The organism is Mycobacterium sp. UM_WGJ (assembly GCF_000455125.1).
GTDB lineage: Bacteria > Actinomycetota > Actinomycetes > Mycobacteriales > Mycobacteriaceae > Mycobacterium.
On the sequence record NZ_AUWR01000008.1, the window covers coordinates 287,190 to 402,532 of the forward strand.

Consider the following 115,343-nt stretch of genomic DNA (forward strand, 5'->3'; position numbering starts at 1 on the left):
GGGTGACGTCGGCCGCTTCGCGGACGTGGACCACCACCTGGAACAGCGGGTTGCGCGACAGCGTGCGGACCGGGTTGAGCGCCTCTACCAGCCGGTCGAACGGCAGGTCGGCATGCGCGTAGGCACCCAGTGCGGTTTCCCGCGCCCGGGCCACCACCTGGCGCAGTGTCGGGTTTCCGGACAACCGGTTTCGCAGAACCACGATGTTGACGAAGAACCCGACCAGGTTGTCCAGTGCGTTGTCGGTGCGTCCGGCGATCGGCACCCCGAGCGGGATGTCGTCGCCGCTGCCGGCCAAATGCAGCAGTATCGCGACCGCGGACTGCACCACCATGAACTCGGTGGCGCCGGTCTCGCGGGCCAGCGCCGCAAGCCCTGCTCGCACCTGCGGGGGGACGGTGAAGGCGACCGAGTCACCGGAGCCGTTCGCGGTGGCGGGCCGCGGAAAGTCCGGCCGCGGTCCGGTGTCGTCGGCCAGCCCGGCCAGTTGCTCGATCCAGTAGCGACGTTGCGCCTCGATCAGACCGGACTCGTCGCGCAGCAACTCGCCCTGCCAGTGCGCGAAGTCCGCGTACTGCAACGCCGGCGGCTCCCATGCCGGGGCGGAGCCGGCGGCGCGGGACCGGTAGGCGATCAGCAGGTCGGTGAAGAGCACCTCGACCGACCAGTGGTCGGCGGCGATGTGGTGCACCACCAGGGACAGCACCCGTTCGTCGCCGGGCAGGTGCAGCAGCGCCGCCCGGATCGGCCAATCCCGTTCCAGGTCGAACGCGATGCTGCGCTGCTCGTCGAGTCGGGCCCGCGTCCATGTTGTGACCGCACCCGGATCGGTTTCGGGGCAGTGCAGTTCGGTCACCGGCACCGCTGCGCCGGCGTTGATCACCTGATGTGGCAACCCGTCGATCTCGCGGAACGTGGTGCGCAGGCTGTCGTGGCGGCCCACCATGTCACCGATGGCGGCGGTCAGGGCGGCTGTGTCGCAGGGGCCGGTGAGCCGGGCCGTCAGCGGAATGTTGTCGCCGGTGGCACCCGGGTCCAGTCGGTAGGCGAACCAGGTTCGCAGCTGCGACGCCGAGACCGGAAGGTTGCCGGAGCGCGGTACGGCAACCAGCGGCGGTCGACCGGCCCCGTTCTCGCCGGGTTGCGCGGCCGGCGCCCGGTCGATCGCGGCGGCCAGCCGGGCCACCGTGCTGGCCTCGAAGATCTCCCGGATGCCGATCTCCACCTCGCAGCGGGCGCGGATCGCCGCGACCAGTTTGGTGGCCAGCAGCGAGTGACCGCCGAGGTCGAAGAACGAGTCGTCGGCACCCACCTGGTCGCGGGAGAGCAGTTGCGCGAACAGTTGCGCCACCACGTGTTCGGTGTCGGTCTGCGGCTCCCGGTACGGGGTGCTCTCGATCGGGTGCGGGTCGGGCAGCGCGGCCCGGTCGATCTTGCCGTGCGCTGTGATCGGGATGTCGTCGACCACCACGTAGGCCGCCGGCGCCATGTATTCCGGCAATGCCGCGGCCACGCGGGCCCGGATCCGCGGGATCTCGACGGTGTCTTCTCCGGCGCCCGGGCCGGCGGGGGTCAGGTAGGCGACCAGGCTGCGGCCCAACCCGGGAAGGTCCGAAACCACGACCACGCACTGGCCGACGCTGGGATCCACCGAGATGGCCGAGGCCACCTCGCCGAGCTCGATCCGGAAGCCGCGGACCTTGACCTGGTCGTCGGCGCGGCCGATGAATTCCAGCTCGCCGGCGGTATTGCGGCGGGCAAGATCACCGGTGCGATACAGCCGCTGGCCGGGCGTCCACGGATCGGCGACGAAACGCTCGGCGGTCAGACCGGAGCGGTCGAAGTAGCCGCGGGCCATATGTGTTCCGCCGATGTAGATCTCGCCGATCACCCCAACCGGGACCGGTTGCAGCGCGTCGTCGAGCAGCCACATGGTGGTATTGATGTTCGGGCTGCCGATCGGCACGATCCGGTTGCCCTGCGGGCCTTCCACCTTGTGTCGGGACGAGTTCACCACGGTCTCGGTGGGGCCGTAGAAGTTGTGCAGCAGGGCGTCGAAGGTGGCGTGGAACTTGTCCGCGAGTTCGCCCGGCAACGGTTCGCCACCGATCGGGATGCGCCTCAGGGTGCGCCATTGGTTCACGCCGGGCAGCGACAGGAACAGGCCGAGCAGCGACGGCACGAAGTGCATGGCGGTGACGCCTTCGCGCTGCAGCAGGTCGGTCAGGTAGCCGATGTCGCGCAGACCATCCGGGCGCGGAATCACCAGCCGGGCACCGCTTCCCAGGGTTCCGAACAGTTCACCGATCGACACGTCGAAGCTCGGTGATGCGACCTGCAGCAGGACGTCGGTGTCGTCGATTCCGTACTCGCCGCCGAACCAGACCAGGTACTCGGTGATCGGGGCGTGGGAGACCTCGACCCCCTTGGGCAATCCTGTCGAACCCGACGTGTAGATGAGGTAGGCCAGATTCTCCGGACGCAGCGGGCGTACCCGGTCGGCGTCGGTCGGGTCGGTGTCGGGCCGGCCGGCCAGCTCGTCTTCGGTCAGCGGTTCCCGCAGCACGATCGACGGTCGAGCGTCACCGAGGATGAATTCGATGCGATCCAGCGGATACTCGGGGTCGACGGGAACGTAGGCCGCGCCGGCTTTGGCGATACCCAGGGCGGTGACCACCAGATCGGTCGAACGGCCGAACAGCACCGCGACCTTGTCTTCGGTGCCGATGCCCGCGGCGATCAGGTGGTGTGCGATCCGGTTGGCGCGCGCGTTGATCTCGGCGTAGGTGTACCGGCCGTGATCGTCGACAACGGCGATCGCGTTCGGGGTGGCCGCGGCCCGGTCGGCCACCAGCGCGCCCAGGGTGGCCGGCGCCCCCGGTGGCGGGACGAAGTCGGGTCCGCGAGAGATCGCGTCCAACCAGGCCCGGTCGTCATCGCCGAGCATGTCCAGCTCGCCGACGGTTGTCTGGGGCTGTGCCACGGCGGCGGACAACAGCTGCACCAAGTGGCGCAGCAACTGCTCCACCAACGCCTCGTCGAGCACGTCGTGCAGGTACTCGGCCTCGATCAGCGCGCCGTCCGGCCCGGCCTCCACCATGATTCCCAGCGGCAGCTGGGCGACCTTGCCGCGGTAATCGGCTCGGCTGCAGGTGATCCCGTCCGGCTGGAAGCCGCCCCCTTGGGCCGAGCGGAAACCGAAGCTGAGCCGAGTGAGTCGTTCCACACCCCCGTGCCGACGATCCGGGTTGAGTTCGCGCACCACCCGGTCGAGGTTGATGCCCTGGTTTCCGAACGCCCCCAGGGCAGCGTCGCGGGTGTGCGTCAGCAGTTCGCTGAATCGGGTGGCGGCGTCCACTTTCGCGCGCAGCACCACGGTGTTGCCGAAGTAACCGATGGCTCCTTCGGTGCCGGCGGTGCGGTTGAGCACCGGTGAGGCGATGAGGAAGTCATCGGTGGCCGTGTAGCGGTGGATCAGGGCGGACAGGGCCGCGGCGATCACCATGTAGGGCGTCGCGCCGTTGCTGCGGGCCAGCTCGGTTATGTCGGACATCAACTCCGCCGGCAGGGTGCGGGTACACAGTCCGGCGCGCAACGTGCTGGGTATCGCCGAGCCGTGCGGGCCGGGCAGTTCCAGCGGGTCCGGCGGGTCGGCCAGCAGGGTGCGCCAGTAGGTCAGCTCGGCGTCATGGCCCGAGCCGGCCGCAACGGTGGGGTGCGGTACGGGGGCGCGGGTGGCGAACTGATCGGGGTCGGCATAGGCGGCCGTGAGGTCGGCGAAGAAGACCGCCCAGGAGTCGTCGTCCCAGGCTATGTGGTGGGCCACCAGCAGCAGGATGTGTCCGTCCGGTGCGACCCGGACCAGGGTGAGTCGCAGCGGGGCATCGGAATCCAGCCGGAACGGGGTGGCGAATTCGCGCTGAGCCAGGACTTCCAGGCGCAGCGCGCGGGCCTGTTCGGCGAGGTCGGACAGGTCGTGTGTGGCAAAGCCGGGCGTGACCTCGGAGATCACCGGGTGCGGTTCGCCCGCGTCATCGACGGAATAGACGGTGCGCAACACGGGGTGGCGCGCCGCCACCGCGGCCAGCGCGGCCCGCAATCGGGTGCCGTCCAGCGGGCCGGTGAGACGGTAGGAGACCGAAATATTGGCCAGGGCGCCGTCCGGGTCGAGCGCCTGCACGAACCACATACGGCGCTGTCCGTCGCTCATGGCCGGCGGCGCAGACCCGTTGCCCGGCCCGGACTGCGGCTCCGAAGATGCAGTGGCCAGCCCCCGTTCGGCGAGTCTGCGGCGCAGCAGTTCCAGCCGCAGCTCGTTGGCGTCGGTCGCCTGTTCGACGGTGCCCTGCGGCGATTCCAGCTTCGCCTCTCCTTCGTCGAGCCTCGCTAAACCGCCGGTGTCAGTCATGGGTGAACACAGTCCTTTCCGTAGCCGCGGCCGGTGCTGCGTCATCGGTCAGCGTCGCCGTCAGCTGAGCTCCGGTCATTCCGGCCAGCAGCGGACCGAGCGCCACTCGTAAACCGGTGGCCCGCCCCAAGCGCTTGCGCAGGTCCAGCGCAAGCAGTGAATCCAGGCCGAGGTCGACCAGCGCCCGGTGCATGTCGATGTCGTCGGGGCCTTCCAAGCCGAGCACCGTCACCAGTTCGTCGGCCACCACCTCGCCGATCGGGCGGTCGGCCTGGCCGTCCACCGTTGCGCCGGTCAGTGCTGCGTCGAAGGGCGAGGGCACGCCCTGGCTGTCGAAGAACACCGCCAGTCGATCGAAATCGGCGGCCAGGATCGCCGGGTCGTGCGGCGCGGCAAGAAGTCCGGCGGCGATAGCGGCTTCCGGGGCCATCGGCGTGAGGCCGGTTCGGGCGATCCGGTCCTTCTCCTCGCCGCTGACCACGGCCACGCTGCGCCACAGCCCCCAGCGGATGGAGGTGGCGCCCAAGCCCTGCCCCCGAAGCTGTCCCACCAGCGTGTCAGCCATCCGGTTGGCCGCCGCGTAGAGTCCGTGTCCCAACCCGCCCCACAGCGCCAGCACCGAGGAACAGACCAACACGCGTGCGCCGGCGTCCAGCGGCCAATGCCGTGCCAGGTTGCCCAGTCCGATCACCTTGGCGCCGAACGCGTCCCGGACTGCCGCAGCGGTCACCTTCGACCTGGCCACGGCCTCGGCCGACGCCGTATGCACCAGCAGTCCCGCCGGTGCCGGTCGATATTGCGCAATGACCGCCGCGACCGCGGTGTCATCGGTGATGTCGCAGCGGATCACGGTGATACGCGCCCCGGTACGCGCACGCAGCGCATCCAACTGCGGCGTACTCGCATCGCTGGCCCCACTGCGGCTGAGCAGGACGATGTCGCGGGCGCCGTGTTCGGCGCAGAACGCCGTGTAGGCCAATCCGATCGCACCGGTTCCGCCGCTGATCACCACGGTCTCCGGGACCGTCGGCACGGTTGCGGCGGCCCTGGACTCGACGAATCGGCGGGTCGCCAGGCTCCCCGCACGCACCGCGACCTCGGTGTCGGTCAGCCACAGTGCGGCACCGGCGGCTCGCAGGTCTGCAGCGGTGGGCTGCACCGGCAGGTCCAGATGGGCGAACGTGTGATCGGGGTAGTCGAATCCGATGCTGCGGTGCAGCGCGGCCAGGGCGGCTGCACCTGGCCGCGGCGACGGATCACCGGCAAGTTGCTCAGCGCCGCGGGTCACCAGCCATACCCGGCGGCAGTTCGGTCCCGGCTGAACCACGGTCTGGCTGGCGGCGTACCCGGCGAACTCGGTTGTTGCGGTGGCGATGTCGACCGCATCGGCGAGCGGAGCCACCAGAACCAGGAATTCGGCGTCGGCGGGGTCGACCACTTCGGCGTCCAGGGCATCCAGTTCCGCCGCCAGTTGCGCGGTCAGTTCACCCGATTGCCCGGCATAGTCGACGACGGCTATCCGCGCGGGCCGCTGTTGCGGCTCGGTGACCGGCAGCCAGCTTTCGGTCATGACCACCGGCATCCGATGGCGCGGCACCGACGTCTCCGCGCCGGCCCACAGCCGGTTGGTGTGCATCGGTGCGTGCGGGAAGTGCCGCAGCGGCGCGGAAGTTTGCGCCGGGGCGAAATCGCGCCAGCGGTAGCCGGGGTCGGCGATCGCCGCCGCGGCGACGTTGGCTGCCAGCGCCTCATTGGCCGGCTGGTCACGGTCGGCGCTGCCCAGCACCTGGGCGGCACCCACGGAGTCGCCGAGCGCCACCAGCAGGGTCGGGTGTGCCGACATCTCGATGAACGTCGTGACACCGCGCGCCACCGCGGCAGCGGCGGCCAAGTCGAACCGGACCTGCCGGCGCAGATTGTCGAACCAGTACTGCCGGAACGTGGTGCCGGGCGGGATCGGTCCGCCGTACACCGATCCGATGAATTCCACCGGAGCGCTGTGGAATTGCGCATCGGGAAGCTGCTCGGTCAGCTGGTCTCGCAGCGGCTCCAGGGCGCTGGTGTGCGCCGGGTAGCGCACCGGCAGTTCGCGGGCGAACACGCCACGCCGGCCGGCGGCTTCCAGAATCTGCTGTATGGCCGACCATTCGCCGGACACGACCACGGACTCGGGGCCGTTGACCACCGAGAGCTCCAGCCAGCCGGAGGTGGCGGCGATGAGGTCAGCGGCGGCGTCGGCGTTCAGGGCGAGCATCGCCATGCCGAATCGGACCGGTGCGTTGGCGGCCAGCAGGTCGGTCAGCTGCGCCCGCGCGGCCACCACCGCCACGGCGGCGTCCAAGTCCACCAGGCCGGCGATGTAGGCGGCGGCCACCTCGCCCAGGCTGTGGCCGACGGTGATGTCGGGCAGCACACCGAAATGCCGCCAGGTGGCGGCCAGCGCCGCGGCGTGGGTGAATTGGGCGGCTTGGACCACCACGGGATCGCTGTCCTCCATGCCGCGCAGATAGCTCAGCGGCGAGGCGTGACCGGCGCGCAGGAAGGCCTCATGGCAGCGGTCCGCCTCAGCGCGGTATGCCGCGACGCCGAGCAGTTCGGCTCCCATGCCCGGCCATTGATTCCCCTGGCCGGGAAACACGAAAGCGGTGCGCGCGGCCTCGGGTTGATGCGACTGGGCCACCAGCGGGTGTTCGACGCCGCGGTAGAGAGCCTCGAGGCCCGCGAGGAGCTCGGCGGCGTCACGGGCGCGGATCACCGCGCGGTAGCGGCGCACCGGGCGGGTTGCCCGCAGGGTCTGGGATACCGCTGGGACCCCCGCCGGGTGGGTGTGCAGGTAGCGCGCCAGGGCGCCGGCCTCGGCAGCCACCAGGTCGCGGGCGTGTGCCGAGATCAGCACGGGGATCCGGGCGTCGGGCAGCGTGGTCGGGTGGTTGTTCAGCACGAGGCGACCCCGGAAACGTCGTCCACCCCGACGATCAGATGCGCGTTGGTGCCGCTCATTCCGAACGCCGACACCGAGCCGATCCGGCGGCCGTTACTCGCCGGCCAGGGGGTGATGGTCTCGGCCAGCGCGATTCCGTGACCGTCCCAGTCGATGCCGTCGTGCCAGCCGTCGCGCACATGCAGGGTGGGCGGGATCGCCTGGTGCTCGGCGGCCAGCAGCACCTTGGTCAACCCGAGCGCCCCGGCCGCGGCCTGGGTATGCCCGATGTTGGATTTGACCGAGCCCAGCCGGGGTCCGATGCCGGCCGTCGTGTCGGTGCCGTAAACACTGATCAGCGAGCGCAGCTCTACCGGGTCACCGACCCGGGTTCCGGTTCCGTGGCCCTCGATCATCCCGACTTGGCTGGGATGTACGCCGGCGTCGGCCAAAGCGCGCCGGAACAGGCGCTGCTGGGCCGCTTCGCTGGGGGTGAGCAGACCGGGGGTGTGACCGTCCTGGTTGAGCCAGCTGGCCATGATCTCGCCGTAGATATGGCGACGGTCGCGTAACGCAGCCGACTTTCGTTGCAGCACAAAGATTCCCGCACCTTCAGCCCACACCGTTCCGGTGGCGGCGGCACTGTAGGGCCGACAATGACCGTCGTCGGAGAGGGCGTGCTGCTTGGAGAACTCCACGAAGAAGCCGGGCGAGCCCATCACGCACACCCCACCGGCGAGTGCCATATCGGTGTCACCGGTCTGGATCGCCTGCACCGCCAGGTGCAACGCGGACAGCGCCGACGAACAAGAGGTGTCGACGGTGATCGCCGGGCCGGCCAGGCCCAGGGTGTAGGCGATCCGGCCGGAGATCACCGACAGTGCGGTGCCGGGCAGCAGGTGACCGCTGTGCGCGCTGAACTGCGCCATGTCCGGGCCGTAGCCGGTGACCGAGGCACCCAGATACACGCCGGCGTCGTGGCCGGTGAGTTCGTCAGGGTTGATGCCGGCGTCTTCCAGGGCGCGCCAGGCCACCCGCAGTGCCACCCGCTGCTGCGGGTCCATCGCGACGGCCTCGCGCGGTGCGATACCGAAGAATCCGGGATCGAATTCGGCAGCGCCGGAGAGGAATCCGCCGGCGTTGCAGATCGGTTTGAAGCCGTCGCGGTGCGATCCCTCGATGAGTTCGCGCACCGCCCAGTCCCGGTCCTCGGGAAGGGGACTCAGGGCCTCGCGGCCGTCGGCCAGCAGTGACCAGTACTGCTCGGCGGTGTCGATGCCACCGGGCGCCTCGACGCCGAGGCCGGTGATGACGACCGGATCCTGGCGCCGATCATTCATCGGCGATGATCCGCTTCGCCAGGGTCTCGATGTGGTCGTAGTGATAGAAGTGCCCGCCGTCGTACAGCGACATCGACCAGGCGCCGGTGGTGTGCTCGGCCCAGCGCTCCAGCAGGTCGGCGCCGACCCGGTCGTCGGAGCGGCCACCCAGCACGGTGATGTCGGCGCCGATGGCGGTGTCAGGAGCGCACTGGTAACGGTTGAACGCCAGGTAATCCGAGCGCACCGGGGTCAGCAGCAGGGTGAGGAACTCCTCATCGGCCAGGATTCGCGGGTCGGTTCCGCCCAGCTGGGCGAGTTCGGCGCGCAGGTCGGCATCCCCGGTGGGCACCTTGCGCAGCCCGGCCACCACGCCGGGAGCGGGGGCGGCTGAGGCCCACAGCCGCTGGATCTCGATGCCGCGGCTTTCGGCCAGCCGGGCGAATTCGAATGCGACCAGCGCGCCCATGCTGTGGCCGAACAGGCGCAGCGGCCCGAGCTGATGCCAGGGTGCGGCGTCGAACAGGCTGCGGGCCAACTCCGGCAGGGTTTCGGCGGCCGGCTCACGGAAACGGTCGGCACGCTGCGGATACTGCATGACGTAGGTGTCGGCACCGGCGGCCAGGGCCAGCGCCAGCGGGCGGTAGTTGACCGCGGTTCCGCCGGCGTGCGGGAAGACCAGCGTGGGGGCGCCGGGGCCGGGAAAGCGGCCCATCCAGGAGGGGAACTGCGCGACGGCCGAGGTGTCGTCGACGGCCATCCGATCCCCTCGCAAGTATTAGTAAAGGCTGCCCTAATTTCCCTGCGTCAGGTTACCCCTACCGGCGGCGGGCCGGAAATCCGGGCGTCGGTGGGCCTGTCCCAGCCCTTGCGCCGCACCAGGCTGCACGGAGGCCGGTTTTCTGCGCGGTTCCTGGCACGGAATGCACGTTCGGCGAAGGCGGGGCCGCGCCCTGGGCCAGACTGCCCTGATGGACGTCCGCACCACGATCGATACCTACCTGCGAGCCTGGAGGCAACAGGACCCCGAGCTCATCGTCACGATCTTCACCGACGACGCCACCTACCACGAGCGGGTGCTGGGCGAACCGATCCGCACCCGCGCCGGAATCCGCGACTATTGGCAGCACAAGGTCGTCGAGGGCCAGGCCAACATCGATGCCCGGTTACTCAACCTCTACACCGCCACCGACGGCACCACGGTGATCGCCGAGTGGGAGGCGACGTTCGACGACCGTATCCAGCACGTGCGTAAGCGGATGCGGGAAGTCGCCATCCTGGAATTCGCCGGTGCGCGGATCGCCAGCCTGCGTGAGTACTGGGCCTCCGAGGTGGTCGAATAACCGCGGCGTCAGAGATGGCTCGCCACGAACGTCGCGGCCTGAGCCGGCATCGGCGACTGCGCGTAAGACAGGTGCGGCGCGGAGAACATCTCGTCGTGTGAAGGCAGCGCCAGGGCTCCCGGCGTGCAGATCGGATCGCCGTCTGCACACAGATCGATGGCCTTCGCGCCGTACCAGGGGCTGATCTCGCTGACCGGTCCACCCAGGTACCGGTCGGTGGGATTGCCGAAAACCGCGACGGCAGCCACGTGTTCGGCCTCCTCCGCCGACAAGGTCGCGGCGTTGAAGCCCGCCACCGATGCCCGCGCAATGGTGATCAGATCGATGACCATCGCTCCTTGCGAATAGCCGCCGAGTACCAGTTTGGTGTCGGGACAGGTCGCCACCATGGATTGCACGTGCGCGTTCGCGTCACCGGCGCCGTCGGACGCCGATGGCGGCCAGTCCTCGCCTGCGGGGTAATTGACCGCATACACCCCGACGGACCGCCCGCCGACCTGCGAGCGCAACGCGTCGATGAATTTCTGGCCGACTTCGCCGACACCTGGCGCCTCCGCGGTGCCACGAGCGAAGGTCACCTCGATGTCGGGACAGCCGGCAGCGGAGGCGGCGGGAACGACGACCGGTGCGCTGGGCAGCGTGGCCAAGGCCATCGCCACCGGAACACCGAGCAACAGGAGCGATCGGCGCGCTTTCATATCACCGATGCTGGCACACCGTGACCGCGCTCCACCAGCCCTTATCGCAGGGCGTCGGCCACCTCGGCGGCATCGAGCTGCGCCACTTCCAGATACACCTCGGCCACCGCGTCCAGTCGGCCCGGATCGGCCTCGGCCGCTGCCAGCCGAGAAGCCAGCCCGGCGACGGTTCGGGTGGCGAAGATGTCGGCGACCACCGCGCCCGGGACGTCCAGCCAGGTGCGGATGCGTGACACGGCGGCGGTGGCCAGCACCGAATCGCCGCCCAGGGCGAAGAAGTCGTCGTCTGCTCCGACCCGGGCGGCGCCGAGCACCTCGGCGATGATCGCGGCCAGGGCGCGCTGCAGCGGACCGGCCGGCTCCCGGTAGCCGTCGCCGGCCGCCACGGCCGCGGCCAGCTCGGCTGTCACCGCCCGCCGGTCGATCTTGCCCGAGACGGTGTAGGGAATCGCCGAAACCACGTGCAGCTGGCGCGGAATCATGTGCTCGGGCAGCGACTCGGCCAGCCCGGCCCGCAATCGGGCAACGCTCACCGCGGGATCGCCGGCGCGCACGGCGGCCGCCAGCACCTCACGCCCACCGGGCTCGGTCAGCGCCACCACCACCGCCTCGGCCACCCCGGGCAGCCGGCGCAGTGCGGATTCGACCTCGCCGAGTTCGATGCGATAGCCGCTGATCTTGACCCGGTGATCGGCGCGGCCGACGAATTCCAGGGTGCCGTCGGGAAGGTAGCGGGCCAGATCCCCGGTGCGATACCAGGTTCGGCCGTCGTGCTCGACGAACTTCTCGGCGGTCAGATCGGGCCGGCCGCGATAACCCGCGGCGATGCCGCGCCCGGTGACCCACAGTTCGCCGGCCACCCAGTCCGGGCGGTCGGCTCCGTCGGCGCCGACGACCCGGCAGGCGATGTTGGGCAGCGGGATGCCGTAGGGCACCGCGGCCCAGTGCGCCGGCGGGTCACCCTCGACCTCGCACAGCGTGGCGTGGATGGCGGTCTCGGTGGCGCCACCCAGCCCGGCGAAGCGCACCCCGGGTGCCAGCGCCGCAAACCGTCGCGCCAGCTCGGGGCGCACCCAGTCGCCGCCGGTCAACACCGCACGCACCGACGACAGTTCCCCGCCGGTGGCGGCCAGCATCTCCAGCGCCCCCGGCATCAGGTTGAGCACGCTGACCCGGTGCCGCGCCACCAGCTGCGCCCACACCTCGGGGCTGCGCCGGTCGGCTTCATCGACCATCACGATCGCCGCACCGGCGCGCAGCATGGCGAAGACATCGAGCACCGACATGTCGGCATCCAAGGTGAGCAGCGCCAGGCTGCGGTCACCCGGAGCGAATCCGAAACGCGCGCTCAGGGTTTCGATGGTGTTCATGGCGGCGTCGTGGCTGACCTCGACGCCCTTGGGCTCGCCGGTGGAGCCGGAGGTGAACACCACGTAGGCCAGCTCGAACGGAGCGGTGCGAACCGGGTCTGCCAGGCGGGAGTGCTGCACGGCATCGGAGACCGCCAGCACCGGAATCTCCAACGCCGGCAACGCCTCCCCGGTCACCAGGGCCAGCACGGCACCGCCCAGCGCCAGGATCGGCTCTCGGCGGCCGGGCGGCTGATCGGCAGCGATCGGCAGGTAGACCGCACCGGCGGCCAGGATGCCCAGCAACGCCGGAATCTGCTCGGCCCCCTTGGGCCCCAGCAGCGCCACGGTGTCACCGGGTCGCACACCACGCTCCTGCAACGCAGCGGCCACCGCCAACGCCTGATCGCGTAGCCGGCCGTAGCTCAGCTCCCCCGAACCGTGCAGCAGCGCGACCGCCCCGGGATCGCGGTCGGCCTGACGAAAGAACCCGTCCTGCAGGGCTTCCCCGCTGGGTTCGGCGGTGCCCGCGTTCACCGACTCGCGCACCTGCGCCTGGTCGGCGGGCAATGCTGCCGACGCCGGTTCCGCCCAGCCGTCACGGCCGGCCAGCCGAGTCAGGTCGGCGATATGGTGGGCGAACATGGCGTCGATCACGCCCGGCGCGAACATGTCCTCGCGCACATCCCAGTTCACCAGGATGCCGCCGCCGAACTCGGTGACCTGCGCGTCCAGCAGCACCTGGGGGCCCTGGGAGATGATCCAGACCGGGGTGCCGAACGCGGCGGTGACCTCATCGGCGAACAACTCCCCGAGTCCCAGCGCGCTGGTGAACACCACCGGTGCCAGCACCTGCGTGCCGCGGTGGCGGCTCAGGTCACGCAGCACCGCCAAGCCGGGGTAGTCCGCGTGTGCGGCCGCGGTGCGCATGGCGTCCTGCACCGCGTGCGCGCGCTGCACGCCGGTGCTGGCCTGGCTCAGATCCACATCCAGCAGCAGCGACGAGGTGAAGTCACCGACCAGCCGGTCCACGTCGTCGTGCAACGGTTCGCGGCCGAACAGCGGCACATTGAGCAGGAAGCGCGGTACGTCCGACCAACTGGCCAGGGTGTGGGAGAACGAAGCGGCCAGGGTCATGGCCGGGGTGACGCCGTGGGCGCGGGCCTGACCGAACAGCGCGTCGCGGGTGTCCGGGTCCAGCCAGTGCCACCGCCGGGTGCTGCGGCGCGGGTCGGTGGGGGCGCCGGCGGGCGGCGGCAGCTTGGGCGGGTCGGGCAGGTCGGGGATGTGCTGCGCCCACCACTGGCGGTGGTTCTCATTCGGTTGGCGGTCGGCGGTGGCCTGGCGGTACTGCCGGTAGGTGTAGCCCAACTCCGGCAGCGTCTCCCCCCGGTAGGCCGCGGCCAGATCCGCCATCAGGGTGCGGTAGCTCATGGCGTCGGCGGCCTGCATGTCCAGGTCGACGTGCAAGCGTGCGGTGCCGTCCGGCAGCAACGACACGGTGAGCTCGAAGACCGCATCGTCGAGTTGCTGATGCGATTTCGCCACCCGGGTGGCGTCCAGCCGCTGGGCCACCTGCGTGGCGTCCAGGCCACGCAGGTCCTGCACCGCGACGGGCAGTTCGGCATCGGGCCGGATGTGCTGGGTGCCGTCGGGTGAGAATTGCACCCGCAGCATCGGGTGGCGGGCGGCCAGTGCGGCCGCGGCGGTGGCCAACCGGTCCGGGTCGACAACACGCCCATCGAACTCCACATACAGGTGCCCGGCCACCCCGCCGAGCGCGACGTCGTCGTCGCGTCCCACCCACATGGCGTGCTGCATGGGAGCCAGCGGAAAGGGCGCGCAGGCATCGGCTGGGTCGACCGCGGGTGCGGTGTCCGGTGCCGGTACGCCCCGGTCGCCCAACAGCTCCTGCCAGGCGGCGATACGGGGGTCAGCGGCCAGCGCCGCGAAGTCGACGTCGATGCCCTGCTTGCGCCAGCGACCGGCCAGGCTCATCATCCGGATCGAATCCAGACCCTGCCCGACCAAGTCCGCGTCGGGATCGACGTCGTTGGTGTCGGCGCCGAGCAGGTCAGCGACCTGCGCGCGTATCTCGTCCGGCCCCACGGCGTGACCCCACCCTTCGTTAGGCTGCCCTAATTTCTCGAAGCTACTCTATCCAGGTTCGGTCGTCGGCAAGCCAGGGAGTACACATGCACGGGTTCGTACCGTTTCCTGACGAGCGGGCCGCCGCCTATCGTGCGGCCGGCTACTGGAGCGGGCGGCCGCTGGCATCGCTGCTCGACGACGCCGCGGCCCGCTGGCCCGAGCGTCCGGCGGTGATCGATACAGACGCGACGCTGTCCTATGCGCAGTTGGATGCGGCCGCCGATCGCGCAGCGGCGGGCCTGCACCGGCTGGGTGTCGGTGCCGGTGACCGGGTGTTGCTGCAGTTGCCCAACAGTTGCGCGTTCGCTGTCACGCTGTTCGGGCTGCTGCGGGTGGGTGCCCTCCCGGTGCTGTGCCTGCCCGGGCACCGTGCTGCCGAGATCGGGCATCTGGCTGCGGTCAGCGAAGCCGTCGGGATCGTGATCCCTGATGCCACTGCGGGATTCGACTATCCGGCGATGGCCGCCGAACTGGGGCTGCGGCGGCTCGTTATCGACGAGGCGCCCGAGGACTCCCCCGCGCCGCGAGTCACCCCCGATCCGACCGCACCGGCACTGCTGCTGGTCTCCGGTGGGACCACCGGTATGCCCAAGCTGATCCCCCGCACCCATGACGACTACGTCTACAACGCCACCGCCAGCGCGCAGCTGTGCGAGCTGACCTGCGACGACGTCTACCTCGCGGCGTTACCGGCCGCCCACAATTTTCCGCTGGCCTGCCCCGGCTTGCTGGGCGCCATGTCGGTGGGCGCAGCCACCGTCTTCGGTGCCGACCCCAGCCCGGAGGCGGCCTTCGCCACCATCGCCCGGCACCGGGTGACGGTCACCGCGCTGGTGCCGGCGTTGGCGACGCTGTGGGCCCACGCCTGCGACTGGGAGCCGCAGAAGCCGACGACGCTGCGGTTGCTGCAGGTCGGTGGCGCCAAGCTCGCCGCGGGAGACGCCCGCCGGGTTCGGGAGGCGTTGACCCCTGGGCTGCAGCAGGTGTTCGGCATGGCCGAGGGGTTGCTCTGCTACACCCGGCCCGGCGATTCGGCGGAGTTGCTCGACACCACCCAGGGCCGGCCGTTGTGCGCCGACGACGAGTTGCGGGTGGTCGACGAGGACGGCGCCGAGACATCCGAGGGTGAGCTAATGGTGCGCGGGCCTTACACGATCAACGGCTACTACAACGCGGCCGAGGCCAATGAGCGGTCCTTCAGCCCGGATGGGTTCTACCGCAGCGGGGACCGGGTCCGCCGCCTGGCAGGCGGCTACCTGGAGGTGACCGGGCGGATCAAGGACGTGATCGTGCGCGCCGGCGAGAACATCGCTGCCGACGAACTGGAGGCGCACCTGCTGGTCCATCCGGCGGTTCGATCGGCTGCCGCGGTCGGCCAACCGGATCAATATTTGGGCGAAAAGGTGTGCGCTGCAGTGGTGTTCAACGGAGCACCGTTGACGCTGGCAGAGCTGAACCGCCACCTCGACGAGTGTGGGGTCGCCACCCACGTCCGGATCGATCAGCTGACGGCGCTGCCGGCGCTGCCGTTCACGGCGGTCGGCAAGATCGACAAGAAAGCGCTGGTCCGCCAGCTCGGCTGACCCGAATTCGCCGGCCTAGCCACGCTCGACGACGTTGTCGAACCCCGAGGTGCTCACGTCCGGGTTCCCGGAGCGGTAGGTGACCCGGTTGTTGAGACCGGATGCGGTGACCTTGGGCGTCGAGTCGACGGTGATGACGTTGCCGATGCCCGACACCGTCAGACCGGCGCACTGGCCGGTGAGTTCCACGGTGTTGCTGACACCGCTCACCGACACGTAGCGACCGTCGCAGGCCAGTATCTTGTTCTCCCCGGCCCCGGCGATGGTGAGGGTGACACTGCTGTCCGGCACCGGATTAGCAGGCGACGCTGCGACCGGCGGCTCCGGAATGGGCGCTGGTTCGGGCGCTGGAACCTCGACCGGCTCCGTGGACGGTTCCGGCGCGGCACCGCGAGTAGCGGTCGGATGCCCCTGCGTCGTAGTCGTCTGGCCTCCGACGATCAGGAACATGGCCAGGGCCACCCCGATCAGGAGGGCCGCCGCAATCGCGACGACGGCGATCCCCCGGCCTCGCGGCGGTAACGTGCGCCCCTCGGTACCGATCGACGGGGAGGTCAGTTCCACGGGCGCGGCGAAGTCCGACAGCGGGCGTTCCAATTCCCGGATCCGGGCCTCGGGGTCATCGTCGGCGTTCACGCCTTCGATGATCGCACTAAAGTGGCCCGTTGCGTGCTAGCCGGCGTGGATCTGCCATCCGGCGGCATCATTTTGCTGCCGCCAGAACTCGTCGAAACGCCCACCGGCCGCGCGCAATTCGTCGATCGTCCCGTCTTCGATGACGCGGCCGTCGTCGATGAACAGCACTCGGTCGGCCTGGGAGATGCTGGCCAGCCGGTGCGCGACGATCACCCGGGTACGCTGGCGCGGCTCGGAGCTCAGCGCGGCAACGATCGCGGCCTCGTTCTCGGTGTCCAGTGCGCTGGTCGCCTCGTCGACCAGCAGCACCGGTGCGGGTTTGAGCAGCGCCCGGGCGATGCTGACCCGTTGGCGCTCCCCGCCAGACAGTGCCGCGCCGGCTTCACCCACCCGGGTTTCGGCGCCGTCGGGCAGTCGGGCAACCAGCTCGTCGACGCGGGCCAGTGCGGCGGCCCGCTGGAAAGCTTCCTGATCGGCGTCGGGGTCTCCGACCAGGATGTTGTCGCGGATCGTGCCGTCGAGTAGGTACGGATGCTGGAACACCACACTGGTGGCGGCGCGCCGTGACGCGGCGTCCAACTCGGTGGCGTCCACCCCGTCGAGCAACACCCGCCCACCGGTGGGCTCATGCAGCCCGGCGATCAGGGACAAGATGGTGCTCTTGCCCGAGCCGGACGGTCCGACGATGGCCGTGGTGGTGCCGGCCTGCAGGGTGAAGCTCACCCGGTCGAGCACCGGGGCGCCCGCGGAGTCGTAGCCGAAGGTGACATCGTCGAACTCGATTCGGGTGGCGCCGGGGGCCTCGGGGGCATGACCGGGGCCGACCGTCACCTCCGGCGCGGTGAGCACAGCACGGATCCGCTCGAGGGAGGCCCGCGTCGACTCCAGCGCGGGCGCCAGTTCGCTGATGGAGGTGAACGGTTCCAGGTAGCGCACCGCCACCACGATCAAGGCGATGGCCTCGGGAACGCTGAGCGTGCCGGTCACGGTCAACGCGGTGGTGCTGCCGGCGAGCAGGATCAGGGCGCCCTGGCTGGCCAGACTGAACAGCAATTGCCCCGGAATCTGCATGAGTAACAGCCGCATCGCCGCGCCATGTTGGGCGCTCAGCGCCTGCCCGACGGTGCTGCGCTCGGGTTCGACGCGTCGCGCCGCGCGCAGCGCCTGCTGGGTGCGGGCGAACTCGATGATTCGTTCGGTCAAAGCGGTGTTGGCGTCGCCGGCCGCGGCGTCCGCGCGGGCGCTGAGCCGGTTGGACGCCCACAGCGCCCCCAGCAGCAGCGGTACCCCGCCCAGGGCGGCCAGACCCAGCTGCCAGGACACCCCGAGCAGGGCCAGTGCGATCGCCGGCGGCAGCAAGATCGCACTGATTAGGGGGGTCAGCAGGTTGACCACCAGGCTCACCAGTTCGGGGCCGGTGGCAGCGATCGCCTGTCGCGCGTCGGCGGTGTTGGCGGGCGTGAACCAGCCCAGCCGGATGCCCGGCAGTCGGTCGGCCACGTCGTGCTGGGTGTGATCGAGGACGGCGAATCCCAAGCCGAATCCGATTCGTGCGCAGGCGAAGTCGATCAGCCAACCGGCGACGGTCGCCACGGTCAACCAACCCAGCCAGGCCACCGCCTGACTCGGCGTGCTGGCGAAGAGCGCGCTCACCAGCGGGACCAGCAGCACGGTCCCCGCTGCCCGCACCGCCACCGACAGCACCGTCAGCGCGGCGTAGCCATACATCCGGCCACGGCGGTCGTGCGGAATCAGCTGGATCAGGGTGCGGATCACCGGCCGGCCTCCGCCCCGACGGTGACCGCGGCGCGGCCGGTCTGCCACAACTGCTGGTAGCGACCGCCGGTTGCCAGCAATTGGTCGTGGCTGCCCTGTTCGGCGATCCCCCCGTGGTCGAGCACGACGATCTGGTCGGCGCCGGTGATGGTGTGCAGCCGGTGGGCGATTACCAGCACGGTGCGATCCCGGGTCAGCCGGTTCAGCGCTTGCTGCACCAGGTATTCCGATTCTGGATCGGCGAACGCGGTGGCCTCGTCCAGGATGAGCACGGGCGTGTCAGCGAGGATGGCGCGGGCGATGGTCAGCCGCTGGCGTTCCCCGCCCGAAAGCGCGGCGGCGGCGCCGAGCACGGTGTCGTAGCCGTCGGGCAGCCGCAAGATGCGGTCATGGATTTGGGCTTCGCGGGCGGCGGCCTGCACCTGCGCATCGGTCGCATCCGGAACCGCCAGCGCGATGTTGTCGCGCACGCTGCCGTGCACCAGTTGGGTTTCCTGCAGGACGAATCCCACCCGGCGGTAGAGCTCGTCGGCGGTCAGCGACCGGATGTCGTGACCGTCAACCGATATCGATCCGGACTCGACGTCGTGGAACCGGGCCAGCAGTGCCGCCAGGGTCGACTTGCCCGAACCCGACGGGCCCACCAGCGCGGTCACCGTACCCGGCCGCAGCGTCAACGACACGTCGCGGATCACCGGGACACCGGGGCGATAGCCGAAGGTGACTGCCTCGAAGCGCACCGTCCCAGGCGCGTCTACCGGTGTGGGATCGTGCTGCTCGACGGCGAGCTCGGGCTCGTCCAGGGCGATCTGTAGCCGCCGTGCCGCCAGCATGCCGCCGCGAATACCGCCGACCCCCAGGCCGATACCCAGCAGTCGGGCGCCGAAAGTGGTGCCCAGCAACAGGAACGGCAGCAGGTTCACCGGGTTCATTCGGCCGGAGATGATCAGGGGGGTGCCGGTCAGCATGATCAGCCACAGGAAGGTCGACGGGCGGGTGACCAGATCCATCAGCGTCTTCTTGCCGATGAACGGTCGCTGCCAGTCCACGAGAAAGTTGATGTAGTCGTCGAGGCGGCGGCGGAAGACGGAGGCGGTGGCCCCGCCGAACACCCGGATCACCGGCTGACCTTCGAGGTACGTGCCGGCTTCGCCGTTCATCCGCTCAGCCCAGCGTTGCGCCTGGCTGATCTTGGGGCCGGATTGGGTCATCATCACCGACATCAGCACCAGGTAGACCAGCACGGGCACGAACAGCACCAGTGCCACCCGCCAGTCCACCACGAACAGGTAGACCAACACCGCGACCGGTGCCACCACGGCGGCGACGGCGTCCGGGATGGCATGGGTGACCAGGTAATGCAGCGACAGGGTGTCGTCGGCGACCAGTTGCTTGATCGAGCCGGATCCGCGGGCGGTGAACCAGCCCAGTGGCAGCCGGGACAGCTTGCTCAGCAATCGGGTCCGCAGCGCGCTCGCGAAGCGGGCGTCGACGACGTGCAGCCACAGCGTCAGCCCCGCGCCCAGCAAGGTGCCCAAACCCAGCAACGAGAGTGCGGTGATTCCCACCGTCCACAGCCGTGACTCGTCGGCGCCGGCAACCAACAGTCGGGCCAGCTCCACCAGCAGCACGAACGGGGCTAACTGCAGCAACGTGATCAGGGCCTGGAGGACACCGGAGAGAATCAGCGGCCCCCGCAGCGGACCGAGCAGCCGACCCGCGGCCTGCGCACGCCACGCTCCCTTTGCGTTGGCTGTGCGCTCACCCGGCGGTTCAGCGAGTCTCGACGCAGGAGAGGCGAAGCTGGGACCGCCGCATGAACCAGCCGTCTCACTCGCAGTGTTGTCTGGTGACGGCAGCGTCAACGGCGCAGGCTCCGGCCCGCGCTGAGTGCCCATGGCACGTCCGGCGGTCCAGTAGGCCTGCGCGTGGATTTCGGATTTGGGGAAGCCGAACTCGTCGCGCAGCCGGGTACGCAGCGCCTTGAGCGTCGCGGCTTCCGGCGTGGCCCAGGCGTACCAGTCCGACCAGTCCCGGGCCTCGATCGCCGCGGCCAGCGAGCCCGCGTCACGGCGGGGCACCCAGTGCACCCGCAACCGGGGGTGCGCTTGCAACGGGATCAACAGATCGTCGTCGTGGTGCTGTTCGAGGTAGAGCTCGATCGGTACATCGGGTGCGACGGTGCGGATGATTCCGTTGATTCCCGGAATCGACGCCGAGTCGCCCATCAGTAGGTAGCCGGCGGGCTGGGCGTCGGCATCGGGCACCTCGAAGCGCGACGAGCCCATCAGCGACATCGCCGCGATGGTGGCTCCGGGTTCCACGGTGCGGGCCCAGCGGGTGGCCGGCCCGGCTGGTTCGTGCAGCACCATGTCGACCGCAAAGCGTCCGCTCTCCGCGTCGCCCTCGACGATCGTGTACGCGCGCTGGAACTCGGTGTGCGATCCATCCGGGTCCGGGAACCAAAATCGCAGCCAGGCACTGGGTTCGACGGCCGCGTCGGTGAACAGGGTGGACGAATGCATCCAGACCCGGATGCAATGTGGAGCGATCCAGGCGGTCTCGAGCACCGTTACGGTGTGGTCGCGAGCACCGAAGCCCCGCAGAATCGCCCCCTGCAAGCCGCGCGCCATCCCGGTCCTTTCGCCGACGGTGGCCCACCCCGCGGAGTGGAGCTCGGCGCCCCGCCGCCAAAGTGGAACCTAGGTTACCCTACCCTCACTTATTGGCAGGGGGGCTCGGGGTAGGCTGACCGTTCGTTATGACAGACGCCGCCAACATTGTGCACCGTGAACTGACGGACGTCCCCGAGGACGTTCGCCGCGTTCCCGCACCGCCGATCCCGGTTCTCGCCGCTCCCTACTCGATCCGGGTCGCCGACCCGGACGGCGACGCGGAGATGATCTCCGAGTGGATGAACCGGCCACATCTGGCCGAGACATGGGAGTCCGCCTGGCCGCCGGAGCGCTGGCACGCCTACCTGAGCGCCTTGGTCGAAGGCAGCTTCACGCGCCCCTTGATCGTCAGCCGGCACGGGCAGGACAGCGGCTACATCGAATTGTACCGAGCGTCAAAGGATTCCATCGCCAAGTACTACGCCGCCCACCCTTACGACCTGGGTATGCACGGGGCGGTCGCCGACCTCGCAGCGGTCAATCGGGGGTTCGCGGCGATCCTGCTCCCGCGCGTCATGAAAAGCGTGTTCGAGCTCGAACCGCATTGCCGGCGAATGATGTTCGAGCCCGAGTACCGCAACACGGCCATGCGCAGGCTGGCCGAGTATGTGGGCGGGACCTTTCTCGGTGAGCACGACATGGGTTACCGCCGCATGGCGCTCTACGGGGTGCTGCGCTACCCCGAGGACGATCCACTCTCGAACAGCTCGGCATAGCCGTCGTAGTCGGGTCGCATGCCGGCCGCGACCAACTCCCACAGCACTTCGTCGGTGCCGCCGCCGACGCGAGCCAGCTTCATGTCCCGCCACCAGCGTCCGATCGGGGTCTCATCGACGAGGTAGCCGGAGCCGCCGAAGATGTGCATGCACTCGGAGAACACCTCTTCACCGAGCCGGGCCGCGGTGACCTTCATGGCCGCGGCCGCACGCAGATCGAGCCGGCCGTCGGCAGCAATGCCGTTGAGCGCGTGGCGAAGCATGTCGACCCGGGCCTGCAGGTCGGCCACCCGCATCCGCAACGCCTGATGTTCGAACAGAGTGGCGCCGAACTGCCGGCGTCGCATCATCCGGGCGTGGGTGAGCCCCAGCACCAGCTGGGATGATGCCGCGACCTGCCCAGCTATCGACATGCGCTCATGCGCCAGCCCCCAGGAGATGGCGGCCAGCCCGGTGCCCGGGCGGGCGATCAGCGCATCAGCGGGCACCCAGGTGTCGATGTCGACCGCGGCGGTGTCCAGCGGCCCGGCACCGACCTTGCGATAGGGCTCGTTGACGTGCACCTGGGAAATCGGGACCGCGATCACCAGGACGTTGCCGTGCCGGCTGTTCGCGTCATGGTCCACACCGCGCGCCACCACGATGATGTGGTCGGCGATCGGCGACAGGGACACAAACTTCTTACGGCCACGCACTTCGAAACCATCTCGCGCCGAACGAACTTCGGTCTCGACGATCTGCAGGTCCGAACCGCCGGACTCCTCCGAGGCGCCGATGCAGAGCACCGCCTGGCCCGCGATGGCCTGCGCGCAGATGCTCTGCAGATACTCCGATCGGCCGAATCGGCGCAATACCGCGATGGCGGAATCGTGCAGACTCACCCCGACCCCGATGCCGGCCGACCGCAGGTGGCCCAGTTTGAATGCCAGGGCCACCAGCTTGGCGACGTCGGGATGCTGACCGTTACTCCACTTCTGCGCGAACACCCCACTGCGCCCCAGGTGTTCGATCAGCGCGCGCGGGAAACGCTCGGTCGCTTCGGCTTCCGCGGTCCAGTCCACTACCTGCTGGTCGAAGACCTGATCCAGCAAGACCCGGTAGCTGTCGATATCGGATCCGGCGGTCACGTCGGTCACTTCAGGCCTCCAGGTTGCGTTTGACATCCAGCCGCCGGAGCTTTCCCGACGACGTCCGGGGCAGTGCGCCCGGTGCCAGGAACACCACCTCTGCGGGCACCACCCCGCACTGCGATGCCACCCGGGAGATCAGGGCGGCACGCGCTGCGGCTTCGTCGCGGCCACGGAACTCCGCGGCGATCACCAGTCCCGGACGGATCCCGTCGGTGCCGACTGCCACCACCGCGCCCTCCCGGACCCCACGCACCTGCGCCGCGACCCGTTCGATCTCGGTCGGGAAAACGTTGCGACCTGCGATCGAGATGATCTCTTTGGCCCGGCCGCAGACCACCAGGCCGGCGTCGGTGAGGTAGCCGAGGTCGCCGGTGGCAAACCAGGCGTCCGGGTCCAGCGTCGGCTGGCCGAGGTAGCCCGACATCATTGAGGTTCCGCGGATCTCGATCTCACCGACCTCGCGCTGCGGCAGCTCCTCGTGGTCGTCGGCCACCGGGCGGATCCGGACCTGCATCCCGGGGATCGGCTCGCCGAGCACCGCGTGTCGGCGGGTGGTCGCAGCGTCCTCGCCGGCCGGGTTGGTCACCTCGTCGTACACCAAGCCGGCGCCAGGTCGCGGCGCCGTCACCGCGCAGGTGGCCTCGGCCAAGCCGTAGGACGGCATCAGCGCACCGGGGTCCAGACGGAACTTGGCCAGCTCGGTGACGAATCGCTCCAGTCCCTCGCAGTCGACCGGTTCGCCGCCGTTGATGGCGACCCGCAGCCGACTCAGGTCCACGTCGGGGACACGCCGGGCGTATTTGCCGATCACGCTGTAGGCGAAGTTGGGTGCGGCGGTCATGGTGGCCCGGCTGTCGTGCAACCAGCTCAGCCAACGAAACGGCGAAGCGGCAAAGGCCGCCGTCGGCGCCAGCCACTGTTCCGAGCCGGTCAGTGCCGCGCTGAGCAGGAAGGTCAGTCCCATGTCGTGATAGAGCGGCAGCCAGCTGCAGCCGACATCGGCGGCCGGATCGACACCGACATGCTTGCTCAAGCCGGAGACGTTCGCCAGCACCGCGGTCGGTGACAGCTGGGCGGTGCGCGGGGTGCCGGTGGACCCGGCGGTGCCCTGCAACACCGCGGGTATATCGGCGTCCGCGGTCACCGGTGTGACCGAGCGTCCGGCGCCGGCCGCCGCTGCGACATCAGCCACCGCCAGTGCGCGGCCGGCCTCCTCCGCCCCCAGCAGGTCCAACACAGGACCGTGACTGAGCACCGTGCTGACCCCAACGCCGTGGAAGCGATCCAGCGTGGCCTGCGCCCATTGCCCAGGGTCCGCGCCGCGGACCGGTCCCGGCAGGATCGACAGGCTACGGCCGGCCAGCCAGGCGCCCTGGATGGCGGCGACCAGGTCTGCGGTCGGCTCGCCTACCAGCCCCACGGCCCCGTCGTCGTCGCCGTCGAGGATGCGGGCCGCGATACTCTCGGCGCGGGCGTGCACCTGTCGCCACGGATGGCGCTGCCATACGCCCGTGTCGGTGTCGAAGACCACCAGGTCATGCGCCGACCCGGTCATCGCCCGGGTCAGGGCGTCGGCCAGCACGCTCACGCGTCGGCAGGGGCTTTCGCCCGGATGGCGGCCTCGAGATCCCCGACTGTGTCGCACGTCAACAGGTCTTCCTCGGACAGCGCCACCCCGAGACGGTCCTCGATGGCCACCATGCCGATCGCGAACGCCACCGAATCAAGGCCCACGTCGTCGACCAGGCGCGACTCCGGCGTCACCCGGTTGAGATCGACGTTCAGGTCGTCGCGCAGGATCTCTCGCAGAGCGACGTTGATGGCATCGGGGACGGAAACGCTCATGGTGAGCGACGCTACACCAAAGCCGGAAGTAAGGTTAGGCTTGCCCTACCTGTGACGTCCAACACAACGTTAGGTTAGGCTTGCCTTTCATCTTAATTCGTGATTAATGTCAACCCGCGTTCGACATGACAAAAACCTCATAAACGTTGAGGTCACGATAAGGAGATGCAATGCAGCTCGCCCTGGCCGCAGGATCGACCGATCCCGGCACTGTATCCACCACCCGGGCCACCGGACTCCTGGCCGCCGGGATCGCCCTAGCCGGCGCCGGCCTGATCGCCGTGCCGACCACTCCGATGGCCGTCTCGGCCAGCCACCACGCCGCAGTCGAGCTCACGGCGACGACCACGGAGAATCTCGACGCGCTCATGGAGCTGCTCTCCGGCCCGAACCCGATCTTCTCCGCCATCGGCGAGCTGTCCGGCTACTACGGCCAGCTCGCGAACGACAGCCTGCAGGGGTCATGGGATGGCATCGAGGGCATGTGGTCGGGCATCGGCCCGATCCGTGGCCTGGAGAACACCCTCCCGGAGATCATCGACTTCCTCAAGGAGGGTGACGTCACCCACGCCTGGAACCTGATCAACTGGGACATGGTGTTCGGCGCGCAGTACATCTTCCAGCCGCTGTTCAACCGCGTGGTCGATGGCGAAGAGATCACCGGCATCATGGGAATCGGCACCGACATGAGCCAGGTCTGGACCAACGTGCAGGACCTGTTCGACGACTTCAGCTTCTGGAAGAGCGCCGCCAAGTCGGTGTGGGAGCCCTTCCTCGGCTTCCAGTTCGCGCTGGCGGAGAACTTCACCAACAACCCTGACCACGTGGCTCAGGACCCGTTCGACGCACTGCTCAACGGCTACATCGTGTGGGATGAGGACGGCGGCGTTCCCCGCGCACCGTGGACCGGTCTGCTCACCGAGAACGGCACCTTCGCCTACCTGTTCGACATCCTGCCGGGCAAGATCGCCGAGGCGTTGACCTCGACCATCCCGGTGCCCGACGTGGACGTCGACCCCGGCGACGCAGCCGCGGCCGCCAGCCTGCTCGACTTCGGTTGGCTCGACAGCATGTTCAACTAGCAGGACCGCACAACCGTTTCGTGCGGGCTGCGGGCAACCACAGCCCGCACGAGACAGGGCCGGGTTCGCGCCGCCACCGGCCCGGGCCCGGCTCAAATACATTGCCATTGACTAATGGCACCATTAGCTGTTGACTCAGTCACATGATCCTTGGCCGATCGCCGAAACGCAGCCATGGGGCCTCCGCCGTCGTCACCGGCGCCGGAAGCGGCATCGGAGCCGCCTTCGCCATCGAACTCGCCCGCCGCGGCAGCGCCGTGGTCTGCAGCGATATCGACGATGACGCCGCCCGCAGCACCGTCGAGGCCATCGAGAACGCGGGCGGTCGCGCCACCGCCGTGCACTGCGACGTCTCAACGATCGACGAGGTCAGCGCGCTGGCCGAGGCCGCGCAGTCCTGGTTCGGCCACGCCCCCACCCTGGTGATCAACAACGCCGGTGTCGGCGCCGGCGGGCAGCCGATCGGTGAAATGGCCCTGGACGACTGGAACTGGACGCTGGGCATCAACCTGTGGGGTCCGATTCACGGCTGCCACGTCTTCACTCCGATCCTGCGGGACGGTAGCCCCGAGCAATCCCGTCAGCCCCGCGGCATCATCAACGTCGCCTCCGCCGCGTCGTTCGGCGCCGCCCCCGACATGGCCGCCTACAACGTCAGCAAAGCCGGCGTGTTGTCGCTGTCGGAGACCTTGGCCGCCGAGCTGTCCGGTACCGGTATCGGGGTCACGGTGCTGTGCCCGACTTTCGTCAAGACCAACATCGTCGAATCCGGCCGGATCACCTCTCAATCCAGTGAGGCCGCGAACCTACTCATGCGCTGGACCGGGCTCTCTGCGCAACGGGTCGCCCGTGACTGCCTGGACACCCACGATCGCGGCGGCCTCTACTGCATGCCCCAGCTGGACGCCAAGATCGGCTGGAACATCAAACGTTTGGCACCGGAGACGTTCACCCGAACCATCGGACTGGCATTCCGTGCCAGTGCGGCGTTGCCAGGTAGGTCCGACTAAGGAGATCACGATGGCTCTCGACATGGACGTCATGCTCACCAAGATCAAGAATCGGCAATGGGCGCTGGCCGATATCGACTGGGACGCACCGGGAGCCGAGCTGATCCGCCCCGAGATGAAACCCAAGCTCAAGAAGTTCATGGCCGACCTGTGCTGGATCGAAAACATCGGCGCCCGCGGCTTCGCGGCCATGGCACGCAAGGCGCCCACCGCGACACTGGCCGAGATATACCGCTACTTCCATGCCGAGGAGCAACGTCACGCCAACGCCGAGCTGGCGCTGATGAAGCGCTGGGGCATGCTCGAAGACGGCGAAATGCCCGAACCCAATGTCAACATCCGGCTGGCCATGCAATGGCTCGACGACTACTCCGACGACCTGCCGCTGTCGGTGCTGGGCACGGTGATCCCGATGCTCGAAGTCGCACTCGACGGAGCGTTGCTCAAGTTCTTGCTCGACGAGGTCGAAGACCCGGTCTGTCACCAGGTGTTCGAGAAGATCAACAATGACGAATCCCGCCACATTGCCGTTGATTTCGAGGTGCTCGAGATGATCGGCCATGCCGATGCCCGTCGGCTGGCCATCGAGTTCGTCGGTACCGTCGCCTCCCCGTCGCTGATCGTGGGAGCCCTGATCTCGATCCCGCTGCTCAACCGGATTCGCAACGAGGTGATCGGTATGGGATTGGATCCGCAACGTCTCTACGCCGCTCTCATGCGATTCACCCAGTTCGGTGAACGCGGCGAACACACCCGGCGGGTGCCGGCCTACCAAGTCGTCAAACGCTACTCAGGCTGGATGGCCAACCCCGACAGCCCGTATCACCTGCTGGCCAACCCTGCGGTATGGCTGTCCGGGTTCTATCCCAAGCGTTTGCTCAAACCCATCCCCAGCTGGTTCAAGGAGCTCACCCACGAGCCGGCGGCCTGACGTGGCCGGCGGGCACACCTGCCAGACACTGATCGTCGGCGCCGGCTTCAGCGGAATCGGCGCGGCGATCAAACTGGCCGAAGCCGGCCTGGGCGGCGAGGGCGAGATCATCATTCTGGAGCGCAGCGACCGGGTGGGCGGGACGTGGCGCGACACCCGCTATCCCGGTGCGGCGTGCGACATTCCGTCGCTGTTGTACTCGTTTTCCTTCGTTGCCAACCCCGGCTGGTCACGGGCCTACCCTTCGGCGCGCGAGATCTGTGCGCACATCGAGGACATGGTCGACCGGTTCGACCTGCGCCGCCGTATTCGGTTCGGCACCGAGGTCACCGGACTGGCTTTCGATGAGAGCACCGGCGCGTGGACGGTAGCGGCCGGTCGCAAGAAATTTCGGGCCCGCACAGTGGTGCTGGCGGCCGGGCCGCTGCCGGACTCCAGCTTCCCGGCGCTGCGCGGCCTGGAGAGCTACACCGGTCACAAGATCCACAGCGCTCGCTGGGATGACGACTACGACGTCACCGGTAAGAAGGTCGCGGTCATCGGAACCGGTGCCAGCGCGGTACAGATCATCCCGGAGCTGGTCGAGCGCGCAGGATTCGTCAAGGTCTTTCAGCGCACGCCGGGGTGGGTGATTCCCCGACTGGACATGGCCATGCCGGCCGCGGTGCAAGAGTTGTTCGCCAAAGTCCCAGCGGCCCAACAGCTTGCCCGCCAGACCCTGTTCTGGGGTCATGAGGCCAGCGCCACGGCACTGGTGTGGAACACCCCGCTCAGCGGACTGGTCGCCCAACTGGGCAAAGCGCACCTGCGCGCGACGGTCAAAGATCCGTGGCTGCGCCGCCAGCTCACCCCGGACTTCACCCCCGGCTGCAAGCGCATGCTGATCTCCAGCGACTACTACCCGGCGCTACAGCGCGACAATTGCAAGCTCATCTCCTGGCCGATCGCCACGCTCAGCCCGTCGGGCATTCGCACCAGCGACGGCGTGGAACACCACCTGGACGCCATCGTGTTCGCGACCGGCTACGACGTGCACCTGACCGGCCCGCCGTTTCCGGTCACCGGACTCGGCGGCCGGTCGCTGGCCAGCGACTGGAGCGGCGGCGGTCAGGCCTTCAAGAGCATTCAGGCCCACGGCTACCCCAATCTGTTCTTCATGACCGGCCCGAACTCAGGGCCGGGCCACAACTCGCTGCTGGTCTACGTCGAAGGCCAGATCGACTACGTGGTGCGTGCTGTCGGCGCGATCCGCCGCGGAAGCCTGCGCTACCTCGACGTGCGTGACGCTGTGCAACGCCGCCACAACGAGCAGATTCAGCGACGGCTGGGCAAGACGACCTGGATGTCGGGATGTCGCAGCTGGTACCTGACCGAGGACGGCTTCAACGCGTCGATGTACCCGGGGTTCGCAACGCAGTATCTTCGGCAGATGCGCAGTTTCCGCCTGTCCGACTACCACGCGGTGGCATGAGCACACCGGATCGTCCCGCCAAGCCCGAGTCCATCGCCGCGGTGCTGGCGAACCTGCGGCGGCTCCCGCGCCGGGTGCGACGCGAGTCCCGCGAAGTGGTCGAGGCCGCGGTCACGCAGCTCTTCGAGATCGTGGTACGCCACCCGGGCGGCAACACGGCATCCCGGGAGTACCGGATCGACGACCTGGCCCGATTGGGCGGCACCACCACCCGCAACGTGCGGGTGTACCGGGACCGGGATCTGCTCCCACCGCCGCGACGTGTCGGGCGGATCGCGTTGTACAACGACACCCACCTGACCCGGCTGCGGCTGATCACCTCGATGCTCGACCGCGGCTACACCATCGCGCACGTCAAAGAGATGATCGGCGCCTGGGAGCAGGGCAAGGACCTCGGCGACATCCTGGGATTGGAAAGCGCGATCGCCGGTAACTGGACCACCGAACGGCCTGAGACCATGCCACGTGCGGAAGCGGAGCGGCGGATCGGCGACCCGCCGGCGATGCGGCGACTGGTGGCGCTCGGTGTCATCCGCCTCAACGAGACCGACTCGCTGGCCACCATTACCCGACCCAAGCTGATCGACGCCTTCAATGAGGTCCGCGGCTACGGCATCGCCATCGACAAGCTCATCGACCTCTACGAACAGACGTTGCCGCACATCGATGCGATCAGCCAGATGCTGGTGCGGGCCGGGGCCGAACATGTGCTGACCCGACTGCAGCCTGGGGCGCCGCTGCCGGCCGACACCGAGATCGCCGAGCTGATCGGCATGTTGGTGCGATTCCGCACCCAGGCCGTCGCCTCGGTCACGGCCACCTTGGCCGGATCCATCGAGTCGACCATCGAGTCCATGGTCAGTGGCCTGCTCGCCGAGTCACTGATGCAGTGACGCGAGCCGAGAGCTCGGGTTAGGCCAGGGCGAGGAACAGCTTCTCCAGCTCGTCCTCGGAGAGCGGCGCCTTGCCTCCGGCGGCTTCGCCGGCCAGACACTCCCGCAGGCCACTGGCGACGATCTTGAAACCCGCGCGGTCCAGCGCCCTCGAGACCGCGGCCAACTGGGTGACCACGTCTTTACAGTCGCGGCCGGCCTCGATCATCGCGATCACTCCGGCGAGCTGGCCGTGCGCACGGCGCAGCCGGTTCAACACCGACTTGACGCTGTCTTCGTCATCGAGCACGTGAGGTCCTCTCCCCGAGCTGCCTGTTATACCCTATAGGGTATCTCACCGCCCGGGGGGAACCGCGGATTCAGCGCTGGGCGATCAGATATGGCGCCAGCGTCGCCAGCTTCTCGCAGGTCTCCTCGAATTCCCGCTCGGGCCGCGACTCGGCGATGACGCCCGCTCCGGCCCGCAACCAGCAGCGCCCGTCCCGCTCGTAGGCCGCCCGCAGCGTCAACGCGGCATCGAGACCACCGTCGGCCGAGAACATCACCACCGCACCGGAGTACAGGCCCCGTGGGCAATCGTCGAGCCGCAGGATGGCGTCGATTCCGGCCGATTTCGGGATCCCTGACGCGGTGACAGCAGGGAAAAGCGCTTCCAGGGCATCCATCCGGTCTCGGGCGGGATGCAGCCGACCGCGCACCGTCGAGCCCAGGTGCTGCACGCTCCCGCGCTCGCGCACGGTCATGAAGTCGCCGACGACGGCACTGCCCGGCTCGGCGACCTCGGTGATCTCCTCTACCGAAGTGCGGACCGAGATCGCATGCTCCACGATTTCCTTGGCATCGGATTCGAGCTCGGCTCGAGCCACCGCGTCGATCGCAGGGTCGCCCGTGCGGGCACGGGTCCCGGCCAGCGGCTCGGTGACCACCACGCCGTCGCCGCGCACCTCGGCTACCAGCTCCGGGCTGTATCCGAGCGCCCGGATCCCGCCCAGCCGCAACAAGAACGACCGAGCCGGCGTGTTGTGCCGCCGTCCCAGTCGGTAGGTCGAAGGAAAGTCCAGCGCAAACGGCACGTCTACGCACCGCGACAGGATCACCTTGCGGTAGGCACCTGCGCGGATCTCCTCGACCGCGGTCGCCACCCGATCGCGATAGCCGGCAGCCTCGACGTCGACCACCACCGGCGAGGGCGCGGCCAACGTGGGAACCCCGTCGGCCAACAGCCGCGCCAGCACCGCGAATGCGCGGTCGCTGTCTCCGAACAGCTCGACCTTCTCGGCGGTGACAACGATGCGGGTCTGCGGCCAGAACACCCGCGCCAGCGCGGTACCCGGCGCCAACCGCTCCTGCAGCCCGAACCGGTAGGTGCCGAATTCAAAAGCCACCCAGCCGAATACCTCAGCGGCCTCCAGCAGCAACCGGTCCACTGCTTCGCCGAGCACTGCGGCCGGCCGGCCCCGCCAGTGTTCGCGGCGAACCACCCCGTCGCGGACCGTGCGCAGCTCGTCACTGTCCAGCTCGACGGCGGCCCGCACGCCGGCGGCCAGAGTCCAACGTCCGCCACGCTCGTAGAGCAGGTATTCGTGGCCGTCATGCTCCGGCAACTCAGCGGCCAGCGCGGCAGCCAGCTCAGCCGGCTCGACACCCGGCGGCAACAGCACCGACGACGCAGCTTCGGAGACTGTTTCGACACCCACCTCGGACACGATTAGTAAATGTAGCCTAACCTACGCAGCGAGGTGCGCCTCGCCCCCAGGAGCGCCACGCAAGCCGCATTGCGGTTTCGTTACGCGCCCGGAGTCCGGCCGGAACAGTGACGCCGGGCGGCGCGATTCGATTGCAGTGATGCATTACGAGCGTTCACAATTCGGCATCAGTCCTCACACAAGGGTTGGCAAGGCCTAAATCCGTGCGGACTCTGGAGTGATGCTAGGTATTCGCAAACTCGTGGGATCGGTGTTCGTAGCGACAGCCTCCGCGGCAATCGCCGTCGCGCCGACAGGCGTGATGCTGATGACCGGCTCGATGGGCACGCCCGACAAGACCGCGGTCGCTCAACCGCACGGCGCCGGCGGCCCGGACGGCAACGGCGGCGGAGGCGGCTGTGGCCACGACGCCGGCTGGCAGGGCTGTGGCGGCTTTGTTCCCGGCCAGGGCGGTTTCGGCCACGGCTGCTTCAACGGCATCTGCGGCAGCTGGGACGGCAACCGCGGTTGGTTCAGCGGCTGAGCGGCCGCTGGACCTACCTGCCGGCGACCCGCTATCCCAGCAGGGAACGCACCACCGCGTCGGCCAGTAGCCGCCCGCGATCGGTCAGCACCAGCCGCGTGCCGTCGGTGTGCAGCAGCCCATCGCCGATCGCGGTCGCGGCGCGCTCGCGCTCCTGGGCATCCAGATCCGCCAGCGCCAGCCCATCGCGCAGCCGCAGCCGCAGCATCACGTCCTCGGTGTGCCGGTCGGCATCGGAGAGCTCTTCGAAGCCGGCCACCGGTAGTGCACCCTGCTCCAGCAGCTGCGCGTAGGTGTTGGGGTGCTTGACGTTCCACCAGCGCAGCGCGCCGTCGTAGCTGTGCGCGCCCGGCCCCGCACCCCACCATCGGCCGCCGTTCCAGTAGCCCATGTTGTGCCTGCAGGCCGCGCCGGGCCGGCACCAGTTGGACACCTCGTACCAGTCCATCCCCGCCGCCCGCAGCCGGCTGTCGACCAGCTCATAGCGATGCGCCGCCACATCGCCCTCGGGGGCGGGTAGCTCGCCCTGCCGCACCCGACGGGCCAGCGCGGTGCCGTCCTCCACGATCAGGCTGTAGGCCGAGACGTGATCCACACCCGCCTCGAGCGCGGCGTCCACCGAACGCAGCAGATCGTCATCGGTCTCGCCGGGGGTGCCGTAGATCAGGTCGATGTTGAGGTGCTCGAAGCCGGCGGCCCGCGCCTCGCGCGCCGCCGCGACCGGCCGCCCCGGCGAATGGATGCGGTCCAGGGTGGCCAGGACGCGCGGCGACACCGACTGCATGCCCAGCGACACTCGGGTGTAGCCGGCGGCAAGGATCGTCTCGAAAAACGCCGGCGACGTCGACTCGGGGTTCGCCTCGGTGGTGACCTCGGCCTCGTCAGCCAGACCGAAATGCTTCCGCACCTGGTCGAGCACGCGCGCCAGCCGCGGCCCGCCCAGCAGCGACGGCGTGCCGCCCCCGACGAAGACCGTGTCGGCCGGCCGGGGACCCAACCGGGCTGCGGCCAGTTCCAGTTCCCTGTCCAGCGCCGCTACCCAGGCGTCGGGGTTTGCGCCGCCGAGCTCCGCCGGGGTGTAGGTGTTGAAGTCGCAGTAGCCGCACCGGGTGAAACAGAACGGCACGTGCACGTACACCCCGAACTGGCCGTCGTGGCCGCGCCGGGCCGGCGCCACGTCGGGCAACGCTACGGCAGGCGGGGTCGGGGTCATGGGGCTCGATCATCCCACGACATCGCGGCGGCGCTGTTCGTCGGCGCCTCAGTCGGCCCGCGCGCCGGGCCCCGGGGTGTCCTGGTAGAGCGTCGTCACATAGTGGGCCAGCGAGCCGACCGGCGAGGCCGCACCGGCACCGCCGCGCGACACGCATCCCGACCACGCCCCCGGACCACGGTTGGCCATGATGCGCTTGGCGACGGCGATCTGCTGTTGCTTGGTGGCCTGCGAGGGCAGTCCCACCCCGCCGTTGGCGTCCCAGTCCGCGGCGCTGATCCGCAGCCCGCCGTAGCCGCCGTCGCCGGTATCGGCCGACCAGTTCCCGCCGGACTCGCAAAGGGCGATGGCTTCCCAGTCGATCGGGTCGGCGCCGGCCGCGCCGGACCATTCAGCGGCTCCGACCAGCAGCACGCCGACGGTCAGCGCTGTGAATTTCCTCATACCAACTCCACCTTGCTGGCCAGCCAGCGGCCGTCGACCTTGTCCATGGTCATCCGGATCCGGCTGTGGTCGAGCACCGGTTCGGGGTTGTCGGCGTTGCGCACCGCCTGGTCGACCAGCAGCACCACCACGGCGTGGCTGCGGTCGGCGCTTTTCAGCACAGCCTCGGCAACGTACCCGCGCGCCGTCGCCCTGTTGTCGATCAGTTGCTGACGCAGCTGCACGCTGGAGCGGGTGTGCATGGTCCGCAACTGGCCAGTCGATCCGTCGGTGATGTCGGCGAAATCGCGATCAACGTTGTCGGCGTCGATATTGCTCAGCCGCAACACATATGCCTCGGCGGCCTCCAGCGCCTGCCCACCGGCGAGATGGGTTTGGTAATGCTGGACCGCCAACCATCCGCCGCAACCGACGGTAGCCGCCAGCGTCGTCACGGCCAGCCAGCGGCGCAGCTGAGCACGGCCGCTCGTGCGCGGTGGCGGGCCGGCCACCGGCGGTGGTTCCCACGCCGGTTCCCATCCGAAGTCGACACTCACGTATCCCACCCGCCTTCCGATCGGCTACCTGTCCGCGGTGGCCCGACGCCGAGTGCCACCGCCCCCGAGCCGTTCCGATCCGCTCCCCCGGCTCGACCGCCGTAGCAGCGAGCACCAGATGAGTTTTGCTCACGCTGATCACAACTTTGCGCCGGTAAGGAAGATTTTCGGCATCCATGGCATAATCGGCGCTGTGACCGCCGCCTACTGCACCTCGTCCGGGGTTGCCTTGGTGGCTCGGCGGCATATCGATTTCAAGCGTGTCTGCAGCTGTCGCTGTCTGCCTTGATGTCGTAGAACCGCCCACCTGTATTTTCCAGCTGGCCGCCGGATCTGCGTCGCCGGTGACAGTCGCCGGTGAACCGCGCTCAATCCCGCCGGCTCCTCTTTGAAGGAGAATCCATGACCGCCACTCCGACTGCTCCCCCGAGCAGGGCAAAGCGCAGCGAAGCCCAATGGGCGCTCGGCGAGACCGAACCGGTCAACCACAACGAGCAGTTCAAGCAGGAAGACCCGGCGCTGAACGTGCAGGCCCGGATCGTCGATGTGTACTCCAAGCAGGGGTTCGACTCGATCGCCAAGGACGACCTGCGCGGCCGCTTCCGCTGGATGGGCCTCTACACCCAGCGCGAGCAGGGCTACGACGGCACCTTCACCGGCGACGAGAACGCCGACCTGCTGGAGGCCAAGTACTTCATGATGCGGGTGCGCTGCGACGGCAAGGCGCTATCGGCCGCCGCGATGCGGACACTGGGACAGATCTCGGTCGACTACGCCCGCAACACCGCCGACATCTCCGACCGCAACAACCTGCAATATCACTGGATCGAGATCGAGAAGGTCCCAGAGATCTGGGACCAGCTCGACGCGGTCGGGCTGCAGACCATCGAGGCCTGCGGCGACTGCCCGCGTGGCCTGCTCGGGTCTCCGCTGGCCGGTGAATCGCTCGACGAGGTGCTCGACCCGTCCCCCGCACTCGACGAGATCGTCCGCCGATACATCGGCAACCCGGAATTCGCCAACCTGCCACGCAAGTTCAAGACCGCCGTCTCCGGTCTGCCGGACGTCGCCCATGAGATCAACGACATCTCCTTCATCGGCGTCAACCACCCCGAGCACGGCCCCGGCCTGGACCTGTGGGTCGGCGGTGGCCTGTCCACGAACCCGATGCTGGCTCAGCGCCTGGGCGCCTGGGTGCCGCTGGATGAGGTGCCCGATGTCTGGGAGGCCGTCACGAGCCTGTTCCGCGACTACGGCTACCGCCGGCTGCGGTCCAAGGCCCGGCTGAAGTTCCTGGTCAAGGACTGGGGAGTCGAGAAGTTCCGCGAAGTTCTCGAGACCGAGTACCTCAAGCGCCCGCTGATCGACGGGCCGGCACCCGAGCAGCACACCGCGACCGTCGACCACGTCGGGGTGCAGAAGACCCGCAACGGCCACAACGCGGTCGGGGTGGCCCCGATCTCGGGCCGGGTGAACGGTGCCACGCTGCTCAAGGTGGCGGAATTGATGGAGCAGGTCGGTTCCGACCGGGCCCGGTTCACGCCGTACCAGAAGCTGGTCATCCTCGACGTTCCCGACGACAAGGTCGACGGCCTGGTGGCGGAGCTGGACGCGCTGGGCCTGCCGGCCAATCCGTCGCCGTGGCGACGCAACCTGATGGCCTGCACAGGACTGGAGTTCTGCAAGCTGTCGTTCGTCGAGACCCGGGTGCGGGCCCAGAGCCTGGTCCCCGAACTCGAGCAACGCCTCGACGACCTCAACGCCGTCCTGGACGTGCCGGTCACGGTCAACATCAACGGCTGCCCGAACTCGTGCGCCCGCATCCAGGTCGCCGACATCGGGTTCAAGGGCCAGATGATCGACGACGGCAACGGCAATTCGGTCCCCGGCTTCCAGGTGCACCTCGGCGGCAGCCTGGGCGCCGACAGCGGGTTCGGCCGCAAGCTGCGTCAGCACAAGGTCTACAGCGACGAACTCGGCGACTACATCGAACGGGTGGTGCGCAACTTCATCAAACAACGCAGCGCCGGTGAGCGTTTCGCGCAGTGGGCGGTGCGCGCCGAAGAAGACGATCTGCGATGAGGCCGCACAGCGAAGCGGAGTTGCGCGAGCTGGCCGCCAAGGGCGCGGCCGAACTCGACGGCGCCAGCGCCACCGAGCTGCTGGAGTGGACGGATGCGAATTTTGGCGGGGTGAACGGGCTCGACGCTTCGGGCCGACCCGCCTCCGCCAGCAACTACGTGGTGGCCTCCAACATGGCCGACGCGGTGCTGGTGGATCTGGCGGCTAAGGTCCGCGCGGGGGTTCCGGTGCTGTTCCTCGACACCGGCTACCACTTCGCCGAGACCATCGGCACCCGCGACGCGGTGGAGTCGATGTACGACATCCAGTTGGTCAACGTCACCCCGGAGCAGACCGTCGCGGAGCAGGACGCGGCCCACGGTAAAGACCTGTTCGGGTCCAATCCGGCGCTGTGCTGCCGGTTGCGCAAGGTCGAGCCGCTGTCGCGTACCCTGCGCAACTACTCGGCGTGGGTCACCGGGCTGCGTCGGGTGGAAGCGCCAACGCGTGCCAACGCACCGCTGATCAGCTTCGACGAGCAGTTCGGGCTGGTGAAGGTCAACCCGATCGCGGCGTGGTCCGACGAGGAGTTCGACGCGTACATCGCCGCAAACAATGTGCTGGTCAACCCACTGATCGATGACGGTTACCCATCGATCGGCTGCGCGCCGTGCACGGTCAAGCCGGCGGCCGGAGCCGATCCGCGCAGCGGACGCTGGGCCGGCCTGGCCAAGACCGAATGCGGGCTCCACGCCTCGTGACCACCACGCTGGTGCTGACCGCACACGGCAGCCGGGATCCGCGCGCGGCGGCCAACACTCGCGCGATCGCGGGGCACCTGCGCCGGGTGGCGCCCGAACTCGCCGTGCGCGTGGCGTTCTGCGAACACAGCTCCCCCAACCTGAGCGATGTGCTGCGCGAGACCAGCCACGCCGGCGGTGACACCATCGTCGCCCCCCTGCTGTTGGCCAGCGCCTACCACGCCCGCGTCGATATTCCGGCGATGATCGCGGAGTCCGGCGTCGCCGTGCGGGTCGCTTCGACGCTGGGCGAGGACAGCCGCCTGGTGCAGGTTCTCGGCGAACGCCTGTCGAGCGCCGGGGCTTCGCGATTCGACCCGGAGCTGGGTGTGGTGGTGGTCGCGGTGGGCTCGTCGCGTCCGGTGGCCAACGCGCAGACCGCCACGATCGCAGCCCCGTTGTCTCGCGGAACGCGTTGGGCCGGAGTGGAAGTCGCCTTCGCCACTGAGGGCCCCCAGCCGTCGGTGCCGGAAGCCGTCGAACGGTTGCGGGCACGCGGTGCCACCAAGCTGATGATCGCTCCGTGGTTCTTGGCCAACGGCAGGATCACCGACCGGGTCGCCGCCTACGCCGCACAGGTGGGAATCCCGATAGCCGAGCCGCTCGGCGCGCACCGCCTGGTGGCCGCGACCGTGCTGGACCGAGTGGAGGCCGCGCTGGCCACCGAGCTGGCTGCCTGATCGGGTCTATGACCACGTGCCGGTCACAGCCCGGACACATCTGGCGCCGCTACGCCGGCACCGCCGGCGCTCCCACTGCCGCCACGTCACTCAACGGAGGCACCCGGGTGGCGCGCACGTAGACGGTGTCCCCCTCGGCCAGCGCGAGCGCTTCGGCATCGCCGCGGGTGATCTGGGCGGTGAACGGCACTCCGGTGGCGGCGTTGGTGAGCTCGACCCGCACCTCGAAGCCCAGCGCCACCACCCGGTCGACGATGGCGCGCAGCACCCCGACCCCGTCGGCACCGTCTACCGTCGCGGCGGACACCGCCATGTCCGGGGTGCGGCCGACCCGGATGTCGTGCGGGCGGACCAAAGCACCGTTGAGTGAAGACACCGCGCCCAAGAACGACATCACGAACGCGTTCGCCGGAGCGTCGTAGACCTCGGTCGGGGTGCCGAGCTGCTCGATACGGCCCTGGTTCAGCACGGCGATCCGGTCCGCGACGTCCAGCGCCTCGGCCTGATCGTGGGTGACCAGCACCGTGGTGACATGCACCTCGTCGTGCAGCCGGCGCAGCCAGGCCCGCAGGTCTTCGCGCACCTTGGCGTCCAGCGCCCCGAACGGCTCGTCGAGCAGCAACACCTGCGGGTCCACCGCGAGGGCACGCGCCAGGGCCATCCGCTGACGCTGACCGCCGGACAACTGGTTGGGATAGCGGGTCTGAAAACCGCTGAGTCCCACCACTTCCAGCAGGTTGTCGACCTTTTCCTTGATCTCTGCCTTGGGCCGCTTGCGAATCTTGAGCCCGAACGCCACGTTGTCGCGCACCGTCATGTGCTTGAAAGCCGCGTAGTGCTGAAAGACGAATCCGATCCCGCGCCGCTGCGGCGGCACACCGGTGACGTCGACCCCGTTGATGGTGACCGTTCCGCTGTCCGGGTGATCCAGGCCGGCGATGGCCCGCAGCAGCGTCGACTTACCCGAGCCGCTGGGGCCCAGCAGCGCCGTCAGCGAACCCGACGGGACCGCGAAGTCGACGTTATCCAACGCGACGAAGTCGCCGTAGCGCTTGTTCGCCCCACGCACCGTGATTGCGTTGCTCATTTGTCTCCCTTTCCGGCCCGAACGTCGAGCACCACCTGAACGATCAAGACCAACACCGACACTGTCATCAGCAGCGTGGACAAGGCGTAGGCGCCGTATTCGGCGCCGCGGTTGTAGCGGTCAGACACCAGCAGCGTCAGCGTCTGGGATTTTCCGGGCAGGTTCGACGACACGATCAACACCGCGCCGTACTCGCCGAGGGTGCGCGCCACCGTCAGCACGATCCCGTACGTCAACCCCCAACGGATCGACGGCAGCGTGATCCGCCAGAACGTCTGCCACCAGCTCGAGCCCAGCGTGGCCGACGCCTCTTCCATGTCGGTGCCCAGTTCGTGCAGCACCGGTTCGACTTCCCGGATCACGAACGGCAGCGTGACGAAGATGCTGGCCAGCACGATGCCGGGCAGACCGAAGATGATCTTGAAGCCCCAGTCGTTCTCGACGAAGCCCAACAGCCCCGCCGATCCCCACAGCACGACCAGCGCCACACCGACGATCACCGGAGAGACCGCGAAGGGCAGGTCGATAATCGCCTGCAGTGCGCCCTTGCCGCGGAATTTATTGCGCGCCAACACCAATGCGGTCGGAATGCCGAAGATGACGTTCAGCGGCACCACGATGGCCACCACCAGCAGCGACAGCTGCAGCGCTGAGATGGCAGCCGGGGTGGAGATGTAGTCGAAGAACTGCCCGAACCCGGGCGCGAAGCTGCGCCACAGGATCAGCGACACCGGGACGACCAACAGCAGCCCCACGTAGGCCACCGCCAGGAACCGGAACAGATAGCGGAATTTTCGTGTCGACGTCATATCAGGACCTCTCCTGCCGCTTGCTCACGCGCGATCCCAGCACCCGCAACGCGAGCAGCACCAGGAAGGAAACCGCGAGCAGCACCAACGAGATCGCCGCCGCCCCGGTCCGGTCGTCGTTCTCGATCAGGGTGCGGATCCACTGCGAGGAAACCTCGGTCTTACCGGGCACCGCGCCACCGATCAACACCACCGAGCCGAACTCGCCGATCGCCCGGGAGAACGCCAGTCCCGCCCCCGTCAACAATGCCGGAGTCAGCGCCGGCAGCACCACGGCGCGGAAGATGGTCAGCCCGGAGGCACCCAGCGACGCGGCCGCTTCCTCGACCTCCCGGTCGATCTCCAGCAGCACCGGTTGCACCGACCGCACCACAAAGGGCAGCGTGACGAACGCCAACGCCAGGCCGACGCCCCAGGCGGTGTGCTGCAGGTGCACGTGCACCGGGCTGGCGGGGCCGTAGAGCGCCAGCATCACCAGGCTCGCGACGATGGTGGGCAACGCGAACGGCAGATCGATGATCACATCGATGAAGCGCTTGCCAAAGAAGTCGTCGCGCACCAGAACCCACGCGATCAACAGGCCGAACACCAGGTTGAGCACGGTGACGCCGGCCGCGATCGTCAGCGTCACCCGGAACGACTGCAGTGCCGCGTGCGAGGTGACCGCCAACTCGAAGGCGCGCCATCCGCCGCCGCCGGCCTGCCAGGCGATCGCTGACAGCGGCGCCAACACGATCAGCGACAGCCACACCGTGGCGGCACCGACGCGCAGCGACACCCCTTCACGCCGGAACCTGGAGTGCGACCCGCCGTCGCCGAGCCGAGTCTCCTCGGTGACCGGTACGGCGCTCATCCGGTGACCCGGGTGTAGATCTTGGTGATGGCGCCGTTCGACTTGTCGAAGAGCGAGTTGTCGACAACGTCCCACCCGCCGAGATCGGCGATGGTCCACAGCTTGTCGGGATCCGGGAACGCGTTTCGGAATTCCTCGGCGATGCTCGGGTCGGCCGGACGGAACCCGGCTTCGGCCCACAGCCGCTGCGCCGCCGACGTGTACTGGAAATTCTTGAACGCGGTGACGGTGTCAAGGTGGCGACTGGAGGTCACCACAGCCAACGGGTTTTCGATCTTGAAGGTCTGCGACGGGTTGACGTGCTCCACCGGCTTGCCCTTGCGCTCGACCGCGATAGCCTCGTTCTCATAGCTGATCAGCACGTCGCCACTGCCCTGCAGGAACACGTCGGTGGCTTCGCGACCGGAGCCCGGGCGCAGCTTGAAATGGTCACCGACCAGCTTCTCGATGAAGTCCAGGCCGGCCTGCGGGTTCTTGCCTCCCTCGCTCTTGACGGCGTAAGGAGCCAGCAGATTCCATTTGGCAGATCCAGAACTCAGCGGGCTGGGGCTGATCACCTCGACCCCGGGCCGCAATAGGTCGTCCCAGTCGTTGATGTGCTTGGGGTTGCCCTGCCGCACTACCAAAGTCACCACCGAACCGAACGGGATACCCCTGGTGACATCGGCGTTCCAGTCCTCGGCGACCTTGCCGGCCTTCACCAATCGGGTGACGTCGGGTTCCACCGAGAAGTTCACGATGTCAGCGGGTTTGCCGCTGGCGACCCCGCGGGACTGATCGCCCGATGCGCCATATGAGGTGACGACCTGAACGTCGGCGCCCTCCTCGGTGTTGTAGAAGGCTGGGATCACCTTGCTCCAGCCGGGTTCCGGAACCGCGTATGCCACCAGCGTCAGGGTGGTGTGCGCTTCGGAGCGCTCGCCACCTCCGACGACATCGCTGGGTCCGCCGCCACACCCGGCGAGTGTGGTGACTGCCATGGCGGTGGCCAGGGCCAGCGCGATGCTCCGCGCGATGGTGTTGGGCATTGATGACCTTTCGGGCGATCCGTATCGACGTCGGCAAGAATGCTTGTCCGTCGGATCGCGAAAGGCGTTCGATTCTCCAGAACGTGCGTCAACAAAGACGACACCGGTACGCCGACGGGTGCGGTATCAGCGACAACAGTGCAGGTCGGCCACAGCGGAAGTGATCACGGCGAGCTTCGGGAACGCCAAAAACTGGCGCTGCCGGTCACCGGTCGCTGCGAACATGCGGGGAAGCATAACAGAGGCCGGGGCGGGCAGCGTCCAGCCCGGTGCAGCGGGCCTAGCGGGTCAGCAACCAGCTGACGATCACCAGCACAATCAGCCCGACCAGCACCAACGTCACCTGCGAACGAGGCATCAGCGGACCCCACCGTCGCGACCGTGCCGGACTCGTTCCCGCACCCGAATTCCCTCTCCCAGCACCGCGTCCAGCGCCGAGGCAAGACCGTAGGCCAGCAACAGCACCACCGGCATCACCACCGCGGTCTGTACCACGAAACCGAGGCCCGACAGCCACAGCTCAACACCGTCCCACCAGCCCAGGAAGCCCACCACCCCCATAACCTTAGCGGCGATCGCAAGTGCGGCGAAGCGGGTCGCCGCCGTGGCCGTGGCGAGCCTGCGGCCGGAGCCACGATCGGCCGATCCGGGTAGACGTGCGGCATGCCGCCAGAGATGATGACGGCATGGACCTGCACACCCCGCCGGGCGATGCACCCGCCAAGACCGCCTCGGAGACCCCCGCGTCCACCGGAGGCACCAGCACCGCGGCTCCGACGCCACCCCCGTTGTCGGCGACCGCCCCAGTGCCGTATGCGGCGACACCGAGTTCGGTCCGCAATCCGTTTCCCCCGATCGCCGACTACGCGTTTCTGTCGGACTGCGAGAACACCTGCCTGATCTCGGCAGCGGGATCGGTGGAGTGGATGTGCCTGCCGCGCCCGGACTCCCCCAGCGTCTTCGGTGCGCTGTTGGACCGCAGCGCCGGACATTTCCGGCTCGGGCCCTACGGGGTGTCGGTGCCCGCGGCCCGCCGCTACCTGCCCGGAAGTCCGATCATGGAAACCACGTGGCAGACCCACACCGGCTGGCTGATCGTGCGGGACGCGCTGGTGATGGGCAAATGGCACGACATCGACGCACGATCGCAGACTCACCGGCGCACCCCCACCGACTGGGACGCCGAGCACATCCTGCTGCGCACGGTGCGTTGCGTCAGTGGCACCGTCGAGCTGACCATGAGCTGCGAGCCGGCGTTCGACTATCACCGCACCAGCGCCACCTGGGAATACTCGGCCAACGCCTACGGCGAGGCGATCGCGCGGGCCCGGCAGAATCCGGATGCCCATCCGACCCTGCGATTGACAACGAATCTGCGGCTGGGACTGGAGGGCCGTGAAGCCCGGGCCCGCACCCGGCTGACCGAGGGCGATGACGTCTTCGTGGCCTTGAGCTGGTCGAAACACCCCGCGCCGCAAAGCTATGCCGAAGCCGCAGACAAGATGTGGAACACCACCGAATGCTGGCGGCAATGGATCAACATCGGCAACTTCCCCGACCATCCGTGGCGCTCGTACCTGCAGCGCAGCGCGCTGACGCTGAAGGGTCTGACGTACTCGCCGACCGGGGCACTGCTGGCTGCGCCCACCACATCGCTGCCGGAAACGCCTCAGGGCGAACGGAATTGGGACTACCGATACAGCTGGGTGCGCGACTCGGCATTCACGCTGTGGGGCCTGTACACACTGGGCCTAGACCGCGAGGCCGACGACTTCTTCTCGTTCATCGCCGACGTGTCCGGCGTGAACAACGGACAACAACACCCGTTGCAGGTGATGTACGGCGTCGGCGGGGAGCATGAACTGGTCGAGCAGGAGTTGGACCACCTGTCCGGCTACGACAACGCCCGTCCGGTGCGAATCGGCAATGGCGCCTACAACCAGCAACAGCACGACATCTGGGGCACCATGCTGGACTCGGTCTACCTGCACGCCAAGTCTCGCGAGCAGATCCCAGAAACCCTGTGGCCGGTGCTGAAACGTCAGGTGGAAGAGGCCATCAAGCACTGGCGCGAACCCGACCGAGGCATCTGGGAGGTGCGCGGCGAACCGCAGCACTTCACCTCGTCGAAGGTGATGTGCTGGGTGGCGCTGGACCGCGGGTCGAAACTGGCCGAACTGCAGGGCGCGGTCTCCTACGCCAAGCAGTGGCGGGCGATCGCCGAGGAGATCAAGGCCGACGTGCTGGCCAACGGAGTGGATTCCCGCGGCGTGCTGACCCAGACTTACGGCAGCACCGCACTGGACGCATCGTTGCTGCTGGTGGTGCTGACCCGCTTCCTGCCGGCCGACGATCCGCGGGTGCGCGCCACCGTCATGGCGATCGCCGAAGAACTCACCGAAGACGGCCTGGTGCTGCGCTATCGCACCGAGGAGACCGACGACGGGCTGTCCGGCGCCGAGGGCACCTTCACCATCTGCTCGTTCTGGCTGGTATCGGCACTGGTGGAGATCGGCGAGGTGAGCCGGGCCAAGCACCTGTGTGAGCGGCTGCTGTCGTTCGCCAGCCCGTTGCATCTCTACGCCGAGGAGATCGAGCCCCGCACCGGCCGGCACTTGGGCAACTTCCCGCAGGCCTTCACCCACCTGGCGCTGATCAACGCGGTCGTCCACGTGATTCGGGCCGAGGAGGAGGCCGACTCCACCGGCGGTTTCCAGCCCGCGAACGCGCCGATGTAGTGCGCTTGTCACGCCGGTCCCGCCTCTACCCGCTGATGTTGCGCACCTTGTCCAACATCGCGCGGGCCAGGTCAGCGGCGGTGCTGTCCCCCGCAGGTGGCGCCCCCGAGTGTTCCTCCTCGTCGACGAACCAGAACACGTCGACATCGACGACACAGTTCACCCGCGCCGCGAGCGCCCGCGAAACCCGTAGTCCCGCCTCGCCATCCACGCTGGTTCGCACCGTGGCCACCAATACCGCGTCCTGGTCGGAGACGTCGGTGATCTCACCGCTGGCCTCGTCGTCAGTCCCGCTGTCCCGCGTCACCACTACCCCGTCACAGCTGCCCCACTGCTGAGCGAACTTCTCGAAGAGCGCGTCGGCGTCTGCGGAACTGTCCAGCGCGATCACCGCCTCGGCCACCCCGGTCAGCGGCGAATCCTCGTCGCTTGAGCTGTCCCAGAACTCGTGGGCCACGTCGCGCACCGTCGCGACGCTGTAAACGCTGCGCTGGCCGCCCACCGCTGCACCGACGCAGTCTCCCGGCTCCGCCGATGCCCAGGCGTCGGGCAGATCGTCGAGGCCGCCGAACCGCGGCGGCAGGGTGAGATCACTGCGGAAAGGCCGGCCGGTCAGCTTCGACAGCTCTGAGTCGTCGAGCAGGACCTGACGGACCGCCATCCCGGTCACGGGCGTCGGCGCCAATCCGGGGGCGGGCCGGACGGTTCCGGCAACCACCGTGGTGCACCCACCGGCCAACAGCGCGACTGCCGCAGCGCCCGCCGCGACTGCGCCTGCCCGGACGGCCACTACTTCTTGGCCTTATCCCCGGCAGAGCCCCCACTGTCGGTCGACAGCGCCGCGACGAACGCCTCCTGCGGCACGTCGACCCGGCCGATGGTCTTCATCCGCTTCTTGCCCTCTTTCTGCTTCTCCAGCAGTTTGCGCTTACGGGTGATGTCACCGCCGTAGCACTTGGACAGCACGTCCTTACGGATGGCCCGGATGTTTTCGCGGGCAATGATTCTCGAGCCGATCGCGGCCTGCACCGGAACTTCGAACTGCTGACGCGGAATCAGTTCCTTGAGCTTGGTGGTCATCTTGTTGCCGTAGGCCGAAGCCGAGTCTTTGTGGACGATCGCACTGAACGCGTCCACCGCCTCGCCCTGCAGCAGGATGTCGACTTTGACCAAGTCGGCCTCCTGCTCGCCGGCCTCTTCGTAGTCCAGGCTGGCGTAGCCCCGCGTGCGCGACTTCAGCGAATCGAAAAAGTCGAAGATTATCTCGCCCAACGGCATCGTGTAGCGCAGTTCGACACGTTCCGGAGAGAGGTAGTCCATGCCGCCGAGTTCCCCACGGCGAGACTGGCACAGTTCCATGATGGTGCCGACGAACTCGCTCGGGGCGATCACGGTGGTCTTGACGACCGGCTCAAAGACGGTGCGGATCTTGCCTTCCGGCCAGTCCGACGGGTTGGTGACGACGATCTCGCTGTTGTCTTCAGCGATCACCCGGTAGACAACGTTGGGCGAGGTTGAGATCAGGTCGAGGTTGAACTCGCGTTCCAGCCGCTCTCGGGTGATCTCCATGTGCAGCAGGCCCAGGAAGCCGCACCGGAAGCCGAAGCCCAATGCCACCGAGGTTTCCGGCTCGTAGGTCAGGGCAGCATCGTTGAGCTGCAGTTTGTCCAGCGCCTCGCGCAGGTTCGGGTAGTCAGACCCGTCGACCGGGTAGAGCCCGGAATAAACCATCGGCTTGGGCTCGCGGTATCCGGTGAGCGCCTCGGTGGCCCCGCCCCGGGCAGTGGTGACGGTGTCGCCGACCTTCGATTGACGCACGTCCTTCACACCGGTGATCAAGTAACCCACCTCGCCCACGCCAAGGCCCTTGGTGGCCTTGGGTTCCGGGGAGACGATGCCGACCTCGAGCAGCTCGTGGGTGGCACCGGTGGACATCATCGCGATCTTCTCGCGAGGGGTGATCTTGCCATCGACGACCCGGACATACGTGACCACTCCGCGGTAGATGTCATAGACGGAGTCGAAGATCATCGCCCGTGCCGGCGCGTCGGCGTCGCCGGTGGGCGCCGGCACCTGCTTCACCACTTCGTCGAGCAACTCGGCCACGCCTTCGCCGGTCTTACCGGAGACTTTCAGCACGTCTTCGGGCTCGCACCCGATGATGTGGGCCAGTTCCGCGGCGTAACGCTCCGGGTCGGCCGCGGGCAGGTCGATCTTGTTGAGCACCGGGATGATCGTGAGCTCACGGTCCAGCGCCAGGTACAGGTTCGCCAGGGTCTGGGCTTCGATGCCCTGGGCGGCGTCGACCAGCAGAATGGCGCCCTCGCAGGCCTCCAGCGCGCGCGACACCTCGTAGGTGAAGTCGACGTGACCGGGGGTGTCGATCAGGTGCAGCACGTAGTCGCCGGCTTCAGCTCCGTTACGCGGGCCCGTCTCCGGGTCGTCCTTGACCGTCCAGGGCAGCCGAACGTTCTGCGCCTTGATGGTGATGCCGCGTTCCCGCTCGATGTCCATTCGGTCCAGGTACTGGGCACGCATCGATCGGTCGTCGACGACGCCGGTGAGCTGCAGCATCCGGTCGGCCAGGGTGGATTTGCCATGGTCGATGTGGGCGATGATGCAGAAGTTCCGTATCTGCGCCGGCGCGGTGAAGGTCTGGTCGGCGAAACTGCTGATGGGGATCTCCTGGTGAGGCGAGTTGTGGCGTTACCAGGGTATCGAGTCGAGCCGGTGCGGACCCAATCGCACCGGCCCGGGGCCACCCCGCCGGCGCCGTCGCATGTGAACCGCACACCCTGGAGCCGAGCAGGTGGCCCACCCGGCTCCAGGTGGACTTCGGAAGAGGCCAGGCCCGGCAAGGCGAAACCCCCGGAGACCCAGTCCCGGGGGTTTGCGCTTAGCACCGGTTTACATGTCGAGCCCGAACCCGAAGTACCCGCCCAGATCTGCCAGGCCGGCCTCGAAGAAATTGGTGAAGTCGGCGAAGACGCCGTCACCGGCCAGCCCGTCGATGATCCCGCTTTCCGAACCGAACAGGTAGTTGCCGGCGTCTTCGAGCTGAATCTCGTCACCACCGGTCATCAGTGCGAACAACAAGACGTTGCTGGCGTCGTAGAACTGCGTCAGCGCACCGTTGAACAAGCTGTAGGAGCCCGGGTCCGAAGACATTTCGCTTTCCCAATTCGGGCCGAACAGCATGGCCGCGAAGGTCGCGTTATCCGCCAAGTCGTCTGCGGAAATGGTGCTGAACGACAGCGGGTCAGCGAGCGTGGGCGCGCCGGGGGTGATCAGGTCGCTGTCGACACCCGACGCCGAGGCCTGGGCTCCGAAGAGCCAGTTCATCGACTGAACCTGACCCAACAGGATGTTGCTGAAGTCCGGAAGGTTGTCGGTCTCCTCGTCGGCGGCGGCCGCCAACGGCGCCAACGCGAGTGCCGCACCAGCGACAAAACTGCCGATCACGCCGAATTTACGCATGTTGATCCCCCAAAATCCCCTACATACTGGCCGGCGGCTAATTTTCCCGTCCCCACCGGCGGCTCCCCCCAGCAACGTTGCTGTAAGCCGGGTTAAATCTAACAAGCACCTGTGACTAACGCAAGTGAATGTTCACTTTCACTTTGGTTTCCTCGAGTCCTTGCCCCATGCTGGGCCCGCAGTGAGCGGGATTTACGCACGTCGGCGCGTTTCATGGACCACAAAATGGGCGGCGCATTACACAGCGTTGGATGATGAGGAAATTTTCAAGTGAACGACCGGCCCGACGCTGCCGCAGCCGACGGAACCCCCGGAGACGATCCTCCGGGGGTTCGGCTTCGGGCGGCGGCTAGGAGTCGAAGACGCCGAAGTAGCCCAGCAGGTCGCCCCAGGCGAACTGGAAATAGCTCATGGCTTCCGCCCAGCCGGTGTCGGCGCCGTTGGCGATGGCCTCCATGCTGCTCCCGCCGAACAGGTCGCCGGTGCCGCCGTCCCAGTCGAGCACGGCGCCGTTGTTCATCATCGCGTACAGCAGCGAGTTGATGCCGTCGTCGAACGGGACCATCGCACCGTTGAAGACGCTGTAGGCACCGGGGTCGGTGGCCAGTCCGGCTTCGAACGGATTGAACCCGTAGACCAGGTGAGCGAACGGGGTTGTGCCATTGTCCTGAACCGTCGAGACCGCCGCCGGTTTGATGATGTCGAAGCCCTGCGGACCCACGGTGACGTCCGTGGAAGGGACGCCCGCCAGGAAGGTGTCGGTCCCGAACAGAAAGTTCATCGTCCCGATCTCACTGGTGACGACCGGCGCCAACGGGTCGGTGTCGGCCGAGGCCAAGGGCGCCAAGACAAACGCCGCGCCGGCGGCGAAGCCACCGACGACGACGATTTTGCGCATGTTCATGTTCAATGCCTTTCGCGATGTCTCTTTGGGCGGTAGTCCGCCCCAGGAGCCCCCCGGCCCCCTCACTGAAAGCCACAGGGGCTCTGTCAGTTTCACTACTCCGGTTGCGATGTAGACGCTGCGTGATAGTTGCGCAAATCCATATACCTCCTGATAGCCCCTCGGTGCATAAGAAGACCCGGGCGATCACCCCCCGACTCAGCCAAAGGCATCAGCTGCCGGCGAACGCGTTGCCGTACATGCCGTTCCGGGCGGTGACTTACCCCAGCTCAAGCACCCCCGGAGGAAAGCCAAGACCCTCCCCAGACTGCAGTTTTCGGCGACTTCCACTCCCCGATTGAGATCTTCCGTCCGGCTGACGCCCCGGATGTAGCTGCGCCGGCCCGGTGAAAAGAAGCCCCCGGTTAATCAATATTCCCGTACCGTACGCCGATGGGTCTCTGCGGACAACACAAGTGGCGCTTCAGTTTTCGTACAGATTCCTGTGCCTTTTGGTTACGTTGGCGTCAAGGAAACGCCGCCGCTGAGACGGCGTCGCGGCGGCCGGAAACCAGTGCCAGAAACGGGTTTCGCCTATGCTGCGAGCATGGCTTCCCCGCGGAAGACCCCATGGCAGTCGGTGCAGCGATTCGCAGAGAACCTGGTGTTCAACGAAGCCCCACGGTTCATCCGCCAACTCGAGCAGGCACCGCAGGTACAGCAGCGCATCCAGCGCGGTATCGAGCAGGGCATCAAGATCGGTCTGGACATCCTCAGCGGCGCGACCTCGGAGCCGGCTACGGAGATCGCCGCCGGCCGTCCAGTGACCGACAGCAGTGTTCCCACCGCGCACCGGGCACGCCGGCTCGTCTACGCCCCCGACCTCAACGGTCGCGCCGACCCCGGCGAGATCGTCTGGACCTGGGTGGCCTACGAGGACATTGCGGGCCAGGGGCCCTTACAAGGAGAAGACCGGCCGGTGTTGGTCGTCGGCCGCGACCGCAACATGCTGCTGGGCCTGATGCTGTCCAGCAGGCAACGGCATGCCGAGGACCCGAACTGGGTCGGCATCGGCGCGGGCAGCTGGGATGACGCTCACCGGGTCAGCTGGGTGCGGCTTGACCGGGTGCTAGACGTGCCCGAGGAGTCGATCCGGCGCGAAGGCGCCATTCTGGAGCGTTCGGCGTTCGATGTGGTGGCAGCCCGACTGCGCAGCGACTACGCGTGGAGCTGACGCTGCAACCGGCTAGCCCTGGGCGATGTAGTCGCGCAGTTGCTCGTGCTCGGCTTGCAACTCTTCCATTCGAGACTTGACGACGTCGCCGATGCTGACGATCCCGGCCAACCGGCCGTTTTCGAGCACCGGTATGTGACGCGCACGGTGCTCGGTCATCAACATGCTGACCTCGTCGGCGGTGTCGGTCTTGGCGCAGGTCGCCACCAGGCGGGTCATGATGGCCGACACCGGCCGAGCCAACAGACTGGCGCCGTGGACGTGCAGCTGGCGTACCACGTCACGCTCGGAGGCCACCCCCTCCAGGCCCTCATGTCCGATCACCACCATCGCCCCGATGTTGTGCTCAGCCAAGCCTGCCAGCAACTCCATGACCGTGGCATCGGGGTGGATGGTCACTACCGCCGCACCCTTGTTCCGTAATACGTCCGCGATCCGCATCGAAGCCTCCCGCCGCAGTGATCTGCTTCACACCAGGCTAGGCCATTTGGCCGAACAGGGGGCGCCGAAAGCAAAACTCGGCCGATCCCGTGGCGCGCGGGCGGCATCTGTGGCATATGTGACGTCATGACGATCGAGATCACCCTGCTGGGCACCGGAAGTCCGATCCCCGACCCGAACCGCGCCGGCCCGTCGACCCTGATCCGAGCCGGGGGCCAGCAACTGCTGGTCGACTGCGGACGCGGTGTTCTGCAGCGTCTGGCCGCGGCTGGGGCCTCGGCCAGCAGTCTGTCGGCGCTGCTGCTCACCCACCTGCACAGTGACCACATCGCCGACCTGGGCGACCTACTGATCACCCGCTGGGTCACCACCTTCACGCCCGACGCTCCGCCGCTGCCAGTCATCGGACCACCGGGCACCGCAGAGGTCGTTGAGGCGACTCTGCGCGCCTTCGGTCACGACATCGGCTACCGCATTGCTCACCACGACGATCTGACCGCCCCTCCCCCGGTCGACGTGCAGGAATACACCACCGGACTGGTCTGGGACCGCGACCAGGTGCGGATCACCGTGGCGCCCACCGACCACCGGCCGGTGACACCTACCATCGGCTTCCGAATCGAGCACTCCGACGACACCGGGACCGCCTCGGTGGTGATGGCCGGCGACACCGTGCCCTGCGACAGCCTCGACGAGCTGGCGGCCGGAGCCGGTGCGTTGGTGCACACCGTCATCCGCAGCGACCTCATCGCGTTGCTGCCCCAGCAGCGCATCCGCGATATCTGCGACTACCACTCCTCGGTGGCCCAGGCTGCCGCGACCGCCAAACGGGCCGGGGCGGGCATTCTGGTGCTGACCCACTATGTGCCCGCCATCGCGCCCGGGCAGGAAGAGCAGTGGCGGGCGCTGGCCGCCGCGGAGTTCGACGGGCCGATCGAACTCGGCGACGACCTGCACCGAGTCGAGGTGACCGCCCGCAGCTGAGGCGAGTTGGGGAGTTACCGAACCAGCTGGTACCCTGAACAGCTGTTGCTCCCGCCTCGGGAGGCAAACCCAACTCAAGCTTTTGCGAAGGAATTACTCCGTGGCCAACATCAAGTCGCAGGTGAAGCGCAACCGGACCAACGAGCAAGCCCGGCTGCGCAACCAGTCGGTGAAGTCGGCGGTGCGCACCGCGATCCGTGCCTTCCGCGAGGCCGCCGCCGCCGGCGACAAGGACAAGGCCGGCGTGCTGCTGGTCTCGACCAGCCGCAAGCTGGACAAGGCCGCCAGCAAGGGCGTCATCCACAAGAACCAGGCCGCCAACAAGAAGTCGGCGCTGGCGAAGGCGCTCAACCAGCTCTGACCTAGCGGATAGCCCGCAAGCGCAGGCCCCTGATTCCACCCGGAACAGGGGCCTTCGTGTTGCCTGGATCAGCGGTCGGCCAACTCGGCGACGCCGCGTACCGCGGCCTCCAAGGCGTAGTCGGCGTCGGCAGCGGCGCCCTTGACGTCGGCGTTGAGGGCGGCCACCAGCCGCACCGCTGCCGCTATCGTTCCCGGCGACCAAAACCGGGCCTGCTTCTGCGCCTTCTGCACCCGCCAGGGCGGCATGCCCAAGTCACCGGCCAGCCGGTAGGGGTCACCGGACTTGGCCCGCACCCGCGCGATGGTGTGAATCGCTTCGGCCAGCGCGTCGGCCAGCACCACATGCGGTTCGCCACGGATCATCGCCCAGCGCAGAGCCTCGGTGGCACCGGCGAGGTCGCCCACGACCGCCCGATCGGCGACGTCGAACCCTTTCACCTCGGCTTTGCCGCTGTGATAGCGGCGCACGGCGATGGCGTCGACGTGCCCGCCGGTGTCCGCGACCAGCTGCGAGCAGGCCGAGGCCAGTTCGCGGATGTCCGAACCCACCGCATCGAGCAGCGCCGTCACGCATGCGTCGTCGACCCGGACCTTGAGCCCGCGGAACTCGGCACGCACAAAGTCAGCACGCTCAGCGGCCTTAGTGATGCGCGCACAGGTGTGCACTTCGGCGCCGAGTTCCCGCAACTGCCCGGCCAGCGCCTTGGCCCGACCCGCACCCGAATGCACCACCACCAGCACGGTGCCCGGCGGGACATCCTCGGCCGTGGCAGCGATCAGCGCCACCGCCTCCTTGCCTGCTTCGGCCGCGGCCTCGAGCACCACCACCCGTTCGTCCGCGAACAGCGAGGGGCTCAGCAGCTCGGCGAGTTCGCCCGCCTCGACCTCACCGGCACGCAACCGGTCAACCGGGATATCGGTGCTGCCGGCCTGCGCCCGCACCCCGGCAAGCACCTGGCCAACGGCCCGTTCGACCAGCAGTTCCTCGTCCCCGAGGATCAGATGCAGTGGCGAAACCGATTGGCTCACCCGCCAATCGTGTCACGCTGCACCGACTCCCGCCCAGCCGGTCAACACCTGCGCGGCCGACCACGCCAGCAGGCACAGCCCCAATGCGGCCAGCACCCGGCGGCACCACCGCCATCGCCAACAGATCACCACCAGGACTGCTGCTGCGCCGACCCCGACGACGCCCGCTGCGCCCTGCGGCACCGGCACGGTGGCGGCGGGGAGTCCGCCCGCCCAGCGTGCGACACGGCACACCCACCACAACTCCGGTCCGGTGAAACGGATCAACAGGTAGGCGCCTGCCGGCCACCACCCGCACAGCACCGCGGCCGCGCTGCCGAGCACGGTGATCGGCGCGACCAGCGCCGCAACCGCAAGGTTGGCCACTGTACTGACCAGGCTGAGCCGGCCGGAGATACCGGCGATCAACGGCGCGGTGACCAGGTTGGCCGCCCACGCCACGCAGACCGCGGCGGCCAGCGGTCGAGGCCAGCCATGCGCCTCCAGCCGGGCCGTCCAGACCGGCGCGAGGAGCACCAGCGCCGCGGTGGCCACCACCGACAGCGCGAAACCGACGTCGACGGCCAGGTGCGGGGCCAACGCCAGCAGCACCAGCACACTGGCCGCCAGACTCGGCACCGCCTGGCGGTTGCGCGCTGACAGCACGCCCAACAGCGCAATGGCGCCCATCACCGCCGCCCGCAACACGCTGGCGGTGGGCTGCACGACGATCACGAATGCGACCAAGGCGCCCCCGGCCAGTACCGCGGCGGCCCGCGGCCCGACCAGCCGCGCTGAAAACAGCACCGCACCGCACACGATCGTCACGTTGGCCCCGGAGACCGCCATCAGATGCGTCAACCCCGCGGCCCGAAAGTCCCGGCCGGTGGCGGCCGTGATCGCGGTGGTGTCGCCGAGCACCAACGCGGGCAGCATCCGGGCCTGCTCGGCGGGCAGCACTCGCGTGGCGGCGGCCGCGAACCGGGCCCGAACCCGATGCGCTGCCCGCGCCACGGGCCCGGGCTGCCCGCGCACCGGAGCGCCGCTGGCGGTGAGCATCGCCACCGACAGATCCCGCCGAGCTGGGCGGGCGACCTTGGCGCGGAACGTCATCGACTGGCCGACCATCACCTCGCCGAATTCGACGCCGGAGGCGAATACCAGCACCCGGCCCGAAGCGACGGCGTCGTCGAGGCGCTGCAAGGTGGCCCGGAACATCACTCGCCGGGCGCCGGCGGGCAGTGGACTCTCATTCGGGGTGACCGTCACCGCCGCGGTGGTGCCGAACAACGCCGCGATCGGGTGGTGCTCGACGGCGGCGGTACGCAAGGCAACAGCCCATCCGAAGCCCGCACCCGCCATCGATGCCGCGGCAATCGCCGCACCCACCAACCGCCGGCCCGGGTGCCCCCGCCGTCCGGCGGACCGACCCAGCACGCCCGCGGCCACAGCCAGCAGGGCACACAGCACGGCCAGCACGCCGCCGATCTGCCACTGGATGCCGGCCGCGGTGATCAGCCAGCCCACCACCGCCGCCGGCACCAGCCGAACGTCGAGGCGAGCCGTCGGCGCCGGTTCGGTCGCTGGCGACGTCACACTCAGACACGAACCAGGGCACGCAGCTTCTCCAGGCGCGCCGGGCCGATTCCGTCAACGTCGCCGAGCTGATCGACGCGGGTGAACTTCCCGTGACTGTCGCGCCAGGCCACGATCGCCGCCGCGGTCACCGGCCCCACCCCGGGCAGGGCGTCGAGTTGCTCGACCGTCGCGGTATTGAGGTTCACCGGCTCGCCCGGTTCCTGGTGGGGCTCTGGACCGGTGGGGACCGTGCTGGTGCGGGGTGCTGCCGGTCCCGGTGAGCCGGCACGCACCGAACTGCCCAGCACCGGCAGTCCCGCCGGCGGCGCCAGACCGACCACGATCTGTTCGCCATCGACTAAGGGCCGGGCCAGATTCAGTCCGACCGTATCCGCACCGTCGAGGGCCCCGCCGGCCGCGGTCAGGGCATCGGCGATGCGCGATCCGGGCGACAACGTCGCCAGGCCCGGCTTCTGCACCAGACCGACCACGCTGACCACGACCTGCTCGGCGGTCGGTGCCGCGGCGCCGGCGGCCGCTTCGTCGGTGCGCGGGCCGGCTGTCGAAACCATCTCCACCGGAGGCAGTTTCGCGCTCAGCACGGGCGCCGGCTGATCACGCAGCACGGTAAACACCGTGATGAGCACCGCCACCGCGGCGATCACCGCCAAGGCGATCGCCGCAGCTTTGCCTGGGTCGGCCCGCACTTTGCCAAGCCAGCCCGCGTCGGCCGCGCCGTCCGGAAGCCAATGCGGCAGCAACGAATTCTGGTCATGGTCGTCGTCGGTGTCGGCGGTGCGCTCACCACAGTCGGGTTCCGGAAGCAGTCCGAGCCGACGCTGCAGCCGCTCTGCGGGTGGTTCTGGTGCCATGCGCCGACGGTAGGCGCCGGCACGGTCCCTCCGGCTCGCTCAGTGCTCGATCCACACTGATCTGTGGATCAACCGCAGACTGTGCGCAACCAGCGGTGGCGCTAGGAATTCAGCCACTCCCCGACGTCTTGGGAGATACCCGACGACGGCGCATAGCGGACCTTTGCCGCGGTAACCCCGGTGGGCAGCGCGAAGACCACGCAACCGGTGTTCGACGAGCCGGCGGGGATCAGGAACCAGCCGTAGGCGAAGTCCTTGCACTCGGTCACGGTGGCGAAATCGGCGTGGTAGTTCTGGTCGTCAGAACCCACCACCGTGACGTCGCTGTTGCTGTTGCCGACGATGGTCGTCGTCCCGGCGTTCTCGATCCGCAGCTTGGTCGCGAGATAGGTCTTGCCCGCCGTGCCCCAGCCGTTCGGGACGGTCGCCGGTGCGATGACCTCCGTCAACGTCACGGCGATCTTCTGCCCGCCGATGCGCATCAAGTCCAGCGTTTGGCCGATGTGCGCGGGCGGTCGCGGGGCCGGTGTCTGCCGGGCCCCCGGCGATGAGTCCGACTGGGGCTTCTCCGCGGTCCCCGCCGAGCACGACACGAGAGACAAGACCAGGACACAGAGCGCGACGAGCCACCGTCTCATGCGGTCCAGCCTACAAAAGCGCACGCTACGCCCTCCCCCGAACCGCCGCGGAAGTGGCGATTAGGGTGCATACCAACCGTGAGTTCACCCAACCAACCGGGAGGTCGACGTGAGACTGGCACTGAGCGCGGAGGAGGCAGCGTTCCGCGACGAAATGCGGACCTTCTTCACCACCGAGATCCCGGCTGACATTCGCGAACGCAGCCGGTTGGGTCATTCGAACTTTCCCGACGACATCGTCACCACCCAGCGCATCCTCAACGCCAACGGCCTGGCGGTACCGAACTGGCCGGTCGAGTGGGGCGGCAAGGACTGGACGCTGACCCAGCACCAGATCTGGCACGACGAGATGCAGCTGGCGTCGGTGCCCGAACCGCTGACCTTCAACGCCAAGATGGTCGGCCCGGTCATCGCGGAATTCGGCTCCCAGGAGATCAAGGAACGCTTCCTGCCCGCCACCGCCAACCTGGACATCTGGTGGTGCCAAGGCTTCTCCGAGCCAGAAGCCGGCTCCGACCTGGCAAGCCTGCGCACCACAGCGGTGCGTGACGGCGACAGCTACATCGTCAACGGGCAGAAGACCTGGACCACGCTCGGCCAGTACGCGGACTGGATCTTCTGCCTGGTGCGAACCGACCCGCAGGCACCCAAGAAACAGGCTGGCATCTCCTTTTTGCTATTCCGGGTCGACACACCGGGCGTGACCATGCGGCCGATCAAGCTGATCGACGGCGGCTACGAGGTCAACGAGGTGTTCTTCTCCGACGTGCGGGTGCCCGCCGATCAGCTGGTCGGTGAGGAGAACCACGGCTGGACCTACGCGAAGTTCCTGCTGGGCAACGAGCGGACCGGCATCGCCGGAGTGACCCGCACCAAGGTCCGTGTCGCCGAACTCAAGCAGCGCGCCGAGGCGTTGGGGGCCCTCGACGACCCGTTGTTCGCCGCCCGGGTCGCCGAACTCGAGAACGATCTGCTGGCGCTCGAGCTCACCCAGATGCGAGTGTCGAGCGACTCCGCCGACGGCAAGCCGAACCCGGCGTCATCGGTGCTCAAGCTGCGGGGCAGCCAGCTGCAGCAGGCCGCCACCGAGCTGTTCGTGGAGCTGGCCGGTCCCGATGTTCTGCCCTTCGAGGCAGGCGACGGCATTGCCACGCCCGCCTGGGCACAGGATGCGGCACCGACGTACCTGAACTACCGCAAGACTTCGATCTACGGCGGCAGCAACGAGGTACAGCGCACCATCATCGCGTCGACCATTCTCGGCCTTTAGGAGGTATGACAGCTATGGACTTCCAACTCAGCGACGAGCAGGTTCTGCTGCGCGACACCACCCGTTCGATGTTGTCGGGCTATGACACTGAGACCCGTAACAAGGTCATCGAGGCCGATCCCGGATTCAACCCGGAGGTGTGGAAGCAACTGGCGGACACCGGGATTCTCGGTCTGGGTTTCGACCCGCAGGAATCCGGCCCGCTGGAGATCATGGTGGTGCTCACCGAGATCGGCCGGCGGGTGGCGCCGGAGCCCGTCGTACACGGGGCACTCGGGCCGGGCGCGCTGATCGCCGAGCGCGGCACCGCCGAGCAGCGCGCGCTGCTCGACACCGTCGCCGAAGGCGAGCGGATTCTGGCGTTCGCCCACACCGAACCGGGTATGCGGGGAACCGCAGGCAAGGTGACCACCACAGCGGTGCCGCAAGGTGATTCGTGGCAGCTGAGCGGACGTAAGAACCCGGTGCTGACCGGGGATCGCGCCGACACATTCGTCGTCAGCGCTGCATTGCCCGATGGCGGGACCGGACTGTTCCTGGTCGAGGCAAGCGCCGACGGCGTGGCCCGTCAGCCCTACCGGACCTTCGACGGCCAGCGCGGCGCCCAGCTCGACTTCGCCGATGCCCCGGCCACTGCGCTGGGTGAGGCCACCGATGCCTCGGCCGCCATCGAGCGCGCCGTCATCCGCATCTCCTCGGCACTGTGCGCCGAGGCGGTCGGCGCGATGGAAGAGGCCTTGCGGCTGACCACCGACTACCTCAAGACACGCAAGCAGTTCGGGGTCACCCTCAACACCTTCCAGACGCTGACCCAGCGTGCCGCCGACATGTACGTGTCGCTGGAGTTGGCCCGCAGCATGAGCATGTACGCGGCGATGTCGCTCGCCGACGGCAACTACGACCCGGTGATCGCGGCGCGCGCCAAGCTGCAGGTCGGCCGGTCCGGGCGCCACATCGCTCAGGAGGCCATCCAGTTGCACGGCGGGATCGGGGTGACCTGGGAATACCCGGTCGGGCACTACGCGGCCCGGCTCACCGCGATCGACCACACCCTGGGTTCGTCGCAGGATCAGCTGCACGTGCTCATCGACAACCTGAGCAGCTACGACCTGGCGAAGCTGTAGCAGCCTAAAAGCCGAAACCGATTTGGGCGGCGACGTCGTGGGCGAACGCCGCATCCAGACGACGCACCAGGGCATCGTCGCGACACCGTAGCCTGCCGGCTCTGGCAAGCGACGATGCCCGGTGCGCGCCGAAATACAGGCTGCCCAGCACATCCAGGTCCAGCTCCACCTCGGTGTCCGCCTCGGTCGGGGCGCACTCGGCGACCCCCTTGCGTATTGTGAGCGCGAATCGCCCACCATCGCTGCGGAAACCGTCACGCACCGCCACGACGAAGGACAGCTCGGGCAGGTCCACGGTGTAGCGGCGGGCCATGAGCACAGCGGGGATGTCCATCATCCGCAGCCATAGACCGTCCGAACGCCCAGTGGTGGTGGCCAGCCGGGTATCGGTCAGCAGGTAAGGCATGGAGTCGTCGGGGTAGGTCTCGACGACGATCTTCCCCATCAGGTCCAACCCGAGCAGCGCCCGCCACAGTGCGGCGTGTGCCTCCGGGGTCACCGCCCGGAACTCCTCGACTCGCACCGTCTTTGGCTCACCGGCGTGCACGCGGTAGAGCACATAGCCGTCGGGATGCAGCATCGCGAGCCATTCGGTGCCGCCCTCGCGGGTGTTCTCCCGGTCGGCGAGCAGGTCATCCCAGAGCACCAGTGGGCGCGCCAAACCGCCCGGGACTCGCTGGCGCCAGCGCTGGTAGATCACCGCGAACTCGTCGCGGCTGTCGGCCGCTTTGACCAGCCGTACCCCGCCGGGGTCGGGCGCGTCGGGATGCAGCTGGGCGAAGCGCCGGTCGATGGTCAGCTCGTGGTCCACCGTCGCCGGACCGTAGCCGAACCGCCCGTAGATGCCGCCTTCGCTGGCCGTCAACGCCGCAATCGGATAACCCGAATCGGCTATGCGCCTGTGCAATTCGGTATACATCATTCGCAGCACGCCGCGGCGGCGGTGAGTCGGAGCCACCACGACGTAGCTGACCCCCGCCGCCGGCAGCACCGCCCCGCCGGGCACGGTCAGCTCCAGATCCAAATAGCCCGACATGCCGACCACCGCATCGCCGTCGCAAACTACCAGGGAACTGTCGGGCGAGGTCAGGGTCCGCCAGGCGGCCATCGACTCGGCGTCCCAGTCCTCACCGAAGCCGACAGCGCCCAGCACTGCCATCGCTGCCCAATCGTCATCGGTGGCGGTCCGCAGGGTCAATGGTGGCGATACCTTGCCGGTCACGTCGATCGAGGCTGCCACAAACGCTCGGGGACCGCACCCGAATAATGTGGGATACACCCGTCACCGAGGAGCATGATGCCCGCTGCCACCCGCCCGCTTCGCGTCATTCAATGGACCACCGGAAACATCGGGCAACGCTCGTTGCACGCCATCATCGGTAGGCCCGACATGGAGCTGGTCGGCGTCTACGCCCACGGCAAGGACAAGATCGGGGTGGATGCCGCCGAGCTGGCCGGCTGGCCGGAACCCACCGGCATCACCGCCACCAACGACATCGACGCCCTGATCGCACTGAAGCCCGATGCGTGCTGTTACAACCCGCTGTGGCCGAGCATCGACGAACTGGTCCGGCTGCTGGAAGCCGGGGTGAACGTGTGCTCGACGGCGGCCTGGATCACCGGGGGCAAACAGAGCGCGCAAGACCGCAGACGCATCGAGGACGCCTGCCGGGCCGGCAACTCGACGATGTTCGGCAGCGGCGCGCACCCGGGGCTGACCAACATGGTCGGAATGGTGCTGTCCGGGGCGTGCGAGCGGGTCGATGAAATCCGGATCACCGAATCGGTGGACTGCTCGACCTACGAGTCGGCGGCCACCATGGCGGCGATGGGCTTCGCGCAGGATCCCGCCACCCCCGGGTTGGCCGAAAGCGTCCGTCGCGAAAGCGAAGTCTTCGCCGAGTCGGCGGCGATGATGGCCCATGCGATCGGCGCGCGGTTGGACCGCATCACCTTCGATGTGCAGTTCACTGCCGCGACCGGCGACAGCGATCTGGGCTTTATGAAGATCCCGGCGGGCACCGTCGGCAGCGTCTTCGGTTATCACCGCGGCTGGGTCGGCGATCACAACGTGGTCAGCGTCGGCTTCAACTGGATCATGGGCGACCAGGTCATCCCGCCCAAGCCGGTGGCGCACGGCCACGTCATCCAGGTGTTTGGGCTGCCCAATATGCGCACCGTCATCAACTGCCTGCCGCCGAAGGAGTGGAACGAGCCGAATTTCAACGGTTTGGGCTCGATCTACACGGCGATGCCGGTGACCAACGCGGTGCCGGCGGTGGTCGCGGCGGAACCGGGCATCGTCACGCTGGCCGATCTGCCCCCGATCACGGGCCGCGCCGGCGTGCTCTAAGCGGCCGGAGCGCCGAATCTACACCTGCCGGTTGGCGGTGACCGCCCCCGTCGCTGCGTCGACGTTGACGTCTCGCTCGGCCAGGTTGTCGTCCCACACGTCGGCTTCCCAGATGACCGTGCCGTTCATGTCGAGCAGGCTCAGCTCGGTGATCGAACTGTTGGGCACTGCCCGCAGTACGCGCTCCACGGCGCTGCGGTAGTCCAGATGGGTGCCGGCCACATTGGCGCGCCGCTTGGCCTTGTCGGCGTTGCTGTCGTCAGTCGCGTCGGGGCCGACCAGCACGGACACCCCATCAGAGTCGACCTTGACCTGGTGTTCGGTGCCGTCTGGAGTGACCACCCCGGCCTTCCAGGTACCGGCGTCGCTGGTCTGACTCTCGATGAAGATCAACACGCTGTTGGGTACTTGCGCGATCGCGAGGTCACCGGCGCGAAGCAGGGTCTGCGGATCGGGCGGCGCGTCGGGGCGAGTCCACGACGCCTCAGGGGCCGATGCCTCCTGCGAGGACGCGCCGGACGCGCCCCTGCCGCTGCACCCGGACAGCATCAGCACTGCCACGATGACCACGGCACCGAATCGGACGACTTTCCCCAGAGCGTGCATCAGCGGCCATGCTACTGAAGTCTGAGCGTTGGCGCTGAACTCGAGGCGGACGTCGGTGCCCGCGCGCCAGCCCGGGCCGAGTCAGCGGATCTTGCGTTCCTTAGCCAAGCGAAGGTTATGCTGCCGAAGGGCGCGATTCGCGGAACCATCGATGCTTCCGCCGAAGCCGGGGGGAACAGACCGTCCAGCGCCGACGTTCAACCGCATTATCGACAGGCGGAAGGCGGTGAGATGGCGAAAATCTCGGCCGCCGGCATGCTTAAACGGTATTGGATTCCACTGGTCTTCATCGTGGTCATCGCGATCTCGAGTGTGATCGTCAGCCGACTGCACAAGGTGTTCGCCTCAGAAGACCTCAATCCCCACGCCGGTGCCGGCATCGAAATCGTCCAGTTCAACCCGAAATACGTGGCCTACGAGGCCTTCGGGCCGCCGGGTACCACCGCCGACATCAACTACTGGGACGCCGAGGCCAACGTCCATCAACTCACCGGCGTGCCCCTGCCGTGGACCTACACGGTGGTCACCGTACTGCCCGCCGTGATGGCCAACATGATCGTGCAGGGCAACACCGGTGAGATCGGCTGCCGTATCAAGATCGACGAACGGCTGCTTGACGAACGTCGTGCCACCGGCCTCAATGCCCAGACCTTCTGCCTGGTGAAGTCCGGATGATCAAAAAGATCAAAGATCAGCTGGACAGCCGGCAGGATCCGCACGTCAAGCGGCCGTTCTTCGCGCACATGCTGCGAATATTCGCGGTGCCGATCATCATCATCTGGATCGTCCTCACGGTGCTGGTGAATGTCCTTGTGCCCCAGCTGGAAGTCATCTCCGAGGAACACTCCGCGCCGCTCGCGCCCGTCGATGCGCCGTCGATGATCGCCAGCAAGCTGGTCGGTGAGAACTTTCAGGAATACAAATCCAACAGCACCGTGATGATGGTGGTGGTGGGCGAGGAAGAACTCGGCGATGCCGCTCACCATTACTACGACGAGATCGTCGCGAAGCTGGTTGCCGACACAGCCCATGTCGAACACGCCCAGGACTTCTGGCGGGACCGACTGACCGCGGCAGGCGTGCAGAGCTCCGACGCCAAGGCCGCCTACATCATGCTCAACCTGGTCGGCAACCAGGGCATGACCGAGGCCAATGATTCGGTCGTCGCGGTCCGGCAGGCCATCGACGACACCCCAGCTCCGCCCGGGGTTCAGGCCTACGTCGCCGGGCCGGCCGCGCTGACTGCTGATCTGCGGCAGATCGGCGACTCCAGTCTGGTCAAGATCACCCTGTTCACCATCGGCGCGATCGCGATCATGCTGCTGATCGTCTTCCGATCGGTGTCGGCGATGCTGACCCAGCTGTTTCTGACCCTGCTCGAGCTGATCTGTGCTCGCGGCGTCGTCGCGGTCCTCGGCTACAACGACGTCATGGGCCTGACCACGTTCGCGGTCAACATCATGGTGATGCTCGCGATCGCAGCAGGCACGGACTACGGCATCTTTCTCATCGGCCGGTACCGGGAAGCCCGGCTGGCCGGCGAGGACCGGATCGATGCGTACTACACCACCGTGCGCAGTGTCACGCCGGTGGTGTTGGGTTCGGGTCTGACCATCGCCGGGGCGTCGGCGATGCTGTATTTCACCCGGCTGCCCTACTTCCACACCATGGGCATTCCGGTCTCGGTAGGCATGCTCGTGGTGGTCGCGGCCGCCCTCACCCTGGGGCCTGCCATGCTGGTGGTGGTCACCAGCTTTGGCCTGCTTGACCCCAAAAGAGCCAGGCCGGGCGGGTTCTGGCGCCGGGCCGGCGTGTCGGTGGTGCGCTGGCCGGGGCCGATCGCGGTGGCCAGCCTGGCCATCATCCTGATCGGTCTGGTCGCCCTGCCGGGGTTCAAACCCGGTTACGACGACCGCAAGTATCTGCCCCAGGACACCCCGGTCAACGTGGCCTATGCCGCTGCGGAGAAACACTTCTCGGCGGCCCGGATGGCGCCGGACATCACCATGGTCGAATCCGACCACGACATGCGCAATCCGGCCGACATGCTGGTGCTGGACCGGGTCGCCAAGAACATCATGCGGGTGGTCGGGATCGGGATGATCCAGGACATCACCCGACCGCTGGGGATTCCGCTGCAGCACAGCTCGATACCGTTCCAACTCAGCGTCTCCAACCAGCTGATGATCCAGAACATGAAGACGCTCAAGGACCGGATCAAGGACATCGACACCATCTCCCAGCAACTCGACAAGGACATCGAGTTGCTGATCCAGATGTACGGGTACCTCCAGGAGGTCGACCGCACGTTCGACGACACGGCCGAGGTCACCCGAAACACGGTGGACGTCTCCGACCGGATCCGCGACCACATCGCGGAGTTCGACGATCAGTTTCGCCCGCTGCGCTCCTACTTCTACTGGGAGCCGCACTGTTTCGACATCCCGATGTGCAACGCGCTGCGCAACACCTTCGACGCCACCGACGGCATCGACCAACTCGCCGAGCAGTTGCACTACCTGTCCGACGACATCACCAAGACGGCACGCCTGCTGCCGCAGGCGGTCGAACTGCTGCCGGCCGTGGTCGACACCATGCGGATCATGCGCGGACTGGTGCTGACGGTGCACTCGACGTTCTCGGCGTTCATCGATCAGATGGAGGACCTGAGCAACACCCAGATCATGATGGGTCAGAGCTTCGACGACTCCAAGAACGACGACTTCTTCTACCTGCCCGCAGAGGCGTTCGACAACAAGGACTTCCAGACCGGTCTCCGGCTGTTCATGTCACCGGACGGCAAGTCGGCACGGTTTTTCGTCACGCACCAGACCTATCCGGCGACCGCGGAGGGCATCAAACGGGTCGAGCCGGAGCGGATCGCTGCCCAAGAAGCCCTGAAGCAGTCGTCGTTGGCGGACGCCAAGGTCTACATCGGCGGGATGGCCGCTCTCTATGAAGACATGCAGAACGGCGCCAAGTACGACCTGATGATCGCGGTCGTGGCGTCGCTCACGCTGATCTTCTTGATCATGATGATGATCACCCGAAGCCTGGTGGCCGCAGCGGTCATTCTCGGCACCGCATCCAGTTCTATCGCCGCGTCTTTCGGCATCTCGGTGTTGATCTGGCAGCACATTTTCGGCCAGCACATCTATTGGGTGACACTGGTGCTGGCGGTGATCGTGTTGCTGGCCGTCGGCTCGGATTACAACCTGCTGCTGGTCTCCCGCTTCGAGGAGGAGATACACGCGGGGCTCAAGACCGGCTACATACGGGCGATGGCGGGCAGCGGCGGCGTGGTGACCTCGGCGGGCATGGTGTTCGCCGCCACCATGGGCATCATGTTCTTCAGTGATCTCAAGGCCATCGGCATGTATGGCACCACCGTGGCAATCGGTTTGCTGCTGGATACCTTCGTGGTCCGGGCGTTCTTCATGCCGTCGATCGCCACGTTGTTGGGCAAGTGGTTCTGGTGGCCGCAGGTGGTCCGGCCGTGGGGTCCCAACAAGAACGTTCGCGGGATCGCGGCACACACCCCGCGTGAAGAGTCCACCGACACAGACAGATTCGCGGCGCCCGCGCAGTAGGCAGGCCGGGGTCGACGCGCTCAGGCCCCGCCCGGATCGACATCGACACACACCGCGACGGCACCGGCGCCCACGTGCAGGGCCAACGTCGGGCACAGGCTGGTGATCACCGCGGGCGCACAGACCGGCAACCGCTCCGCCAGCGCACCGGCGACCTCCTGGGCCCCCTGCGGATTGGCGACGTGATGCACCGCCAGTGCCGCTGAGCGATCCCCGACCACATCACAGACCCGGTCGATCATCGACGCGACGGCCTTGCTGACGGTGCGGATGCGTTGCGCCAGAACGAGCTTGCCATCCTCGACCGCCAGCAGCGGTTTGAGCGACAGGGCGGTTCCCAGCCACGCCGCCGCGCTGCCGATCCGGCCGCTGCGCCGCAGGTTGTCCAGCCGCTGCACCACCATGTAGGCGTGAGCACGCTGCACGGCGGCGTCCGCCGCTTCCGCGACGCCTTGCAGGTCGGCGCCGCCGGCGGCCGCTCGAGCCGCGGCCAACACCGCGAATCCGGTGCCCATCGCGGCCGATTTCGAGTCGATCACCCGCACGGCGGGACCGATCTGGCCGGCTACCTGCTCGGCGGTGCCGAACGTCCCGGACAGCGCCGAGGAAATGTGCACCGCCACCACCCCGGAGCCCGCGCTGTAGTCCAGCGCAGTGCGGTAGACCTCCGCCAGCTCCTGCGGGCCCGCCCCGGATGTGGTGACGCGCTCGCGCGCATAGATGTCCGCGGGCACGTCGTCGACGCCGTCGCGCAGATCGGCTCCGTCGAGCAGGATGTGCAGCGGTACCGTGCGAATCCCCCAGCGGTCACGCACCTCGAGAGGCAGGCAGGCCGACGAGTCGGTGATGACGACGACGCTCATCGGGGGTCACCCCAACGGGCCGGGCACGCCGGCCTCACCCAGGGCCTTGAGCATCAGGTCGGCGACAGCCCGGTGCGCCTCGAAATTCCAATGGATGCCGTCCGGATTGGCGCGGCCGCTCATGACCTCGTCGCCCACCGCGGCCTTCAGGTCCACCAGGGGTACATCATGTTCCCGCGACCAGGCCGTGATTGCCCGCACCGTGGGTTCCCGTCCCTGGTGGGCGCGGCCGTAGGTGTCCGCGATGTGCACCGACGGCAGCGAAGCCACAATGGGAATGCCTGGCCTGTTGAAATCTATTGCACCCCTGGTCATCTCGAGATATTCCACGGTGAGATGCGGAGGTAGGGCCGCCCGCGCCACCGGCGAGAGCCGGGGCTGCAGCCAGCCGTAGCCGTCGCGGACCCAACGCCGCAGCCAGGCCGGCCGCACATAGCGGATCAATTCACGCATGGCCGTCGGCCACACCGAGGGCAGTGAGTCCATCCCGCTGGTGGCGAAGATGACCGCCCCGGCCCGCGGCAGTGCCGCCCACGCCCGCGGGTCCTGGGTGGACGCCCACCAGACGTCTCGGCTGGTCCAGCCGATGCGACCGATCAGTTCGACATCCCAGTCCAACTGGCTGGCAACGATGTTCGGCCAGATCCGCGGATCATCGGCGGGCAGCCCGCCGGTGGGCCCGTAATAGGACAGCGAGTCGGCGAAGACCAGCAGGGTGGGACGGGCTTGCGCGGGCTTCCGCGGTTCAGAGGACATCGCTGGCCACCTGTGCGGAGGCGTTCCAGACGTCAAGACGCCATCGCACATCGGCGAAGTCGTCCTGGTCTGAATCGGTTCCCTCGGAGTATCCGCTGAGCTGGGTCCAGCTGGCGTTGGCCATCCCGCCCAGTGCCGGCCAGTTCTCTACCGGCAGCCGCAGCAACGCCGCTGTCAGAGCGGCGATCAGCCCGCCGTGGGCGACCAGCACCACCGGCTGATCGGCGTGCTCTGCTCTGCCCCAGTCCGGCTCCCCTGCCACCAACTCGCGCACCAACGGAACGCTGCGCTCGGCCACATCGATGCGGCTCTCCCCGCCGTGGGGTGCCCATCGGGCGTCGTCACGCCAAGCCAGCCGGGCGCCCGGTGCGGCGGCGTCGACCTCTTCATGGGTCAGCCCCTGCCAGTCACCCAGATGCGTTTCCCGCAACCTGGTGTCCACTCGGACCTGCAGCCCGTTGTGCTCGGCCAGCACGGTGGCGGTGTCGTAGGCCCGCCACAGATCCGAGGACACGATCAGCAGCGGGTGTCGTTTGCGCAGCACCTCTGCCGCCGCCTCCGCCTGCGCCCGACCCAGGTCGCTGAGAACGGTGTCCAGCTGACCCTGCATCCGGCTGCCGGCGTTGAACTCGGTCTGGCCGTGCCGCAGCAGGATCAGCCTGCGGACCCTCACGACGCGTCCTCGGGGGTCGGCTCAGCGGCCGAGTCCGCTAAGTCCACCGGCACCAGCGGGCAGTCCTTCCACAGCCGGTCCAGCGCGTAGAAGTCCCGCTCGTCCTGGTGCTGGATGTGCACCACGATGTCGACGTAGTCCAGCAGAGTCCAGCGCCCCTCCCGAGTGCCCTCGCGGCGCGCCGGCTTATAGCCGGCCAGGCGCATCTTGTCCTCGACCTCGTCGACGATCGCGTTGACCTGGCGCTCGTTGGAGGCCGAGGCGATGACGAAGCAGTCGGTGATGACCAGTTGCGCTGAGACATCGATCACGACGACGTCATCGGCCAGCTTGTTGGACGCGGCGCCGGCCGCCACGGTGGCCATCCGCACGGCCTCGGGTGTCGCGGTCATTGTTGGTCTCCGGGGGTCGGTTGGTAGAGGCGGCGCTTGGACACGTACTGGACCACCCCGTCTGGTACCAGGTACCAGATCGGGCGGGATTCTGCCGCGCGCCGGCGGCAATCGGTAGACGAGATCGCCAGCGCCGGCACCTCGACCAGCGTCAAAGCGTGCGGCGGCAGGGAGCCGAGCGCATCAGCGAGATGATCGCCGTTGAGCTCGTAACCGGGCCGGCTCACCCCCACAAACCGCGCCATCTCGAACATCTCCGGCCAATCCTGCCAGGACAGAATGGTGGCCAGCGCGTCCGCACCGGTGATGAAATAGAGCTCGGCGTCCGGGTTCTGTTCCTGCAGGTCACGCAAGGTGTCTTTGGTGTAGGTCGGACCGCCGCGATCGATGTCGGCGCGGCTCACCGAGAACCGCGGGTTGGACGCGGTGGCGATCACCGTCATCAGGTAACGGTCCTCCGCGGCGGTGACCCGACGGTCCTTGAGCCACGGCTGGCCCGTCGGCACGAAGACCACCTCGTCGAGCTCGAACAGGTCGGCGACCTCACTGGCGGCGACCAGGTGGCCATGATGGATGGGATCGAACGTCCCACCCATGACTCCCAGCCGCCGTTTTCGCACGATAGGCCAGCTTACTTGGGGTCCTCGTCGACCTGAGCGCACTGGTCGCACCGCTCGGCCCCGGCCTAGGCGGCCGATGCGCCAAACGGCTTTCCGCTTCGGCGTACGCTCACCGAAGGACGCAACCCCCCGTTGCTACCCCGAAGCCAATGCCAATCGTGTAGAAGATGTCTGTGGAAGATTTTCCGGTGAGCTCAATAGATCGCGCCCAGGCGGCCAAGAACGCCATGGTCAGGCGTTTTTACACGCGTGCCCAGACCAGCGGCGAGATCCGGCTGCCGGCGGTGCCGAGCATGCTCGAGGAATACGTCACAATGTGCTCTGCCGTGTTCGCCGGCCTGGGCAAACCCTTCAGCGACGACGAACTCGCCCGCCTCCGAGAAGTCCTGGCGGGCCAACTGGCTGAGGCCTACTCGCACTCACTGCGCTCGCACATCGTCATCTCCTACAACGCCCCGATCGGCCCCACTCTGGACTACACGGTCCGTGCCCAGTGGAACAGCGTCGCGGACGCGTACGCCGCCTGGCTGGACACGCGGAAGCCACCGCTGTTCGGCACCGAACCCGACGCACGGGTCTGGCACCTCGCCTGCGAGGCCGACGATCCGGCCTCCCATCGGGTGCTCGAGATCGGCGGGGGCACCGGGCGTAACGCCCTGGCGCTGGCGCGTCGCGGTCATCCGGTCGACGTCGTCGAAATGACCCCGAAGTTCGCCGAGATGCTCACGACCGACGCGGCGGCGGAATCCTTGGACGTGCGCGTCATCGTGCGCGACGTCTTCGAAGACGCCGATGACCTGCGCGACGACTACCAGATGATGGTGCTTTCTGAGGTGTTGACCGATTTCCGGTCCACCGCGGAGCTACGCAGCCTGTTCGAGCTCGCCGCCCGATGCCTGGCTCCCGGCGGGCGCCTGGTGTTCAACAGCTTCCTGGCGCACGACGGCTACGAACCCGACAGTGCCGCCCGGGAATTCTGCCAGCAGGTGTACTCGGGTCTGTACACCCGCGCCGAGATGTCGGCCGCGTCGGCCGGCCTACCCCTGCAGCTGCTCTCCGACGAGTCCGTGCATGACTACGAGAAAACGCACCTGCCCGAGGGCGGCTGGCCACCCACCAGCTGGTACATCGAATGGATCAGCGGGCAGGACGCGTTCCGCACCACGCGGGAGGAAAGCCCGATGGAGTTGCGCTGGCTGATCTACCAGCGGACGCACTGAGCGACCGGGCTGGCCCCTGGAACTGGGCCAGCTCCCGGGTCCAGAAGGTCCCCCGGGCGCCCAAGTGCCGCCGCAAGCGCGACGCGGGCTAGACCGGCAGCAGGGCGTCGATGACTCCGGCCAGTTGCTTGGCCGAGCGGCATTCGTGCATCGCGATCACGTCGCTGTACCGCGGCACCGCGGAATCGCCACTGCCCCACAGATGCGCCGGCTCGGGGTTGAGCCAGTGCGCATGGCGGCTGGCGGTCACCAGGTGCGACAGCACCTCCACACCTGGGTTTCGGTAATTTGTGCGACCGTCACCGAGGACCAGCAGCGCGCTGCGCGGCGACACCACGTTCGGATAGTTCTCGGCGAACGAGACGAACGCATTGCCGTAGTCGGAATGGCCGTCGCGGGTGTAGACCCCGGACTCCCGGGTAATCCGCTGGATCGCCACGGCCAGGTCGGCCTCCGGCCCGAACAGGTGCGTCACTTCGTCGGTCGTGTCGATGAACGCAAACACGCGAACTCTCGAAAACTGTTGCCGCAGCGCATGAACCAATAGCAAGGTGAAATGGCTGAAGCCGGCGACCGAGCCGGAGACATCGCACAGCACCACCAGCTCGGGTCGCGCGGGACGCGGCTTGCGCAGGACTACGTCGATCGGCACCCCGCCGGTGGACATCGACTTGCGCAGCGTCTTGCGCAGGTCGATGGTGCCGGCCCGGGAGCGTCGCCGGCGCGCGGCCAGCCGGGTCGCCAGGGTGCGGGCCAGCGGCGCCACCACCCGGCGCATCTGGCGCAACTGTTCGCCGGAGGCACGCAGGAACTCGACGTTCTCGCTCAGCTGCGGGATGCCGTACATCTGGACGTGTTCGCGCCCCAACTGCTCGGCGGTGCGCCGCTTCGTCTCGGCGTCAACGAGCTTGCGCAGTGCCGCGATCCGCTGCGCCGCCATCGCCTTGGCGATCTGCTCCTGAGTGGGACTGGGCTCGTCGCCGTAGGGCGCGAGCAGTCCGGCCAGCAGTTTGCCCTCCAACTCGTCGAGCGCCAGTGCTTTGAGCGCCTGGTAGGCGGAGTAGGACGGGCCCCGGCTGGAGCGGTATTGCCCGTAGGCGCCGACGATCGCGGCGATCATCGCCGACAACCGGGGATCGGTGTCGGCGAGATCGGGATTCGCGGTCAGCAGGTCGAGCAGCATGGCCCGCATGTCCTCGGCGTCCTCCGGCAGCGGCACGGAATCCGACGGATCAGCCTCGTCCCCGTCGACCACCACCGCGCGTCCGCCCAGCGCGGCGGGGAACCACAGATCGAACATGGCGTCGTAGGTGTCGCGGTGATCGGGCCGGCGCAGCACCGCGCAGGCCAGCCCTTCTCGCAGCACTTCCCGGTCATCGAGCCCGATCGCGGTCAACACCCGCCCGGCGTCAACGGTCTCGGAGGGGCCCACCGAAATCCCTTGCCCGCGCAGCGCTTCCACGAACCCCACCAGATGCCCCGGAATTCCATGCGGGGCAAGAGGTTGCGACGGGCGGGTGCGGCGGACCATCAGTTCAGTCGCAGCTCTCCGGATGCCCGCACCTGATCGGACTGGTGCTTGAGCACCACTCCCAGGGTGGCAGCGACGGTGGCGTCGTCGATGGTGTCCATGCCCAGGGCCAAGATGGTGCGGCCCCAGTCGATGGTCTCGGCCACCGACGGCAGCTTCTTGAGCTGCATGCCGCGCAGCACCGCGATGATGCGCACCAGCTCGGCGGCCAGATGCTCGGGCAGTTCAGGCACCCGCGACAGCAGAATCCGGCGTTCCAGGTCCGGATCGGGGAAGTCGATGTGCAAGAACAGGCAGCGGCGCTTGAGCGCTTCGGACAGTTCCCGGGTGGCGTTGGAGGTCAACACCGTGAACGGGGTGCGCGCCGCGGTGATCGTGCCCAGTTCCGGAACGGTGACCGCGAAGTCGGACAGCACCTCCAGCAGCAGACCCTCGATCTCGATGTCGGCCTTGTCGGTCTCGTCGATCAGCAGCACGGTCGGATCGGTGCGCCGGATCGCGGTCAGCAGCGGCCGCGACAGCAGGAACTCCTCGGAGAACACATCCATCTTGGTGGCGTCCCAGTCACCGCCGTTGGATCCCGACTGGATGCGCAGAATCTGCTTGGCGTGATTCCACTCATAGAGCGCCCGGGCCTCGTCGACGCCCTCGTAACACTGCAACCGCACCAGCCCGGACCCGGTGGCCGCGGCCACCGCGCGGGCCAGCTCGGTCTTGCCGACCCCGGCCGGACCCTCCACCAGCAGGGGTTTGCCCAGCCGGTCGGCCAGGAACACCGCGGTGGTGGTGGCGGTGTCGGCCAGATACCCGGTTTCGGCCAGCCGGCGGGCCACGTCGTCGATGTCGGCGAACAGCGGCGCCTGGCGGGCCGGGGTTGCGGGGATGGCGGGTTTGTCCATGTGGATGTAGCTCCTTCGAGGCGCCTTAGACGGGACGGGTGTGGCCGTCACCCCACACGATCCATTTGGTCGACGTCAGCTCCGGCAGACCCATGGGGCCCCGGGCGTGCAGCTTCTGGGTGGAGATGCCGATCTCGGCGCCGAACCCGAACTGCTCGCCGTCGGTGAAGGCCGTGGAGGCGTTAACCATGACCGCGGCCGCGTCGACCTGCTCGCTGAACCGCTGGGCGGCCGCCATGTTGGTGGTGACGATGGCCTCGGTGTGGCCGGTGCCGTACTCGTTGATGTGGTCGATCGCGTCCTCGAGCCCGTCGACCACCGAAAGGGCGATGTCCATCGCCAGGTATTCACGACGCAGATGATCCTCGGCGGCGGCATCCTCGGCATCACCGTGCACCGCGACTCCGGCGGCGGTCAACGCGTCCACCAGCCGCGGCAATGCGGATGCGGCGATCGCCCTGTCGATCAGCAGCGTCTCGGCGGCATTGCAGACACTGGGCCGACGGGTCTTGGAGTTCAACAGCACCTGTTCGGCGATGTCAAGATCGGCGGCCTCATGGATGTAGACGTGGCAGTTGCCGACACCGGTCTCGATGGTGGGCACCAACGCGTCACGCACCACGGCTTCGATCAATCCGGCTCCGCCGCGCGGGATCACCACGTCGACCAGTCCGCGCGCCTGGATCAGATGAGTGACCGTGGCGCGATCCACCGACGAGAGCAACTGCACCGCGTCGGCGGGCAGGTCCTCGGCCTCCAGAGCGCCACGCAGCACGTCCACCAAAGCCTGGTTGGAGTGGGCCGCCGACGAACTGCCGCGCAGCAGTGCGGCGTTGCCGGACTTCAGGGTCAGCCCGAATGCGTCGACGGTCACGTTGGGCCGGCCCTCATAGACCATGCCCACCACGCCCAGCGGGACGCGCTGCTGACGCAGCAGTAGTCCGTTGGGCAGGGTGTAGCCGCGCAGCACCTCGCCGACCGGGTCGGGCAGGCCGGCGACCTGACGCAGTCCCGCGGCGATCCCGTCGACCCGAGACTTGGTCAGCGCCAGCCGGTCCAGAATGGCCTCGGGAGTGCCGGCGTCACGGGCAGCGGCGACGTCGCGGTCATTGGCGGCCAGGATGTCGTCGGCGTGGGCCAGCAGCGCGTCGGCGGCGGCGTTCAGCGCACTGTTCTTGGCCGCCGTGGACAACGCCGTCAGGGAACGCGAGGCGACCCTGGCGCGGCGGGCGGCGTCATGGACCTCTTGGCGCAGGTCGGGAAGCACGGGGACGCTCATCGTGCCAGCGTATCGGCGAACGCCCGATCAGGTAAAACGGCCCCGCTGTGTTGACGTGCGGCGACCCGCTTCGACCGGCTCCGCCGCCCTCACGATCGCCGCTGTGTTGACTTACGGCGACCCGCTTCGACCGGCTCCGCCGCCCTCACGATCGCCGCTGCGCAACAGCCGTGCGAGGCCGCTGATCGATGATCCGGCCCAGTTCCTGCAGCAACAGCGGCTTGGCCATCACCAGCTCCTCGATGTGTTCGCGATCGATGACCACCGCGGTCACCTCCTCCAATGCCCGGGCGTCGAACGGGCTGGCTTGGCGGGTCAGTGTGGTGATCCCGAGAAACGCCCCATGGCGCAACGTGGCACCTGGCTGGTCCGGATCCTCGCTGCTGATCCGGACACTGCCGTCGGTCAGAAATGTCATGGCCGTCGGTACCTGACCGGCTTGCTGCAGTGGTTCGTCGGCGCCATACCGGACGACCCTGGCGTAGGGCACCAGGGCCTGCTGGTCTGCCTCGGTCAGTCGCAGGGCGGGCGCCACCACGGTCCGCAGCGCCTCGGCCACCCGTTCCGGCGTGCAGAAATCGTCGGTGGCGCCGTCAAGGTGCAGTCCCTCCCGCCGCGAGGCGTACCAGAGCCACCGCTGGAAGGTTGCCTGCGCAGCGCCGTCGTCGCTGGGTGTGTCGACCGCGATGGCGGTGCGGTACTGGCCGCCACCCAGCGCCGCCGATTCCGGTGCCGCGCCGGTGGTCCGCATCGGCAGAGCGGTGGCAACGCGCGACAACAACGCGCACACCCGGTCCGGCGGATCGCCGACGGCGAACGAGGTGGTGATCGACACCCGGTGCGCACCGCTGGATCGGCTGATGTTGGTGAACGAGGTGCCGGCCAGCACCGAGTTCGGCGTGACCTGCAGCCCGTCGGCGGTGCTGATGTGTACCGCGCGCCAGTTCACTTCCACGACCCGGCCGTGGGCGGTCGGGGTGGACAGCCAGTCGCCAATCCGGAACGGCTGCTCGAAGAGCATGAACAGACCCGAAACGATCTGACCGACCGAGTTCTGCAGCATCAGGCCGATAACCACCGACGTCACACCCAGCGCGGTGAACAGGCCGCCGATCTTGGCGTCCCACACCAGGGACAGCGTCAGGGCCAGGCCCACACCGATCAGCAGGAACCGGGCGACATCGATGAAGATGGTCGGAATGCGGCCCCGCCAGGACCCTTGGGGGGCGCTCTGGAAGAAGGTGACGTCGAGCACCGCCAGCAACAACACCAGCAACACGAAGCCGAACGCGGTGTAAATGACGCGCAGAGTCGGATCCTCGCCGGGCACGCCGGCCACCTTTGCCAGCAGCACCAGCAAGGCGCCCAGCGGCAATAGGTAATTACGAGCCAATGCCACCGGCCGGGCCAGGTAGCTGCCTCGGCGCGCCAGCACCCCATGCCCTTCGGTCAGCGCGACCAGGCCCGCGGGGAATCCGATGGCGACCCCGATCGCCCAGTAGAGCCACGACCCGAAGACGTTCACGGCGCCTCGGACACTCTCGGGGCCAATTTCCAGGTCTGTTCCTGGGCGTCACCGACGGTCATGGTGCCGGCCGGAGCGAACTCCGCCGCGTCGTCGAGCATGTCGCGCACCGCCGCGGTGACGTAGATGCCAGATTCCGGTGTGTGCCTGCGCAACTGGTAGGCGAGGTTGACCGCCGAGCCCCAGAGGTCATAGGTGACACCGGATCGGCCCACCAGACCGCTGATGACTTCGCCGGTGTTGACTCCGGCCCACAGGCTCAGCTGGTACCCGGATTTGATGGCGAACCGCTCGACGATCCGTTGCAACTCGGAGGCGAATTCGACGATTCGGTGCACTCCGTCCAGGCGTGGTGTGGTCAAGCCGCAGCCGGCCAGATAGCCGTTGTACATCGTCCGGATTCGTTCCACGCCAACGGCTTCGGCTGCCGCGTCGAACTGCCTGACCAAGTCGTCGACGATTGTCACCAATTCGCTCGCGGAGATTTCGGAGGACAATTGATCGATGCCCTGCAGCTCTGCGTAGATGACAGTGACGTTGTGGTGCACGTCCGAGATAGCCTGCTCGCCCCCGCGATAGCGCCGCACCAGCGATTCCGGCATCAGCGACAACATCAGCTCGTCGTTCTGCTTGCGCTGCTGGCTGAGCAACTCCTCCTTGGTGCGAAGGCTGTAGCTCATGTCGTTGAACGCCTTGGTCAGATCGCCGATCTCGTCAGCCGTTCGAGCCGGTACCACGGCGCTGTAATCGCCGGCACTGATCCGTTGGGCGGCGGCCTGCAGCCGCCGGATCGGTTGCAGGAACAGCCGGGCAAGCAACATCGCCAGCACACAGATCGCGAAGATCACCCCGGTGGTGGCCAGCACCACTCTCCTACTGAAGGAGGTGACGCCGGAAAAGGCGTCGGAGTACTCCCTGGTCGCCAGGATCGACCACTGCAGGTCCGAGTTGGGCACGGCCAACGGCGCGTACGCCGTCAGTTCGCGTTTGCCCAAATAGTCGTACCCGGTGGTGAGCGTTCCGGACTGGCCGCGCTGCGCGGCCTGCAGGCCCGGTCCACCGACCGGCTGCACCAAGGTGGTGGTCCCCAACCGCACCGCGCGGTCCACCGTCGCCTCAGAGGTTCCCGCCTCCACCGCTTCACGGCGATAGCGCTCGGGATCCTCCAGGAACAACCGCGAATCGGAACGCATCAGGTCGTCCGGACCGGCCAGGTAGGTCTCGGCGGTGTGGCCCAGCCCGGCCGCATCCCAGTCGCGGTCGACGGTCATGATTCGGGTGATCTTGGCACTGGGCAGCGCCAAGGCCAACACACCCTCGACCTCGCCCTTGGTGCCCACCGGTGAGACCAGCCAGGCGGTCGGCGCGTCCAGTTGGGGCTGGTAGGGCTGGAAATCGGTGATCCAGACGAAGTTGACCGCGTTGGCCGCCAGTGCTTTGCGGTAGGCGTCCCGCAGGCCGGATTCGCGGTAGGGGCCGGTGAGCAGGTTCGTGCCCAGGTCCACACCCTTGTTGACCGAATAGACCACGTTGCCTTGGGTGTCCAGCAGCAACGCATCCCGGTACTCGTTGAGCTGAACAACCTCGGTGAAGACACCGTTGAACTGGGCATTTGCCGCTGACCAAGCACTGCCGTCACCCGCATCGTCGAGTTTCTTGGAGTCTCCGGCGAAGCCTGCGGTGTAGTGCGCCTGCAGGTAGCGCTGCGCGTTCGAAGTGGGCAGGAACGCGGCGACGTCCGCCTTCTCACCGGTGCGTTCGGTCAGCGCCGTGGTGAAGTTGTCGCGGTAATAGCCCACGATGGTCCGCTGCTGCTCGGGCGTGACCGGAGCATTCGCGAGTTGGTCGAATCCGGCGCTGAACGCCTTGACTGCGGAAGCCGCGGTCACTCCCCCGCTGACGATCACCAGGGCGTTGGACATATCGGCGAACAAGCCGGCGACTGCGCGACGCTGCAACTCGCGAGCCTGCACCAGTTTGTTGGTCGCCGCATGCTGCAATTCCTCTGCGCCATACTGGAACTCGACAAAACCGACCACCGCGACCGAGGCGACGCTGGTCAGCAGCAGGATGATCATCAGCTTGGTCTTGATACTGAGCCGGGCCGCCAGCCGCCGGTACAGGCGCTCATCGCTCGCCTGAATCACTGTCGACGGTGCGGAGTCCACTCGGCGGCTCCCTTCTCCGGTTGCCGGTGGATTTTCACAGTAGGGGATGCACCACATTCCACGGCTGCAAATGCGAAGCTGAAACCCATGGCGACGCGGGTGTGCGTAGTGGGCAGCGTGAACGCCGACACCGTCTTCGCCGTCGCCGCGCTTCCGGCCGCAGGCGAGACGGTGCTGGCCACGGCGCGCAGCACCCACCCCGGCGGGAAGGGCGCCAACCAGGCGGTGGCCGCGGCACGCGCGGGAGCCCGCGTGCAGTTCGTGGGCGCGGTCGGCGACGATGACGCCGGGCTACTGCTGCGCCGGCACCTGCAGAGCAACGGCGTCGGAACCGCCGGCCTCATGACGGCGCCCGGGCCCAGTGGCTCGGCGGTCATCATGGTGGACCCGTCCGGGGAGAACACCATCGTGGTGGACCCGGGCGCCAACGGTGCGTGGGCGCTGACTTCCAGCCAGCGCGACCTGATCGCCGACTGCGACGTGCTGCTGATGCAGTTGGAGATCCCGATCCCGGTGGCCGCCGCGGCCGCCGGGCTCGCCCACGCGCACGGGGCGACGGTGATCCTCAACGTGTCCCCACCCGCGGCGGACGTGGCGGGGCTCCTCGACCTGGTTGACGTCGCCGTGGTCAACGAGTCCGAATCCGCGCGATTCCACCACCAGGTGCCGCACCGGGTCGTCACGCTGGGGTCGCGTGGCGCGCGCTACTCCGGTGTCGACGGCACCGTCGAGGTGCCGTCACCGGTGGTCGATGCCGCCGACACGTCCGGCGCGGGCGATGTCTTTGCCGGCGTGTTGGCGACCGAATGGGCTGGCGGGGTCGAACGGGCGCTGCAATACGCCTGTGCGGCTGGGGCGTTGGCGACACTGGTGGTCGGTGCCGGGGACTGCGCGCCGAGCGCTGAGGCGATCAGCGCAGCGCTTGATGCGTTCACGCCCGAACGGTGAAGACCCAGGTCGACGTCGGATGCGGGCTGACCGCCCCGGATCCCCCAGTTGTGCCGATCCACCTCGTGCAAAGTGACCATCACGTGCCAGACGATCAGTCCCGTTTGGCCCGCACCCACTGGATGGTGCCGAAGTTCTTGACCCGAACACTGGTCAGGCCGTGGTGTTCCAGGGTATCGGCGATCTCGTCGTCGTCGAACACCCGCGCACCGGCCTTGGGCAGCACCTGCCACAGTCGCGAGGCCGATCCCGCGGTGGGCACCATCAGTGCGAGGCGCCCACCGGGCTTGAGCACCCTCGCCATCTCACCCAGCGCCGATACCGGATCGGGGATCAGTTGCAGGACAGCGATCGACACGACCGCGTCGACGGTCTGGTCGCGCAGCGGCAGGTGCTGTGCATCGGCACGCAGGAAGCCGGTCTGGGAGCCGGCCTGCACCCGTACCGCCCGGGCCAGCATCGGTGCTGAGACGTCGACGCCCAGGGCCAGACCGTCGGGGCCGACAGCCTGGGCCAGCGAGGTGGTGATGCTTCCCGGCCCGCAGCCGACATCCAGCGCCACCCCGCCGGCGGGGATCGCCAGCCAGTCGATCGGATGCTGCCAGGCCTCGAGCAGCCGGCGGGCCACCGCTTGGGCATTGTCGTAGAACATCGACCCGAACGACGAGGCCCACAGCCGCTGGATGGCGCCGGTGTTCTGCTGTGTGCCCACCTCCCCTGCCTCATCGAGCAGATCGAGATAGCCGCGGCTCACCTGCGGGTCCGACGGTGGATCGCTGAGCAGGGTCATGGCCCGCTGCAACGCCGGTGACAACGGAAACCTTCGAATGTCAGCCATCCTCGCTGCTCCTTCCTACGCCTGCGGAATCTCCCGTTCGATCTCGTCGAGCCAGATCCGCGCCGACATGTCCGAGGGTGCCCGCCATTCTCCGCGCGGCGACAGCGAACCGCCGTGGGACACCTTGGGCCCGTTCGGCAGCGCCGAGCGCTTGAATTGGCTGAACGAATAGAACCGCTGCACAAACACTTTGAGCCAGTGTCGAATATCCGCCAAGGAATAGGCCTGCCGCTTGTCCGCCGGATATCCGGGCGGCCAGGAACCCGACTCCACGTCATGCCAGGCATGCCAGGCCAAGAACGCGGTCTTGGCCGGGGTGAATCCGTACCGCAGCGCCTGAAACAGCGCGAAGTCCTGCAGCGAGTACGGGCCCACCTTGTCCTCGCTGCGCTGAATCTCTTCGCCGTCGGTCGCCGGCACCAGTTCGGGGCTGATCTCGGTATTGAGCACCGAGGCCAGTACCGCGCACACATCGGAGTCGAACTCCCCGGAGTTGATCACCCACCGGATCAGGTGCTGGATCAGGGTTTTGGGCACGCCGCCGTTGACGTTGTAGTGCGACATCTGATCGCCTACCCCGTAGGTGGACCAGCCCAGCGCCAGCTCGGACAGGTCGCCGGTGCCCAGCACAATGCCGCCGTGCTGGTTGGCGATTCGGAACAGGTAGTCGGTGCGCAGGCCCGCCTGCACGTTCTCGAACGTGACGTCGTAGACGGCTTCGCCGCGCGCGAACGGGTGCCCGAGCTCGGACAGCATCAACTTCGCGGTTTCGCGGATGTCGATCTCCGCGAACGTCACCCCCAGCGCCTTGCTCAGCGCGGCGGCGTTGGCCTTGGTGCGCTCACCGGTGGCAAAGCCGGGCATGGTGAACGCGAGAATGTCGCTGCGCGGCCGGTTTTCCCGGTCCATCGCCCGGGCGGCGACAATCAGGGCGTGGGTCGAATCCAGTCCGCCGGAGACCCCGATGACCACCTTGGGACAGTTCAGCGCGCGCAGCCGCTGCTCCAGACCGGAAACCTGGATGTTGTAGGCCTCGTAGCAGTCCTGTTGCAGTCGCTGCGGATTCGACGGCACGAACGGGAATCGTTCGACCACCCGCCGCAGCCCGATGTCCCCGGCCGGCGGATCCAGCATGAACTCCACCCGCCGGAACGCCTGCACCGCATCCCGGTGGTGGCGGCGGTTGTCGTCAAAGGTGCCCATCCGCAGCCGCTCCGAGCGCAGCAGCCCGAGGTCGACGTCGGCGACCGATCGGCGGGGACCGTTGGGGAACCGTTCGCTTTCGCCGAGCAGCGTGCCGTTCTCCCAGATCATGGTCTGGCCGTCCCAGGCGAGATCGGTGGTCGACTCGCCTTCTCCCGCGGCGGCATAGACATAGGCGGCCAGGCAGCGCGCCGAGGCCGACCGGGCCAACAGGCAGCGGTCGTCGGCACGCCCGACGGTGATCGGGCTGCCGGACAGGTTGGCCAGCACCGTCGCGCCGGCCAGGGCAGCCTGGGCGCTGGGCGGCACCGGCACGAACATGTCCTCGCACACCTCGGCGTGCAGCACGAACCCAGGCAGGTCGGTCGCGGCGAACAGCAGGTCCGGCCCGAACGGGGTCTCTGCGTCGCCCAGCCGGATGAGTCCGCGTTCGTCGGCGCCGGCCGCCAGTTGGCGGCCTTCGTAGAACTCCCGATAGGTGGGCAGGTAGGACTTCGGCGCGACCCCGAGGATGCGCCCGCGGTGAATGACGACCGCGGTGTTGTACACGCGATGCGCGTAGCGCAGTGGCGCTCCCACCACCAGGACCGGCAGTAGCTCCGCCGAGGCCGCGACCACGTCGAGCAGTGCCGCCTCGACGGCGCTGAGCAGGCTGTCCTGCTGCACGATGTCGTCGATGGAGTATCCCGACAGGGTGAGTTCGGGAAACACAGCCAGCGCGACGCCGTCGTCGTGGCAGTCGCGCGCCAGCTGTAGCACCGACTCGGCGTTGGCGGCCGGGTCGGCGAGCGTGGTGCGGTGCGTGCAGGCGGCAACCCGCGCGAACCCGTGCCGGTAGGCGTTGTAGAAGTCCCCAGAATGCTCCATTGCCCCCATTGTCGCCCGGACTGTGTCAACGTGCAGCTTTCGGGTATCACCAGGGGCATGACCGATACCGCGGTAATCGTCGTCGACATGCTCAACTCCTACCGCCATGCCGACGCCGAACAACTGGCCGACAACGTCGCACAGATCGTCGAACCGCTGGCCGACCTGGTGGAACGCAGCCGGGCCGCCGATGATGTCGACCTGATCTACGTCAACGACAACTACGGCGACTTCACCGCTGGATTCGCCCAGATCGCCGCGTCGGCGCTGGATGGCTCCAGACCCGAACTGGTGCGGCCCATCGCCCCGGTAGCCGGCGACCGGTTGATGACCAAGGTGCGACACAGCGCCTTCTACTCCACTCCGCTGGAGTATCTGCTGGGCCGGCTCGGCACCCAGCGGTTGATCCTGACCGGGCAGGTCACCGAGCAATGCATCCTCTACACCGCTCTGGACGCCTATGTCCGGCACCTTCCGGTGGTGATACCGGTCGACGCGGTCGCCCACATCGACGCCGCACTGGGTGCCGCCGCACTGGAGATGATGTGCCGCAACATGGCTGCCGAGCAGTCGACCGCCGCGAAGTGCCTACGCTAGCCGGATGGGCGGAACCGAGCCGACGGTCTGCGACCTGCTGACGCTGCTTGCGGGCCGGCGGGTCGCGGTGCTCACCGGCGCCGGCATCTCCACCGATTCGGGCATTCCGGACTATCGCGGCCCGGACTCCCCGCCGAGCAACCCGATGACCATCGCCCAGTTCACCGGCGACCAGGTGTTTCGTCAGCGGTACTGGGCTCGCAACCACATCGGCTGGCGCCACATGGCCGACACCGCACCCAACATCGGGCACTTGGCAGTGGCCGCGCTGGAAGAGGCCGGCGTGGTGAGCGGGGTGATCACCCAGAACGTCGATCTGCTGCACACCAAAGCCGGGAGCCGGCGCGTGGTGGATCTGCACGGCAGCTACGCCACGGTGATCTGCTTGACCTGCGGGCAATCCTTGAGCCGAGGCGCGTTGCACGAGCAGCTCGAGCAGCTCAACCCCGGGTTCATCGACCGGGCGGGAAAGCTCGGCGGTATCGCCGTGGCGCCCGACGCGGACGCCGTCGTCACCGATACCGCGTCATTCCGTTTCGTCGACTGCCGGCACTGCGGCGGGATACTCAAGCCCGACATCGTCTACTTCGGCGAAAGCGTCCCCAAAGAGCGCGTCGCCCAATCTTATTCGATGGTCGAGGACGCCGAGGCATTGCTGGTGGCGGGTTCGTCGCTGACGGTGTTCTCCGGCTACCGGTTTGTTCGCCATGCCGCCGCGCGCGGTGTCCCGGTCGCGATCATCAACCGCGGCCCCACCCGCGGCGATGACTTGGCCGACGTCAAGATCGACGGCGGTTGTTCACCGGCACTGGCGCTGCTGGCCGCAGAGCTGCCCTGCGAAATTTCGTCGCGGTAATCCTCGGTAGCGGCACACAATCGCGGCAAAATCCGGCAGGATGCTCGGGTGACGAAGCAGCGGCTCACGGCCGACCAGCGCAACTCGTTCCTCGCTGCCGTATTGGGCTGGTCGATGGATGCCTTCGACTACTTCATCGTGGTGTTCGTCTACGCCGACATCGCCAAGACCTTCGGCCACACCAAGACCGAGGTCGCGTTTCTGACCACCGCCACGCTGGTGATGCGCCCGCTGGGCGCGCTGCTGTTCGGCCTGTGGGCCGACCGGGTCGGCCGGCGAATACCGCTGATGGTCAACGTGATCTTCTATTCCACGGTGGGGTTCTTGTGTGCGTTCGCGCCCACCTTCACTGTGCTGGTGATTCTGCGTCTGCTCTACGGGATCGGGATGGGCGGCGAATGGGGGCTGGGCGCCGCGCTGGCCATGGAGAAGATCCCGCCGGAGCGCCGCGGGTTCTTCTCCGGGCTGCTGCAGGAGGGCTATCTGTTCGGCTACCTGGCCGCCACCCTGGCCTCGCTCCTGGTGAACGACGTGCTGGGGTTGTCCTGGCGCTGGCTGTTCGGGCTCTCGATCCTGCCGGCCATGGTCAGCCTGCTGATCCGCTACCGGGTGACGGAGTCCGAGATTTGGCAGGCTACCCAGGACCGGATGCGGTTGACCCAGACCAAGATTCGTGACGTGTTCACCGACGCCAAGGTGATCCGCCGATTCTGCTACCTGGTGTTGCTGATGACGGCGTTCAACTGGATGAGCCACGGCACGCACGACATCTATCCGACGTTTCTGACCTCCCCCGACGGCGCAGGTCTGTCCCATGTCACGGCCAAGTGGATCGCGGTGATCTACAACATCGGCGGGATCATCGGCGGGCTGATCTTCGGCTCGCTGTCACAGCGGTTGGGCCGACGTTACGCGATCATCTGGGCCGCGACGATGGGCTTACCGATCGTGCCGCTGTTCGCCTTGTCGCACACCGCGGGCATGCTGTGCCTGGGCTCGTTTCTGATCCAGATCTGCGTGCAGGGCGCCTGGGGCGTGATCCCGGCGCACCTGACCGAGATGTCGCCGGACGCGATCCGAGGCTTCTATCCGGGCGTGACCTACCAGCTGGGCAATCTCTTCGCCGCGTTCAACCTGCCGATCCAGGAGCACTTGGCGGCCTCGCACGGCTACCCGTACGCCCTGGTTGTCACGCTGGTGCCCACGCTGATCGCCGTCATCGTGCTGACCGCGATCGGCAAGGACGCCACCGGCCGGCGGTTCGGACTGACCGAGCCGGGACCAACCGCATCAGAACGTGCAAGTCATGGCACGGATCCCGTGAATGAAGCTGCCCGCTAGATACTCCGGGTCGCCTGCCTCGATACCCGGCAGTTGATGGAGCAACTCGCCGAAGAGTGCCCGCAGCTGGGCCCGCGCCACATGGGTCCCCAGGCAGTAGTGCTGCCCGCCGCCGCCGAAACCCAGATGCGGATTCGGGTCGCGGCTCAGATCCAGGCGATCGGGCTGGTCGAACACCTGCGCATCCCAGTTGCCTGACGCATAGAACATGGCCACCTTGTCGCCGGCCCGAATGGTCTGGCCGCCGAGTTCGTAATCGGTTGCGGCGGTCCGGCGGAAGGTCATCACCGGCGTCGCGTAGCGGATGAACTCCTCTACCGCGGTCCCGATACGGCGGTCGAAGTCCTCCAGCAGCCACGCGCGTTGCTCGGGGAAGTCGGTGAGCGCCCGCAGGGCATGGCTGGCGGTCTGGCGGGTGGTGTCGTTGCCCGCCACCGCCAGCAGCACGAAGTAGGCGGACACCTCGGCGTCGGTGAGCCGGTCACCGTCGACCTCGGCGTTGACCAGGCTGCTGAACAGGTCGTCACCGGGAGTCTCACGGCGTTGCGCGGCCAGCGCGCCGGCGACCTGATGCAGATACATGATGTTTTCGCCCATCACCGCCAGCGGGTCGCGCCCGGCGAGGAACACCGGGTCGTTGGTCGATACCAGGGCGTCGGCGGCATGGGCCACCTGCGCACGCTCGGAATCGGGAACGCCGACCATGTCGGCCAACGTGCGCAGCGGCAGTTCCTTGGCGCAGTACTCGACGAAGTCGGCCCCACTGCCGGCGGCCTTGAGTTCGTCGACGATGGCCGTGGCGCTGGCCGTGATCGAGTCCTCGATGCGCCTGATCTGGCGGGGAGTGAACGCAGCGGTGGCCAGTTTGCGCAGTTTGGTGTGCCGGGGCGGATCCATGGCCAGGAAGGACTGGGTGGTCTCCAGCATCTCCGCGGGGATGTTCTCGAATTGCACACCCTTGCCGGACAGGAACACCTCGTTGGTGCGGCTCACCTCGACGATGTCGGCGTGGCGGGTGACCGCCCAATAGCCGGGATCGTCGGGATCGTTGAGCATGGCGTCCTGCACAGGCGGGTGCCAGCTCACCGGACGCTCGGCACGCAGCACCGCGAACGAGCGCTCCCGCTCCGCGGCGGTGCTGGACCAGAACGCGCGTGAGGACAGGTCGACCGCGTCGTAGCTGCGCAGCGCGGCGGATGGTGCGGTCACGAGACCTCCTCGGGGTATGGCCCCGGTCACACCGGGCTCGAACCGACAGTAGGTCTAGACAGTCTGTCTAGTCAAGACGTCGGCCTTGCCGTTACGCTGCTCGCTGTGGCTTCTGTGACCCGCAAGCCCGCCGCCGGCCGCCAGGAGCGGCGCGAGGAGATCGAACGGCATCTCCTCGATGCCACCGAGCGACTGATGAGCGCCGGCGCCAGCTTCACCGAACTCAGCGTGGACCGCCTTGCGACTGAGGCCGGCATCTCACGCGCCAGCTTCTACATCTACTTCGAGGACAAGGGTCACCTGTTGCGCCGGCTCGCCGGCCAGGTGTTCGGCGATCTCGCCGCGGGGGCCGAGCGCTGGTGGGGCGTGGCGCAGCGCCGCGATCCCGGCGATGTCCGCGCCGCGATGGCCGCGATCATCGCCAACTACCGGCGGCATCAACCACTGCTGATCGCGCTCAACGAGATGGCCGGCTACGACCCGCTGGTGGGCGCCACCTACCGGGACTTGCTGACCGGCATCTCCGGCCGGGTGGCCCAGGTCATCGAAGACGGCCAGGCCGACGGCTCCATTCGCCGCGAGTTGCCCGCCACCGCAACCGCCAGCGCCCTCACCTGGATGGTGGAGCGGGTATGTCAGCAGAACCTGCCGGCCCGCGACGCCGACTACGATTCGGAACTCGCCACTGCCCTGACGGAAATCGTTTGGGGCGCACTGTATCTCAAGCCCACCGATCAGTAGCTCCAGGCCGAGCGGTCATAACTGCGCTCGATACGCCGACGCCTCTTGCGCCGGGTGGGACAAAACACGTAGGTGAGGTTGCCGCGGGTGACCCGGATGTTGTCGGGACTGTCCAGGTTGACCCGGAAATAGTTGTTGTGCACGGTCACCAGTCCCAGCAGAGCGTTTCTGACGGCCAACGCGTCGACGTGTGCGGCGGGCAGGTTGGGAAAGTCGGCCATGCCGTCGTATTGGCGGCACAAATCCGTCACCGCGAACCGGGTGTCCGCGGGCACACCGACGCCGCCGTAGTCGGGCAGCTTCATGAACGTGACCAGCTTCGGATCGGCCTGGTAGATGCCATGGAACGGCTGTTCGGGGTTGGCCAGCAGCAGAAACGACACCTTGTCGGTGGGGACCGGCGAGGTCGGCCCCTTCTCGCGCAACCACTTACAGGCGACCTGTGCCCCCATGCTCACGGCGTAGACCAGTACGTCGTCGGCATCGGGTGCGGCGCTGAAGTGAGCGGTCAGCATGTCGTCGAGGGCTTGCGCACCGCGCTGCACCGCGGCGACGGCCGGGACATAGCGCAGGCCCTCGAAGTAGGTGTTGGGGTACTTGACGTTTGTCACGGTCTTGCCCCTGGTGACCGCACCGCGGCACATGAACCGCAGAAACCCACTCCAGCCGGCCCCGTCGATGGTGAATACGGTGCTCATGCGGACGAGTTCCTAAACTGCGACCAGATCGTCGGCATGCACCACCGGCCGGCGCGCGTCCGGTGCCAACTCGGCGGTCGAATGGCCGATCATGTCGTCCAGCTCGGCGGCGTCGTAGCCGACCACGCCGCGGGCCACCACGGCTCCGTCCGGGCCACACAGTTCGACCACGTCGCCGCCGTAGAACCTGCCCGCGACCGCGGTGATCCCGGCCGGCAGCAGGGAGCGCCGGCGATCCAGCACCGCCTCGACCGCCCCGGCATCCAGCGTCAGCACCCCGGCCGCGTCGGCGGCGTGACGCACCCAGAACTTGCGTGCCGACAACCGTTGCGCCCGGGGCGCGAAGACGGTCCCCACCGATGCGTCGGAGAGGGCGGCAGCGGCCTCGCCGGCCGCGGCCAGCAACACCGGAACTCCCGCGTCGGCGGCCAGCAGTGCCGACGACAGTTTCGACACCATGCCGCCGGTGCCCAGGTGGCTGCCCTCGCTGGCGACCACATCGGCGAGGTCATCCGGTCCGGCTACCTCGGGGACCAGGCGGGCCGGACCCTTACGAGGATCGGAGTCATAGAGGCCGTCGATGTCGGAGAGCAGCACCAGTGCGTCGGCGCCCACCAGATGCGCGACCAGCGCCGAGAGGCGGTCGTTGTCGCCGAAGCGGATCTCGCTGGTGGCCACGGTGTCGTTCTCATTGACGATCGCCACCGCGTGCAACGCCCGCAGCCGGTCCAGGGTGCGGGCGGCGTTGGTGTGCGACACCCGCATCGACACGTCCTGCGCGGTGAGCAGCACCTGTCCGACGGTGCGGCCGAACCGGCCGAAAGCGGCACTCCACGCATTGACCAGCGCCACCTGGCCCACGCTGGCGGCGGCTTGCTTGGTGGCCAGGTCGGTTGGCCGCTTGGTCAGTCCGAGCGGCTCCAGGCCGGCGGCGATAGCCCCCGAGGACACGATCGTCACATCCGAACCGGCCTTCATCCGGCCTTCGATGGCCTCGGCCAGTCCAGCCAGCCGGGCCGCGTCGAACATGCCCGATTCGGTGGTCAGGGCGGTGGTGCCGATCTTGACCACGACGCTGCGCGCGGTCCGAATCGCTTCGCGCGCAACACCGGTGCCGGTCACGATTCCTCCGTGTGCTCGCGGCGCTGCTTGCGAGCGACCTTTCGTTCGGCGGCACCCACTCGGTCGGTACGCTCCAGCCTGCTGTCGGTGCCCCGACCGGACAACGTGATGTCCACCCCCGCCGGAGTGGTCGGCTCCCAGTCGAAGGTCATGTCTCCGATGGTCACCGCGCAGCCCGGTGTGGCGCCTCGCTTCAGCAGTTCGTCTTCGACCCCGAGCCGGGCCAACCGGTCACCCAGGTAGCCGACCGCTTCGTCGTTGTCGAAGTTGGTCTGGTGCACCCAGCGCTCGGGTTGTGTACCGCGCACAAGGAACCCGCCCTCGCCGTCGGATTCCACGGTGAACCCGGTCTCCCCCGCGCGAACGGGCCGGATCACCGGGCGGCGCGCCACCGGCTCCGGTTGTGCGGCGCGATACGCCGACACCATCTCGGCCAGCGCAAACGTCAACGGCCGCAAGCCGGCACGGCTCACCGTCGAGACCATGAACACCGGCCAGCCGTACTGGGCCGCGATGTCATCGCGGACGAACTCCGCCATCTCCAGCGCCTCGGGCACGTCGATCTTGTTCAGTACCACCGCGCGCGGCCGGTCAACCAGGTCGCCGAGCGTCGAATCCCCTTGCATGGTGGGGGTATAGGCAGCCAGTTCGGCTTCGATCGCCTCGATGTCCGAGAGCGGGTCACGGCCCGGTTCGGCGGTCGCGCAGTCTACGACGTGCACCAGCACAGCGCAGCGTTCGATGTGCCGCAGGAAGTCCAGGCCCAGCCCGCGACCGGTCGAGGCACCGGGGATGAGTCCGGGCACATCGGCTGCGGTGAAGGTGTTCTCTCCGGCCGAGACCACGCCCAGATTGGGCGCCAACGTGGTGAAGGGATAGTCGGCGATCTTCGGCTTGGCCGCCGAGATCACCGACACCAGCGCAGATTTGCCCGCGGACGGAAACCCGATCAGCCCGACGTCGGCGACGGTCTTGAGTTCCAGCGTGAGGTCGCGGGTTTCGCCCTTCTCCCCCAGCAGTGCGAAGCCGGGCGCCTTTCGGGCGCGCGACACCAGCGCCGCATTGCCCAGCCCGCCGCGTCCTCCGGCGGCCGCCTCGAAGCGGGCACCCGTCCCGACCAGGTCGGCCAGCAGCCTCCCGTGCTCGTCGAGCACGACGGTGCCGTCGGGAACCTTGATCTCGAGGTCCGCGCCGGTGGCGCCGTCCTTGTTGTTGCCCTGGCCCTGCTTGCCGGACGCCGCGTTGATGTGCGGACGAAAGTGAAAGTCCAACAGGGTGTGCACCTGCGGGTCGACGACCAGCACGACACTGCCGCCGCGACCACCGTTGCCACCGTCGGGACCACCGAGCGGCTTGAACTTCTCTCGGTGAATCGAGGCGCAGCCGTTGCCCCCGTCGCCGGCGCGCACATGGATGACAACGCGGTCGACGAACCGGGACATGGCGTTACTACCTATCCGGCGCCGAATGGCGCCCAGTTACGCCGGCGACTAGTCGCGGGCGACAGGCACGATGTTGATCAGCTTGCGGCCGCGCTTCACACCGAATTCGACCGCACCGGGTGCCGTGGCGAACAGGGTGTCGTCGCCGCCGCGCCCGACGTTGACGCCGGGGTGGAAGTGGGTGCCGCGCTGCCGCACCAGAATCTCGCCGGCCTTGACGACCTGGCCGCCGAACCGCTTGACGCCGAGTCGCTGGGCGTTTGAGTCGCGCCCGTTACGTGAGCTGGAAGCGCCCTTTTTGTGTGCCATCTCGCTGCCTCCTGCTGCTACTTGATTCCGGTGACCTTGAGCACGGTCAGCTGCTGACGGTGACCCTGCCGCTTGTGGTAGCCGGTCTTGTTCTTGAACTTGTGGATGCGGATCTTCGGACCCTTGGTGTGCTCCAGGATCTCGCCGGTGACCGCGACCTTCGCCAGCTTGGCGGCGTCGGTGGTGACGGTGGCACCGTCCACCACCAGCGCGACCGGCAGCGAGACCGACGATCCCGGCTCGGACTCGATCTTCTCAACCTTGAGCACGTCACCAACGGCAACCTTGTACTGCTTGCCGCCGGTTTTGACGATTGCGTACGTCGCCATCGTTGGTTTCTACCTCTGCTTCTCGGGCGCGCACGCCATCGGGACTTGCGCAGGTGTCTGGGGTTCTGTCCGCCGAGCTGTGGTTATTCCCGCCTGGCGACAACTGGTCAAGGGTACGTGACCAGCGGCTAAGGGGTCAAACCGGCACGATGTCAGATCGGTGGCCCGGCCGGCCGGGCCGCCGCACGTCGACGTCGCGGACGCTCGACCACCGCAACCGCCACCTCGGGTTCGTCCGCGTCCTCGGAGTCCTCGGCATCGTCGGAGTCGTCTTCATCGGAGTCGTCTTGGTCTGACTCGTCGGACTCATCGGACTCATCGATGACGTCCAGGTCGTCATCGAAGTCCTCGTCGTCATCGTCGTCGAGATCGACTTCGTCGTCATCGTCGTCGACATCCTCATCGACGTCCTCATCGACATCTTCGTCGTCGCTGTCCTCATCGACGTCTTCGTCGTCCTCGGCGAGGTCCTCATCGGCCACGTCGGACTCCAGGGCCTCCTGGGCCACCTCGCCGGCGCCCTCGGTCTCCTCGGCGCCTTCGGCGTCCTGGCCGGCCAGGTTCACCACCAGCTCATCGCCCTCGGGCGCAGTCCCGTGCTCGTCGTCCGACTCGTCGTGCCGGTCGCTGGCCGCAGCCATCGCCTTGAACATCGGGTGGTCACCGGGCGTGTGCACCGGAACCTTGACGACCGCCGGTTCGTCGACCTTCGGCTTCTTCGATCGCTTGCTGCGGCGGCTGCTGGTGGTGCCGCCACCGCCCGGTTCGGTCTTGCGTCCCGGCCCGGCAGAGTCCACCGGGTCGGCGTGCAACACGATGCCACGCCCGGCGCAGTGCTGACACGAGGTCGAGAACGCCTCGATCAGCCCGGTGCCCAAGCGTTTGCGGGTCAGCTGAATCAGCCCCAGCGACGTCACCTCCGAAACCTGATGGCGGGTTCGGTCACGGCCCAGCGCCTCGGTCAGCCGACGCAGCACCAGGTCCCGGTTGGACTCCAGCACCATGTCGATGAAGTCGATGACGATGATGCCGCCGATGTCACGCAGGCGAAGCTGTCGCACGATCTCTTCGGCGGCTTCCAAGTTGTTCTTGGTCACCGTCTCTTCGAGGTTGCCGCCGGAGCCGGTGAACTTGCCGGTATTGACGTCGACCACTGTCATCGCCTCAGTGCGGTCGATAACCAGCGTGCCGCCCGAAGGCAGCCAGACTTTGCGGTCCAGCGCCTTCGCCAGCTGCTCGTCAATGCGGTGCACCGCGAACACGTCCGGCCCGGCCTGGCCCTCCGGACCCGTCGGCGCGGTGTAGCGGGTCAACTTCGGCACCAGCTCGGGTGCCACCGAGCCCACGTAGTCGTTGATGGTGGCCCAGGCGTCGTCACCGGAGACCACCAACTCGGAGAAGTCCTCGTTGAACAGGTCTCGGATCACCTTGACCAGCACGTCGGGCTCTTCGTAGAGCGCCACTGCGGCTCCGGCGGCTTTCGCCTTGGTCTCGGCGGCGGTGGCCTCGATCTGGTTCCAGCGTTCCTGGAGGCGTTCGACGTCGGCGCGGATGTCGGATTCCTTGACGCCCTCCGACGCGGTGCGGATGATCACGCCGGCGTCCGCGGGCACCACCTCGCGCAGGATCTCCTTGAGCCGCTGACGTTCGGTGTCGGGCAGCTTGCGGCTGATGCCGGTCGACGATGCGCCCGGCACATAGACCAAGTAGCGACCCGCCAGCGACACCTGCGTGGTCAGCCGGGCGCCCTTGTGTCCGATGGGGTCCTTACTGACCTGCACCACGACGTAGTCGCCGGGTTTGAGCGCCTGTTCGATCTTGCGGTTGGCACCGCCGAGTCCGGCAGCTTCCCAGTTCACCTCACCGGCGTAGAGCACGCCGTTGCGGCCCCGGCCGATGTCGACGAAGGCGGCCTCCATCGACGGCAGCACGTTCTGGACGACGCCCAGGTAGACATTGCCCACCAGGGAGGTCGATGCGGCAGACGTGACGAAGTGCTCGACCATCACGCCGTCTTCCAGCACGGCGATCTGGGTGTAGCGGGCGCCCTGGTGCGGGGGCTCGGTCCGGACCCGGTCACGGACCACCATCCGGCGTTCGACGGCCTCGCGGCGGGCCAGGAACTCGGCCTCGCTCAGGATCGGCGGGCGGCGGCGCCCGGCGTCGCGACCGTCGCGACGGCGCTGCCGTTTGGCCTCCAGCCGTGTCGAGCCGGTGATGCCCTGGATCTCGTCGTCACCGGTGCCGCGGTCGCTCTTGGCGGACCGGTTGGTCTTGGCGCGCGGGGCCCGCTCATGCACGACGGTGTTGGGCGGGTCGTCCGAGGACGCGGTGTCCTCTTCCTCGCCGGTCCCGGCCTTGCGGCGACGGCGACGGCGACGGCGACGGCTGCCCGCGTCGTCGGCCGAACCGCCTTCCTCGTCGGCGGCGTCCTCGGCGTCTCCGGCCTCCTCCGATTCAGCGGCGGAGTCGTCGTCCTCGGTCTCATCGTCGGCGTCCTCGGCTGCCGCACCCTCAGACCCGCGGCCGCGGCCACGGCCGCGGCGTCCACGGCGGCGGCGCCGGTTGGCGGGCCGGTCGCCGTTCTCGTCATCGGTGTCGGCGTCGGCATCGGCGTCGGAGCCGCCGATGTCGTCGTCGCCGTAGTCGTCCGCGTCGTCTGACTCGACTTCGACGTCGCGCGGCACCGCGCGCTCGAAGGCGACCGGCTGCGGCGCCACGAACAACGGCATGTAGTCAGCCCGCACAGCGGCCGGCTCCGGTGCCGTTTCCAGCAGCAACCGGGACTCCGGCTCGTCGGGGACCTCGCCCGTCGCGTCGGCCTCCCCGGCCTCCTGAAACAGTCCGGTGACAGCGGGCGCGGCTGCCGAGTCCAGCAGGTCGCGGACCCGCACCGCCTCGACCCGATCCACGCTGGAGTGGGCGCTGCGCGCCCGCCCGTCCAACTCGGTCAGCGCCTCCAGGACCCGCCGGCTGGTGGTGCCCAGAACCCGCGCCAGCGAGTGCACCCGAAGTCGATCGGGCAGCTCCTCATGCTCGCTCGGTGCTGCTGATACCTCTGAATCAGGACCATTAAAAAAAGAGGGGTCTGCCACGTACGTCTCCTCAAGCCCCCGGGCGCGTCGTTGCGACGCGGCCACGCGAGGACTTCTCGTTATGGGCCCGGCTCACTTCCCCGGGCTTGTGGTGGTCTCGCTCCGAGGGGCTCGGGTTGAACCGACTCGGTGCCTGGCTGAATGAAAACCGGCGATCGGCGCCGCATCACATATCGCGACCGTCGCACTCGCCGAAGTCTTCATTCGGGTGTCGGAAACCGGTCCGGTGACGTTCACCCGTTAGTCAGTATCCCACACAATCCACAGGAGCCGAACGAAAGGCACTAACTCCGCGGTCAGGCCAGGGTCATCGGATCCGTCGACACCGACGGCTTCAGGTCGGGGAACCACAGCGCGATCTCACGCTCGGCCGACTCCGGCGAGTCCGAGCCATGCACCAGGTTGAACTGGGTCTCCAGACCGAAATCACCGCGGATGGTGCCCGGGGTGGCCTTGGCCACCGGGTCGGTACCACCGGCGAGCTGCCGGAACGCCTCGATGGCGCGCGGTCCCTCCACCACAGCGGCGACCACGGGACCCGAGGTGATGAAGTCCAGCAACGAAGCGAAGAACGCCTTGCCGTCGTGCTCGGCGTAGTGCTGCCGGGCCACGGCCTGCTGTACCGGCCGCAGTTCCAGGGCCGCCAACGTCAGGCCCTTCTTCTCAATCCGGTTGATGATCTCGCCCACCAGCCGCCGGTTCACGCCGTCCGGCTTGATCAGCACCAAAGTCCGCTCAGTCATGCAGCGCCGCTCCTCATCCATTGCTCCGCCCTGCGTCGTCGCCAGCGGCACGGCGACAGCGTACCGGCCCCGGTCACCGGTTCCGTCACGAGCGTCGCAAGACCACCGCACGGAAATAGGCGATCAGCCCCCACACCACGGTGAACACCAGGCCCATGATGCCCACACCGGGATAGATCACGAAGCCGGCCACCAGTACCGGTTGCAGCGCCAGATTGGCCCAAATGGCCCAGCTGCGGCCCTGGATGCCGGCGAACAAGAGCAGCACCAGCGCCAAGCCGAGCAGGTACGCCAACGAGAACGGTGTCAGACCGCCCCCGACGACGCCGACCACCGGCAGAGCCAGCAGCACCGTGATGGCTTCAAGTATCAGCGTCGCGGCCATCACGCCGCGAAAACCCCGCCAGGGGTCAGGAACGTCGGTCGGTTGGGTCATGCCGGGTCCTTCCCGAACAGCGAGCGGGCCGCACCGGCGGTGACCACCGATCCGGTGATCACGATGCCGGCTCCCGAAGCTTGGCCTTCGGAATCGAATTCGTCGACCAGCGCTGTGGCGGTGTCGATCGCATCTTCAAGCGTCTCGGTGGTGACCACCCGGTCGTCACCGAACCACCGCGCTGCCGCAACGGTAAGCGTCTCGACGTCCAGCGCACGCGGTGAACCGTTATGGGTCACCACGATTCGATCAAACGCGGGCTCTAGCGCCGCCAAGATTCCGTCGACGTCCTTGTCAGCGAGCACGCTGAGGACACCGACCAGATACCGGAAGTCGAAATCTTCGGCCAGGGCCTGGGCCAGCACGGCGGCGCCGGCCGGGTTGTGCGCGGCGTCGATGAACACGGTGGGCGAACTGCGCATCCGCTCCAGCCGGCCGGGGCTGCGCACCGCGGCGAAACCCGCCCGGACGGTCTCGACATCAAGCTGCCGATCGGCGCCGGCCCCGAAGAACGCCTCCACCGCCGCCAGCGCCAGCACCGCGTTGTGGGCCTGATGCTCACCGTGCAACGGCAGAAAGATCTCGGAGTACACCCCGCCCAAGCCCTGCAGTTCCAGCACCTGTCCGCCGACCGCGAGTTGACGGCTGCGCACCGCGAACTCGGAGTTCTCCCGTGCCACCGCGGCATCCGCGCGCACCGATTCGGCGAGCAGCACCTCCATCGCCTCGGGCGCCTGACGGGCGATGACCGCCACGGTGTCGGTCAGTTCGTCCGGCGAGCGGTGAATGATGCCGGCCTTCTCCGCGGCGATACCGGCGATGTCGTCGCCGAGGTAGTCGACGTGGTCGATGCCGATCGGGGTGATGACGGCGACCGGAGCGTCCACGACGTTGGTGGCGTCCCAGCGGCCGCCCATGCCGACTTCCACAATGGCGACGTCGACGGGAGCGTCGGCGAAGGCTGCGAACGCCATCCCGGTGAGCACCTCGAACTTGCTCATGGCCGGTCCCCCGTCTGCCTGCGAGGACGCATCGACCATCTGCACGAAGGGCTCGATCTCGGCGTAGGTCTCCACATAGCGCGCCGGGCTGATCGGCTGGCCGTCGATCGCGATGCGCTCGACCGCCGACTGCAGATGCGGGCTGGTGGTGCGCCCGGTCCGGCGGCTGAATGCCGTCAGCAGCGCGTCGATCATCCGCACCACCGAGGTCTTGCCGTTGGTGCCCGCGACGTGGATGGCCGGGTAACCGCGCTGCGGCGATCCGAGCAGTTCCAGCAGGGCGTTGATGCGCGTCAGGCTCGGTTCGATCTTGGTCTCGCCCCACCGCTGATCGAGCAGGTGCTCGACCTGCAGCAGCGCCGCGACCTCGTCCGGGGTGGGCTCAGTGGTGCCGACCGGTTGATCGGTCACGCCAGGCCTGCCAGACGCGCGGTGATCCGCTCCACCTCGTCGCGGGCCAGCTGTTGGCGGGCCCGGATCTTCTCGACCACAGCCTCGGGCGCCTTGCCCAGGAATTCGTCGTTGCCCAGCTTTGCCGAGGTGGCATCGAGGTCCTTGCGCGCGGTGGCCAAGTCCTTTTCCAAGCGGCGGCGTTCCGCGACGACGTCGACGGTGCCCGAGGTGTCCAGTTCGACGACGACGGTGCTCGTCTTGGCACCGGCGCCGAGCCTTACCTCGACGGTGGCCGAGGGCGCGAAGTCCTGTCCCGGCTCGGTCAGCCAGGCCTGGGACGCCACCGCGGCCACCTGGGTGGCCAGGTCGGCATCCTCGATGCCGGTCAGCCGGGCCGGGACCTTCTGCCGGTCACGCAGACCCTGGTCGCTGCGGAACCGGCGCACCTCGGTCACCAGCTTCTGCATGTCGGTGATCCGTTGCGCGGCCACCTGGTCCAAGGCGATGCCCGACGGGGCCGGCCAATCCGCGATCACCAGCGACTCTGCACCGGTGAGCTCCTGCCACAGAGTTTCGGTGACGAAGGGGATCACCGGGTGCAACAGCCGCAACAGGGTGTCGAGCACCGCCGCGAGCACGGCCGTGGTGTGGGTCAGCCCCTGCCCCAGCTGAGTCTTGGCCAATTCGACGTACCAGTCGCAGAACTCGTCCCAGGCGAAGTGATACAGCGCCTCGCACGCCCGTCCGAACTCGTAGCCCTCGAACGCCGAATCTACTTCGGCACGAACCTCTTCCAGGCGCCCCAGGATCCAGCGGTCGGCGTCGGTCAGTTCCTCCACCGGTGGCAGCGGCGCCGGCGAGGCGCCGTTCATCAGGGCGAACCGTGTCGCGTTGAACAGCTTGGTGACGAAGTTCCGCGACGCGCGGGCATGGTCCTCACCGATCGACAGGTCACTGCCGGGGCTCGCCCCGCGGGCCAGGGTGAACCGCAGGGCGTCGGCGCCGAACATCTCCACCCAGTCCAGCGGGTCGATCCCGTTACCGCGGGACTTGCTCATCTTGCGACCGTGCTCGTCACGGATCAGGCCGTGCAGGAACACATTGCGGAACGGAACCTTGCCCTCGGGCAACGCGGCGTCGCCGCCGACAAAGGTGCCGAACATCATCATCCGGGCGACCCAGAAGAACAGGATGTCGTAGCCGGTCACCAAAACGCTTGTCGGATAGAACTTCTCCAGCTCAGGCGTGGCGTCCGGCCAGCCCATCGTGGAGAACGGCCACAACGCCGAGGAGAACCAGGTGTCCAGCACGTCGGGGTCCTGCTCCCAGCCCTCCGGTGGGGTCTCATCCGGTCCGACGCAGACCTTCTCGCCGTTGGGCCCGTGCCAGATCGGGATGCGGTGCCCCCACCACAGCTGCCGGGAAATGCACCAGTCGTGCATGTCGTCAACCCAGCCGAACCAGCGCGGCTCCAGGCTCTTGGGATGGATGACCGTGTCTCCGTTGCGGACCGCGTCACCGGCGGCCTTGGCCAGCGAGGAGACGTCGACCCACCACTGCATGGACAGCCGCGGTTCGATGACCTCGCCGCTGCGATCGGAATGCCCGACGCTGTGCACGTAGGGACGCTTCTCGGCGACGATGCGGCCTTGCGCGGCCAGCGCTTCACGCACCGCGACCCGGGCCTCGAACCGGTCCATGTTGTCGAACTGTGTTCCGGTGCCGGTGATCCGGGCGCGTTCGTCGAGGATCGTCGGCATCTCCAGCTGGTGACGCAGGCCGATCTCGAAGTCGTTGGGATCGTGGGCGGGGGTGACTTTGACCGCGCCGGTGCCGAATTCGGGGTCGACGTGCGCATCGGCGACCACAGCGATCTGTCGTTCCAGGAACGGGTGCGGCAGGAAGCTGCCCACCAGTTCGCGGTACCGGTCGTCGTCGGGATGCACCGCGATCGCGGTGTCACCGAGCATGGTTTCCAGCCGGGTGGTGGCCACCACGATATGGGGCTCGGCGTCATCGAGTGAGCCGTAGCGGAACGACACCAGCTCGCCCTCGATGTCTTCGTATTTGACCTCGAGATCGCTGATTGCGGTCTGAAGCACGGGCGACCAGTTGACCAGTCGCTCGGCCTGATAGATCAGCCCGGCGTCGTAGAGCCGCTTGAAGATGGTGCGGACCGCCCGCGACAGGCCGTCGTCCATGGTGAAGCGTTCACGGCTCCAGTCCACACCGTCGCCGAGCCGGCGCATCTGGCCGCCGATGGTGCCACCGGACTCCCGCTTCCAGTCCCACACCTTCTCGATGAACAGTTCGCGGCCGAAGTCTTGCTTGCTCTTGCCGTCGGCGGCGAGCTGGCGTTCCACCACGCTCTGGGTGGCGATGCCGGCGTGGTCCATGCCCGGCAGCCACAACACCTCGTAGCCCTGCATCCGCTTACGACGGGTCAGCACGTCCATCAGGGTGTGGTCGAGCGCATGCCCCATGTGCAGGCTGCCGGTGACGTTCGGCGGGGGCAGCACGATCGAATAGCCGGGCTTATCGCTGGTCGGATTCGCGGTGAAGTAGCCGGCATCCACCCAACGCTGGTAGATCGCGTCCTCTACCGCACCCGGCTCCCATGACTTGGGTAGGTGATCGGTGTCGGCGGCGTTGGGAGTGTCAGTCACCGGTCAATTCTAGGAATGCCTGCCGAGCAGTCGCGAAAGCCCCCGAATCCGGCACGATTCGGGGGCTTTCACGACTGCTCACGCAGGTGGGCTACTTCTTGCCGCCGAGCAGACCCCCGAGGATGTCGCCGATGGCGCCGCCGGTCTTGCCGCCGATCATGTTGCCCAGGATGCTGCCCATCGACTGGTTCTTGGCGGCACCGCCACCGGCCATACCGCCCAGGATGCTGCCCAGGACGTCACCGAGGCCGCCACCGGAGGCTTGTTCCTGGGCCGGCTCGGCCTTCTGGCCGCTGAGCTGCTTGCCGATGTAGGCGAGCACGATCGGCGCGATGATCGGCAGCAGCTTCTGCAGTAGGTCGTTGTTGCCCGCGCCGGCACCCGAGAGCGCCGACGCGACCTGGCTGGTGTCGTTGCCGCCGAAGATGGTGGAGATCACCTGCTGGCCTTCGGACTGACTGGCGCCCAGCGCGTTGTCCAGCAGTCCCTGCGCCGCGAAGGTCGAGGCGGTGTTGACGATGCTGTTGGCCTGACCCGGGTCTTGGGCGTTCTGACTCAGCCCGCCGACCAGCACCGGCACCAGGGTTCGGATGGTGCTGTCCACTTCACCCGCGTCAGCGCCGAGCTGGTTGGCGATGTCCTGGATGGGGATCTGAGCGAAAAGATCGTCGAGACCGGCCATGAGATTCCACCTTCGTTGCTGGGTGCCGCTAGGGCAGCGGTCGAAAATGACATTAGCGGAAAGATCAGTGGCCGGCACCGAACAATTGAGCGCCGATCAACGCAGCCGGGAGACCTCCAGGGTCACTCCCGCCGCAGGCAGTCTGGCCAGCAGCACATCGCCCATCGCGGCCGCCGGGGTGAGCACACCGTAGTGGTCCGACAGGGCGTCACGGTCCAGCGCCAGCGCCAGCGCGCTCTCGCCCAGCAGCACCGAAGTGGCCTGGTAGCCGGGGTCGCCCTGCTGCGCCATATCCGCGCGGTAGCGGGCTCCGCTGCTGGTGGTCGTATACGTCTCGATGCGGTAGTAACCGTTCTCGCGGCGGCTGCGGCTGGGCCCAGTGCCCGGCTTGGGCAACACCCGCTCCAGCAGTCCGGCCGGAACGAGCCCCAAGAGCTGGCCGCCGGCCCCGAAGGTCACCTTGCCCATCCCGGTCGCCAACCCAGACAGCACCGGTGCCGCGGCCGACGACCCAGCGCTCATGTGCTCGGCGTAGCGGAACCGGCGCCCGTAGGCCCAGTCGAGCAGTCCGTTGCTGCGTCGCACGATCCGGGTGTTGACGGGCGCCATGGCGAAGCCGGCGGTCCAGATTCCGTCCAGTTCCGGTGCGATGTCGCGACCCCGCCGCCACGACAGGTCCGGCTCGGGGCCCAGTCGGGGTTCGGCGGACCGATCGGAGCTGAGCGTGTGGGGATCGTTCAGCAGCCGTCGGGCTTCCGGGTCCTTGGCGGCAGCGCTCAGGACCTCGACCATCGAGGCCAGCGTGCCGCCGGACACCCCGGCGGAGAAACCTCGCACCACGTAGTCGGTGTCGAGCAGGTCGCCCGTGCCGTCGTCGCGGGCGGCCCGATACAGGGCATACACGCTCATGTCCGACGGAAGGGAGTCGAAGCCGCAGGCGTGCACGATACGGGCGCCGTTATCGGCGGCCTCCTTGTGGTGCCGATCGATGCTCTCCCGCACGAACAGCGCCTCGCCGGTGAGGTCCACGTAGTCGGTGCCCGCCGCGGCGCAGGCCGCGACCAGGGGCATGCCGTAGCGGGTGTAGGGGCCGACGGTGGTGATCACCACCCGGGTGCGGGCCGCCATCGCCTCCAGGGTTGCCGGTTTACCGGCGTCGGCCACCACGATCGGCCAGTCTTGGGCCGGCGATCCGAGGCCGTCGCGGACTTCACGCAGCCGTTCCGCGGAACGGCCGGCCAGCCCGATCCGGGCGGCGCCGCCGGCGCGGGCCAGATATTGGGCGGTCAGCTTCCCTGCGAAACCGGTGGCTCCATAGAGGATGATGTCGAGCTCACGAGGCGTTTCAGGCACGTCACCGACGCTACTCGGTCAGGAATGCGGTCCGACGGCGACGGCGCCGGGCTGCTCGCCCGGCGCCGTCGTCGATAGCGCGACAGGGATGGTCAGCCGCGACGGCCGCACACCGGCCAGGCACCGATGCCCTGGCTGCGCAGCACGTTCTCGGCAACCCGGATCTGCTCGGCACGGCTGGCGTTGTGCGGCATGCCGCTGCCACCGTTGGCACGCCAGGTGCCGGCATTGAACTGCAGCCCGCCGTAATAACCGTTACCGGTGTTGATCGACCAGTTGCCGCCCGACTCGCAGGCCGCGATGGCGTCCCAGTTGACGCTGTCCGCCTTAGCGGTGGCGTCGGACAGGGCGACCGCGCCGGTGATCAGGGCGCCGGCGATCGCGGCCAGCGTGAGCGGCTTGCGGACGTTCTTCAACATCGTTCCTTTCGCAACGCGCGCACCGATGTGCGCCCACTGGGTGGGTTGGCACGCCTGGGTTCCAGGCCGGAGTGGTCTTCGGGACGTGCCGTCTAGGTCAGGCACGACAGCGGGGGCAGTGCGCCCGCCGGGATGACACCCGGCACCGCGGGGGCGTTCGAGGGGCCGCCCGCGGCCCCGCTCACACGCGGTTCCGTCGATTGAATTTGTTTGCCTTGCATTAGGCGAGAGGAAACTTACGAAACGTTCATGCGACAAGTCCAACCGCATCCCGCGCATATTTCGGACAGATAACGAAACCATCACACTGTGATCGGGAATGGTTATAGCAGGTCAGCGCCGCCTTGAGCAGTTCCGCCGATGCGGCGGCACGCATCCGCGAGCGTGAGTCAGATCACGAGGTTTTTGTGGGCTGGACCACTGGAAATGAGGAGATTTGCGGGCGTCTACATCGACCGCCGCAGGGAGGATCGAATGCTACAGGAGCCTCAGCAACACCAGCTGCCCCACTTGTCGCAGGTCAGCTGACCGGAGCCGGCCGACGCACCCCGAGCAGGCGAAAGGTTCCCGGATACCGCGCTGACATGCGATTGACCAGGCGGCATTCACGCTGCAACTCAGCCCGGCCCGGCATTACTCACCCGCCGAGGCGCCAAGCCAATTGCCTTGCGCTACAAGCGGTTCCGGACCACCAGAACAGAGCGGTCACCTTTCAATGCCGCACTGTGCCAATAATTTTTCCATCTCAATACAGATAATATGACGGCATATTTCGCTATCCGTCAGTACCGAATCGTGCCGTATTTATGGTTCGAAATCATATTTGCTGATGCGCGACTCAGTGCAGCCCGCTGAGGTCGTCCGGAGAGTTGAGATTGGCCAGCGGAGACGCGTCGGACACGATGATCCGCCGGACCTCGACCACCTCGATCAACGCGCCCACTCGGCGTTCTCCGGCAGCCACCAAGTCGGCGACTGTGTCGGCCAGGGCGGTGCGATACACCGCGGCCAGATAGTGGTCTCGCTCAGCGTGCGGCAATACGACGTCGGCCGCGGAAGAAGTCAGTGCGTCGATCAAATCTGTTGTCAGAAAAGGCATGTCGACCGCGCAGACGAAGGCGCGCTGGGCGCCGGCGCGTGCCGCGGCCCGCAACCCCAGCCCGATTGCGGGCAACGGACCCAGCCCTGGCACTTCGTCGCGCAGTACCTGCGCAGCAAGCTCGGGCAGCAGCTGGCCCTCCGCGGCCACCACGAAGACGGGATCGCAACGCTGCGCCAGCACCGAGACCTGGTGTTGCACCAATGTCAGACCGACGAACCTGCCCGGCACAGTCAGCGTGGCCTTATCGCGGCCCATCCGGCGCGATGCCCCGCCGGCCAGCACGACACCGGCCAACCGACCGGCATTCATGGCGTCAGTCGACAGTCCAGGTGTCGCGACCACGCAGCAGCGCCTGGAGTGCGGCGGTGTCGTGAGCGGTCGACTGCCGGGCCTCGGCGACCTGCGCGCGAGCCAGGTCGTCGTAGGTGGGCTTGCTGACCTTGCGGAAAATGCCCATCGGGAAGTGCGACAGGTCCTGCTCCGAGAGCCGCGACAGCGCGAAGGCGTACGAGGAGTCGGCCTGCGTGGCGTCGTGCACCACGATCTGCTCGGCCGAGACATCGGCGGTCTTGGCGACCTCCAGCCCGAAACCGGACTTGATGACGCAGTACTCCCCCTCGGCGCCGAACACGATGCGCTCGCCGTGCCGGACATTGATGATGCGGCTGTCCGCACCTTCCTTGCGCAGCAGGTCGAAGGAGCCGTCGTTGAACACCGGGCAGTCCTGCAGGATCTCCACCAGCGCCGAGCCGCGGTGCTCCATCGCACCTTGCAGGACCTCGGTGAGGCCCTTGCGGTCGGAGTCCAGGGCACGCCCGACGAAGGTCGCCTCGGCGCCGATGGCCAGCGAGATGGGGTTGAACGGGTTGTCCAGCGACCCGTACGGCGTCGACTTGGTGACCTTGCCGGTCTCCGAGGTCGGCGAGTACTGGCCTTTGGTCAGGCCGTAGATCCGGTTGTTGAACAGCAGGATGGTGATGTTGACGTTGCGTCGCAGCGTGTGGATCAGGTGGTTGCCGCCGATCGACAGCGCGTCACCGTCACCGGTGATCAGGAACACCTTCAGGTCTTCGCGGGCGGTCGCCAGCCCGGTGGCGAACGTCGGGCCACGGCCGTGGATCGAGTGCACGCCGTAGGTGTTCATGTAGTACGGGAAGCGGCTCGAGCAGCCGATCCCGCTGACGAACACCACGTTCTCCCGCCGCACCCCCAGTTCAGGCAGGAAGTTGCGGACGGAGTTGAGGATGGCGTAGTCGCCACAGCCCGGGCACCAGCGCACCTCCTGGTCGGAGGTGAAGTCCTTGGACTTCTGCGGCTCGTCGGTGGTGGGGACCCCGCTCAGCGCGGTCAGTCCCAGATCGGTTCCGACAAGCGAGCCGACAGCTTCGGTGGTGGTCATGAGTTCGCTCCTGCTGTACCCGCAATGGTGACCGCCGCGGCCCTGGCCAGCGACGCCTTCTCGTTCTCCCGGTCGGCCAGCGTGCCGGCCAGCGCGTCGTCGATGATCCCCTCGACCTCATCGGCCAGGAATGCCTGGCCGGTCACCTTGGTCACCGACTGGATATCGACCAGGTAGCGGCCGCGCAGCAGCAGCGCCAACTGGCCCAGGTTCATCTCCGGCAGCACCACCTTGGGGTAGCGCCGCAGCACCTCACCCAGGTTGGCCGGCAGCGGGTTGAGGTTGCGCAGGTGCGCCTGCGCAACCTTGACGCCGCCCCGCCGGACCCGCCGGCAGGCCTCGGCGATCGGGCCGTAGGAACTGCCCCAGCCCAGCATCAGCAGCTCGGCGTCCCCGGACGGGTCGTCGACGACCAGGTCGGGAACCTTGATGCCGTCGATCTTGGCCTGACGCAGCCGAACCATCAGATCGTGGTTGGCCGGCTCGTAGGAGATCGCCCCGGAGCCGTTGGCCTTTTCCAGGCCACCGATCCGGTGCTCCAGGCCCGGGGTGCCGGGGATGGCGAACTGCCGGGCCAGGGTCTCCGGGTCGCGCGCGTACGGCGCGAAGTCCTCGCCGGCCTTGGCCAGGTTCTGGTCGATGGGCTCCATCGCGGCAACGTCCGGGATACGCCACGGCTCGGAACCGTTGGCGATCGCGCCGTCGGACAGCAGCACCACCGGGGTGCGGTAGGTCACCGCGATCCGGACCGCCTCGATGGCCGCGTCGAAGCAGTCCGACGGCGTGCACGGCGCCACAACCGCCACCGGCGACTCACCGTTGCGTCCGTAGAGCGCCTGCATCAGGTCGGCCTGCTCGGTCTTGGTGGGCAGGCCGGTGGACGGGCCGCCGCGCTGGACGTTGATCAGCAGCAGCGGCAGCTCGGTCATCACCGCCAGGCCCAGCGCCTCGGCCTTGAGCGCCAAGCCGGGACCGGACGTGCTGGTGACGCCCAGTGCGCCGCCGTACGAGGCGCCGATCGCCGCACCGATGCCGGCGATCTCGTCCTCGGCCTGGAAGGTCAGCACGTTGAAGTTCTTGTACTTCGACAACTCGTGCAGGATGTCCGAGGCCGGGGTGATCGGGTAGGTCCCCAGCACCACCTGGGTGTCGGCCAGCTGACCGGCGACGATCACGCCGTAGGCCATCGCGGTGTTGCCCGAGATCTGGCGGTACTCGCCTGCCGGCAGCTTGGCCGGGGCGATTTCGTAGGTGGTGCCGAACGCCTCGGTGGTCTCGCCGTAGTTCCAGCCCGCCTTCAGCGCCAGGACGTTGGCGTCGGCCACGTCGGGCTTCTTGGCGAACTTCTCGCGGATGAAGCGCTCGCTGCTCTCCAGCTCCCGGCCGTACATCCAGGACAGCAGGCCCAGGGCGAACATGTTCTTGGCCCGGGCGCCGTCTTTCTTGGTCGCGCCGATGGCCTCGACCGCGCCGAGCGTCAGGGAGGTCATCGCGACCGGGACCACGACGTAGTCGGAGAGTTCTTCGGTCTCCAGCGGGTTGGTCTCGTAGCCGATCTTGGCCAGATTGCGCTTGGTGAACTCGTCGGAGTTGACGATCACCATGCCGCCGCGCGGCAGGTCCCCGATGTTGGCTTTCAGCGCCGCCGGGTTCATCGCCACCAAGACGTCGGGGCGGTCACCGGCGGTGAGGATGTCGAAGTCGGCAATCTGAATCTGAAACGACGACACACCCGGCAGGGTGCCCTGAGGTGCGCGGATCTCGGCCGGGTAGTTCGGCTGGGTGGCCAGGTCGTTTCCGAACAGAGCCGCCTCAGAGGTGAAGCGATCGCCGGTGAGCTGCATACCGTCGCCGGAGTCACCGGCGAAACGGATGACGACCTTCTCGAGTTTTTGGCGACCGGGTGCCGACCCGACTCCATTACCACTCGGCCCCACGGCCCCGCCTTCCATCACTGTCCACCCGGGCCGTCCAGCACGGCTGGCGCACCCACAAGTTTTTCTGTCACTGGCAGTACCGATTATTGCACCGCTCTTATAGACCATACGACGCCACACCGTGTCGAAATTCGGGTTACTCAGTGTTAAATGTCGATGTCACACCACGGTTCGCGGTCAACTTGAGCCAGAAATGTGGTTTTCATCACGTTCACTCGCACGCCAACTCTAAGAGAAGTCGGGTACTGGCGAGTAACTTTGTGCGGCGACGAGCGCCGCCCCCGGATCAGGCGGTCTTGTCGCGACGCTCGCCGCGGGATGCCTTACGCGGCACGATGGTCGGCAACACGTTGTCCTGCACCGTTTCCTTGGTCACGACGACCTTGGCGACGTCGTTGCGGCTCGGGATGTCGTACATCACCGGTAGCAAGACTTCTTCCATGATCGCCCGCAGTCCGCGCGCGCCGGTGCCGCGGTGAATGGCCTGGTCCGCGATGGCCTCCAGCGCGTCCTGGCTGAACTCCAACTCCACCCCGTCCATCTCGAACAGTCGGGTGTACTGCTTGACGAGCGCGTTCTTGGGCTCGGACAGGATCTTGACCAGCGACTCCATGTCGAGGTTGGTCACCGAGGCCACCACCGGCAACCGGCCGATGAACTCGGGGATCAGACCGAACTTGATCAGGTCCTCGGGCATGACCTCGGCGAAGTGGTCGGTGGTGTCGATCTCGGCTTTGGACCGAACCTCCGCACCAAAGCCCAAGCCTCGCTTACCAACCCGGTCCGAGACGATCTTCTCCAAACCGGCGAACGCACCGGCGACGATGAACAGCACGTTGGTGGTGTCGATCTGGATGAATTCCTGGTGCGGGTGCTTGCGACCGCCCTGCGGCGGAACCGAGGCCTGCGTGCCCTCCAGGATCTTCAGCAGCGCCTGCTGCACGCCCTCGCCGGAGACGTCGCGGGTGATCGACGGGTTTTCGCTCTTGCGGGCGATCTTGTCGACCTCGTCGATGTAGACGATGCCGGTCTCGGCGCGCTTGACGTCATAGTCGGCCGCTTGAATCAGCTTGAGCAGAATGTTCTCGACGTCCTCACCCACGTAACCCGCTTCGGTCAGCGCGGTGGCGTCGGCGATCGCGAACGGCACGTTGAGCATCTTGGCCAAGGTCTGGGCCAGGTAGGTCTTGCCGCAGCCGGTGGGCCCGAGCATCAAGATGTTGGACTTGGTCAGCTCAACCGGCTCACCGGAGCGCGAGTCGCGGCTCTTCTCGCCGGCCTGGATGCGCTTGTAGTGGTTGTAGACGGCCACCGCCAGCGTCCGCTTAGCCGTGTCCTGGCCGATGACGTAGCCCTCCAGGAACTCCCGGATCTCAGCAGGCTTGGGCAGTTCATCGAGCTTCACGTCGTCGGCGTCGGCCAACTCCTCTTCGATGATCTCGTTGCACAGGTCGATGCACTCATCGCAGATGTATACGCCTGGACCTGCGATGAGCTTCTTGACCTGCTTCTGGCTCTTGCCGCAGAACGAACACTTCAGCAGGTCCCCGCCGTCTCCGATGCGCGCCATAGTGCGTTAGGACCTACTTCCTGTTCGCCGTCTGTCGTCGGGGTGCCGGTGTCTGCTCCGACGCTACCCGTTCATTCCGGTGCGAGGCGACCGATAAGGCCGAATCGCGTCGTTGGTATTCATCACGGGCTCCGTCTGCCTGCCCCACGAAGATATAGCCCGAGCGCCAGAGCCGGCGTGTGACGCGCTGGCGTGGCGTGAGCGTTTCGGGGGCGTTACCCGGCTGTGAGACGGGCGGAGCCTTTCCAGCTCTAGAGTGGCAAACGTGGGGTTCGCCGTGCCCGACGATACCGTGCTGGTCGCCGATGGGGGGCTGGCGACGGAACTGGAAGCCCGCGGGGCCGACCTGTCCGACCCGCTGTGGTCTGCCCGGTTGCTCGTTGAGGCACCCCGCGACATCGCGTCCGTGCATGCGGCCTTCCTGACCGCCGGCGCACAGATCGCGACGACCGCCAGCTACCAGGCAAGCTTCGAGGGGTTTGCCGCCCGCGGGATCGATCGCCGGGCAGCCGCTGGGCTGTTGCGCCGCAGCGTGGACCTGGCCCGCCAGGCCGGCGGCGAGCGTGCGCACTGGGTTGCGGCGTCGGTCGGCCCGTACGGCGCCGCTCGCGCCGACGGCTCGGAATACCGCGGCCGGTACGGACTTTCGGTCGGCCAACTGTCTGTGTGGCACCGGCCCCGGTTCGAGATCCTGGCCGACGCCGGCGCCGATCTGCTCGCGCTGGAGACCGTGCCGGACCTCGATGAGGCAGCGGCACTGGTGGGTCTGGTCCGGGAGACGGATGTGCCGGCCTGGCTCAGTTACACGATCGATGGCGCGCAAACCCGTGCCGGACAGCCCCTTGCCGAGGCCTTCGCGGTGGCCGCCGGTGTGCCGCAGATCGTCGCGGTGGGGGTCAACTGCTGCGCCCCCGAAGACGTCCTGCCGGCGATCGATATCGCCCACCAGGTCACCGGCAAGCCGGTGATCGTGTACCCCAACAGCGGTGAGCGCTGGGACTCCGGGGAGTGGGTCGGACCGAAGCGGCTCTCGCCGGCGCTGGTGCCGCAATGGGTAGCCGCCGGAGCACGCATCGTGGGCGGTTGCTGCCGGGTCAGTCCGGCCGATATCACCGCGCTGGCGGCCGAAATACGCCGACCGGCCGTATTACGCCGAACGTGCACTCAGCGCGAAAATCCCAACGGAAATTCGCGCTGAATGCACGCTCGGTGTTGCAGAAATAGCTAGGCGGTCTGCGCCGACAGCTTCCGGTACTCCAGCACGGTGTCGATGATCCCGTACTCCTTGGCCTCGACCGCGGTGAGGATCTTGTCGCGGTCGGTGTCCTTTCGGACCTGCTCGGCGTCCTTGCCGGTGTGGCGGGCCAGGGTGGACTCCATCAGGGTCCGCATCCGCTCGATCTCGGCGGCCTGGATCTCCAGATCCGAGAACTGGCCCTGGATCACTCCGGACAGCGACGGCTGGTGGATCAGCACCCGGGCGTTGGGCAGCGCCATCCGCTTGCCGGGTGTGCCCGCCGCCAGCAGCACCGCCGCAGCCGACGCGGCCTGACCCAGGCACACGGTCTGGATGTCGGCCCGCACGTACTGCATGGTGTCGTAGATCGCCATCAGCGAGGTGAAGGAACCACCCGGGGAGTTGATGTACATGGTGATGTCGCGGTCGGGGTCCAGCGACTCGAGGACCAGCAACTGGGCCATGATGTCGTTGGCCGAGGCGTCGTCGACCTGGACACCCAGGAAGATGATCCGCTCCTCGAACAGCTTGTTGTACGGGTTCGACTCCTTGACACCCCAGCTGGAGTGCTCCACGAACGACGGCAGGATGTAGCGCGCCTGCGGTGCGATGGCTCGCAAGGTTTCGGGGTTCATGATGCGGCTCCGTTGACGTGGGCGCTGGTGATGATGTGATCGACGAAGCCGTATTCCAGGGCTTCCTGGGCGGTGAACCAGCGGTCGCGGTCGGAGTCGGCCTCGATGCGCTCGATGGACTGCCCGGTGAACTCGGCGTTGAGCCGGAACATCTCCTTCTTGATGACCGCGAACTGCTCGGCCTGGATGGCGATGTCGGCGGCGCTGCCGGTCACCCCGCCCAACGGCTGGTGCATCAGGATCCGGGCGTGCGGCAGGGCGTAACGCTTGCCCTTGGTGCCCGCCGCGAGCAGGAACTCGCCCATTGAGGCGGCCATGCCCATGGCGTAGGTGGCGACGTCACAGGGCGCCAGGACCATGGTGTCGTAGATCGCCATGCCCGCGCTGATCGAACCGCCCGGCGAGTTGATGTAGAGCGAGATGTCCTTGGTCGGATCCTCGGCGGCCAACAGCAGGATCTGGGCGCACAGCCGGTTGGCGATGTCGTCGTCCACCTGCGACCCCAGGAAGATGATGCGTTCTCGCAGTAGCCGCTCGTATACCGAGTCGACGAGATTCAGTCCGGGCTGGCTCACAGTGGGATACCTGCTTTCTCGAGATTCATATGCACCGACCCTAACCAACCGGGACGGCTCAGGGCGGTCCGAACCGGCTTAGTTCGCTTACAGCGTCACTCGTCGGATGCTGCCTCGGCCTCAACGGCCTCAACCGCGTCGTCGCCTTCCTCGGCTTCCTCGGCGGCGGCCAACGCTTCGGCGGCCGCGTCGGCGGCTTCGCCGCCCTCATCCGAGTCGGTTCCGAAGAACTCGGCGGTGTCGATCGCGTTGCCCGCGGTGTCGCTGACCTCAGCCGCACGCACCGCCGCGGCCAGCGCCATGCCGCGGCGCACGTCGGCGAAGACCGCCGGCAGCTGGTTGTTCTGCTGCAGGAACTGCACCAGCTGCTGCGGCGGGATGCCGTACTGACGTGCCATCAGCACCAGGTGCTGGGTGAGGTCGTTCTGGCCTACCTGGATCTCGAGCTTGTCGCCGAGCGCGTCGAGCAGCAGCTGGGTCTTCACCGACTTCTCGGCCTCGCTGCGTGTCTCGGCGTCGAACTCGGCGCGCGAGGAGCCCTTCTCGGCCAGCGACTCGGCGAACTTGTTCTCGTCGTGGTCAAGACCATGCAGGGCGTTGTGCAGGGCGTTGTCAATGTGCGCCTGCACCACAGCCTCGGGCAGCGGCATCTCTACCTGCTCGACCAGAGTCTCCAGCGTCACCTCGCGGACCTTCTCGGCCTGCTGGATGCGCTTGGTCCGGCTCACCTGCTCGATGAGGTTCTCGCGGAGTTCGCCGATGGTGTCGTATTCGCTGGCCAGCTGCGCGAATTCGTCGTCGGCCTCCGGCAGCTCACGCTCCTTGACCGACTGAACCGTGACGGTGACCTCAGCGTCTTTACCGGCCTGCGGGCCGGCCGCGAGCTTGGTGGTGAAGGACTTGCTCTCACCGGCCGACAGCCCCACGATGGCGTCGTCGAGGCCCTCGATGAGCTGGCCCGATCCGACCTCGTGCGACAGCCCCTCGGTGGCAGCGCCTTCAACCGTCTCGCCGTCGACGGTGGCGTCCAGGTCGATCGAGACGAAGTCGCCCTTGGCGGCCGGGCGATCGACACCGGTCAGGGTGCCGAACCGGGCGCGCAGCGAGTCGAGCTCGGCGTCGACCTCGTCATCGTTGACCTCGATGGGGTCCACGGTGATCTTGAGCTGCTCCAGGTCAGGCAGCGTGATCTCCGGACGCACGTCGACCTCGGCGGTGAAGGTGATGTTCTCACCGTCGTCGAGCTTGGTGACCTCGATGTCGGGCTGACCCAGCGGCTTGAGGTCCGAGCTCGTGACCGCCTCGGTGTAGCGACTCGGCAACGCCTCGTTGACCACCTGCTGCAACACGGCGGCACGACCGAAGCGGGCCTCGATGAGCTTGGCCGGAGCCTTGCCCGGCCGGAAGCCCGGCACCCGCACCTGCTGCGCCAACTGCTTGTAGGTCCGCTCGAAGTCCGGCTTAAGCTCGGTGAACGGCACCTCAACGTTGATGCGAACCCGGGTCGGGGTCAGCTGCTCGACGGTGCTCTTCACGGGTGTACTCCTCGATATCGTTGACATGGTCGGTCGTGCCGGTGCGGCGCGCGCTGCTGGTCGGGGTGACAGGATTTGAACCTGCGGCCTTCCGCTCCCAAAGCGGATGCGCTACCAAGCTGCGCTACACCCCGCACTGACCAGGCGATCCTACGGCCCGGCATAACGGTAATCACAATGACCTGCTGCCAACGCCCCACGAAGCCACCGCGACGGGGCAATTGGATTTCGGGTCCGCCACGCCGGTACAGTCTCGCTCTAGCTGTTCATGCGGGCGTAGCTCAATGGTAGAGCCCTAGTCTTCCAAACTAGCTACGCGGGTTCGATTCCCGTCGCCCGCTCTGCGAGAACCAGCGTGGAGTCCGTCGACCTGCGATTCGACGGACTCCCGCGGGGGTTCCCCCTCGTGACCAGCAACAGGTCAGAGGCGTATGCGAACCGGGGTCGGGGGCTGCTGTACTCCCCCGTCACGGCGGACTTATCCTTCGAAGCGAGCTACGCGGGTCCGAGCGCCCCGTCGCCCCCGCGGAAGGGGATTCTCCCTAGCAGGAAGGCACGCCATGGGCGGCACACGGCACGTCCAAATACATGGGACGTGCTCCCCGCGCTTTGCGCAGGTGCGGTCCGAGTTCGAACGCAACTTCACCGAGCGCGACGAACTCGGCGCGGCCGTAGCCGCCTACGTCGACGGCGAACTCGTGGTCAATCTGTGGGCCGGCTCCGCCGACGTCGAGGGCCAGCAGCCCTGGCAGGAAGACACGCTGAGCACCGTGCTGTCGGGCAGCAAGGGCCTGACCAGCACCTGCGTGCACCGGCTCGCCGATGCCGGGGAACTGGACCTGCGGGTCCCGGTGGCCCATTACTGGCCGCAGTTCGGCCAGGCCGGCAAGGGCGACATCTCCCTGGCGATGGTGCTGGCGCACCGCTCCGGGGCGATCGGGCCGCGGGAACCGATGCACTGGCGCGACGTCACCGACTGGGATCTGGTCTGCGAGCGCCTTGCCGCCGCCGAACCGTGGTGGCGTCCCGGGACCGCGCAGGGCTACCACATGACCAGCTACGGCTTCATCATCGGCGAGGTCGTCCGGCGGGTGACCGGATTGACGGTGAGCCAGTACCTGCGCACCGAGGTCGCCGGACCGCTGGGCGCCGAGGTGCACATCGGGGTGCCGGCCGAGCAGCAGCCCTACCGCTGTGCCGACCCGGTGGGCAAGCCGACGATCCGGGAGATGCTGTCCTCGGCCGGCGCACCGAAGCGCCCGACCTCGTTGGACGACCACCCCAAGGCGGGACTGGCGGTGGCGATGGGATTCGCTCCCGACGACGAGATCGCCACCAACGACCTGACGCTCTGGCGTCAGCTGGAGTTTCCCGGCACCAACGCCCAGGTCTCTGCCCTGGGCATGGCCACGTTCTACAACGCACTGGTGCAGGAGAAGCTGCTCAGCCGGCCCGCCATGGACCGTCTGCGGGTACTGCAGGGCGGCACCGAAACCGACCTGGTGCTCGGCCCCCGAGTCGCCGAGCACGGGTGGGGCATGGGCTACATGCTCAACGCCCAAGGCGTCAATGGACCCAATCGGCGGATCTTCGGTCACGGCGGCCTCGGCGGGTCGTTCGCGTTCGCCGATCTGGAGCACCGGATTGGCTACGGCTACGTGATGAACCGGTTCGACCACACCCAGGCCAATGCCGACCCGCGCAGCGTGGTGCTCTCCAACGAGATCTACCGGGCACTCGGGGTGCCGCTTCGGCCCCGACGCGAGGGGATCTACGACGACTAACGGAACATCCGTACCGTACGTCCGGGGACTTGACGACCGAAACCCACCACACCTGGCCCAACTACCCGCATGGTGCGCCAGGACCGCTGCACGGGCATATCACCCGTTCCCCATTCCTGCCAACACAGTTCGTTGGGTCGAATGCCGGTGCTGGTCGCGGTGTATCGGCCGGCGGAGGCGCGCTCGCCTTCTCTGCGCACATGAGATGTGCAATCAGACTGCGCGAGGATCTGGCCATACAGTCCTCATACGGCCCGGCCTGAGCCTGCGGCGCTAGTACGACGGTGAGCGCTGCCACTGCAGCCAAGCCCAAAGTGCCATAGATTTTTCGCATCCCTTAACGAGTCTCCTTTTGGCTGCCTAGCTGGTGCGCCCACCCACGGCTTGCGTCTCGTTCACACTACCCATTTACGTCGACCAATGTGCGATTTTATGCACTTTTAGTCGCTTTTGTCGCCTTCGGGCCCCGCAATCCCGGGTTCAAGTCCCGTCATCGGCTCCGCGTTCGTCCAGAGGCGCTAGCCCGATCAGCCAGGGCGGTGGTCCGCCTAGCCCGACTGACAGGACGGACACCAGAACACATTGCGGCCCTCAAGTTCAGCGGTCCGCACGGCAGTCCCGCACACCCGGCACGGGTCGCCGGCGCGGCGGTAGACGTAGGTGCGAGGCTTGCCGGCCGCGTACGCCGGTGCGCCGTGGTCATCCTCGGGCCGGACGACGACGATGCTGCCGCGACGCAGCCCGACCTTCATCAGCGCCACCAAGTCGGCCCAGATCTCGGCGAAGTCCGCTTCGCCGATCTGCACACCGGGCCGGTAGGGGTCGATCCGGTGCCGGAACAGCACCTCGCTGCGGTAGACGTTGCCGACCCCGGCCAGCACCGACTGGTCCATCAGCAACGCAGCAATAGTCTTGCGGGACTTGGTAATTCGCTTGAAAGCAAGCGACGGATCGGCGTCACCGCGCAGCGGGTCGGGTCCCAGCCGCGCGATCACGTCGGCGACTTGGGCCTCGTCGACCACCTCGCATGCGGCCGGACCACGCAGATCGGTGCCGTAATCGGCGCCCACCATCCGCATCCGCACCTGGCCGACCGGTTCGGGCAGGCCGCCTTCAGAAAGGTCGAACTCGGTGAAGTGGCCGTAGATCCCCAGGTGCACATGCACGATCGGCCCGCGCCCGTAGTGGTGGAACAGGTGCTTGCCCCACGCCTCGGCACGCAGCAGGGGCTGCCCGTCGACTACGGCGGCGCCGGATTCGAAGCGACCCTGCGGGCTGGACACCGCGACCGGCGCCCCGGCGAAGCGGCGCTGATGGAGCCGGGCCAGCCGGTGCAGGATGTGCCCCTCCGGCATGTCAGACCAGTCTGTGCCGACGTCAGGCGGGCGCGCCGGGCACCGGTGGTGCCTCGTGGGTGCGCTCGTAGGCAGCCAGGATGTCGATGCGCCGCTGGTGGCGTTCGGCCTCCGACCACGGGGTGCTCAAGAACGCGTCGACGATGGCGAGCGCTTCAGCGGTGGTGTGCATCCGGCCGCCGATGCCGATCAGCTGGGCGTTGTTGTGTTCCCGGGCCAGCTGCGCGGTTTCGGTGCTCCAGGCCAGGGCACACCGCGCCCCCGGCACCTTGTTGGCGGCGATCTGTTCGCCGTTGCCAGACCCGCCGATCACGATGCCGAGGCTCTCGGGGTCGGCCACCGTGCGGGCCGCCGCCGCGATGCAGAACGCTGGGTAGTCGTCCTCGGCGTCGTAGCTGAAGGCCCCGCAGTCGACCGGCTCATGGCCGGCCTTCTTCAGGTGCTCGACGATCGTTTCTTTGAGTTCGTAGCCGGCATGGTCGCAGCCGAGGTAGACGCGCATGGCGTCATTGTCTCAGACCCGGTCTGCTCCCCCGCCAGCCGTCAGTCGAACTCCGGCGCCTCGCCCCGGGTGCGCTTGAGCTCCCAGAAATGCGGGTAGGACGCAAAGGTCACCGACGCATCCCACAGCTGGCCCGCCTGCTCGCCGCGTGGAATGCGAGACAGCACGGGCCCGAAGAATGCCACCCCGTTGACGTGGATCGTTGGGGTCCCGACATCCTTGCCCACGGCGTCCATCCCGGCGTGGTGGCTCGCACGCAGCGCCTCGTCGTAGGCGTCGCTGGTGGCAGCGTCGGCCAATTCGGCCGGCAGACCTACCTCGGCCAGCGCGCCGGCGATGACGTCCGGGAAGTCCTTGTTGTTCTGGTTGTGGATCCGGGTTCCCATCGCGGTGTACAGCGGCCGCAGGATCTCGTTGCCGCGCAACTGTTCGGCGGCGATCGCCACCCGCACCGGACCCCACGCATGCTTGAGACCCTCGCGGTACTGCTCGGGAAGGTCATCGCGTCCCTCGTTGAGAACGGCCAAGCTCATCACGTGGAAGGTGACGTCGATGTCACGGACCTTCTCGACCTCCAGGATCCACCGGGAGGTGATCCAGCACCACGGGCACAGCGGGTCGAACCAGAACTCGGCTTGCGATTTCACGGGCATGGGCGATCCTCTCAGCCAACAATGGACACGTCTGGAACGTCTCAACGCGGTACCGGGCACATCTATGCCCACCGCACGGTTACAGGCTCAGGGCCAGCAGCGCGACCGCGACTGCCGGGAAAGCACCCTGCACGACCGCGGCGCGGGCCTTGTCGGGCGACGACGCCACCAGAACCAGCGCCGCGGCCAGCATGGACCCCACGCCGGCGAAGATCAGCGCATGCCCAACGGCGATGTGGTCCAACGAGAACGCGGCGATGCCGACCACCGTGACGATGGCCAGGAACAGGTTGTAGAAACCTTGGTTGAAGGCCAGCGTCTTGGTGGTTTCGGCTTCGGCGACGGTGGTGCCGAAGAGGGCCCGAGTGCGCGGTGAGGTCCAACTCAGCGACTCGAGCGCGAAGATGTAGACGTGCAACACCGCGGCCAGCGCGGCGAAGGTCAGACCGGCCATGTGCATGGCCTCATTAAACTCGGTCCGGAGCCCGCCCGCACGGTCCTGCGGCTACTGTTGGCGGGCGTGGCACTTCCTAACCTCACCCGCGACCAAGCCGCCGAACGGGCCGCTTCGGTCACCGTCGTCAACTACCGGATCGCCCTGGACCTGACCGATGGCAGCGGCAACCCGGGCGAGCGCACATTCCGCTCCACCACCGTCGTCACCTTCGACGCGCTGGCCGGCAGCGACACCGTCATCGACATCGCCGCCGAGACGATCCACAGCGCCACCCTCAACGGCCACCCGCTCGATGTCTCGGCCTACGACGAGTCGGTCGGCATCGCGCTGAGCGGCCTGGCCAAGCACAACACCGTCGAGATCGACGCGCAGTGCTACTACTCCAACACCGGGGAGGGCCTGCATCGCTTCGTCGACCCGGTCGACGACGAGGTGTACCTGTACTCGCAGTTCGAAACCGCCGACGCCAAGCGGATGTTCGCCTGCTTCGACCAGCCCGACCTCAAGGCCAGCTTCGACATCACCGTCACCGCGCCGTCGCACTGGCAGGTGA

General features: G+C 67.7%; 98 protein-coding genes, 2 tRNA genes and 3 pseudogenes (2 of these 103 cut by a window edge). 32 read left to right on the forward strand and 71 right to left on the reverse strand.

Translation table 11 applies throughout. The annotated features are described in order from the left end of the window. The 4 genes in view from N416_RS0103235 to N416_RS0103250 are tightly spaced (each overlapping or abutting the next) and all read right to left on the reverse strand, a layout consistent with a single transcriptional unit that may run on beyond the window. On the reverse strand, positions 1-4,408 hold the 5' portion of the coding sequence (locus N416_RS0103235; protein ID WP_024440696.1) for a non-ribosomal peptide synthetase. It extends 2,186 nt beyond the left edge of the window; the window shows 4,408 of its 6,594 coding nt (coding positions 1-4,408); its start codon is at positions 4,406-4,408; its stop codon lies off the left edge, out of view. Further along, a complete protein-coding gene (locus N416_RS0103240; protein WP_024440697.1) occupies positions 4,401-7,349 on the reverse strand; it encodes an SDR family NAD(P)-dependent oxidoreductase in 2,949 nt (982 codons plus the stop codon). The genes N416_RS0103235 and N416_RS0103240 overlap by 8 nt, the downstream gene beginning before the upstream one ends. Next, a complete protein-coding gene (locus tag N416_RS0103245) occupies positions 7,343-8,668 on the reverse strand; it encodes a polyketide synthase (protein ID WP_024440698.1) in 1,326 nt (441 codons plus the stop codon). The genes N416_RS0103240 and N416_RS0103245 overlap by 7 nt, the downstream gene beginning before the upstream one ends. Further along, positions 8,661-9,407 carry a thioesterase II family protein gene (locus N416_RS0103250; protein ID WP_024440699.1) on the reverse strand — a complete coding sequence of 249 codons (747 nt, stop codon included), beginning with the start codon at positions 9,405-9,407 and terminating at the stop codon, positions 8,661-8,663. Before N416_RS0103250 ends, N416_RS0103245 begins: the two co-directional genes overlap by 8 nt. Positions 9,408-9,618: 211 nt before the next feature. Between N416_RS0103250 and N416_RS0103255 the strand changes: the two genes are divergently transcribed. Continuing rightward, positions 9,619-9,990, forward strand: a complete 372-nt coding sequence (locus N416_RS0103255; RefSeq protein WP_024440700.1) for a nuclear transport factor 2 family protein — start codon at positions 9,619-9,621, stop codon at positions 9,988-9,990. Between the two features lie 8 nt (positions 9,991-9,998). Here N416_RS0103255 and N416_RS0103260 read toward each other — a convergent pair whose 3' ends face one another. Together N416_RS0103260 and N416_RS0103265 are read right to left on the reverse strand one after the other, a co-directional pair. Next, entirely contained in the window at positions 9,999-10,688 is a 690-nt protein-coding gene (locus tag N416_RS0103260; RefSeq protein ID WP_024440701.1) for a cutinase family protein, read from the reverse strand. A 41-nt stretch (positions 10,689-10,729) separates the two neighbouring features. Continuing rightward, entirely contained in the window at positions 10,730-14,146 is a 3,417-nt protein-coding gene (locus tag N416_RS0103265; RefSeq protein WP_024440702.1) for a non-ribosomal peptide synthetase, read from the reverse strand. An 86-nt stretch (positions 14,147-14,232) separates the two neighbouring features. Between N416_RS0103265 and N416_RS0103270 the strand changes: the two genes are divergently transcribed. After that, positions 14,233-15,771 (forward strand): (2,3-dihydroxybenzoyl)adenylate synthase, encoded by a 1,539-nt coding sequence (locus N416_RS0103270; protein ID WP_024440703.1) that lies wholly within the window; start codon positions 14,233-14,235, stop codon positions 15,769-15,771. A 15-nt stretch (positions 15,772-15,786) separates the two neighbouring features. Here N416_RS0103270 and N416_RS24215 read toward each other — a convergent pair whose 3' ends face one another. Genes N416_RS24215 through N416_RS0103285 form a run of 3 tightly spaced genes read right to left on the reverse strand, consistent with a single transcriptional unit; the run spans position 15,787 to position 20,816 of the window. Then, positions 15,787-16,407 carry a DUF3060 domain-containing protein gene (locus N416_RS24215; protein ID WP_024440704.1) on the reverse strand — a complete coding sequence of 207 codons (621 nt, stop codon included), beginning with the start codon at positions 16,405-16,407 and terminating at the stop codon, positions 15,787-15,789. 36 nt (positions 16,408-16,443) lie between these two features. After that, entirely contained in the window at positions 16,444-18,183 is a 1,740-nt protein-coding gene (locus tag N416_RS0103280; protein ID WP_024440705.1) for an ABC transporter ATP-binding protein, read from the reverse strand. After that, positions 18,180-20,816, reverse strand: a complete 2,637-nt coding sequence (locus N416_RS0103285) for an ABC transporter ATP-binding protein/permease (RefSeq protein WP_024440706.1) — start codon at positions 20,814-20,816, stop codon at positions 18,180-18,182. The genes N416_RS0103280 and N416_RS0103285 overlap by 4 nt, the downstream gene beginning before the upstream one ends. A gap of 128 nt (positions 20,817-20,944) precedes the next feature. On the opposite strand from N416_RS0103285, the gene N416_RS0103290 reads away from it, so the two are divergent. Next, positions 20,945-21,574 (forward strand): GNAT family N-acetyltransferase, encoded by a 630-nt coding sequence (locus tag N416_RS0103290; protein WP_024440707.1) that lies wholly within the window; start codon positions 20,945-20,947, stop codon positions 21,572-21,574. Here the strand turns inward: N416_RS0103290 and mbtN are convergent. From mbtN to N416_RS0103305, 3 genes and pseudogenes are all read right to left on the reverse strand, one after another. Further along, positions 21,535-22,701, reverse strand: coding sequence for a mycobactin biosynthesis acyl-ACP dehydrogenase MbtN (gene mbtN / locus N416_RS0103295; RefSeq protein ID WP_024440708.1), 1,167 nt, complete (start codon positions 22,699-22,701; stop codon positions 21,535-21,537). The genes N416_RS0103290 and mbtN overlap by 40 nt on opposite strands. 10 nt (positions 22,702-22,711) lie before the next feature. Continuing rightward, positions 22,712-24,292 (reverse strand): long-chain-fatty acid--ACP ligase MbtM, encoded by a 1,581-nt coding sequence (mbtM, locus tag N416_RS0103300; protein ID WP_024440709.1) that lies wholly within the window; start codon positions 24,290-24,292, stop codon positions 22,712-22,714. Next, a pseudogene (locus N416_RS0103305) lies at positions 24,289-24,561 on the reverse strand (acyl carrier protein); the annotation flags it as partial. The gene mbtM and the pseudogene N416_RS0103305, both read right to left, overlap by 4 nt. A 158-nt stretch (positions 24,562-24,719) precedes the next feature. Here N416_RS0103305 and N416_RS0103310 point away from each other — a divergent pair. The 5 genes from N416_RS0103310 (at position 24,720) to N416_RS0103330 (ending at position 29,936) form a co-directional block, all read left to right on the forward strand. Continuing rightward, positions 24,720-25,631, forward strand: a complete 912-nt coding sequence (locus N416_RS0103310; RefSeq protein ID WP_024440711.1) for a hypothetical protein — start codon at positions 24,720-24,722, stop codon at positions 25,629-25,631. A 143-nt stretch (positions 25,632-25,774) separates the two neighbouring features. Then, on the forward strand, positions 25,775-26,641 hold the full coding sequence (locus tag N416_RS0103315) for an SDR family NAD(P)-dependent oxidoreductase (RefSeq protein WP_024440712.1): 867 nt from the start codon (positions 25,775-25,777) through the stop codon (positions 26,639-26,641). Positions 26,642-26,651: 10 nt separating this feature from the next. After that, positions 26,652-27,572 carry a hypothetical protein gene (locus tag N416_RS0103320; protein WP_024440713.1) on the forward strand — a complete coding sequence of 307 codons (921 nt, stop codon included), beginning with the start codon at positions 26,652-26,654 and terminating at the stop codon, positions 27,570-27,572. A 1-nt stretch (position 27,573) separates the two neighbouring features. Next, complete coding sequence (locus N416_RS0103325; RefSeq protein ID WP_024440714.1) at positions 27,574-29,043, forward strand: NAD(P)/FAD-dependent oxidoreductase; 1,470 nt, start codon at positions 27,574-27,576, stop codon at positions 29,041-29,043. Next, a complete protein-coding gene (locus N416_RS0103330) occupies positions 29,040-29,936 on the forward strand; it encodes a MerR family transcriptional regulator (protein WP_024440715.1) in 897 nt (298 codons plus the stop codon). The genes N416_RS0103325 and N416_RS0103330 overlap by 4 nt, the downstream gene beginning before the upstream one ends. A 19-nt stretch (positions 29,937-29,955) precedes the next feature. On the opposite strand, the gene N416_RS0103335 is transcribed toward N416_RS0103330, so the two are convergent. Continuing rightward, positions 29,956-30,225: a metal-sensitive transcriptional regulator gene (locus N416_RS0103335; protein WP_024440716.1), complete on the reverse strand. Its 270-nt coding sequence runs from the start codon at positions 30,223-30,225 to the stop codon at positions 29,956-29,958. A gap of 70 nt (positions 30,226-30,295) precedes the next feature. Further along, a complete protein-coding gene (locus tag N416_RS0103340; protein ID WP_024440717.1) occupies positions 30,296-31,642 on the reverse strand; it encodes a salicylate synthase in 1,347 nt (448 codons plus the stop codon). A 220-nt stretch (positions 31,643-31,862) separates the two neighbouring features. Here N416_RS0103340 and N416_RS0103345 point away from each other — a divergent pair, with 220 nt between their 5' ends. Then, positions 31,863-32,165: a hypothetical protein gene (locus tag N416_RS0103345; protein WP_024440718.1), complete on the forward strand. Its 303-nt coding sequence runs from the start codon at positions 31,863-31,865 to the stop codon at positions 32,163-32,165. Positions 32,166-32,196: 31 nt separating this feature from the next. On the opposite strand, the gene hemW is transcribed toward N416_RS0103345, so the two are convergent. The 3 genes from hemW to N416_RS0103360 are packed head-to-tail and all read right to left on the reverse strand — an operon-like array spanning position 32,197 to position 34,358. Further along, positions 32,197-33,378, reverse strand: coding sequence for a radical SAM family heme chaperone HemW (gene hemW / locus N416_RS0103350; RefSeq protein WP_024440719.1), 1,182 nt, complete (start codon positions 33,376-33,378; stop codon positions 32,197-32,199). A gap of 48 nt (positions 33,379-33,426) precedes the next feature. Further along, on the reverse strand, positions 33,427-33,822 hold the full coding sequence (locus tag N416_RS0103355; RefSeq protein ID WP_024440720.1) for a transglycosylase family protein: 396 nt from the start codon (positions 33,820-33,822) through the stop codon (positions 33,427-33,429). Further along, positions 33,819-34,358 carry a hypothetical protein gene (locus N416_RS0103360; RefSeq protein WP_024440721.1) on the reverse strand — a complete coding sequence of 180 codons (540 nt, stop codon included), beginning with the start codon at positions 34,356-34,358 and terminating at the stop codon, positions 33,819-33,821. Before N416_RS0103360 ends, N416_RS0103355 begins: the two co-directional genes overlap by 4 nt. Positions 34,359-34,476: 118 nt before the next feature. Here N416_RS0103360 and N416_RS24335 point away from each other — a divergent pair, with 118 nt between their 5' ends. The 4 genes from N416_RS24335 (at position 34,477) to N416_RS0103375 (ending at position 37,899) form a co-directional block, all read left to right on the forward strand. After that, positions 34,477-34,647 carry an Ms4527A family Cys-rich leader peptide gene (locus N416_RS24335; RefSeq protein ID WP_350223005.1) on the forward strand — a complete coding sequence of 57 codons (171 nt, stop codon included), beginning with the start codon at positions 34,477-34,479 and terminating at the stop codon, positions 34,645-34,647. A gap of 113 nt (positions 34,648-34,760) precedes the next feature. Next, a complete protein-coding gene (locus N416_RS0103365) occupies positions 34,761-36,440 on the forward strand; it encodes a nitrite/sulfite reductase (protein ID WP_024440722.1) in 1,680 nt (559 codons plus the stop codon). Beyond that, positions 36,437-37,180, forward strand: coding sequence for a phosphoadenylyl-sulfate reductase (locus tag N416_RS0103370; RefSeq protein WP_024440723.1), 744 nt, complete (start codon positions 36,437-36,439; stop codon positions 37,178-37,180). Before N416_RS0103365 ends, N416_RS0103370 begins: the two co-directional genes overlap by 4 nt. Beyond that, complete coding sequence (locus N416_RS0103375) at positions 37,159-37,899, forward strand: sirohydrochlorin chelatase (protein WP_024440724.1); 741 nt, start codon at positions 37,159-37,161, stop codon at positions 37,897-37,899. Before N416_RS0103370 ends, N416_RS0103375 begins: the two co-directional genes overlap by 22 nt. A 49-nt stretch (positions 37,900-37,948) precedes the next feature. Here N416_RS0103375 and N416_RS0103380 read toward each other — a convergent pair whose 3' ends face one another. From N416_RS0103380 to N416_RS0103400, 5 genes are all read right to left on the reverse strand, one after another. Beyond that, complete coding sequence (locus tag N416_RS0103380; RefSeq protein ID WP_024440725.1) at positions 37,949-38,986, reverse strand: TOBE-like domain-containing protein; 1,038 nt, start codon at positions 38,984-38,986, stop codon at positions 37,949-37,951. Next, the gene (gene cysW, locus N416_RS0103385; RefSeq protein WP_024440726.1) at positions 38,983-39,795 is read right to left on the reverse strand and encodes a sulfate ABC transporter permease subunit CysW; all 813 of its coding nucleotides are present in this window, start codon (positions 39,793-39,795) and stop codon (positions 38,983-38,985) included. Before cysW ends, N416_RS0103380 begins: the two co-directional genes overlap by 4 nt. A gap of 1 nt (position 39,796) precedes the next feature. Next, entirely contained in the window at positions 39,797-40,648 is an 852-nt protein-coding gene (gene cysT / locus N416_RS0103390) for a sulfate ABC transporter permease subunit CysT (RefSeq protein WP_024440727.1), read from the reverse strand. Continuing rightward, positions 40,645-41,628, reverse strand: a complete 984-nt coding sequence (locus N416_RS0103395; protein WP_036457166.1) for an extracellular solute-binding protein — start codon at positions 41,626-41,628, stop codon at positions 40,645-40,647. The genes cysT and N416_RS0103395 overlap by 4 nt, the downstream gene beginning before the upstream one ends. A 405-nt stretch (positions 41,629-42,033) precedes the next feature. Continuing rightward, positions 42,034-42,231 carry a hypothetical protein gene (locus N416_RS0103400; RefSeq protein WP_369797563.1) on the reverse strand — a complete coding sequence of 66 codons (198 nt, stop codon included), beginning with the start codon at positions 42,229-42,231 and terminating at the stop codon, positions 42,034-42,036. 131 nt (positions 42,232-42,362) lie between these two features. Between N416_RS0103400 and N416_RS0103405 the strand changes: the two genes are divergently transcribed. Beyond that, entirely contained in the window at positions 42,363-44,414 is a 2,052-nt protein-coding gene (locus tag N416_RS0103405) for a glycoside hydrolase family 15 protein (RefSeq protein ID WP_024440730.1), read from the forward strand. 25 nt (positions 44,415-44,439) lie between these two features. On the opposite strand, the gene N416_RS0103410 is transcribed toward N416_RS0103405, so the two are convergent. The 4 genes and pseudogenes from N416_RS0103410 to N416_RS0103430 all read right to left on the reverse strand — a co-directional run bounded on the left by N416_RS0103410 (position 44,440) and on the right by N416_RS0103430 (position 48,795). After that, positions 44,440-45,204: a sensor domain-containing protein gene (locus tag N416_RS0103410; protein WP_024440731.1), complete on the reverse strand. Its 765-nt coding sequence runs from the start codon at positions 45,202-45,204 to the stop codon at positions 44,440-44,442. Next, positions 45,204-47,157: pseudogene (gene lepA / locus N416_RS0103415) on the reverse strand (translation elongation factor 4). The gene N416_RS0103410 and the pseudogene lepA overlap by 1 nt, the downstream one beginning before the upstream one ends. A gap of 164 nt (positions 47,158-47,321) precedes the next feature. Beyond that, positions 47,322-47,891, reverse strand: a complete 570-nt coding sequence (locus N416_RS0103425) for a hypothetical protein (protein ID WP_231383968.1) — start codon at positions 47,889-47,891, stop codon at positions 47,322-47,324. Positions 47,892-48,240: 349 nt separating this feature from the next. Next, positions 48,241-48,795, reverse strand: coding sequence for a hypothetical protein (locus tag N416_RS0103430; RefSeq protein ID WP_024440734.1), 555 nt, complete (start codon positions 48,793-48,795; stop codon positions 48,241-48,243). Between the two features lie 586 nt (positions 48,796-49,381). Here N416_RS0103430 and N416_RS0103435 point away from each other — a divergent pair. Continuing rightward, positions 49,382-50,008, forward strand: a complete 627-nt coding sequence (locus tag N416_RS0103435) for a type II toxin-antitoxin system PemK/MazF family toxin (protein ID WP_024440735.1) — start codon at positions 49,382-49,384, stop codon at positions 50,006-50,008. A 12-nt stretch (positions 50,009-50,020) separates the two neighbouring features. On the opposite strand, the gene N416_RS0103440 is transcribed toward N416_RS0103435, so the two are convergent. Further along, complete coding sequence (locus N416_RS0103440) at positions 50,021-50,449, reverse strand: CBS domain-containing protein (RefSeq protein WP_024440736.1); 429 nt, start codon at positions 50,447-50,449, stop codon at positions 50,021-50,023. Between the two features lie 126 nt (positions 50,450-50,575). Between N416_RS0103440 and N416_RS0103445 the strand changes: the two genes are divergently transcribed. Both N416_RS0103445 and rpsT read left to right on the forward strand, forming a co-directional pair. Then, positions 50,576-51,433, forward strand: coding sequence for a ribonuclease Z (locus N416_RS0103445; protein WP_024440737.1), 858 nt, complete (start codon positions 50,576-50,578; stop codon positions 51,431-51,433). A gap of 100 nt (positions 51,434-51,533) precedes the next feature. Next, on the forward strand, positions 51,534-51,794 hold the full coding sequence (rpsT, locus tag N416_RS0103450) for a 30S ribosomal protein S20 (protein ID WP_024440738.1): 261 nt from the start codon (positions 51,534-51,536) through the stop codon (positions 51,792-51,794). 68 nt (positions 51,795-51,862) lie between these two features. Here rpsT and holA read toward each other — a convergent pair whose 3' ends face one another. The 4 genes from holA to N416_RS0103470 form a co-directional block, all read right to left on the reverse strand. Beyond that, the gene (holA, locus tag N416_RS0103455; protein ID WP_024440739.1) at positions 51,863-52,825 is read right to left on the reverse strand and encodes a DNA polymerase III subunit delta; all 963 of its coding nucleotides are present in this window, start codon (positions 52,823-52,825) and stop codon (positions 51,863-51,865) included. A gap of 12 nt (positions 52,826-52,837) precedes the next feature. Beyond that, on the reverse strand, positions 52,838-54,400 hold the full coding sequence (locus N416_RS0103460) for a ComEC/Rec2 family competence protein (RefSeq protein WP_046302084.1): 1,563 nt from the start codon (positions 54,398-54,400) through the stop codon (positions 52,838-52,840). A gap of 2 nt (positions 54,401-54,402) precedes the next feature. After that, complete coding sequence (locus N416_RS0103465) at positions 54,403-55,254, reverse strand: ComEA family DNA-binding protein (RefSeq protein WP_024440741.1); 852 nt, start codon at positions 55,252-55,254, stop codon at positions 54,403-54,405. Positions 55,255-55,355: 101 nt separating this feature from the next. Beyond that, positions 55,356-55,892, reverse strand: coding sequence for a DUF4352 domain-containing protein (locus tag N416_RS0103470; RefSeq protein WP_036457069.1), 537 nt, complete (start codon positions 55,890-55,892; stop codon positions 55,356-55,358). A gap of 109 nt (positions 55,893-56,001) precedes the next feature. Between N416_RS0103470 and N416_RS0103475 the strand changes: the two genes are divergently transcribed. Both N416_RS0103475 and N416_RS0103480 read left to right on the forward strand, forming a co-directional pair. Beyond that, a complete protein-coding gene (locus N416_RS0103475) occupies positions 56,002-57,162 on the forward strand; it encodes an acyl-CoA dehydrogenase family protein (protein ID WP_024440743.1) in 1,161 nt (386 codons plus the stop codon). A gap of 14 nt (positions 57,163-57,176) precedes the next feature. Then, complete coding sequence (locus tag N416_RS0103480) at positions 57,177-58,286, forward strand: acyl-CoA dehydrogenase family protein (RefSeq protein ID WP_024440744.1); 1,110 nt, start codon at positions 57,177-57,179, stop codon at positions 58,284-58,286. Between the two features lie 4 nt (positions 58,287-58,290). Here N416_RS0103480 and N416_RS0103485 read toward each other — a convergent pair whose 3' ends face one another. After that, complete coding sequence (locus tag N416_RS0103485; RefSeq protein ID WP_036457172.1) at positions 58,291-59,508, reverse strand: enhanced intracellular survival protein Eis; 1,218 nt, start codon at positions 59,506-59,508, stop codon at positions 58,291-58,293. 72 nt (positions 59,509-59,580) lie between these two features. Between N416_RS0103485 and N416_RS0103490 the strand changes: the two genes are divergently transcribed. Then, positions 59,581-60,639: a dihydrodipicolinate reductase gene (locus N416_RS0103490; RefSeq protein WP_024440746.1), complete on the forward strand. Its 1,059-nt coding sequence runs from the start codon at positions 59,581-59,583 to the stop codon at positions 60,637-60,639. An 18-nt stretch (positions 60,640-60,657) separates the two neighbouring features. Here N416_RS0103490 and N416_RS21265 read toward each other — a convergent pair whose 3' ends face one another. Further along, entirely contained in the window at positions 60,658-61,245 is a 588-nt protein-coding gene (locus N416_RS21265) for a PepSY domain-containing protein (RefSeq protein WP_024440747.1), read from the reverse strand. A gap of 231 nt (positions 61,246-61,476) precedes the next feature. Here N416_RS21265 and N416_RS0103500 point away from each other — a divergent pair, with 231 nt between their 5' ends. After that, positions 61,477-61,920: an MmpS family transport accessory protein gene (locus N416_RS0103500; RefSeq protein ID WP_024440748.1), complete on the forward strand. Its 444-nt coding sequence runs from the start codon at positions 61,477-61,479 to the stop codon at positions 61,918-61,920. Beyond that, positions 61,917-64,835 carry an RND family transporter gene (locus tag N416_RS0103505; protein ID WP_024440749.1) on the forward strand — a complete coding sequence of 973 codons (2,919 nt, stop codon included), beginning with the start codon at positions 61,917-61,919 and terminating at the stop codon, positions 64,833-64,835. The genes N416_RS0103500 and N416_RS0103505 overlap by 4 nt, the downstream gene beginning before the upstream one ends. A gap of 20 nt (positions 64,836-64,855) precedes the next feature. On the opposite strand, the gene N416_RS0103510 is transcribed toward N416_RS0103505, so the two are convergent. Genes N416_RS0103510 through nadD form a run of 5 tightly spaced genes read right to left on the reverse strand, consistent with a single transcriptional unit; the run spans position 64,856 to position 68,124 of the window. Further along, on the reverse strand, positions 64,856-65,698 hold the full coding sequence (locus N416_RS0103510; RefSeq protein ID WP_024440750.1) for a DegV family protein: 843 nt from the start codon (positions 65,696-65,698) through the stop codon (positions 64,856-64,858). 6 nt (positions 65,699-65,704) lie between these two features. Beyond that, complete coding sequence (gene octT / locus N416_RS0103515; RefSeq protein ID WP_024440751.1) at positions 65,705-66,454, reverse strand: diglucosylglycerate octanoyltransferase; 750 nt, start codon at positions 66,452-66,454, stop codon at positions 65,705-65,707. Continuing rightward, positions 66,444-67,127 carry a glucosyl-3-phosphoglycerate phosphatase gene (gene gpgP, locus N416_RS0103520; RefSeq protein WP_024440752.1) on the reverse strand — a complete coding sequence of 228 codons (684 nt, stop codon included), beginning with the start codon at positions 67,125-67,127 and terminating at the stop codon, positions 66,444-66,446. The genes octT and gpgP overlap by 11 nt, the downstream gene beginning before the upstream one ends. Continuing rightward, entirely contained in the window at positions 67,124-67,519 is a 396-nt protein-coding gene (rsfS, locus tag N416_RS0103525) for a ribosome silencing factor (RefSeq protein ID WP_024440753.1), read from the reverse strand. The genes gpgP and rsfS overlap by 4 nt, the downstream gene beginning before the upstream one ends. Then, entirely contained in the window at positions 67,516-68,124 is a 609-nt protein-coding gene (nadD, locus tag N416_RS0103530; RefSeq protein ID WP_255341875.1) for a nicotinate-nucleotide adenylyltransferase, read from the reverse strand. Before nadD ends, rsfS begins: the two co-directional genes overlap by 4 nt. Positions 68,125-68,306: 182 nt before the next feature. Between nadD and N416_RS0103535 the strand changes: the two genes are divergently transcribed. Beyond that, the gene (locus tag N416_RS0103535) at positions 68,307-69,359 is read left to right on the forward strand and encodes a class I SAM-dependent methyltransferase (RefSeq protein WP_369797564.1); all 1,053 of its coding nucleotides are present in this window, start codon (positions 68,307-68,309) and stop codon (positions 69,357-69,359) included. Positions 69,360-69,447: 88 nt separating this feature from the next. Here the strand turns inward: N416_RS0103535 and N416_RS0103540 are convergent, their stop codons facing one another. The 5 genes from N416_RS0103540 to N416_RS0103560 form a co-directional block, all read right to left on the reverse strand. After that, the gene (locus N416_RS0103540) at positions 69,448-70,893 is read right to left on the reverse strand and encodes a VWA domain-containing protein (RefSeq protein WP_024440756.1); all 1,446 of its coding nucleotides are present in this window, start codon (positions 70,891-70,893) and stop codon (positions 69,448-69,450) included. Next, positions 70,890-71,789, reverse strand: coding sequence for a MoxR family ATPase (locus N416_RS0103545; protein WP_024440757.1), 900 nt, complete (start codon positions 71,787-71,789; stop codon positions 70,890-70,892). Before N416_RS0103545 ends, N416_RS0103540 begins: the two co-directional genes overlap by 4 nt. 25 nt (positions 71,790-71,814) lie before the next feature. After that, positions 71,815-73,068 carry a glutamate-5-semialdehyde dehydrogenase gene (locus N416_RS0103550; protein WP_024440758.1) on the reverse strand — a complete coding sequence of 418 codons (1,254 nt, stop codon included), beginning with the start codon at positions 73,066-73,068 and terminating at the stop codon, positions 71,815-71,817. A 145-nt stretch (positions 73,069-73,213) separates the two neighbouring features. Next, positions 73,214-74,593, reverse strand: a complete 1,380-nt coding sequence (locus N416_RS0103555; protein ID WP_024440759.1) for a mechanosensitive ion channel domain-containing protein — start codon at positions 74,591-74,593, stop codon at positions 73,214-73,216. Beyond that, positions 74,590-76,818, reverse strand: a complete 2,229-nt coding sequence (locus N416_RS0103560; protein WP_196805092.1) for an adenylate/guanylate cyclase domain-containing protein — start codon at positions 76,816-76,818, stop codon at positions 74,590-74,592. The genes N416_RS0103555 and N416_RS0103560 overlap by 4 nt, the downstream gene beginning before the upstream one ends. A gap of 30 nt (positions 76,819-76,848) precedes the next feature. Between N416_RS0103560 and N416_RS0103565 the strand changes: the two genes are divergently transcribed. Then, the gene (locus N416_RS0103565) at positions 76,849-77,709 is read left to right on the forward strand and encodes a ribokinase (RefSeq protein WP_196805093.1); all 861 of its coding nucleotides are present in this window, start codon (positions 76,849-76,851) and stop codon (positions 77,707-77,709) included. Between the two features lie 94 nt (positions 77,710-77,803). Here the strand turns inward: N416_RS0103565 and N416_RS0103570 are convergent, their stop codons facing one another. Both N416_RS0103570 and N416_RS0103575 read right to left on the reverse strand, forming a co-directional pair. Next, a complete protein-coding gene (locus tag N416_RS0103570) occupies positions 77,804-78,547 on the reverse strand; it encodes a class I SAM-dependent methyltransferase (RefSeq protein WP_024440762.1) in 744 nt (247 codons plus the stop codon). A gap of 15 nt (positions 78,548-78,562) precedes the next feature. Continuing rightward, positions 78,563-80,617 (reverse strand): NAD(+) synthase, encoded by a 2,055-nt coding sequence (locus N416_RS0103575; RefSeq protein WP_024440763.1) that lies wholly within the window; start codon positions 80,615-80,617, stop codon positions 78,563-78,565. A 57-nt stretch (positions 80,618-80,674) separates the two neighbouring features. Between N416_RS0103575 and N416_RS0103580 the strand changes: the two genes are divergently transcribed. From N416_RS0103580 to N416_RS0103590, 3 genes are read left to right on the forward strand one after another with little or no spacing between them, the layout of a single operon-like run. After that, positions 80,675-81,214, forward strand: a complete 540-nt coding sequence (locus tag N416_RS0103580; RefSeq protein ID WP_024440764.1) for a cysteine hydrolase family protein — start codon at positions 80,675-80,677, stop codon at positions 81,212-81,214. 4 nt (positions 81,215-81,218) lie between these two features. After that, positions 81,219-82,070: an NAD-dependent protein deacetylase gene (locus N416_RS0103585; protein ID WP_024440765.1), complete on the forward strand. Its 852-nt coding sequence runs from the start codon at positions 81,219-81,221 to the stop codon at positions 82,068-82,070. A gap of 48 nt (positions 82,071-82,118) precedes the next feature. Beyond that, complete coding sequence (locus tag N416_RS0103590; RefSeq protein WP_024440766.1) at positions 82,119-83,411, forward strand: MFS transporter; 1,293 nt, start codon at positions 82,119-82,121, stop codon at positions 83,409-83,411. Here the strand turns inward: N416_RS0103590 and N416_RS0103595 are convergent. Further along, positions 83,361-84,620 (reverse strand): cytochrome P450, encoded by a 1,260-nt coding sequence (locus tag N416_RS0103595; RefSeq protein WP_024440767.1) that lies wholly within the window; start codon positions 84,618-84,620, stop codon positions 83,361-83,363. The genes N416_RS0103590 and N416_RS0103595 overlap by 51 nt on opposite strands. A 105-nt stretch (positions 84,621-84,725) precedes the next feature. Here N416_RS0103595 and N416_RS0103600 point away from each other — a divergent pair, with 105 nt between their 5' ends. Further along, positions 84,726-85,361, forward strand: coding sequence for a TetR/AcrR family transcriptional regulator (locus tag N416_RS0103600; protein ID WP_024440768.1), 636 nt, complete (start codon positions 84,726-84,728; stop codon positions 85,359-85,361). Here the strand turns inward: N416_RS0103600 and N416_RS0103605 are convergent. The 17 genes and pseudogenes from N416_RS0103605 to clpX all read right to left on the reverse strand — a co-directional run bounded on the left by N416_RS0103605 (position 85,355) and on the right by clpX (position 106,057). Beyond that, the gene (locus N416_RS0103605) at positions 85,355-86,059 is read right to left on the reverse strand and encodes a PE-PPE domain-containing protein (protein WP_024440769.1); all 705 of its coding nucleotides are present in this window, start codon (positions 86,057-86,059) and stop codon (positions 85,355-85,357) included. The two genes, N416_RS0103600 and N416_RS0103605, sit on opposite strands and share 7 nt — an antisense overlap. 12 nt (positions 86,060-86,071) lie before the next feature. Further along, positions 86,072-87,181, reverse strand: coding sequence for a glutamate 5-kinase (gene proB / locus N416_RS0103610; protein ID WP_024440770.1), 1,110 nt, complete (start codon positions 87,179-87,181; stop codon positions 86,072-86,074). After that, a complete protein-coding gene (gene obgE, locus N416_RS0103615; RefSeq protein WP_024440771.1) occupies positions 87,178-88,623 on the reverse strand; it encodes a GTPase ObgE in 1,446 nt (481 codons plus the stop codon). The genes proB and obgE overlap by 4 nt, the downstream gene beginning before the upstream one ends. Positions 88,624-88,671: 48 nt before the next feature. Beyond that, entirely contained in the window at positions 88,672-88,932 is a 261-nt protein-coding gene (gene rpmA / locus N416_RS0103620; RefSeq protein ID WP_024440772.1) for a 50S ribosomal protein L27, read from the reverse strand. Positions 88,933-88,949: 17 nt separating this feature from the next. Then, on the reverse strand, positions 88,950-89,261 hold the full coding sequence (rplU, locus tag N416_RS0103625; RefSeq protein ID WP_024440773.1) for a 50S ribosomal protein L21: 312 nt from the start codon (positions 89,259-89,261) through the stop codon (positions 88,950-88,952). A gap of 152 nt (positions 89,262-89,413) precedes the next feature. Further along, positions 89,414-92,356 (reverse strand): Rne/Rng family ribonuclease, encoded by a 2,943-nt coding sequence (locus N416_RS0103630; RefSeq protein WP_024440774.1) that lies wholly within the window; start codon positions 92,354-92,356, stop codon positions 89,414-89,416. A gap of 296 nt (positions 92,357-92,652) precedes the next feature. After that, positions 92,653-93,099, reverse strand: a complete 447-nt coding sequence (gene ndk / locus N416_RS0103635) for a nucleoside-diphosphate kinase (protein ID WP_024440775.1) — start codon at positions 93,097-93,099, stop codon at positions 92,653-92,655. An 85-nt stretch (positions 93,100-93,184) separates the two neighbouring features. Next, positions 93,185-93,535 carry a DUF4233 domain-containing protein gene (locus tag N416_RS0103640; protein ID WP_024440776.1) on the reverse strand — a complete coding sequence of 117 codons (351 nt, stop codon included), beginning with the start codon at positions 93,533-93,535 and terminating at the stop codon, positions 93,185-93,187. Then, positions 93,532-94,947: a folylpolyglutamate synthase/dihydrofolate synthase family protein gene (locus N416_RS0103645; protein ID WP_024440777.1), complete on the reverse strand. Its 1,416-nt coding sequence runs from the start codon at positions 94,945-94,947 to the stop codon at positions 93,532-93,534. Before N416_RS0103645 ends, N416_RS0103640 begins: the two co-directional genes overlap by 4 nt. After that, positions 94,944-97,595 carry a valine--tRNA ligase gene (locus N416_RS0103650; RefSeq protein ID WP_024440778.1) on the reverse strand — a complete coding sequence of 884 codons (2,652 nt, stop codon included), beginning with the start codon at positions 97,593-97,595 and terminating at the stop codon, positions 94,944-94,946. The genes N416_RS0103645 and N416_RS0103650 overlap by 4 nt, the downstream gene beginning before the upstream one ends. A gap of 91 nt (positions 97,596-97,686) precedes the next feature. After that, positions 97,687-98,277 (reverse strand): DUF937 domain-containing protein, encoded by a 591-nt coding sequence (locus N416_RS0103655; RefSeq protein ID WP_024440779.1) that lies wholly within the window; start codon positions 98,275-98,277, stop codon positions 97,687-97,689. A gap of 96 nt (positions 98,278-98,373) precedes the next feature. Then, entirely contained in the window at positions 98,374-99,630 is a 1,257-nt protein-coding gene (locus tag N416_RS0103660; protein WP_024440780.1) for a trans-acting enoyl reductase family protein, read from the reverse strand. A 92-nt stretch (positions 99,631-99,722) separates the two neighbouring features. Then, positions 99,723-99,956, reverse strand: a pseudogene (locus tag N416_RS0103665) (transglycosylase family protein); the annotation flags it as partial. A gap of 931 nt (positions 99,957-100,887) precedes the next feature. Beyond that, positions 100,888-101,460: a molybdenum cofactor guanylyltransferase gene (gene mobA, locus N416_RS0103675; RefSeq protein ID WP_081654439.1), complete on the reverse strand. Its 573-nt coding sequence runs from the start codon at positions 101,458-101,460 to the stop codon at positions 100,888-100,890. Positions 101,461-101,464: 4 nt separating this feature from the next. After that, positions 101,465-102,550 carry a 2-oxoacid:ferredoxin oxidoreductase subunit beta gene (locus tag N416_RS0103680; RefSeq protein ID WP_024440783.1) on the reverse strand — a complete coding sequence of 362 codons (1,086 nt, stop codon included), beginning with the start codon at positions 102,548-102,550 and terminating at the stop codon, positions 101,465-101,467. After that, positions 102,547-104,487, reverse strand: coding sequence for a 2-oxoacid:acceptor oxidoreductase subunit alpha (locus N416_RS0103685; protein ID WP_024440784.1), 1,941 nt, complete (start codon positions 104,485-104,487; stop codon positions 102,547-102,549). Before N416_RS0103685 ends, N416_RS0103680 begins: the two co-directional genes overlap by 4 nt. A 286-nt stretch (positions 104,488-104,773) precedes the next feature. Next, the gene (gene clpX, locus N416_RS0103690) at positions 104,774-106,057 is read right to left on the reverse strand and encodes an ATP-dependent Clp protease ATP-binding subunit ClpX (protein ID WP_024440785.1); all 1,284 of its coding nucleotides are present in this window, start codon (positions 106,055-106,057) and stop codon (positions 104,774-104,776) included. Positions 106,058-106,322: 265 nt separating this feature from the next. Between clpX and mmuM the strand changes: the two genes are divergently transcribed. Next, entirely contained in the window at positions 106,323-107,255 is a 933-nt protein-coding gene (mmuM, locus tag N416_RS0103695; protein ID WP_024440786.1) for a homocysteine S-methyltransferase, read from the forward strand. Between the two features lie 26 nt (positions 107,256-107,281). Here the strand turns inward: mmuM and clpP2 are convergent, their stop codons facing one another. The 4 genes from clpP2 to N416_RS0103715 form a co-directional block, all read right to left on the reverse strand. Continuing rightward, positions 107,282-107,929 carry an ATP-dependent CLP protease proteolytic subunit ClpP2 gene (clpP2, locus tag N416_RS0103700; protein WP_024440787.1) on the reverse strand — a complete coding sequence of 216 codons (648 nt, stop codon included), beginning with the start codon at positions 107,927-107,929 and terminating at the stop codon, positions 107,282-107,284. After that, positions 107,926-108,504 (reverse strand): ATP-dependent Clp protease proteolytic subunit, encoded by a 579-nt coding sequence (locus tag N416_RS0103705; RefSeq protein ID WP_024440788.1) that lies wholly within the window; start codon positions 108,502-108,504, stop codon positions 107,926-107,928. Before N416_RS0103705 ends, clpP2 begins: the two co-directional genes overlap by 4 nt. Before the next feature lie 95 nt (positions 108,505-108,599). Continuing rightward, positions 108,600-110,039, reverse strand: a complete 1,440-nt coding sequence (gene tig / locus N416_RS0103710; RefSeq protein ID WP_024440789.1) for a trigger factor — start codon at positions 110,037-110,039, stop codon at positions 108,600-108,602. 57 nt (positions 110,040-110,096) lie between these two features. Next, a tRNA-Pro gene (locus tag N416_RS0103715) sits at positions 110,097-110,173 on the reverse strand. 136 nt (positions 110,174-110,309) lie between these two features. Between N416_RS0103715 and N416_RS0103720 the strand changes: the two genes are divergently transcribed. Continuing rightward, positions 110,310-110,380, forward strand: a tRNA-Gly gene (locus N416_RS0103720). A gap of 219 nt (positions 110,381-110,599) precedes the next feature. Further along, a complete protein-coding gene (locus tag N416_RS0103725; RefSeq protein ID WP_024440790.1) occupies positions 110,600-111,823 on the forward strand; it encodes a serine hydrolase domain-containing protein in 1,224 nt (407 codons plus the stop codon). A gap of 548 nt (positions 111,824-112,371) precedes the next feature. Here N416_RS0103725 and N416_RS0103730 read toward each other — a convergent pair. From N416_RS0103730 to N416_RS0103745, 4 genes are all read right to left on the reverse strand, one after another. Continuing rightward, positions 112,372-113,178, reverse strand: coding sequence for an Fpg/Nei family DNA glycosylase (locus tag N416_RS0103730; protein WP_024440791.1), 807 nt, complete (start codon positions 113,176-113,178; stop codon positions 112,372-112,374). A gap of 22 nt (positions 113,179-113,200) precedes the next feature. Beyond that, a complete protein-coding gene (locus tag N416_RS0103735) occupies positions 113,201-113,680 on the reverse strand; it encodes a ribose-5-phosphate isomerase (protein WP_024440792.1) in 480 nt (159 codons plus the stop codon). 41 nt (positions 113,681-113,721) lie between these two features. Beyond that, positions 113,722-114,333, reverse strand: coding sequence for a DsbA family protein (locus tag N416_RS0103740; RefSeq protein WP_024440793.1), 612 nt, complete (start codon positions 114,331-114,333; stop codon positions 113,722-113,724). A 79-nt stretch (positions 114,334-114,412) separates the two neighbouring features. Beyond that, positions 114,413-114,793 (reverse strand): DUF1304 domain-containing protein, encoded by a 381-nt coding sequence (locus tag N416_RS0103745; RefSeq protein ID WP_024440794.1) that lies wholly within the window; start codon positions 114,791-114,793, stop codon positions 114,413-114,415. A 60-nt stretch (positions 114,794-114,853) separates the two neighbouring features. Here N416_RS0103745 and pepN point away from each other — a divergent pair, with 60 nt between their 5' ends. After that, positions 114,854-115,343, forward strand: partial view of an aminopeptidase N gene (gene pepN, locus N416_RS0103750; RefSeq protein WP_024440795.1) — the start only. Its footprint extends 2,084 nt past the window's final position; 490 of the gene's 2,574 nt are visible here — the first part of the coding sequence; its start codon is at positions 114,854-114,856; the stop codon falls past the right edge of the window.

Bases quoted from the DNA above. Each gene is read 5' to 3' on its own strand.
- N416_RS0103430 (WP_024440734.1), bottom strand. From the start codon at position 48,795: ATGAACATGCGCAAAATCGTCGTCGTCGGTGGCTTCGCCGCCGGCGCG.
- N416_RS0103405 (WP_024440730.1), top strand. From the start codon at position 42,363: ATGGACCTGCACACCCCGCCGGGCGATGCACCCGCCAAGACCGCCTCG.
- N416_RS0103655 (WP_024440779.1), bottom strand. From the start codon at position 98,277: ATGGCCGGTCTCGACGATCTTTTCGCTCAGATCCCCATCCAGGACATC.
- N416_RS0103330 (WP_024440715.1), top strand. From the start codon at position 29,040: ATGAGCACACCGGATCGTCCCGCCAAGCCCGAGTCCATCGCCGCGGTG.
- N416_RS21265 (WP_024440747.1), bottom strand. From the start codon at position 61,245: ATGCACGCTCTGGGGAAAGTCGTCCGATTCGGTGCCGTGGTCATCGTG.
- clpX (WP_024440785.1), bottom strand. From the start codon at position 106,057: ATGGCGCGCATCGGAGACGGCGGGGACCTGCTGAAGTGTTCGTTCTGC.
- N416_RS0103345 (WP_024440718.1), top strand. From the start codon at position 31,863: ATGCTAGGTATTCGCAAACTCGTGGGATCGGTGTTCGTAGCGACAGCC.
- N416_RS0103605 (WP_024440769.1), bottom strand. From the start codon at position 86,059: ATGAGCACCGTATTCACCATCGACGGGGCCGGCTGGAGTGGGTTTCTG.
- N416_RS0103480 (WP_024440744.1), top strand. From the start codon at position 57,177: ATGGACTTCCAACTCAGCGACGAGCAGGTTCTGCTGCGCGACACCACC.
- N416_RS0103735 (WP_024440792.1), bottom strand. From the start codon at position 113,680: ATGCGCGTCTACCTCGGCTGCGACCATGCCGGCTACGAACTCAAAGAA.
- N416_RS0103560 (WP_196805092.1), bottom strand. From the start codon at position 76,818: ATGTGGTGCATCCCCTACTGTGAAAATCCACCGGCAACCGGAGAAGGG.
- N416_RS0103250 (WP_024440699.1), bottom strand. From the start codon at position 9,407: ATGGCCGTCGACGACACCTCGGCCGTCGCGCAGTTCCCCTCCTGGATG.
- cysW (WP_024440726.1), bottom strand. From the start codon at position 39,795: ATGACGTCGACACGAAAATTCCGCTATCTGTTCCGGTTCCTGGCGGTG.
- N416_RS24335 (WP_350223005.1), top strand. From the start codon at position 34,477: ATGAGTTTTGCTCACGCTGATCACAACTTTGCGCCGGTAAGGAAGATT.
- N416_RS0103465 (WP_024440741.1), bottom strand. From the start codon at position 55,254: ATGGCACCAGAACCACCCGCAGAGCGGCTGCAGCGTCGGCTCGGACTG.
- N416_RS0103725 (WP_024440790.1), top strand. From the start codon at position 110,600: ATGGGCGGCACACGGCACGTCCAAATACATGGGACGTGCTCCCCGCGC.
- N416_RS0103435 (WP_024440735.1), top strand. From the start codon at position 49,382: ATGGCTTCCCCGCGGAAGACCCCATGGCAGTCGGTGCAGCGATTCGCA.
- N416_RS0103680 (WP_024440783.1), bottom strand. From the start codon at position 102,550: ATGACCACCACCGAAGCTGTCGGCTCGCTTGTCGGAACCGATCTGGGA.
- N416_RS0103255 (WP_024440700.1), top strand. From the start codon at position 9,619: ATGGACGTCCGCACCACGATCGATACCTACCTGCGAGCCTGGAGGCAA.
- N416_RS0103500 (WP_024440748.1), top strand. From the start codon at position 61,477: ATGGCGAAAATCTCGGCCGCCGGCATGCTTAAACGGTATTGGATTCCA.
- hemW (WP_024440719.1), bottom strand. From the start codon at position 33,378: ATGACCCCGACCCCGCCTGCCGTAGCGTTGCCCGACGTGGCGCCGGCC.
- N416_RS0103380 (WP_024440725.1), bottom strand. From the start codon at position 38,986: ATGAGCAACGCAATCACGGTGCGTGGGGCGAACAAGCGCTACGGCGAC.
- N416_RS0103730 (WP_024440791.1), bottom strand. From the start codon at position 113,178: ATGCCGGAGGGGCACATCCTGCACCGGCTGGCCCGGCTCCATCAGCGC.
- N416_RS0103270 (WP_024440703.1), top strand. From the start codon at position 14,233: ATGCACGGGTTCGTACCGTTTCCTGACGAGCGGGCCGCCGCCTATCGT.
- N416_RS0103245 (WP_024440698.1), bottom strand. From the start codon at position 8,668: ATGAATGATCGGCGCCAGGATCCGGTCGTCATCACCGGCCTCGGCGTC.
- N416_RS0103570 (WP_024440762.1), bottom strand. From the start codon at position 78,547: ATGGCTGACATTCGAAGGTTTCCGTTGTCACCGGCGTTGCAGCGGGCC.
- N416_RS0103470 (WP_036457069.1), bottom strand. From the start codon at position 55,892: ATGAGACGGTGGCTCGTCGCGCTCTGTGTCCTGGTCTTGTCTCTCGTG.
- N416_RS0103315 (WP_024440712.1), top strand. From the start codon at position 25,775: ATGATCCTTGGCCGATCGCCGAAACGCAGCCATGGGGCCTCCGCCGTC.
- N416_RS0103290 (WP_024440707.1), top strand. From the start codon at position 20,945: ATGACAGACGCCGCCAACATTGTGCACCGTGAACTGACGGACGTCCCC.
- N416_RS0103585 (WP_024440765.1), top strand. From the start codon at position 81,219: ATGGGCGGAACCGAGCCGACGGTCTGCGACCTGCTGACGCTGCTTGCG.
- N416_RS0103510 (WP_024440750.1), bottom strand. From the start codon at position 65,698: ATGAGCGTCGTCGTCATCACCGACTCGTCGGCCTGCCTGCCTCTCGAG.
- N416_RS0103355 (WP_024440720.1), bottom strand. From the start codon at position 33,822: ATGAGGAAATTCACAGCGCTGACCGTCGGCGTGCTGCTGGTCGGAGCC.
- N416_RS0103310 (WP_024440711.1), top strand. From the start codon at position 24,720: ATGCAGCTCGCCCTGGCCGCAGGATCGACCGATCCCGGCACTGTATCC.
- N416_RS0103370 (WP_024440723.1), top strand. From the start codon at position 36,437: ATGAGGCCGCACAGCGAAGCGGAGTTGCGCGAGCTGGCCGCCAAGGGC.
- N416_RS0103440 (WP_024440736.1), bottom strand. From the start codon at position 50,449: ATGCGGATCGCGGACGTATTACGGAACAAGGGTGCGGCGGTAGTGACC.
- N416_RS0103260 (WP_024440701.1), bottom strand. From the start codon at position 10,688: ATGAAAGCGCGCCGATCGCTCCTGTTGCTCGGTGTTCCGGTGGCGATG.
- N416_RS0103505 (WP_024440749.1), top strand. From the start codon at position 61,917: ATGATCAAAAAGATCAAAGATCAGCTGGACAGCCGGCAGGATCCGCAC.
- rpmA (WP_024440772.1), bottom strand. From the start codon at position 88,932: ATGGCACACAAAAAGGGCGCTTCCAGCTCACGTAACGGGCGCGACTCA.
- N416_RS0103320 (WP_024440713.1), top strand. From the start codon at position 26,652: ATGGCTCTCGACATGGACGTCATGCTCACCAAGATCAAGAATCGGCAA.
- N416_RS0103285 (WP_024440706.1), bottom strand. From the start codon at position 20,816: ATGGCGCGCGGCTTGCAGGGGGCGATTCTGCGGGGCTTCGGTGCTCGC.
- N416_RS0103640 (WP_024440776.1), bottom strand. From the start codon at position 93,535: ATGACCCAACCGACCGACGTTCCTGACCCCTGGCGGGGTTTTCGCGGC.
- rplU (WP_024440773.1), bottom strand. From the start codon at position 89,261: ATGGCGACGTACGCAATCGTCAAAACCGGCGGCAAGCAGTACAAGGTT.
- N416_RS0103550 (WP_024440758.1), bottom strand. From the start codon at position 73,068: ATGAGCGTCCCCGTGCTTCCCGACCTGCGCCAAGAGGTCCATGACGCC.
- N416_RS0103490 (WP_024440746.1), top strand. From the start codon at position 59,581: ATGATGCCCGCTGCCACCCGCCCGCTTCGCGTCATTCAATGGACCACC.
- mobA (WP_081654439.1), bottom strand. From the start codon at position 101,460: ATGAATGCCGGTCGGTTGGCCGGTGTCGTGCTGGCCGGCGGGGCATCG.
- N416_RS0103740 (WP_024440793.1), bottom strand. From the start codon at position 114,333: ATGCCCGTGAAATCGCAAGCCGAGTTCTGGTTCGACCCGCTGTGCCCG.
- N416_RS0103445 (WP_024440737.1), top strand. From the start codon at position 50,576: ATGACGATCGAGATCACCCTGCTGGGCACCGGAAGTCCGATCCCCGAC.
- N416_RS0103395 (WP_036457166.1), bottom strand. From the start codon at position 41,628: ATGGCAGTCACCACACTCGCCGGGTGTGGCGGCGGACCCAGCGATGTC.
- N416_RS0103425 (WP_231383968.1), bottom strand. From the start codon at position 47,891: ATGCGTAAATTCGGCGTGATCGGCAGTTTTGTCGCTGGTGCGGCACTC.
- N416_RS0103545 (WP_024440757.1), bottom strand. From the start codon at position 71,789: ATGGACAAACCCGCCATCCCCGCAACCCCGGCCCGCCAGGCGCCGCTG.
- N416_RS0103365 (WP_024440722.1), top strand. From the start codon at position 34,761: ATGACCGCCACTCCGACTGCTCCCCCGAGCAGGGCAAAGCGCAGCGAA.
- cysT (WP_024440727.1), bottom strand. From the start codon at position 40,648: ATGAGCGCCGTACCGGTCACCGAGGAGACTCGGCTCGGCGACGGCGGG.
- clpP2 (WP_024440787.1), bottom strand. From the start codon at position 107,929: ATGAACCCCGAAACCTTGCGAGCCATCGCACCGCAGGCGCGCTACATC.
- ndk (WP_024440775.1), bottom strand. From the start codon at position 93,099: ATGACTGAGCGGACTTTGGTGCTGATCAAGCCGGACGGCGTGAACCGG.
- N416_RS0103575 (WP_024440763.1), bottom strand. From the start codon at position 80,617: ATGGAGCATTCTGGGGACTTCTACAACGCCTACCGGCACGGGTTCGCG.
- N416_RS0103580 (WP_024440764.1), top strand. From the start codon at position 80,675: ATGACCGATACCGCGGTAATCGTCGTCGACATGCTCAACTCCTACCGC.
- obgE (WP_024440771.1), bottom strand. From the start codon at position 88,623: ATGTCCCGGTTCGTCGACCGCGTTGTCATCCATGTGCGCGCCGGCGAC.
- N416_RS0103375 (WP_024440724.1), top strand. From the start codon at position 37,159: ATGCGGGCTCCACGCCTCGTGACCACCACGCTGGTGCTGACCGCACAC.
- rsfS (WP_024440753.1), bottom strand. From the start codon at position 67,519: ATGACCGCGACACCCGAGGCCGTGCGGATGGCCACCGTGGCGGCCGGC.
- N416_RS0103565 (WP_196805093.1), top strand. From the start codon at position 76,849: ATGGCGACGCGGGTGTGCGTAGTGGGCAGCGTGAACGCCGACACCGTC.
- octT (WP_024440751.1), bottom strand. From the start codon at position 66,454: ATGTCCTCTGAACCGCGGAAGCCCGCGCAAGCCCGTCCCACCCTGCTG.
- N416_RS0103535 (WP_369797564.1), top strand. From the start codon at position 68,307: ATGTCTGTGGAAGATTTTCCGGTGAGCTCAATAGATCGCGCCCAGGCG.
- N416_RS0103745 (WP_024440794.1), bottom strand. From the start codon at position 114,793: ATGCACATGGCCGGTCTGACCTTCGCCGCGCTGGCCGCGGTGTTGCAC.